A 100,535-nucleotide genomic window follows, 5' to 3' on the forward strand; every position below is an offset into this window, starting at 1 on the left:
TTTTATTTTTTTGATCCAAACGAAAAAATTATCAATTACTAGAAATTAAGAAAACCACCAGATAGATAAAATCTGGTGGTTTGTAATCAACCTCAGGTACACAATGTGTACCTAGTCTTTCGCCAAAATAACCAAAAGATTTCCACTCCTTAAACGAATACACCCTTGCTGCTCCTTCAGCTGATTGCTAATCCCTAGTGAAGAGCCCATTTTAAGGGTAGCATTGTTCAAAGGATATTCGAATCCCGATAGGGTTATTCCCTCAACAGTTGCGCTCAATGGTATCAAGGAGACGAATCTTCCAGGTTCTCCTTCCACCAGAGCAGAATCATTTATTACAAATATCTCATTATGTTCATCTACTATTCTTGCCTGGATTCCTTGTTCAAGCAAGGGCAACAACATGGTAATATTCGCCAGCGTATGATCCATTCTACTCCCTATACAGCCTAACATAAGAATTTCTGTGCATCCCTTTTCCAGGGCATATTGAATTGCCAAATCGGAATCTGTATAATCCTTACGAGCAGGAAACTTATAGAATTCAATATCTCTTTCACGGAAGTACACCATCTCATCATCGCCCATGGAATCTAAATCTCCAACGATCGCATTCGGATATATTCCCATAGCCCGTAAATGTCGTGCGCCTCCATCGGCGCAAACTACATAATCGCAGTCATCAATGATTTTCCTATGAATGGCGTAATTGGTAATGTCCCCATTCGAAACTATTGCACACCTCATATTCTGCCTCCGCTAAAAGCTATCTAATCTATTTCTAAACAGCTTTACCGTATCTTCGATAGATTCAGTATTAAAAATTGCTGAACCAGCAACCAGTATGTTAGCACCAGCCCCTGCTACCTCGGCAGCATTCTCTAATTTGATACCCCCATCCACTTGGATATCCATCACTAGATTTCGATCCACTAACATTTTCTTCAAAGATCGTATTTTATCTAATGCGGAGGGTATAAAGTGTTGGCCACCAAAACCTGGATTCACTGACATGATTAATACCATATCCAGTTCTTCAAGTATATACTCTATTGAAGTCAAAGATGTCCCAGGATTTAGCGCTACAGCTGCCTTCACCCCATGGGATTTTATGTTTTGAATTGTTCTATGTATATGGTGACATGCTTCTGCATGTACCGTAATAATATCGGCCCCAGCCTTTACAAAGTTAGGGATATAGCGATCAGGATTTTCGATCATAAGATGTACATCAAAGGGTAAAGTTGTTCTTCCTTTTATACTTTCCAACACCAATGGGCCAATAGTAATATTGGGAACAAAATGCCCATCCATCACATCGATATGTAATAAATCTACACCCGCTTCTTCCACTTTTTTAATATCCTCCAACAACCCCGCAAAATTTGCTGATAATATTGAAGGTGCCAGTTTAATCATATCTAATACCTCCTTGTCTGTAGAATCTCTTCTAACAACTGCATATAGCTTTCATATCTAGACTGACAAATTTGGTTTTCTTCTACAGCTTTTTTGATGGCACAGTCAGGCTCGCTTAAGTGTCTGCAAGCATTAAATTTACACATACCAACAAATTCATTGAATTCCTTAAAAAAATACTGCAATTCATCCTCACCTATAAAATCAAGACTCAGAGAGCTAAAACCTGGAGTATCTAACACCCAGCCTCCAAAATCCAATTGTAATAACTCGACATGCCTTGTTGTATGCTTGCCTCTCTCAATTTTAGAACTCACTTCACCTGTTTGGAGCCTTAAGTTAGGTTGAATCGCATTCAATAGTGAAGATTTTCCAACACCAGAAGGTCCTGCGAAAACCGTAATTTTGTCCATTAACTTTTGTGATAAGTCTTTTAAGCCAATGCCTTGCTTCGTACTTGTTCCTATAACGCTATAACCAATCTTTTCATAAATACCCATTAAATCTGATAATTCTTGGTCTTGTAACAAATCAATCTTATTGAAACAGATGGTTATATCTATTTCCTGAGTTTCTGCAAGAATTAAGAATCTATTCAACAGTGAAATGCTTGGTTCTGGCTTCTGAATCGCAAAAACAATCACAGCATTGTTTATATTGGCAACAGGAGGACGAATTAATTCCGTCTCCCGTTGTTCAATTTCTTCAATAACACCTTGTCCTGAGGATTCTTGAATGGTAATCTTTACGCGATCTCCTACGAGAGGTATAACCTTTTCTTTACGAAATTTTCCTCTCGCCCTACATTCAAAAATCCGATCACCTGTATCTACATAATAAAAGCCACCAATACCTTTCACGATGATTCCATTATTCATACAAAGACCCCGTTTCAAAATCTATGTTCCTTTCAGCAACCTTTTCATCATCAAAATATACATCAATCGTAGCTTTTCCTCTACCTTCAATAATAATTTTTTCGCTCTCTTTTGATTTGTAATGGGTTGCTTTATAGATCTCTGTAGAAATGCCATTCTGCCTTTTTACAATTCTAAGTGTGAATTGCTCTTGTTTTGCTCGATTATAATTAATCCCCAGAGAAACTGTTTTCATTTGAAGTTCATTTTCTTCTGGTGGTTGAGTCATTCCTTCAGTACCTTTACTCACAACAAGATCGATTACTTTGTTCTCATCCGTCTCCGTTCCCGCTAATATGCTTTGTTGTATTACAACATCCTTCTCAATCTTTTCATCAAATTTATACTCAATCTTACCAACGATCAGATTTGAGGTCTCGATAATCCTTCTCGCATTATCGATCTTCTCTCCAACCAAGTTCGGCATTAAAACAAGCTTTGTTTCGGGACCTTGGCTCACCAATACATTTACAGCTGAACCTTCTGGTGCGTTCTTGCCGGCTTCAGGACTTTGGCTAATGATAATTCCGATTGGCAAGGTATTATACTCATATTTCACTGTCCCCTCTTTAAGTTTTGCATTTTCTAAAATAAAACCGATTTCTTCTATATTTTTATTTAAAAGATTCGGCACTTCTGTTAATTTTGCGCCTTTGCTGACAATAAGCCGAATAGGATAACCTGTCTTTACACTCTCGCCCGCCTTAGGATCTTGAAACATAACTTGCCCTTCATCATATTCAGAACTGTACTGTTCCTGCTCTTGTTCAACCTTCAAACCTAGATTTTCAAGATTTTGTTTCGCTTCTTCATAGGATTTTCCAATCACATTGGGAACTTCTTTTTCTTGGGATACGAATATATCCTTGAAATAGAAAATACTTCCAATGAATATCAATGCCAATACAAAAGCAGTAGCTACTGCTCCCCATACAATAAGTCTGTTGTTACTCTTTTTCTCAGACTTTGGACTGAAATGAATAGGCTTGCTCTTTGGTACATCGTTATCCTTGATAACTGGTATCACCTGGGTGGGACTGTCATCATCATCATCGAATTTAACAAAATCGCCCATAGGTTGCTTTAAAGCTTGATTTAGATCCTCCAGAATTTCTTTTGTACTGCCATAACGTTTTGCTTGATCCTTTTGTATAGATTTCATAATAATATCCTCTAGGGCTTTAGGGATATTTTCATTAATCATAGTAGGTGGCATTACGTCCTCATGAATATGCTTTAGGGCTATGGATATTGGACTTTCCCCGTCGAATGGGAGTCGCCCTGTGGCCATTTCATACATCACAATACCTAAAGAATAAATATCAGATTTTTCATCTGTATAGCCACCGCGAGCTTGCTCAGGAGAAAAATAATGTACAGATCCAATCACATTGCCTGTATTTGTTACCGTTGCGGAAGTAACAGCCCTAGCAATGCCAAAATCCGTAACCTTCACCCGTCCATCATCAGTCATCAATATATTATGGGGTTTTATATCTCTATGAACAATATGATTGCTATGGGCGTGATGCAACGCCAGAGAAATTTGTTTTCCAATGTTGATCGTTTCCTCCGGATTTAAAGGCCCATGTTCTTTAATAATTTGCTTTAACGTCTTTCCTTTCACATACTCCATCACAATGTAATAAATGTCGTGATCGTCCACCCCTACATCGTAAATATTGACTATGTTAGGGTGTGATAAGCTTGCAGCTGCCTGAGATTCTCGCTTAAACTTGGTGATAAATTCTTCATCACTAGTAAACTCTGGTCGAAGAATTTTTACTGCTACATATCTATTTAATAGCTGGCATTTAGCTTTATAAACCAATGCCATGCCCCCTCCACCAATCTTTTCAATAATTTCGTATCGATTACCCAATATTCTACCTATCATTCTCTCACCTCGATTCCTGCTTATTTATTATTTTTGATTCCAATTATAGTTATATTATCATATCCGCCTCTTTCATTGGCCAAAGCCACCAGATGCTCACAACCTGCCTGCATACTTTCGCTATTTATAAGGCATTCCTTAATCTCTAGTTGGTCTACTAAGTTTGATAGCCCATCAGAACATAGCACGATAACATCATCTAACAATAAATCAATGGTATATAAATCGATTAAAATAGTTTCTTCTGTGCCAAGAGCTCGAGTAATGATATTCCGTTGTGGGTGTACTTTTGCTTCTTTTTCAGTTATGGTTCCATTCCTTAGCAATTCTGCCACCAAAGAGTGATCCTGTGTTATTTGTGTAATTTCATGATTCCTTATGAGATAGGCCCGACTATCACCTATGTGACCAATAAACAGCTTTGACTGAATAAACGCCATAGTGAGGGTAGTTCCCATCCCTTGATATTTTTCTTCTTGCATCGATTTTTCAAATATCTTTTTATTTGCATCCATTATTGCTTCTTCAATGATTTTACAAATGGCTTCATCACGATTCCCTATGGTTTGGGGAATATGATCCTGCATAAAGCTTTTAACTGAATCAATTGCAATATCGCTAGCAACTTCTCCTGCTTTATGACCACCCATTCCATCAGCGACAATAAATAAGTTCATCGTATCTTCTGATACGAAGTATGAATCTTGATTAATATCTCGAATCAATCCTGTATGTGAAATCGCCCCAATATCCATTCAAACACCTCACAAGTTTACATGCATAGTAATATTATTTTTATATCCAAACCATATTATACCATAGTTCCGACCTAGGGAATAGTCATGGTCTTGTTCGTTTTTGCAATCTGCAAATAAAAAAACCGTCCATATCGTCAATATGGGGATACAATTGCAGATATTTCTCTTGTCCCCTTAATGATTCGGGAAGCAAAGGGTTCACATCCACCATAACAAAGCTTTGATTTCTAGAAAGAAACCTCTCAATTACTCCAATATTTTCCTCATTCGTAATTGTACATGTACTATAAACTAAATATCCATTTTCTATGACATATTTACTTGCATTTTCTAAAATTTCTAATTGCAAGTCCGTAATTTTCTTCAAGTCATCAGGCTTTTTGTTATATTTTATTTCGGGTTTTCTCCTGATAATTCCTAGCCCAGAGCAGGGAGCATCTACCAAAACTCTGTGGGCTTTATCGATCATCGTTTCATCTATCTCTTTGGCATTATAGCATTGTGTCTTAATAATTGTAATTCCTAGACGCTTTGCCGTATTGTCAATAAGCTTCAACTTATGTTCGTGAATGTCCCTAGCAATAATCGTCCCCCTATTTTCCATGAGTTGAGCTATATGAGTTGTTTTGCCTCCAGGAGCAGCACAAACATCCATGACAACCTCTTGAGGTTTAGGATCCAACACATGGGCCACTAGCATAGAACTCTCGTCTTGTATTTGAAAGTATCCTTTTTGAAATGCTTCTAGTTCTTCCAGACCATACATATTTTCAAACTTGATCGCTTCCTCCACATATTTGCCCTCAGTTACCTCGATATGATTCGTTCTTAAGTAATCCATCAATCTTTCTTTCTCGATTTTTAAAGTATTTACACGGGCTGTCAATGTAGGCTTTGCATTATTTCCCTGTAGAAGTTTTTCTGTAAACTCTGCTCCAAATTCTTTCATCCATTTTTCAACCAACCACTCTGGATGAGAATATGTAACAGACAGGAATGCAACTGGATTCTCATTGTAATTTGGAATTCTGATATTCTCTCTATTCCTTAAATAGTTTCTTAATAACCCGTTCACAAACCCAGAAGCTTTCATCTGCACTTTTTTTGTAAGTTTTACACTTTCATCGACTGCAGCTGAAGGTGGTATTTTATCTAGATAAATGATCTGATAAAGTCCTAATCGAAGAATGCTCATCACGGATGGATGAATTTTGTCAATTTTGGTTTTTGAAAGCTGCCCAATAATATAATCTAAATAAATTTTATTCTCAACAGTCCCATAAACCAGCTCTGTTATAAATCTTTGGTCACGACCATCTAATGCCTTACCTCTAAGATGCTTATTAAGTGCGATATTGGAATAGGCGTTGTTCCTATCAATATCCGTTAAAATATCTAAAGCAATTTTCCTAGCATTCATTCTTTCATAATCTCCCTTCCTTACATATAACGAATGCACCCAACAGGGTGCATTCCTAATCTCTTCTGTCTCTCAAAGGAACAAGTCTAATCAATGGGCACAGATACCACTATAGCAGTCACATAGGTTAATGCAGCAGCATTTTGAACCTTTCTTGCAGGAGTAATGTTCTTGGTAGTTATGAGCCAATGCAAGAATTACTAGTGAATATCCCATAGGACATATTTTTCAATTTCCCTCGCCAATAAAATATCTTATCATTTCTTCAGCTTTATCAATCTTGACTCTGGTATTAATACATGGTCCTTCTGGTCTATCATTCAATAACCCTATGACAGGAATCCCTTTTACATCTAAAATGCCGCTGCTTAAATCCCGCTCGCAGGCCACGGCAATAATAGCTTTCGGTTTCTGTTCCTTAATAATTTTTCTTGCAATGGTACCTCCTGTAGCTACAAAAATATTGACACCGTACTTTTCCTTAAGTGCAATTAAAGAATCTATATCACAGGCCCCACATCTCTTACAATTAGAAATCTCATTGGTGATTTTATGCTTGCAATCGGATTTCTGAAGACAGTGAGGCAATAGTATTAGAATCTCTTCAGACTTCACCTGAATTCTTTGGGATAAAATTAAGCGGTTATTTATTTCCGAAAAGATTTTCTGAATATTATCTTTATCCAATCCAAATAATTGGGTAATATACATCATTCTAGGGTACATAGCTCCCATCGAATACTGAACCAGTTTTCGACCAAATGAGTTCAATGGATGATCATTTAACAGCATTAAAACACATATCCCATTCATAAGAACAAAAAAACTGGCAAATGAGGCAGCTATCAGTATTATATTCAATACCAGTTTATATAATACTAAACTGCTGGTATGAGCCAAATAGAATGATAATATGGCAATACCTAAAAACAGTACATTTAATATGAACATAATCATTATAAATGATATGTTTTTCTGTTTGTAGTAATTCGTTAGCATTTTATTCACCTAATATTCTATTTTCATGAATCATATGTCCTCTGAGATATTCGTCTACGCCCATACGTTTGTTGTTTGGAAACTGGATCTCCTCAATACTTAGAAGGTGTTGTCCAGTGCATACAAGAATTCCTGATCCATCAACCTTTACAATTTTACCTGGTTGATCTTTACAGTCCTTTTCCACTATTTTTGCTTTCCATATCTTAAAAACTTCACCATCATAGGTAGTATAGGCCGTTGGCCATGGGTTCACACCTCGAATTAAGTTATAGATATCTTTTGCAGATTTTGACCAATTAATTCTACCTAATGCTTTGTCCATTAAAGGGGCATAGGAACTTTTTTCATTACACTGTTTCTCTCTAGGTGCTCTACCTATAGCAACAAGTTCCAAAGTCTCCCCTAAAAGGATGGCACCCTCCCGGGCCATTTCATCATGAAGCTCTCCTGCATTCTTATTATAGATGCAAATTTCTTTTTTTATAATCATATCTCCTGTATCTAATCCCTCATCCATATACATGGTAGTTACACCTGTCATGGATTCACCATTGATGATAGCCCAATTGATGGGAGCGGCCCCTCTATATTGAGGAAGCAGTGAGGCATGTACATTGATACAGCCATAAACTGGAATATCTAAAATCGCTTTGGGCAATATTTGTCCAAAGGCTACAACTACAATACAGTCAGGAGAAAGATCCTTTATAACCTCAATAAAATTAGGATCTTTTACCTTTTCAGGTTGATAAACTGGAAGATTGTATTGAAGTGCTTTTTCTTTCACCGGCGGTGGTGCCAGTTTTTTCCCTCTTCCCTTTGGACGATCAGGCTGGGTTATTACAGCCTGTACCAAGTGTTGACGACGTACAATTTCATCAAGGCAGGGAACAGCAAAATCTGGAGTCCCCATAAAAACAATTTTCATATAAACCTCCTATTTGATCACTTTATCCGTGAAAAGTATTCCGTCCAGGTGATCAATTTCATGACATAGTGCTCTTGCTAACAATTCTTCACCAATGATTTCTATAGTCTTTCCGTTGCGATCTAATCCTCTAACGATCACTCGCTTAGGTCTTTTCACTTCTCCTGTGACACCAGGAATACTTAAACAGCCTTCTACATCAACCTGCTCACCAGTTGTTTCAATAATCACTGGATTGATCAACTCGATGATACCATCTCCTACATCAATTACAATAATTCGCTTTAATACACCTACCTGTGGTGCTGCAAGACCAACACCGTCGGCTTCATACATCGTATCAATCATGTCATCTAACAACATAACAATTCTATGATCTATTTTCTCCACTTCTCTTGACTTTTTCCTTAAAGTTGGATCCTCATCTTTTAAAATATTTCTAATGGCCATTTTTTTCCTCCTTGTTAAAGCATATTAAACGGATTAATATCTATACTTATATTGACATTATTTACATTATTTTTTTTCAATATATCACTTCTTATAGTATTTATTATACCCCTTATAACCTTTTGGTCAATCGCTTTACTTTTAATAATTATCTGCCATCTATATTTTTGATTTATCCGTGCCAATGCTGCTGGACCAGGCCCAAAGATCACATCTTGCACTGATAAATCAATACCCTTCAATTCATATTTCAATTCCGTTGCATATTCATTTGCAATTTTTATGACATCTGCCTCTTCTTCTCCTGTTATCATAATATTCACCAATCTTGAAAATGGTGGATAGCTGAAAGATTCTCGCATAGCCATTTCTTGATGATAAAATGAAACAAAATCATGATTTTGTGAAGCTTGTATTGCGAAATGTTCCGGCTCATAGGTTTGTACGATAACTCTGCCTAATCGCTGGCCTCTGCCTGCCCTTCCTGCGACCTGGGTAATCAATTGAAATGTTCTTTCAGCAGCTCTGAACTCAGGTAAGTTTAAATTCATATCTGCAGCAATTACACCTACTAGGGTCACATTGGGAAAATCTAATCCCTTGGCAATCATTTGGGTACCAATAAGGATATCCACCTTGCCTTGTTTTATTTCCCGAATAATCTTTTCCATTGAACCCTTCCGGGACGTGGTATCCAAATCCAGTCTTGCAATTCTAGCATTAGGAAATAATTCCACCGTCATTTTCTCAATTTTTTCTGTTCCTGTTCCAAAATACTTTATATACTTACTGCCACATTTCGGACATGTTTCAGGCGGGTTTTGCTTGTAGCCGCAGTAATGACAGGATAAAAAGTGATTGTTTTTGTGATATGTTAAAGATATCTCACAGTGGGGACACTTGGCAACATAGCCACAGCTTCTACACGAAATAAAGGTGGAATATCCTCTCCTGTTTAAGAACAAAATTGTTTGCTCTCCCATCTCCAAATTTTTAAGAATCTCCCTATGTAAACTCTCACTGAATACACTTTTGTTTCCATTCAGTAGTTCTGCTCTCATGTCAATGATATGGATATCCGGCAGTTTATTTTGATTATATCTAGTTTCCATGACCAACCTTTTATACAATCCCTTTTCTGTCTTGTAATAGCTTTCAAGAGAAGGGGTAGCAGATCCTAGGATCAATACGGCATTATGCTGCTTACATCGAAATTCTGCCACTTCCACAGCATGGTACTTTGGGTTCTGTTCCGATTTATAGGTATGTTCATGTTCTTCATCCACAATGATGATCCCTAGATTATCAAAAGGGGCAAATACTGCTGATCTAGCACCAATAGCAATCTTCACTTCTCCCCTTTTGATTCTGTTCCATTCATCGTATCTTTCACCTAAAGAAAGCTTGCTATGCAACACAGCAATTTGGTTACCAAATCGACTTCTGAACCGTTCGATCATCTGAGGCGTCAGCGCAATTTCCGGAACAAGGACAATTGCCTCTTTCGATTGTTCGACAACCTTCCCAATAAGCTGCATATAAACTTCTGTTTTTCCACTGCCTGTAACACCATGAATTAAGAAAGGCTGATATTGAAGATTAATCATGAAAGGTATTACTTCTTGAATTATTTGATTCTGTTCATCGGTTAACTCAAAAATCTTATCCTTCAATATCTCTTCTTTTCCAAAGATATCTCTCTTCTTTTCGATAATCTCAATATCTATGAATCCTTTTTCCCTCAAAGAATCTATCAAGTTGGCGCTTACGCCCAAATTCTTTCTTAACTCTGACCACTGGGTAGCTCCGTTTTCCTGAAGATAATTTAATATTTGTCTCTGTTTTACCGCATTTTTCTTAAGCTTTCCCATTACTTCGAAAGTATTCAGGTTCTCTGAAATTCGAATGATCTTCTCTGTAAGCCCATTCACTTCCTTTTTAAAGTGATCTTCTAAAATGACCATATTCTTATTTTCTAGGCTTCTAATTGTGCTAGAAGGATCAAAGGAAAGCATCTGCTTTAGAGATGATTCAGTAATATGCTTGTAAGATCTCAGTACTTCTACCACTGCATTCTGTTTGTCAGAAAGTTTTGTATTCATCTGTTGCATACTATCATAATCATCGCGCAACCGTATTTTTCTATCTGATTTATAAGAAATACCTGTAGGTATCACACATTGCACCGCATCAATATAGGTACATAAATATTCCTCTCGCATCCATTTACATAATTCAATGAGCTTCTTAGAAATTAGATTTTCCTCATCTAATATTTTCTGGATGTATTTAATCTTAAAGGTGGGTGCAGCTAGATCTATATTGTCATCTACTACATATCCCTCAATAAGTCTGTTTCCTTTACCAAAAGGAACCATCACCCTTGTGCCAATAGATATTTGATCCGCCAAGCCATCCGGTACGCCATAGGTATAGGTTGTATTTGTGTGACTGCTCTTATTATTGATTACAATTTCTACATAGCTTGTCCGCTTCATGGATCATCTCCCCTAACTGCCAATTGCTTAATGTTATTATAGCAGAAATATGTTTTCATTACACCAAGAACAAAGTTGCCTATCGGCAATTTGTTTTCGCTAGGAAACCCTAGGTTTCCTTCGACGCCTGCAATGCAGACTGAGCACCTTCCTGAATACGGCAAAGGGGAATCCCCTCTGCACACCCCATATCTAGGAAATTGAAAAGCATAATTTCCTAGATATTGAAAAAGGAGTAGAACATCCTACTCCTTACTCCTTAATTTTTTAACTTTGCTAAGAATTGTATCTGCCAAGTCTGTTTTAGACATTAGGTCATAATGCTCCTGATTGCCTTCGCGATCAATGATGGTAACTATGTTGGTATCCGACTTAAAGCCAGCGCCCTCTTTCGTTAGATCATTGGCTACAATGAAATCTAAATTTTTCGTCTCAACTTTGCTTTTTGCATTGGTAATTAGGTCTTGTGTTTCAGCGGCAAAGCCTACTAGAATTTGTCCATCTTGTTTTCTTTGACCTAACTCCTTCAAGATATCTGGATTTCTTGTAAGCTCTATGACCCAATCACCATCACCCTTCTTGATCTTGTTCTCAGCGACAGCCTTGGGTCTGTAATCTGCCACTGCAGCAGATTTAATAAACACATCAGCCCATTTCAATTGATTCATTACAGCATCGTACATCTCATGAGTAGTGTTGATATCTATACGCTTTACGCCAGCAGGCGTTGAAAGATTTGTGGGGCCAGATATAAGAACTACTTCCGCCCCTCTATGAGCAGCCCTCTCCGCAATGGCATATCCCATTTTCCCAGAAGAATGGTTGGTGATATAGCGAACAGGATCTATTGATTCCCTCGTTGGTCCAGCGGTTATTACAAAATGCATCCCTTTCAAATCTTGAGGCATATCAAGGGTTTTTAGCACTTCCTCTACAATTCGTTCAGGATCAGCCAGTTTTCCCTGTCCATAATCTCCACAAGCCAATCGCCCTGAAGCTGGCTCAATAAAACGATATCCCCGCGCTTCTAATTTTCGGATATTATCCTGTACAATAGGATTCTCATACATATTAGTATTCATTGCAGGTGCGATGAGCACAGGTGCTTTTGTAGCCATGATTGTTGTTGTGAGCATGTCATCGGCGATACCATTGGCAATTTTACCTATCACATTTGCAGTTGCCGGTGCGATTAAAAATGCATCAGCCTTCTGCGCAAGAGAAATATGCTCTACGTCCCAGGTCTTTGGTTCATCGAACATATCTGTCACCACATAGTTCTGAGACAGAGATTGGAAGGTCATTGGCTGAACAAACTCCTGAGCTGATTTCGTCATAATAACATTTACATTGATACAAAGCTTCCGTAATCGGCTAACAATATCAGCTGCCTTGTATACAGCAATGCCACCTGTTACCCCTAGCACAACATTTTTATTCCTAAACATTTGACACCTCTTTATTTTTCTGATTCAAGTCTTTTGTACTGAATCTTATCATCAGCGATTTCATGAGTTGCAACAGTAACTGGCTTTGTAGACTGCACCTTTGTCAGTTTTTCACTACCGTCAATGATTTCCCTAGCTCTTTTCGCGGCTGCCACAACTAGTGTATACCGACTATCTACCTTTTCTAATAAATGATTGATTGATGGATGTAGCATTATATCTCCTCCTTAAATCTTGATATGATGGAATCAATATCTTCCGTTATTTTACATTGTTCTGCCTTGATAATGGCTTTCACCTTATCAACAGCCGTATCTACATCATCATTGATGACGCAATAATCATATTTTCTCACATAATTTATTTCTTCGAATGCACACTTAAATCGTTGCTCAATGGCAGCTTCAGTTTCTGTTCCCCTAGTAATAATTCTATGCCTAAGTTCTTTCATAGAAGGTGGTAAAATAAATATAAACACCCCCTGAGGATACTTTTCCTTAATTTGAAGAGCCCCTTGAATATCAATTTCTAACAAAACATTTTTTCCCTGCAAAGTTTTTTCTTGCACATATTTTTTAGGTGTCCCATAGTAATTTCCATAGACATTAGCATACTCTAAAAACTCATCCTTCGCAATAAGCGCTTCAAACTCATCCTTACTAAGGAAATAATAGTTTGCTCCTTCAACCTCGCCTACTCTAGGTCCTCTAGTGGTTGCAGACACTGAAAGCATCACATCGGGTTCTACCTTCAATAACTGTTTGCATATGGTGCCCTTTCCTGCCCCAGATGGCCCTGAAACAACAATCAGCAATCCTTTGTTCATCATAAGCTCTCCTTCTTGCTACTCATTCTTTAAACAGGTTTCTGAAGTTTCCTTCCCGGCCTCATCCTTTGCTGTCAATCGATGGGCAACGGTTTCTGGTTGCACAGCGGATAAAATAATATGATCACTATCGGTAATAATCACTGCACGGGTTCTTCTTCCATAGGTTGCATCAATTAACATGCCACGATCCCTTGCTTCTTGTATAATTCTCTTTATCGGTGCTGATTCAGGACTGACGATTGCCACCAAACGATTGGCAGACACTATATTTCCAAACCCTATGTTAATTAATTTAATGCTCATTTTCTACCTCCTATTCGATATTTTGAACCTGTTCTCTAATCTTTTCAAGCTCACTCTTTACCTCAACTACATAATTAACAATCTCCAGATCACTTGATTTTGAGCCGATTGTATTAATTTCCCTATTCATCTCTTGGATTAGAAAATCCAGCTTTCGCCCTATAGGTTGCTGTTCTTTGAGTGATTTTTTCAACTGTCCAATATGGCTATAGAGTCGAACAATTTCTTCTGCAATACTGCTTTTATCTGCGAATATAGCGACCTCTATACTCAAACGACTCTCATCGATTTGTATAGCATCCTCTAACATCTCATTAATTCGATCCCTTAGCTTATTTTTATATTCTTGAACGACCTCAGGATTCTTCTTTTCAATCGTTTTCATAATATTTCCTATATAATCACATCTGCCTACAATGTCCTCAGCCAATTTCTCACCCTCGGCAAGCCGCATCTTCATCAGCATCTCTACTGCTTTTAAAACTGCACTTTTTAGGCACTGCCAGATCTCATCCTCATCCTCTTCCTTTGACTCAATGATGAACACATCTGGAAATTTAGACAATACAGAAACGGATATATCATCTTTCACATCAAAGCCCTCTTTGATTTCTTGTAGACACTGATAGTATTGATTGACCAATGAACGATTTAAAGAAATCTTTGTATCTCCCTCACCCAGATTTTCTAAGGATATGTAGACCTCTACTCTCCCTCTTTTCACTTCATTTTTGATTAGATCCTTTATTTTCTCTTCCAAATAAGTTAGTCGCTTAGGCATTCGTACAACAATATCATTATATCGATGATTTACGGATTTGATCTCCACAGTGAATTGCCTTTCTGCATCCTGTGCTTCACCTCTTCCAAATCCGGTCATGCTCTTAATCATTTTGATTCATCCTTCCATTATATATTTAAATCAAGTGCCCTTTTCATTCATTTTGAAATCTTTTCCTAAAAATAGTATATCATAGCTTATAATTATATCATTTTTATTAACAAAAAATAAGATATATAAACTATTTTTGCAATTAATATTTTTATCAATACATTTCCTTATAACTTTACATTGAATTTATCGGATACTTTTAATTATTCACAAATAGTGTTATACTCTACAAATGAAAGTACAATAGTTTGGAGGAATTTTTATGCCACTAGATGGATTGGTCGTTTCAGCAATCGTTGATGAACTAAATAATAAAGTATGCCATGGCAAAATCGAGAAAGTATATCAACCTGAGGATGACGAGATAAATCTGCTTATTCGTTGTATGGGAAAAAATTACCGATTGGTTGCATCAGCAAGTAGCCACAATCCAAGGGTTCATATTACCACAATCAATAAACAAAACCCTTCTTCTCCCCCTATGTTCTGCATGCTTATGCGAAAGCATTTGCAAGGAGGTAAAATTACTGCCATTGAACAGAAAGATTTTGAAAGAATCATTACGATTGATATAGAAAACTATGATGAATTAGGTTCTTTGACGACGAAGCAATTAATTATAGAGATCATGGGAAAACATAGCAATATCATCTTGATTGACAAAGCTCAGAATAAAATTCTAGATAGCATTAAACGTATATCGGGAGATCTCAATCGCTATAGGGAGATTCTTCCAGGAAAAACATATATTCATCCTCCCGATCAAGGAAAAGCAAATCCTCTACAATTGAATAAGGAAGACTTTATTGGCTTATTTCAGCATCTTACCCAGGGCAGTATCCTATACAAAGCGCTGTATACGTCATTTCAGGGTATAAGTCCCATCACGGCTATGGAAATCTGTAAGAGGGCTGAAGTTGATGAAGATACCGCTTTGGTCAATATTTCATCGAATACCTATGAAGCCCTTTGGCATGCATTTGATCATATTATGCAAAGCATGAAGCATAAAAACTACGTCCCAAATCTGATTCGGGACAAAGCTGAGCATCATGTGGTAGATTTTTCTTCAATTTTATTAAAACACTATGAATATCTATATAATACGATAACTTTTGACTCTATCAGTCGTGTTCTGGAAGATTATTATTTTCATAGAGACTTACAGGAACGACTAAAGCAGAAATCTGTAGATTTACGGAAATTTATACAGCACTCCCTAGAGAAGCTATACAAGAAGCTTCAAAAATTAAGTGAAGATTTGAGGGATGCTGAGAGGTCAGAAGATTATCGGATTTATGGTGAACTTTTGACTGCAAATCTTCACTTAATCAGAAAAGGTGCCACAGAAGTAGAGGTAGTCAACTATTATGATGAAGAAGGGAATACGGTTCTCATCCCTTTGGATGTCCATCTTTCTCCATCTCAAAATGCTCAGCGCTATTTTAAACGATATGGAAAGTCTAAAACTGCTATAAAGGAAATTCATCGTCAAGTGAAAGAGGCTCAAAATGAAATAAAATATTTCGAAAACATTTTGGTATTTATAGAAAATGCTACAGAAATTCAAGATCTAGATGATGTGAGAAGTGAACTTATTGATGAAGGCTATTTAAAAAAACGCAAAGAAAAAACAGAGAAAAATAAAGGGCGTACCAAACCTTTATCCTTTACTTCTTCTGATGGCTTTGAAATCCTTGTAGGCAAAAACAACAAACAGAATGACGAGTTGACATTGAAGATGGCTTCTAAGAAAGATCTATGGCTTCATACCAAAGACATACCAGGCTCCCATGTGATTGTAATAAGTAAAAATCTTGACGTTCCTGATAAAACAATTCTTGAGGCAGCTACGCTAGCAGCGTTTCACAGCAAGGGCAAGCTTTCTGAAAACGTGCCTGTCGACTATACGGAGGTTAGAAATGTTAGAAAACCTAATGGCGCTAAGCCTGGAATGGTTATCTATGAAAGTCATCGAACGATCTATGTAACACCTACAAATGATAAAATTGATCAAATAATAAATAATAAGACCGAGTCCAACTAGACTCGGTCTTGTTTCTTTATTTTCAATAAATATGGCTTTGATCAGCAGATACAATAAGTAGATTTTTACTTTTGGGCTGGCAATAATTTATTGGATACAATACCAACGATGGCTGCCAGGCTGAGACCTGTTAATTTAATGTTTTCAGTGATGGTAATTCCTACAGGAACATCTGTAACTACTGACGTTCCGATACCCAGTACCAATATCAATGATGCTATAATCAGGTTTCGATTATCTGTGAAGTCAATCTTTCCTTCCGACACTGTTCTCATCCCAATACTTGCAATCATACCGAATAGGACTAAACTGATTCCACCCATTACTGAGGTAGGTATCGTTTGAATCATCGCCCCAAACTTTCCTATAAAACTCAATCCAATGGCTATGCAAGCTGCAATTCTCAATATGGATGGATCATATACTTTTGTTACTGCCAGCACGCCTGTATTCTCGCCATAGGTCGTGTTTGCAGGTCCACCTATCATTCCGGCTAACAACGTAGCAAGACCATCTCCCAGTAATGTTCTGTGTAAGCCTGGATCCTTGAAAAAGTCTTTTTCAACAACAGCACCGTTCGTAGTAATATCCCCAACATGCTCCATAAACACTACCGCTACAATTGGCGCGATGACTGCAATTGCTCCTAGGCTAAACTTCGGCAGCGTAATTTGTGGCATTTGAATAAGTGATGCTTGTTGTATAGCACTCATATCTACCAATCCTAAAAAGCTTGCTACGACATACCCTACAACCACACCAGAGAGTATTGGAAGTAACTTGAAGAATCCTTTAGCAAAGATGGAAACGGCCATTACTGTCAATACTACGATTACTGCCACTCCCCAATGGCTTGCCGCCATTCGGATAGCTACTGGACTTAAGTTTAAACCGATTACGATAATCATAGGTCCTGTCACCACTGGAGGCAAAAAGCTCTTAATCTTTTCAGCACCAAATATTTTTACGATAGCTGAGAGTAAAACATACAACAAACCTGCAACGACGATGCCGCCCTGGGCATATTCGAGGCCCCCATAGGCCTTATCTACTAGTTGAATAACAGGAATAAATGCAAAACTTGAGCCTAAGAATACTGGCACTTTCCCTTTTGTTACAAAGTGGAAAATTAGAGTGCCACAGCCTGCTGCTAGAAGTGCTACAGCTGGATTTAAACCAGTCAAAAGTGGAACCAGTACTGTAGCGCCAAACATGGCCAGTACATGTTGAATACCTAAAATCAATTTCTTTTCAAGACGTACACCTTCAAATTCATTGCTCTTTGAGTTAATCTTTACTGCTGTTTCTGCCATAAAAATACCTCCTTGAATTTAGATTTAAGGAGGGAGATATACTTCCATTATCTCCCTTATCAGCCTCGCAGGACCGATTTAAAAGGTTAAAGGGTTTGAAGATTCACTTTTTACCTTTCATTTATGGTAACATCATTGATGTTATCAATCTCTTCAAAATGTACACAAACTACTTCTTCCTTTGATGTAGGTACATTCTTCCCTACAAAATCAGCTCGAATCGGCAGTTCTCTGTGTCCCCTATCGATCAGTACTGCCAACTGTATGGATCTAGGTCTTCCAATGTCCATGATTGCATCCATAGCAGCCCGTACCGTACGCCCAGTAAATAGCACATCGTCTACGAGAACAACTACCTTATTATTTATATTTACCTGAATATCCGTACTATTGATTACAGGGTTTTCATCTATTTTACTTAAATCGTCTCTGTATAGCGTTATATCTACTATACCCGTATCTACCTTCGCTTTTTCAATTGCTTCGATCTTATCGCTTAATCTCTTGGCGAAAGGAACACCTCTCGTTTTGATTCCTACCAGAACAACATCTTCAATTCCTTTATTTTTTTCGATAATTTCATGGGCAATTCGTGTTGACGCCCTTTGTATTGCCTGCTCATCCATAATTTGAGCTTTAAATTTCATATAACCACCTCTGCGCATGAATTTCTAAACATAAAAAAACTTCTTACCTAAAGGCAAGAAGTTATCTACATGAACAAAATGCATGCTTACAATTTCATTGTAGAGTCCTTATTGCCTCACAGGGCAAATTTAAAGGTGTTTATTTCTATACTAGATTAGCATAGTTTTTCACCTTTGTCTACATAGATTTTCAATTATTTTAATAATTTTTCTAAAACGCTCTGGAATTTCAGCATGAAACTCCATGTATTCACCCTTCACCGGATGAATGAATCCTATGGTTTGGGCATGTAACGCCTGCCCCTCCGTGTGAAACTTTTCCTTCTTTTGGCTATAGATAGGATCTCCCACGAGAGGGTGATGTATATATGCCATATGTACACGAATTTGATGGGTTCTACCTGTTTCTAGCTTCGCTTCTATTAAAGAATATTCCCCATATCTCTCTAAAACACGAAAGTGGGTAACAGCATTTTTTCCATTTCTATCTACCACAGCCATTTTCATTCGATCTACAGGATGTCTCCCAATAGGTGCATTAATCGTTCCACGCTCTTCTTTAATATTACCATGTACTAAAGCAACGTATACCCTATTGATGGAGTGCTCCTTTAACTGTTCAGCTAGACTTCGATGGGCCCTATCATTCTTAGCTACCATAAGGAGGCCGCTGGTATCCTTATCAATTCGATGAACGATGCCAGGTCGGATTACACCATTGATAGATGATAGATTCTTGCATTGGTAAAGCAATGCATTTACTAATGTTCCATGGTAATTCCCTGGCGCTGGATGCACAACCATACCCTGAGGTTTGTTTACGATGACTACATCCTCATCTTCATAGACGATATCAATAGGGATATCTTCTGGTTCAACCTTAAGCAACTCGGGCTCAGGAATTTCTACTTCTATTTCATCATTTTCTAGAACCTTATATTTCTTAACGGTTTCTTTACTGCCATTAATCTGAATATTGCCTTGCTCTATAAGTTTTTGAATAAAACTTCGAGACAGATGCTCTAGTTGATTGGCAATGTATACATCCAGACGTTGTCCCTCGTCTATATCATCAACAATAAATTTTTGTATTTCCAAAAGTTCTCTTCCTTTCTAGCTCTTTTGGGGCCTATCAATAATCAACAGATAATAGCTTAATAGGATGGCACCGCAAACGATAGCCATATCTGCTATATTAAATACAGGCCAGATTCTAAAATCAAAAAAATCTCTTACATATCCAACTTGGATTCTATCCATTAGATTACCCACTGCCCCAGCAATAATCAGCATTAGACTATATTTCATGGTAGCGTGTACTTTTGACTGTGTCTTTAAGAAAAGAAAAATCCCTATAACAACTGCCGTCGTAATCACTATGAAGAAAATCTTGTGATTCCTTAAAATTCCAAAAGCTGCCCCGTAATTATGTACATAGGTAATATGAAAAATATTTTGAATAACAGGAATGGATTCATTCTCCAACAAATTCGCTTGAACATAATATTTTGAAACTTGATCTAGTGCAATAATAAGAACAATTAGTATATAACTCATTCTATACCCCCTTTAATTAATCTATTAGATTATACCATAATTTACGAGGGATGATAATAAATATCCTTTAAAAGTAAATGCAGTAAAAAGTGAAGCAATGCTCCACTTTTTACACTTCTCCATCATTTTCTTGAATAATTCTTTTACACCGCTCCTCATCTCCATCTTCTACAGTAGTGGAAACAAGAATATTTGCATCTGCAACCTCGCTAAAGCCACCCATCCCACTTACATTAGGATCAGCCGCATATAATGATCTTAGCTCCATGGATATTTCTCCTTCTCCAGGCTTTAGAATTAAACTGGATAAGCTTCCTTCCCTGCTGCCAATCACATTGTCTATACGCTTATCCGCATTTTTGGGAAATCGATCAATGATATCCATTCTTGCATTCTTAAATCCCTGTTTTTTTAAATCATTGTAAGCCTTTTGCGCCCCATAGATAGATTTAAAATAACCTGTTATTGTAATCATGCCATCACCCTATTTCTTTCTTCTTTGTTTATATGGAATATCTTTTCTTTCTTCGTTCTCAAGCTGACCTACGTAATAATCCTCAGAAATTTGCTCTACTTCCTCTACAATACCTGGTTCCTCCTCTATAAATCCAGGCTCGTCGTCATCGAAGTACCCCTGCTGATCTCCTCCATTAAAAGAAGGATCTTGTCGTATCTCATTATATCGTTCTACCGCTTGCCATGCATCTTCTCCATCAAATCCATTATAGCTATCATCATAATCTTTGAAACTCCTTCCAAAAGGAGGGTACAATACCTCTTCTTCTACAGGCCGTGTATCTACTTCAGTATGGATAGATAATCCGTCTTTTTCACAGTCCATACATTGTACAGCTGTAGGTAAAATTTCAAGCCTTTCCTCAGCTATGTCTTTACCGCATGTAATACAACTCCCATAGGAACCATCTTCAATTTTATGCAATGCATTATCAATCTCTTGCAAGTGTAGTTCTTCATTATTTTTTAGATTAAAGTTCATTTCCACTTGAAACAACTCAGTGCCAATATCTGCTGGGTGATTATCATATACTGATAATTCATCAAAATAGTCTTTAAAATTATCATTGGGCTCATTCTCATTCATACGCTCAAGTGTAATTTGTGCAACTTCCCTTTCTTGCAGCAATAAATCTTTAAAGTATTCCATCCTTTGCTTATTCAAATTCAAACCTCCTTATCTATAGTTTTCAATAATATCAAGTAAATCCGCAATATATTGACCAATCAATGGAAGATTTACAGTCTGCTTTAATATGTAAAACAAAATCGCAGCCAATACAGTTAATCCGATGGCCGTTCCGAGTCCTCTGGCCAAACCGCTGATAAAGTTAGTATATAATAATTTCTTAGGATTATTCATGATCTCCACATATTCAGCTAATTTCACTTTTTCCAAGTCAAGAGCAATTTTTTCAAGCCGTTCTTCTATCTTTGCCATCTTTTTCTCATCCATGATTGCACCCCCATTGCACTTTTTAAAAACTAGGTTATAGGGTTTGATACCCTAAAATAACCATATTCATAGTCTTTTCCAATTATAATGTTTATATAAATATATCCTGCAAGGATTTAAATAAGCACGAAGTTTATAATCAAGGACAAAAACAAAAAACAGAGCTACGGATGGTAGCTCTAGTTCAAAGAAGTTTAAATTTATAATAAATCCAAGCAGTTACGAATTGTAAAAAGGTCCTTGCTTAAGCTCTGGAATTTTTCAAAGTCTAAGGATTGCACCCCGTCCGATAAAGCATCGCACGGACAAGGATGTACCTCGATCATAAGTCCATGGGCACCAATAGCTACGGCTGCCCTTGATGCAGATGCAACCAATTCTTCTCTACCTGTCCCATGACTAGGATCAACAATGATAGGGAAATGACTCAGCTGCTTGATAATAGGTACCGCCATAAGATCGAGGGTATTTCTTGTATAATTTTCAAAGGTTCTAATCCCTCTTTCACATAAAATAACATCCCTGTTCCCTTCCAAAACGATATATTCCGCAGCAGATAACCATTCTTCGATGCTGGCGGACATACCGCGCTTCAACATTACAGGCTTGCGCCCTTTTCCCACTTCCCGTAGCAAGCTATAGTTTTGCATATTTCTAGATCCTATTTGAAAAATATCCACATACTTATCAAGCATATCAATATCCCGTGGATCCATTACCTCAGATATAACAGGCATATTGTTCTCCTGTCCAGCATGATGAAGATATTTCAGTCCCTCTTCGCCCAAGCCTTGAAAAGAATAGGGCGATGTTCTAGGTTTAAATGCCCCACCACGCAGTATTTGAGCCCCAGCCTTTTTTACTGCCATTGCTGTTTCAATCAGTTGCTTCTCACTTTCAATGGCACAAGGACCTGCGATGATGACGAGCTCATCTCCTCCAATTTCAACATTTCCTACTTTGACAATGGTTTTTTCTTTACATTCTCTCCCTGCCAATTTCAGTTTCATAGCCACCATTCCTTAAATTATAAAAGTTTTAACATCCCTGCCACAATATCACTGGAGTTTTTGGCGGCTTCATGAACAAATTCATTGAAATTATGATGGGCTGTCCCGTCAGCTTTGTCAGACATTGCCCTTATAATTACAAAAGGAATCTTATTCAAATAGCAAGCATGTCCGATGGCCGCACCTTCCATCTCCGTACAATATCCTTGGAACTCATTTAGTAATAATTCCTTTCTCTCAGGACATGCGACAAACACATCTCCTGAGAGAATCCGACCTGTTAAAATTTTGTGAGACTTTTCTTCATTTTCGCTAACCTTCTTTGCTACTTCTATTAGTTTAGAATCAGATTTAAAAATATATTCGTCCATTCTTGGAATTTGTCCTAGTTTATATCCAAATCCGGTTACATCAAAATCATGCTCTAATACATCTGTGGAAATAACCAGATCTCCAACTTCCAGCTCATCCTTTAAAGCACCTGCTACCCCTGTATTGATAATTTCAGATACTTGATAGGTACTAATCAGTACCTGAGCACAAATCGCTGCATTTACTTTACCAATGCCACATCTTACGATGACAACATCTCTATCTTCTAACCTGCCACAATAAAAAGTCATTCCTGCTATATCCTCAGACTTTTCAAGTACCATTTTTTCCTTTAACAAATGTACTTCCTCATCCATTGCACCAATAATACCTATTCTATTCATATAACTATGCCTCCTAACCTATTTCTTAATTCATTATACCTTTATCCCAAATTGTGTCAAGGGAATTGTTACATTGCTAAAATATAAATTTTAAAATCCCCATCCTTGAATAGGACGAGGATTTTAATTCAGTATATATTCTATGTAAATCAGGATCTTCTATATCCGCTATTCCTCTACATCTTCAATGATTTCTTTACTACTTGTATTTACAGCCTCTAATTGAGATTCAAGCAAGGTTTTAAATCTCGTTTTGAATATATGCATCTGCTTCTTCACTTCTTCATACTCTCTTTTAATCTTAACTACATCCTTGTTGGCTTCCTCAATAATAGCCATCCCTTTATTCTCTGCTTCTCGGATGATTAGTTCGGCCTTTTTATGGGCGTTGGATGAAACTTCTTCAGCTGTAGTTTGAGCCACAATCAGCGTATTATTCAAGGTTTTTTCCAGATTGGCATACTTATCGATTTGCTCTTGTAGGAGTGTGATCTTGTCCTTCAACTCAATATTATCCTTATACAACTTTTCATAGTCAATCATTATTTTGTCTAAGAATTCATCTACTTCACTTTCCTTATAGCCCCTCATCACCTTTTTAAATTCTTTATTTTGAATTTCCAATGGTGTAATCATCTGATTCCCTCCCTTAGATCATCCGTTTTATAGTCACCTTATATCGATCTTTCTTGGTCTTATTCCCTACTTCTAACAATAGGATTCTGCCTTTACCCTTAAAGGAGATTACATCGCCTTCATGAACTGGATGAGCAGGATTATTAATAGGCTTCCAGTTTACTTTAACTCTATCATTCCCTATCATTTTTGATAAGGAACTCCTAGATTCTCCAAAACCTACACCTACCAAGGCATCTAGCCTTAAAGAGGGAACTGTCGTCTCTATCAACTTATAATTCTCCTCTTGAATTTTGATATTCTCCAAGTCTACCAGATTTGTTTCGATGCTATAACGGGATATTTTTGCTAGATTTCCATTCATAAAATCGCAGATTTCTTTAAACGACACAATATATGCGCAGTTGGCAGAAACGATAATATCACCAATCTTTTCTCTTTTTATACCTAGCCCTAAAATTGCCCCTAAGATATCCCTATGGGACAAATTATTATTCTCAAAATCACCATCAATTTGAAGAACGCTTAAAGGACTTTCAATTTCTTCTGGTTCCATATAATCTGGAAACATCACAATGATTTGTCTTTCAGACTGTGCAACTCCTCCCGCAATAAAATACTTAAGCTCATCGAGTTTGTTAAGGATCGGCCTGCACAAGGATATTTGGTATGGATCAAAAAAATCAGTATTGCGTGGAATATAATTCTTTAGCACAGCCTCTGCCCTATCCAACATCCTAGAAATAATAATTTTATCTTCAGCGCTTCGAATATGTCGCGTTAGTCCTTCTCTATCTATCAAGTGCTCACCTTTTCTAAATAAAACTTAATATCAGTATCTTAATAAACATGAGTCCCCATATGGCAACAAGGGGAGAAAAATCAATGTGTCTTCCACCAAGGCCTATTCTTGTTAACAGACTTCTGAAAGGTGCAATGATTGGTTCCGTTATTTGATACAATAGCTTCGAAATATTGTTGTAAGGATTTGTGAAAATCCAAGTTGATATTGCTCTAGCTACAATTAAGTAGGTTAGAATATTAAAAAAATAGTCAATTGAAGCTCTTATTGTCCACATTGTTCCACCATCCAAAATTTATTTTTGCCAGGGAAAAATACCTTTGTTTTTTAATTCCTCTCTGATGTTTCCAGCAATATCTACATTATTAGGTGCAAGGATAAATATTCCTTTCGATACCTTTTGTATGTTGCCATCTAATGCATAGACAGCCCCATTCAAAAAATCAAATATTTTCTTCGCAATATCTTGATCTAAATTCTCTAAGTTTATTACCACAGGCTTTCTATTCTTTAAATTATCAATAATACCTGGCGCTTCTTCAAACTCTGTGGGCTCGCAGATTACCACCTTCATCTGAGTTGTGGTATGGATGTTTACTACCCTATTTTTCTTGCTTGTAATAGGAATTACATCCTCATCTTCGTGGATTTGGCTTTCATCATTCTCTTCCATATCTTCCTCATAGTCATCCAAGCCCATAAAATACTTTACTTTATCGATAAACTTTGCTGACATCCTATGTCCCCCTTACCTTATTATTCTGTATAGTTTCGTTTTCCAAAAATACCTGTTCCAATACGAACCATATTGGAACCTTCTTCAATGGCTATCTTGAAATCATTGGTCATACCCATGGACAAGTAGCGCATCTCTATTCCTTTTATGTTTTTATCATGAATCTCATCAAAAAGCTGTTTCATCCTTTTAAAATGAATTCTCACCTCTTCAGGATTCTCCTCAAAAGGCGCTATCGTCATCAATCCTTTCACGCGAATATGCGGTAGCAATGCTAATTGATCTATAAAATCATAAATATCCTTTTCATCAATGCCAAATTTTGTTTCCTCTTTTGCAATATTTACTTGAATCAAAATATCTATACATCTATTTATTTGCTTTGCTTTTTTATTAATTTCTTCTGCTAGATGAATACGGTCAACCGAATGAATCATCTGTACTTTATCTATGATGTATTTTACCTTATTGGTTTGCAAATGCCCTATCATATGCCAATTTATATCGTTAACCTGTTCGAATTTATTCAAGATTTCTTGAACTTTATTCTCACCGATATTGACGATGCCCTCGGCGATGGCTTCATTGATTCTACTTGCATCTATAGTTTTTGTAACAGCAATTAGGTGAATCTCCTGTGGATCTTTTCCAATATCCCGGCACAATGCCTGGATTTCTTTTTGTATATGTACGATATTCTCTTTAATATGGGACATCTTTTACCTCCTTAAAACTCTATAAATCATTCATACACAAGCTGACCTTCTTTAATTTTAGCACCGTTTCTAACAATTTCGTCATACAACTTTATTGTTTCTATTGTTTTTACATCCTCACCTTCTTTTTCATAGAAAACATTACTTTGCACAATAGCATATTCTTCCTCTTGTTCAATAATCTTTATTGGTTTAAAGCGGGCAAATCTGCTGACATCAAGTACGTATACTCCCTTTTTGCCGTCCTTCTCAACAATACAATCATTATGAATCTTCAAACCTTCTTTGTTTATAGCAGTTACTTCAATATCTATATTTCGAATTTTATGGAAGTCTTCAATATATTCGTCCATTTTGAAAATAACCATTCCATTTTTATCATTTTCAATTACTTTATATATTTGACCACCTATGGTTCCTTGAGGAAACTTAAGGCTTACATTCTTTCCAGCTTTAAAATTACTTAAATGATCCTTGTCGATCCAAGTTATTAAATACCATATGCTATTGTCAACAATTTTAAAAGCAGGTTGACCTAGGATCGTTTTTTCTGTTCTCAAATCAGTAATTTGTGCTTTCTGCTTTTTTAATTCTTCATACTGAATCGCACCCATGTTTACGGGGTTTAGAATTGTTTCATATCCATCGACAAAATAACTTATCACACCTGTTTCTGGACTAATCATCGCCGTAACGGCACTGCTAATCTTCGTTTCCAACAGTTGCTGTTCTTGCTTCAAGGCTTCAAGGTTTTTTCCTGCAAAACTCTTATCTCCATAGATAATTCTTTTTTTCTCTAGCTTAGCAGTCAATTCTTTCTTTAAATCATCGAACTTCAGTAATTCACCTTTTTCTCTATATTCTTTCATTTCTTCAATAATTGTATGAATCTCTTGATCAAGTTTATTTACATCCCAATCAAATAGGTTTTCTTTATTTTCATTCAAGCTCTCTATCCTCTGGTTAATCACTTCCAGTTTTTTTCTTGTAGCAGAATCAATGGTATCTCTAAAAATTTCTGCAACTTTGTAACCTTTTTCAACTTTCTCACCATCTTGAACAAAATATTTGATACTTCCTTCACTATTTGACTTGATAAGTCTCTCATTTCTTACTAAATATCCGTTGATAGGATAATTCACCTCAATACTTCCAAACTTAGCAATTTCCGTTTCGATTGTCGTAGACAAAGCGATTGGCGCAAGTTTTACTAGAAAATATAAAATAACGACTCCGAAGAAAAAATAATATAACTTATTGTGTCTTCTGCGTTTTTTTGTTTGCTTCTTTTTCAATTTATTTCACCTACTAGGTTATTTTAATCATACTTTACCCTATTAATAATTCTTCATGGGTACTATATTTCCTTCCATGAAATTGTATTAATTTTATTTAGTGAGAAAGTCCTATCGCTTTTCTTTCGGCATAAGGTATAAGTACTTAATAGGATTACTGTAGCACAAATCAAAAAAGACTACCGAAGTAGCCCTAAAACCAGTTAAACAGTTTGCCATATTTATTGATAACTTTAAAGGACCTGATGTTTTTTAGTTCTACCAATTCCACAGTATCGTTTTCAGTAATAATCATCAAACTATTTTCACGGATTTTGGCGCCTAAAATAATTCCCCTAAGCTTGCTTTTGTTATTGAAATAAATTTTAACCTCATCCCCTGCCATGATTTCGATTTTGCCAACCCTAAAGTAGTTAGTATCTATTTCATTTATATGCTCCTCTGTAATTCCTTTACCATCTAATACAATTCTATTATTTTTTAAATAATACTTTTCCTTCAAAACACAGAGGAGGTATCCTAGCATAGAAACGCCAAACAGCATCATCAAAACATTTAGCAAATATTTTGTATACATCATGTTTCACTCCTTTTCCCATAAAAACACACCCACAAACCCTATAATCATTAAAAACATTAAAGCTATGATTAATCATAGCTTTAATGTTTTTAAAACTGGTCTGAGTGGAGAGACTTGAACTCTCGGCCTCTAGAACCCCATTCTAGCGCGCTACCAAACTGCGCCACACCCAGATGATGAAATGAAATGTCTTGACTATTTTCTTATATCTAGAGAATTATTCTTCAGATACATTGTATTATAAATGAATCGAAATAGATTTTCAAGTAGTTTCCTCAAATTTAAATACAAATTTAAATTCATCCATTATTTCCTTATTCTTCCTTCACTATCATATGTAGAATTTCTTACAATTATTCAAATATCTTAAATATAATGATGTCTTTTATTCCATTTTCATCACTTCTAGTAATAAAAGTAGCATGGATCCCATAGGGATCCATGCTACTTTTATAGAATGATACAGATTAGCCCGCCACTGCCTTCATTGACAATCTTTTGTAATGTTCTCTGCATTTTACTTCTTGCATCCTCTGGCATCATAAATAATTTGTTTTGTAACTGTTCTTTTACGAGATCATGCAGAGACTTACCAAACATATTTGTCTGCCAAATTTTTGTTGGATCTGACTCAAATTCATCTAATAGATATTTTAGTAATTCTTCACTTTGCTTTTCAGTTCCAACCAATGGTGATACCTCTGTTGCTATGTCTGCACGAATCAAATGCAAAGATGGGGCATTTGCTCTTAGTTTAACACCAAATCGATTCCCATGTTTAAATATCTCGGGTTCCTCTAACTCCAGCTCTTGTAAGCTAGGTGGCACAAGACCATATCCAGTTTCTTTCACATCAATAAGTGCTTTTTCTACCTTATCAAATTCTCGTTTTGCCCTGGAGAATTCTTTAATCAGCCCTAGCAATTGATGATCTCCCTCGATTCGGTAACCAGTTACCTCTTCCAATATATTATAGAATAATCCTTCCTTTGTCTTCATCTTAATATGGGCAACACCTTCACCAAGCTCGATATCGCCTAACAACGCTTCAGAGATGACTTCTTCATCGGCAAACAGGTTCACAGCATCGCGTACATCATTTATTTTTTTTACGTCCTTAGACCATTGTTTTACAGAACTTAATATTTTATTTTTGAGCCAGTGATTGCCTTCTAGTCCATCGACCCAGCCAGGCAATGTAATATTGATCTCTTTTATTGGGAATTCAAAAAGGACATTCTCAAGAATCTCATTTACGTTTTCCATACTCATCCTAGCGCAGTCTGCAGCCACTACTGGTACTGCATACTTTTCTTCTAATTGCCCTCTTAGCTTTAACGCCTCTTCAGAAGAAGGATTCGTAGAGTTCAAGATCATTACAAATGGCTTATTCAATTCCCTTAATTCCCTTACCACTCTTTCCTCTGCTTCTTGATAATCTTCCCTTTCAATTTCTGTAATACTTCCATCCGTTGTTACCACGAGACCAATCGTTGAATGATCTGTTATCACTTTCCTTGTTCCGACCTCAGCAGCCTCTTCGAAAGGAATTTCCTTCTCAAACCATGGTGTAGTAACCATTCTTGCTTTGCCACCCTCTTGATGTCCAAGGGCTCCTTTTACAAGATAGCCTACACAATCAACCAGACGCACTTTAAACTTCGCATTATCCTTTAGCATTAATTCAACGGCTTCGTTAGGAATAAATTTTGGCTCTGTTGTCATGATTGTTTTGCCTGCTCCACTTTGTGGCAATTCATCCTTTGCTCTTTCTTTTCTATATGAGTTCTCCATGTTCGGCAATACCAATAAATCCATAAATCTTTTGATAAATGTTGATTTTCCTGTTCTTACCGGCCCAACGACCCCTATGTAAATATCTCCCTGGGTTCGATCTGCAATATCCCTATATATATCAAATCGCTCCACTTTTTTTCCCCTCCTTTAATAATGAAATTATATATTTATTAATAAATTTAACGCTCAGAGTACTGTCCATCCCTCCTACAATGATCTGTCCAACGACATAGGACTATATTAACAATATATATATATGACTAGCTAAATCATAATATGACTTCCTAGATAAAGAAGGAATGTATTTTATACTTCAAAACTTAAAGAAAATACTACAAAATTATCTTCTATTTAAATTTTGAAAAAAACAAAAGAGATATCCGCTAAGATATCTCTTCATTCTATGTACAGTTTCTACATAAAAATCTACCATTGAATTTGCTGATTTGCTACAACCTCTTCCATTTCATGGGTACGGCTTCTAAGCATTAAATTTACAACTGCCTCCTTCACATCCTTCTCCTTGTAAAGAATATTATAGATTTCAGATGTAATAGGCATCTCAACATCATATTTCTTCGATAGTTCATAGGCTACCTTCGTTGTGACAACGCCTTCCACAACCATACCAATTGAAGCAGTCGCTTCACTCAGTTTTTTCCCTTGTCCGATTAAGATACCACACCTTCTATTTCTACTATGCATACTGGTACAAGTAACGATTAGATCTCCTATCCCTGACAATCCAGCGAAAGTCCCAAGATCAGCGCCCATGATTTGCCCAAGACGGGCAATTTCCCTAATTCCTCTAGTCATAAGGGCCGCCTTTGCATTATCACCAAATCCCAAACCGTCAGAAATTCCCGCCCCAAGAGCGATAACATTCTTTAGTGCTCCACCTAATTCTACTCCTGTTACATCTGGGTTTGTATAGATTCTCAACTTAGGAGAAATGAATATATCTTGGACATATTCTGCGATACTTTTCTTATTTGCTGCTACCACAAGGGTTGTGGGCATATCTCTGCATACTTCCTCCGCATGGGATGGCCCAGACAGGACAGCGAAAGGATTATTAGGCAACTCTTGGGCAATCACTTCAGATATGGAAAGCAATGAAGAACCTTCAAGACCCTTGGCTGCATTCACAATTACCTGTTGATCACATACCGATGATTTAAAACTGCTTACAGTTTCTCTTACAGCTTGGGAAGCGACAGTTAGTAGGATCAGCTCTGTATCTTTAACAGCTGCATGAATATCATGATAAAGTGTAATATTGTTAGGCAATAACACACCAGGAAGATATTTAATGTTTTCCTTTGCTTGATTCATTTTCTTTAGCTGTTCTTCGTTTCTCATCCACAAATTCACATCGTGGCCCTTTTTGGCTAAAGAGATTGCGAGGGCCGTTCCCCAACTTCCTGCTCCAATAACACAAATGCTCGACATCAAAACGCCCCCCTAGATTACTTAATTCTGGATTTCTGTCCCAATTTAGATTCAGTTCCCTTTAAAAGTCTACTTATATTCTCTTTATGTCTATAAATTGCCATCAACGCTAAAGCCAATCCGAATAAAAAGAATTTAAATCCTACGAATAACAGAAGGATTGGCAGTAAACAAATAGCTACGACTGAGCCCAAAGATACATATTTCGTCTTTGCAATAATCAGAATCCCTACAATAATACAAATGATTGCAATTATTGGATTGACAGACAGACCCACACCTATAGATGAAGCAATTCCCTTTCCTCCCTTAAATCCCAGGAATGCAGGCCAATTATGTCCAATAACCACGGCGATTCCGCAAATTAAAGCTGTACCTTCCCCACCAAGGCGTCTTCCGATCCAAACAGCTAGAATAGCCTTTAGCGCATCCCCAATAAATGTAACAAGACCCGCTTTCATCCCTAGAGTTCTTAGTACATTGGTTGCACCAGCATTGCCACTCCCATATTTTCTGATATCAATACCTGCCCAGAGTTTGGAAACGATAATGGAAGTAGAAAAGTTTCCGATCACGTAGCTTAATAATACTGCCAATACCTTTAAAAGCATTATTCATCCCCACCCTTTTCTCTATACTGAATCCAAATTGGCGTACCCTCAAAACCAAAAGCTTCTCGAATTTTGTTTTCAAGATATCTCGTATACGAAAAGTGCGTCAACTCTCGATCGTTGATAAATATAATAAATGTAGGCGGCCTTACAGATACCTGCGTTGCATAATAGATTTTTAACCGCTTACCCTTATCAGAAGGTGGCTGATTCAGCAAAGTAGCCTCTCCAATAATATCGTTTAACATCCCTGTTTGCACCCTCATAGCATGTTGATTGGATACAAATTTAATGGTTTCAAGAATTTGATACATTCTTTGCTTTGTTTTAGCAGAAACAAATAGAATCGGCGCATAAAGCATAAAAGAAAGCTTATCCTTAATATCTTTAATGTATTGGTTCATGGTATGGGTATCTTTTTCCACAACGTCCCATTTGTTTACGACAATAATTGTAGATTTTCCCTGCTCATGGGCATAACCTGCAATTTTAGTATCTTGCTCTGTAACCCCTTCACTGGCATCAATAACCAATAAACAAACGTCCGCACGATCAACAGCTGTAAAAGATCTTATAACACTATATTTCTCGATATTTTCATGTATCCTACTTTTTCTTCGGATCCCAGCCGTATCAATAAAAACATACTTGTCTTCTTCATGGGTAAATGGTGTATCAATGGCATCTCTAGTTGTGCCAGCGATATCGCTCACAATAACCCGTTCTTCTCCTAAAATTGTATTTATAATTGATGATTTTCCTACATTTGGCTTCCCAATAACAGCGACTTTTATCGTATCATCCTCATAGATTTCGTCTCTATCTTCTGGAAACTTAGCGATAATCTCGTCTAACAGGTCTCCTAATCCTAAGCTGTTTACCGAGGAAATCGGAATGGGTTCACCAAGGCCTAGCTGATAAAAATCATAAAATGAACTTGGCAGATCCTTCGTATCGATCTTATTCACAACCAATAATACAGGCTTCTTTGTTCTTCTCAGCATGTTTGCCACATCTTCATCAGATGCCGTTAGTCCTTCTCGTCCATCTACCATGAATACGATTACATCTGCAGTTTCAATGGCAATCTCCGCCTGCCTTCTCATTTGTGATAATATAATGTCTTGAGTATCTGGCTCTATCCCGCCAGTATCAATCATTGTAAAAGTGTTATTCAGCCATTCTGCTTCTGTATATATCCTATCTCTGGTTACACCAGGCTTATCTTCTACAATTGAAATCCTTTTCCCTGCTATACGATTAAAAAAAGTAGATTTCCCCACATTGGGCCTACCTACAATCGCCACAATCGGCTTTGCCATGACAATCCCTCCAGTATTACGATCATTCTAATATTTTGTTTATAAATTCCCTACCGTTTACCGCAGATACGACAACCTCTGCGTCTAGCTTTTCTTGCAACTCTCCTACCGTTACATTGTCGAGAAAAATTTCTTCTCCAGCTTTAAGCATAGACTCCGGGATTATTATGCGTTCTCCTAAATCTTTGCTCTTTAACTGATTTAAAATATCTTGACCGGTAATCAAACCCGCAACCGTAATTGTTCTACCAAAAAATTCGTTTTCTATGGCATAGACCTTTAATTCAAGCCCTTCAAATCTCTGTTCTATTTTTCTACTTAGCCCCGCAAGGAATGCCTTCGCGGATATTCCTGTAATAATACTGATTTTTTTATGCTTTATTTTTCTTGCTTGAAGCTTAAAAAGCTCATCCATTAATTCATGTTCAAACATGGCCATAAGCCCTACGCCATTCTCAATCTGTGGAAAGCTTTCATACTCCTCGTAAGAAGGAATAGATCGATCAGCAAGAACATAAAATTCATCAGATAAAAATGCAAACCTTGTGTGAATTTGCTTATAAAGCTTCTTCTGCCATTTATCAATCTGTTCAATAACCTCATTGGCACTATCCTTATGATAAGTGTCCAATGGGAATAGCTTTTCTCTAAAATTAGTGACTCCTACAGGTACTATGGCAACACTCTCTAATGCAGGATATAGTTGTGCCAAATCTACTATAGTTTTATCTAATCTTTCTCCATCATTTATTCCAGGGCAAAGCACAATCTGACCATTGATCCTTATGCCTACATCTGTAAGCCTTTTTAATCTTTCATAGATATTACCTGCAGTCTTATTGTTTAGCATCTTTATTCTTAGCGCTGGATCTGTGGTATGTATAGATACGTTGATAGGACTAATCCGATATCGAATGATTTTATCAATATCTTCATCAGACATGTTGGTTAAGGTAACAAAGTTGCCTTGTAAAAATGACAATCTTGAATCATCATCTTTAAAATACAAAGTTTCTCTCATATGAGAGGGCAATTGGTCAATGAAGCAAAAGATACATTTATTTCTACAACTTTTTGCTTGATCAATAATAGGATTCTCAAATACGATACCTAAATCTTCATCATAGTCTTTTCTTATATGATAATTTCTAACTTCACCATTTTCTTTTCTAATGGATACATCTAGCCGTTCATCAGAAATAAAAAACATGTACTCTATAATATCTTCTATCTTCTGTCCGTTGATTGAAAGAAGAATATCTCCACTTTCAATGCCTATTCTCTCCCCAATGCTTCCAGGGACAACTTCAGAAATAACATTCTCGCTTGATTTTTCCAGCATGGACACACCTACTTAAAATCTAGTTTTAGTACCTGCTACTAATAATATTATAGCATAAAAACTTACATTATGTACTACGTTTAGTAATATTATCATGTAATTTCATTTTAAGTCAAGGAGTATATTTCTCCTTAATGTCGCACGACAACATATGAACCATTTTCTAAATCATGTACCATTCCCATTGTAACTTTAGCAATTAGAAGAGCCAATCGCTCCTTATGTTCTTCAGAGCTTGCGTAAAAGACAGGAATCGTATTCGAAGACACAACGCTTTTGTCAATCGTTATGATGGCAACGATACTATCCTTAATTCCAAAATCCATATTCCCTCTCCTCTCATCTAACTTTTAAAATTAGCTGCACCATTTGCTTTGAATGGCTTTCTCTTTGCAGTCTCTAACACAGGAGTTCCTTTTACAGCAGCAATTAATAATTCACTATTCGACTCAGCAGGCACCATTACCATGACTAGATTTCCATTTTGGGGATTTCTTCTCGCTATGGGGGTAAATTCAGGCTCATCCACATCCTTTTGTATACCAAGATGAACTGCCGCATTATGTTGAATCGCTTGTCGTTGTCCTGTATTGGCCAAGGTTGCATTGGCATCCACATCCTTGGGTATAATCTCTACCGCAACTCCTTTTTCTTCATAAATTTTTCTTGTGCTTTTTAAACCAATATTCATAATGACAATGCCATTTACCATTAGCAAAGGCCCCTCAAAATAAATTTTTCCTATTCTCACATCTGCAATTTCTGCAATGCTTTGCCTTTTTAGCATTCCCTTTAAAAGGATCATAATGAGCAAGCCTGTTAATATGCCTACCACTACTTGGACCATTCTTGGCTGTTTGATCCAATGGGTAAAATAAATGGCAATACTGGTCATCAGAGCCGTTATAATTACCATATAATTTCGAGCTTCAAAGGCCTTCGCAATATCCTCTATGTAAGCTGTGCCCCTTGGAACCAGCTCTGTCGGTTCAATATTATCTAAGCTTTGCCTTTCCATGCTTCTCACATCTCTAAATTGCTGGGCAGCAAGAGCTAAAAATGTAACTGCACTGTATTCTTTATTCAACAAAGCTGGCAGCGCTACAGCTCCTAAGCCAGCTGCGATAACTCCTAGTGTCAAATGGGATAACAAGCCTTGCGGATAACTTGGATATTGCCTATGATCAATTCGTATCATATATAATCTAGCAAGCAACCCCATTACCAAAGATGGTAGAATCACCACACTGTAGTTTTCCATAATTCCCCTCCTATTTTTGAAACCATACAATTTTCCTTTCTTTATTATGTGTGATAAAAAAGAATTTATAGGCTGAGTATCTATAAAAGTAAGTTTTTCTCTCACTCGCTTTTTTATTCCTTCTACAGCAATCATATATTTGTAATTGTTGCCTACAAAAAAGAAAAGCAACCTCTCATTACAAAGGTTGCTTTTATATAAATTGAAATATTAAGCCATCCAATAATCTCCAGTTTGAATATATACCACCTTTTCACAAACATTTTTGGCATAGTCAGCAATTCTTTCAATATGCTTACATATGAAAAGAAAATATGTGGATTGAGGAATTGTATCTTGATCCTCTATCATAATTAGAATCAACTCGTTGTACACATCCTTATAGAGAGCGTCAATCTCTTCATCCAAAGTCCATGTTTTTTTTGCCAATTCCACATCTTTTTTTACAAAAGCATCTAAGGAATGCTTTACCATTTCTGCAGCTAGGTCAGCCATTCTAGGAATACGAACAAGGGGCTTTACATACTTCTCATTTGCTAGTCGAATCGTCGTCTTGGCAATATCAGCTGAGTGATCTGCCATTCTTTCTAAGTCAACAATTAATCTCAAAATGGAGCATATTTCTCTTAGATCAATGGCCATAGGTTGTTGTGTCGCAATGAGCTTTATACACTTGTCTTCAATATCTTCCTCTAGGGTATTGATAACTTTATCGCCATCTATCACCTTCTGAGCCAATATAACATCTTGGTTTTTTAATGATTTTATTGCATCTAAAATGGCTTCCTCTACCATGCTTCCCATTTTCAATAAATCGTTATGCAATTTCTCCAATTCACTTGTTAGATGTACTCTCGGCATGCTTTTTCTCCCTCCAAAATTGTTTTTAACCAAATCTTCCCGTAATATAGTCTTCTGTTCTCTTATCCCTTGGTTTAGAAAAAATGTTATCTGTTAAATCTGTTTCTATAATTTCACCATTTAAGAAAAAGGAGGTGAAATCAGAAACTCTTCCTGCCTGCTGCATATTATGGGTAACAATAACAATGGTATATTGCTTTTTCAGATCCTCGAGCAAATCTTCTATTTTCAAAGTGGAAATTGGATCTAATGCTGAGGTTGGTTCATCCATCAACAATACATCTGGCTCAACTGCTAAGCATCTTGCTATACATAGTCTTTGCTGCTGACCACCTGAGAGTCCAAGGGCGGGTTTATCCAATCGCCCCTTCACCTCATCCCATAGTGCAGCTCCTCTAAGACTTTTCTCTACAATCTCATCAAGCGTTGATTTATTCTTCACCCCATGGATTTTCGGCCCATATGCAACATTCTCATATACTGTCTTTGGAAAAGGATTCGGTTTCTGAAAAACCATTCCAACACTCTTTCTAAGCTGTATTAAGTCACATCTATCATCATAGATATCTGCGCCATCCAAAAGAATTTCGCCTTTGATCTTCACATTATCTATCAAATCATTCATTCGATTCAAAGTTCTAATGAAGGTGGATTTACCGCAGCCTGAAGGTCCTATCAAAGCCGTCACTTTGTTTGCCATAATATCCAAATTAATATCTATTAAGGCTTGAAAATCACCATAAAAAAGATTCAAATTGTTTACCTTAATTTTCGTCCTACTCGTCATCTTTCTTTCCCCCTTCTAAGCTTCAATCTTTGTTCTTTTCATATACTTATTGGCTAAAATATTAGCACTCAAGTTTATAAGTACTACAAATATGATTAAGACCGTAGCCGTTGCAAATGTCTTTTCTTTTGATAATCCTTCAGAAGCTAACAAATATAAATGTACAGACATCGTTCTCGTAGGATCCATAATAGACATCGGTACCCCTAAAGAGCTTCCTGCCGTCAACATAACCGCTGCGGTTTCTCCAACGGCTCGACCAATTCCTAGAATTAATCCTGTCAATATCCCAGATATACTACTTGGTAAAACTACCTTTATAATGGTCTGCCATTTTGTGGCTCCAAGGGCCAGGCTACCTTCTCTAAAGGATTGAGGTACAGTCTTTAATGATTCCTCTGTCGTACGTATTAATGTTGGTAGGATCATGATCGCTAGGGTTAATCCACCTGATAGAATAGACCATCGGAATCCCAGCAATATTACGAAGAATACAAAACCAAACAGACCAAATATAATGGATGGAATGCCCGCCAAGGTCTCAGTACCAAAGCGGATTATTTTTACCAGCTTCGTTTCTTTGGCATACTCTGTAAGATAAATTGCAGCCGCCACTCCAATGGGCGTTGCAATCGCAATAGACACTATTGTTAAATAAAATGTTCCTACGATGATTGAGAAAATACCTCCTTCTCTACCCATGCTGCTAGGTTCCTTTATAAAAAAATCAAAATCAAGATACTTCAAACCGTTCATTAAGACATAGCCTATAATCGATACCAAAGCCACAAGTGTCAACAGAGCAGCGAGGTATATAGCAATGTAAGATATTTTTTCCTTTATGTTAATCTTTACTCTTTTGTTAGATACCATTATTTTACTAGCTTGCATCTCCATCATTTTATTCCCTCCCTAACTTTCTTGTTGTAAAGGTAGCTGTTACATTTAACAGCATGATAAATATGAATAGTATAATTCCAGTAGCAAAAAGGGCCTTTTGATGCACTGGTGTTGCATAACCCATCTCCATAGCAATTGTTCCCGTCATGGTAGCAACTGAGTCCAACGGACTTCCTGGTATCTTTGGCATGTTCCCTGTAATTAGAATTACTGCCATAGTTTCTCCCACCGCTCTGCCCATGCCAAGAACAACGGAAGCAATAATGCCAGATTTTGCTGCAGGTACGATGACTCTTGAAATGGTTTCGAACTGAGAAGCACCTAATGCTAGAGAGCCTTGTTTATATTCAGTCGGCACTGCCCGAATTGAGTTTTCAGAGATATTAATAATTGTAGGTAAAATCATCACAGCAAGGATCAAGGCCCCACCCAATATACTATATCCTGATGTAAATGCATCTGGATTAAATTTCTGAACAATTGGCAAGACATACGTTCGGATCATTGGCACCAATACAGATAATCCAAAGAATCCATAAACAACGGATGGTATCCCAGCTAGCAATTCTATAGCAGGCTTAAATACTTTTACCAAGGGCTTCGGAGCAATTTCAGCTAGAAAGATGGCACATGCAATACCCATTGGCACTCCTATGATAAGCGCACCCACTGTCACAGATACTGAACCGATGATCATCGGTAAGGCTCCATAATTACCATTGGTCGGAGCCCAATTCGATCCAAATACAAAGTTCAGAATACCATAATCAAGTAGTAATGGTAATCCTTCCCTAAAGATGAAGAATGTAATTAGAAAAACGGATAATGTTGCTGCTGTGGCACTAATAAAAAGTATCATTTCTATTGCTTTTTCATACTTCTTCATGGTACGTCTCCCTCCAGATATCTTTCATTCCCAGTTATCATTTTATTGGCAATTCGTTAGTGAAAGATTAAGCTGAAGTTAAATCTATGTTAAATGTTTTAAGCGTGCTATTTTTGAAAAAAGCTAAAAAAATAAAGACGGCTTAACCGTCTTTATTTTCTATGAGAAAATGGGAGGATTATCTCAATTTCTGAATGAATCAGATTTATTTAACTGAAATGAATTCTTGCCCAACAATCTCCTGACCTTCTGCGCTCATGATGAATTCAATAAATGCTTTTACTACATCACTTTCTTCGCCATTTGTTAGGTATAAGAAAGGTCTTGAGATTTTGAATGTGCCATTTTTTGCATTTTCTTCTGTAGCTTCAACACCTTCAACTTTAACAGTCTTCACAGTATCGTCCAACGCTCCCATTGAAACATATCCAATGGAATCTGGTGTGTTCGCTACGGTTTGCTTAACAGCTCCTGTTGATGGCTGTACTAAAGCATTTTTTGTTGTTAAATCCGCTTTGTTTCCAGATGCATCTTTACCCTCTACACCTGTAATTTCAATAAATGCACCTCTTGTACCAGAACCTTCCTCTCTTGATACAACTGTAATTGGTTTGTCTTCTCCACCAAGTTCTTTCCAGTTCGTAATTTCACCAGTAAATATTTTCTTAATTTGCTCAATTGTCAAATCTTCAACCTTACTTGTTGGGTTAACAACTACAGCAATACCATCTTTTGCTATTACATATTCTTTCAGTCCTGCAGCTTTTTCTTCTTCTTTTAGTTCTCTTGAAGACATACCAATGTCAACAATTTTATCGATGGCTGATTTAACACCTACGCTAGAACCGCCACCTTGCACTTCTATTTGAACATCTGGATTCTTTTCTTTAAAAACTGCTGCCAATTCATCTGACAATGGTTGTACTGACGTAGAACCAGCAATAACAACCTTACCCGTTAGTGTTGCTTCCCCTTGCTCTGCTTCTTGTTGTGGCTGTTCAGGTGCTTTTTGACCGCATCCAGCTAACAACCCTACTGCTAACATAAGTACAAGTGCCAATGATAAAATCTTTTTCATTTTTAATTTCCCCCATTCATTTTGCTATTTCAAAATCTAAAGTTTCTTTCCTCCCTGTATTTGTGAACCTTTTTTATTCCTGCTCACAAATAATAGTATAGTAGGGGTATGTTAAGACAACATAAAAGAAATGTTAAATCCCCGTAAATTCATCTACAAAATCGCATGTTGCTATCGCAACTGCTTATGACGCCGACAGTATATGAATTTCTCCCAAAATAAAAAAGCTAGAAAACTAGCTTTTTTGCTCAATAATAGGAATGCGGACAGTAAATTCTGTTCCCTTGTCGATTTCACTCTGCACTCTTATGTCCCCATTAAACGACATCACAATGTGTTTTACGATAGCCAAGCCTAAACCTGTTCCTCCTACCTTTCTTGATCTCGCCTTATCTACCCTATAAAATCGCTCAAATAATCGCGGTATATCCTGTTTGGGAATACCAATCCCAGTGTCCTTTACCACTAAAAAAATATTATCATACTTTTTGTAAACCAAGACCTTCACAACACCATGATCTGGCGTATATTTCATGGCATTCTCAATGAGATTTAGCATCATTTGCTTAAACCGATCCCGGTTTCCGATGATCGTTGGCAAGCTTGATTCAATCTCCGTGACATAGTGAATATGCTTTTGAAGAACGAGTCCTTCGACCATATTATTAATTTCCATAATTACCTCATTCACACTGATCTCCTCACGGGTAAGGGGAAATTTATTGTTCTCTATGGCCGATAAGCTAAGCAAATCATCTATCAATCTTCGCAATCTTTCCGTCTCTATTTCAATAATATCTAGAAATCTATTTCTAACCTTCTCATTTTCTATGGCTCCGCCTTTTAATGTCTCAATAAATCCAGTAATTGAGGTCAGCGGTGTCTTCAATTCATGGGACACATTTGCAACAAATTCAGATCTCATGTTTTCCAACTTTCTCATTTCCGTTACATCTTGAATCAAGGCCATAATGCCAATAATTCGATTTGGATCAACATCCAATCGAATAAAGTTCGTGTAAATTTTTAAGATCTTTGTCTCTGGATAGTCTATAGCAATTTCCTTTTGTCCAATACTCTGGGTATTCAACATATCCTTTAGCACATCATGAAGCTTATTACTTCGAATTACTTCTAGTATATGCTTACCAATCACATCATCCGCGTCAATCTTGAACAAAGATTTGGCTACCGCATTCATAAGAATAATCTTATAACCATTATCCACCGCAAATAGAGCCTCATTCATACTGCTCAAAGTAGACTGTAACTTCGTATTCTTATCCCAAAGTTCTGAGATTGTTTCATTCAGCTTTGCTGCCATAATATTAAATGTATCTGCTAAAATACCAATTTCATCACTACTCTTTACGTACACTCTATTTTTAAAATCTCCATTTGCAATTTTCTGAGCAGTTTGAGTAATCTCTTTAATAGGCTTCGTTACACTATTTACATAACGATATCCTAAAATTGTGGCAACAATGGCACCACAAAATGCTGCAATCAGGGTATTTTGTAGTAGCCTCATATTTAATCTGTCAATCTCTACCAACGGGAATGCCAATCGCGTTACACCATAGATCCGCTCCTCAATAATGATAGGGATTGCCACATATAAATAGTTACTTTCAGTCGTTGTACTGTAGCGGTTGCTTTTGCCAATTTTCCCGTTTAAAGCTTCTTGGACCTCCGGGCGATATAGATGGCTCTCAATATTAGGAAGTTGTTCAGGGCGAATTTCTGAATCTCCAATTACGATACCATTATTATTAATAAACGTTACCCTTGCATTTACTTGTTTTGCATACCTATTGGCTAACTCAGGAAATTCAATCTGATAGAAAGAATCTTCTTTAATTCTATCCTCTACAAACTGATTTACCAAATTACCATTACTCACCAAGGTTCTTTCAATAGTTTCTATATAACTGCCCTTCATAAAGCCTAAGGTAAGAACCCCAGAAATGATAATACCTACCAATAATAGAATTGTATATGTTATAAATATCTTCCGTTGCATCTATTTCACCTGTTTCATTTTATAGCCAATACCTCTTATCGTCTCTATATATACTGGGTGTCGGTCATTATCTTCAATTTTCTTCCGTAGATGCCTTATGTGAACATCCACAGTTCTTGTTTCACCAAAGTAATCGTATCCCCACACTTCATCTAATAGAAGGTTTCTTGATAATACCTTTCCACGGTTTTCTGCAAGGATCTTTAACAACTCAAACTCCTTTAATGTAAGTTCAAGAACTTTCGATCCCTTCATCACTTCATGCTTCTCAGTATCAATAACAATATCATGGACTTTAATAATTTTTCCAACTTCTTTAGGAACTTCCTCGAATCTCCTCAGCACTGCTTTTATTCTCGCCGTCAGTTCCCTTACACTAAAAGGCTTTGTCAAGTAATCATCAGCACCTAGCTCTAGCCCTAGTACTTTATCCGTTTCTTCACTTTTTGCTGTAAGCATAATAATAGGAATCTTACTGGTTTTCTCGTTGTTTCTGATTTTCTTGCATGCCTCGAAACCATCTATTCCTGGTAACATCAAATCCAAGATGATTACGTCGGGAACTTCCTCCACGGCCAACCGAATCGCATCTTCCCCATTATCGCTGGTGGTAACATCGAATCCACTATTTTCTAAATTGAACTGAATCAGTTCCACAATATGCTGTTCATCATCTACTACCAGGACTTTCTTTCTGCTCATAAAATCTCTCCTTTCTGCATCTTCATCTAAGCTGTAAAATTCCTGCCATTCTCCCCGTCTTACCTCTATCAGCACGATGGGAAAACAATATATCATGATTACATTGTGTACATATCTTACCTATTGTTATATTTCTTTCTAAAATACCTATTTCCTCTAGGGCAGATTTATTTGCTTCCCATAAATCCAGCATGTACTTATTATCTCCCTTGGAAATTACAAATTTACTGGGGTTTGTAAAATATTTGTTAAATTGATCAATCACAACCTGATCCACTTCATAGCAGCATTTTCCTATGGAAGGTCCTATAGCGACAACACAATCCTGTGGATCTGTGGAAAATTTCTCAATCATAGTTTTGATTACTTTTGAACCTATTTTAAGTACTGTTCCTTTCCATCCAGCATGGGCCAAAGCGATAACTTTCTTATTAGGATCTAAAAAAAATATAGGTACACAATCTGCATATAGTGTCACTAAAGCGATATTTCTCTCATTTGTGACGAGGGCATCAATTCCTTGTATATCACTATTTAATAGAATGCCTTTACCTCGATCTTCACTTCTCACAATTCTAATTCGATCACTATGAACTTGATCTGATAATACCAGATTCTCTACTGGAATATTTAAAGCATCACAGACAATTTTATAGTTTTCACGAACGTTTTCCACCGTATCGCCTGTTTTAAAGCTAAGGTTGAGGGAGGTATTATCCCCATCACTCACACCTCCTATTCTACTGGTAAAGCAATGGGTTACCAGACCAGACGCTTCGAAAGACGGTATTGTAAAATAAGATAAATTGTTATAATGGTTTATTTTGAGGCTATTAAACATCTTATCCTCTCCTCGATATAATATTTTTGTATTACTCTGGAATAAAGAATAGCAAGTTGTATCACAACTTGCCCCCTCTTTATCGAATATTCTACTTTTCATTCAATAGCTTTTTTAGTTCTTCCATAAATGTATTGATATCCTTAAACTGTCTATAAACAGAGGCAAATCGTACATAGGCTACTTCGTCTAAATCCTTTAAGCAGTTCATCACCAGTTCACCAATGTAGGTACTGGTAATTTCCTTTTCCATGGTGTTATGCATATCTCTTTCAACATCATCAATGATCGCTTCAATATGCTTCATGGATACAGGTCGCTTTTCACAGGCTCTAATGATGCCATTTAGAACTTTATTTCTATTATATGCCTCTCTGGTGCCGTCCTTCTTCACAACCATCAACGGTATTTCTTCTACCTTTTCATAAGTCGTAAACCTTTTTCTACATTTCCCGCATTCTCTTCTACGTCGAATTGCCTGTCCTTCTTCTGTAGGTCTTGAATCTACAACTTTCGTTTCGAAATATTCACAAAATGGACAATTCATCACCTAATCCTCCTGCAGCTTGATGTATTGGTCAAACCCACCAACACCTGGTGCTAATTAGATTATATTATACGAAATATGGTATGTCCACTTGCATTTTGAAAATCTTCTCATCCTTGTTAAAGTTCATCATGAAAAGCATCCTGTTCTTCTTTTGTTACAATTACATCATTGATCTCAACCAAAATAACATCCATACCTATTTTACGAATCTCATTCCAAGTAATATAGTAATCATGATCTTTTCCAAAGAAACCAAGGAACTTACCAGGTCCAGGAACAACCAGTGCATCTATACGTCCTTTTTCTAAATTGACTTCAATATCTGATATAAACCCCAATCTTCGCCCATCGACCATATTGATGATTTCTTTTTGGCGCAAATCAGTTGTACTAATCATAATTTCACCTACTTTCGTTTATTCATATACTTTTATATAAATATATATATAGGCTTGACTCATGTTATATGAATAAATCTGAATAAAAAAACAAAAGCAATATACTGCTTTTGTTTTATATGTACTTTCTCATATGTTTTAACGCTGTTTTTTCTAGTCTTGATACTTGAGCCTGAGATATTCCGATTTCATCAGCTACCTCCATTTGTGTACGTCCCTCAAAAAACCGCAATGTTAATATCAACTTTTCACGATCACTCAACTTTCTCAGCGCTTCTCTCAGCGCAATTCCTTCTAGCCAAACCTCATCTTCACTTTTTTCATCACTTACTTGATCCATCACAAAAATGGCATCACCACTATCATGATAGATAGGTTCAAACAGCGATATGGGATCTTGAATAGCATCTAAAGCAAATACAACTTCTTCCCGAGGAATATTTAACTCTTTTGCAATTTCAGACACGGTAGGTTCTTTAGAATTCTTATTGATTAACTGATCCCTTATTTGAAGTGCTTTGTAGGCTGTATCCCGTAAGGACCTGCTTACACGAATGGCATTGTTATCCCTTAGGTATCTTCTAATTTCGCCAATAATCATCGGTACTGCATAGGTTGAAAATTTAACATTTTGCGTTAAATCAAAATTATCTATTGCCTTTATTAATCCAATACATCCCACTTGAAATAAATCATCAACATGTTCACCACGATTGTTAAATCTTTGGATAACGCTCAGAACTAATCTTAAGTTGCCCTGAATGAATTTTTCTCTAGCTGACATATCGCCTTCGTGGATTTTTTTAAACAGCTGTCGCATTTCTGCATTGGTTAGTACAGGGAGTTTTGACGTATTCACACCACAAATTTCTACTTTGTTTATATGCATGACAATTCCTCCAGCTCTATGGATTATTGCCCCCCTACATTTTAAAATTATTGCCGTCAACCTTTTTGTTTATACCTGTTTTTTCATCCAAAAACTTTAAAAGCAGCCCTTAAGCTGCTATGTCATTCGATTGATTTCTTTTTTTAGCCTATATATGATTCTTTTCTCCAGTCTTGAAATATAGGATTGAGATATACCCAGCATATCCGCTACTTCCTTCTGCGTTTTTTCTTCACCATTATTTAATCCGAACCGTAGTTCCATAATTTTCTTTTCTCTTTTCGATAGCTTTTTCAAGGCAATTTCCAACAATTCTTTATCCACTTCTTCCTCTAGAAATTTATAGATCAGGTCATTATCCGTTCCTAATATGTCGGATAATAGCAACTCATTTCCATCCCAATCAATGTTCAAAGGTTCATCAAAAGAAATTTCAGCCTTTGCTTTACTGTTTCTTCTCAGGTACATAAGAATTTCATTTTCAATACATCTTGAGGCATATGTCGCTAATTTGATTTTTTTATCTGGATCAAAGGTATTTACTGCCTTTATAAGTCCAATAGTTCCAATAGATATTAAATCTTCAACACCTACGCCTGTATTCTCAAACTTCCTTGCTATATAAACAACCAACCTCAAATTTCTTTCAATAAGTATCGTTCTTACAGCACCATCATCTTGACTCAACCGGTCCACCAAAAACAATTCTTCATCTGGACTTAGGGGTGGTGGCAGTGCTTCGCTTCCACCTATGTAGAAAATTGTTTCTGGCTCTGAGAAACCTATGGCTTTAAGGATTTTTACCAGATATATTCTAAAGGATATTTTTAATCGTTTTAGCATGCTCATTATGATAACGCCTCCATTCGAGAAATGTTTTATGCTAATAAATCAGGATGTAATAGTGCATGATAATCTCCATCTGTAGATAGCTTTCTTGTATAAATCCCAATAATAATTTCCTTAATGCATTTTGAATGGTTGTTATCCTGCAGTTCAACGCAATCCGGTTTAAATCCAATTAGCATGCCATTGTCTTTGCCTAAGGATTTAAATGGGATCATCCTGAATCTGTTCATCCATTGTGAGGACTGAATGATTCCTGTAATTAAATCTAAATTAATATCTTTTGAGGAATTGTTAAACATCCCCTGAATATCTAAGGGTAGTAGGTCTTTAATCGCCTCATATTCCACAATTATTACCGGATACTTTGACAAAGGATCATGAAGAGAATTACCAGTATCGATCAATGCTTTGACTTGGCTTTTCTGATTTTCTATCTCAATACAAATGGGAACATATATCTTCTCTCTAGAAATTTTCACCTGTATATAATCCCAGCAATATTTGATTAGAATATAAGCGATGATCCCTGCATAGATAAGGAGTTTTGGGCTGAATGTATCAAAAACATTTCCTATATAAAAGACCCCATTGCTTAATAATCCCTGGAAAACTGTAAAATAAAACAAAGCAAAAGCCGCCCCACCAAACATGAATGATATAAGATAAAAGATACCTAATAATTTAAAAAAGTGTTTGAAGTGATAAGGCATAAACGTAACGACAATAATCAGCATGGAAACCACAACCTTCATGATCATGGAATACAAAAAAGTAAGAGATGGGAAAAAAACGACAAAGGCATAAATAGCACCTAGAGTCGCTCCGACCCATACTTTATGTTTAGGTACTTTCGTCTTGCTAAAATACGCTGTCAGATGTAGTATCAGCCAATTCATCAAAAGATTTTCAATAAAAAGATACTCTCCATAAACCTCTATCATATCCATTCCCCCGATAATGGAGATTCTTCTACTTGCTATACTTCTATTCAATTGTCCTATGCTTTATGTCTATTATATAAGAAGGTTATTTATTTTTTTGTCATTGTTTGAAGTCGAATGTATAAAAATCATTTCTATAAATTATCATAATACGACAAAAGTCCGTTTAGCTAGCTAAACGGACTTTGAGTTGCTCTATCCTATCTTTTTTTTCTTAAAAATGTTGGGATATCGAGGTCATCATTTTGTTGGATGATCTCTTCTTCTTTTATGTGTCCTTGACGGATTTCTTTCGCCGTCATAATATTCTTCGAAGCAGGTGCTTTGTGTTCGAATCCAGTGGCAATCACAGTGATTCTTATTTCATCCTTTAAATCTTCATCGATCACTGCACCAAAAATAATATTAGCATCAGGGTCTGCCGCTTGAGCAACCAATTCAGCTGCTTCGTTTACCTCAAACAGACCTAAGTTTGAACCACCTGTAATATTTAATAGAACACCTTTTGCACCTTCAATAGAAGTTTCTAGTAAAGGGCTATGTATTGCTTGTTTTGCTGCTTCGGTTGCTCTGTTTTCTCCACTCGCTCTACCAATACCCATGTGGGCTAATCCTTGTTCGAACATGATAGTTTTAACATCAGCAAAGTCGAGGTTTACTAGGCCTGGTACAGCAATCAAGTCTGATATGCCTTGGACACCCTGCCTTAAGACATCATCGGCCATTCTAAATGCATCCACAATAGATGTCTTCTTTTCAACCACTTGAAGCAGCCTATCATTTGGAATTGTAACCAGTGTATCAACTCTAGCCTTAAGCTCCTCAATGCCTTGCTCTGCATGCTGCATTCTTCTTTTTCCTTCAAATGTAAAGGGTTTTGTTACAACACCTACAGTCAGAATACCCATCTCTTTAGCTATCTCCGCCACGATAGGAGCAGCACCTGTTCCTGTGCCCCCGCCCATACCGGCAGTAACAAATACCATGTCAGCACCCTGCAAAGCTTGGTAGATATCATCTCTACTTTCTTCTGCTGCTTTTTTTCCAATCTCAGGGTTGGCTCCAGCACCTAATCCTTTAGACAATTTCTCACCAATTTGAATTCTATATTCTGCTTTTGAAGTAAAAAGCGCCTGTTTGTCCGTATTCACCGCGACAAACTGAACACCTTTCAATTGTGATTCAATCATTCTATTGACAGCGTTATTTCCACCGCCACCTACTCCTATAACTTTAATCTGGGCGAATTGCTCCATATCAACATCAAATTCTAACACAAAATTACCCCCTTCATACGGCTATGAAAATATTTAATAATTTAGATTTAGTCATTATAGCTATATCATTTTCATTTAACAAAATCCTTATGGTCTTACTGCATACAGCTATGAATTCATACATAAATGGTTTATTTATGTTAAATTTATACAAAATATACACTAGTTATTTAACACTATTACTAATTTCAACATACTTAGCAAATATCCTTTTTTCAGAAGAAAAAAAATTATTTTTTGCCGATTCTCTCAATTAAGTATCTCCTTATGATTGCAAAGTTTTGGAACAATCTTCCTCCAAATGCAAATATTGCAGCATAATACAACGGAACTCCTAATCGATCGCCTATATAGGCTAAAATACCTGCCAAGATGGCATTCCCAAAGAAGCCTGTGACAAAAATAGTTGAATTAAATCTATTTTCCATATGGGATCGAATCGCTCCAAATACAGAATCTAGAGCAGCCAATATCGCCACAGACATATAGAGGGAATATGAGGTTGGATAAGTGATTGGTAGATACAGGCCTAGAACAACACCAATAATTAGGCCGATAATTGCAATGATCAATCTTTTCACCTTCTTCTACGTAAATAAATATTGTTATAATATATTACAATAGATTTTATCTCATTATTGCTGATTCAAATCTTCAAGGGTTTTAGCATATATAAACTTTGTTATCTTATCATAACGAGGAATCATGACTTCCTCTCCCTTCTTAATAGAAACTTGAAGATTATAGGTATCTTTCATCTGCCATATAATACCAAAACGAATATTCAATGCTGCTTCGAGGGTATCTGGGTTTCCAATGGCCTTGATGATGAAGGGTGGAGAAGTAGGAACAGAATTTATGTTGACATTGTTACCTGCCAAATGAATTTCTGTATTCGATACGATCCTCTGGTCATTAATCGAAATAGCTTCAGCACCAGCATCATTTAACTTATTCATTAGGCTTAATAGCAAATCATAATTAATCATAATAACACTTAAATCTGAGGGATGATCAGGTCCTATAGGCGGATCATCCACAACAACCACCACGCCTTTTCCTTTTACTGCCCTCACTCCCGAAATCATTTTATATTTTTCTAGCTCAGCGCTTAAATTCTTCAACTGCCCATCTTCTTGCGATTCCTTATCCTCAATCTCCTTCATTCTTCTTTGAAGTAAATCCACCTGACCTAATAACTGCTGTTTATCTTCCTTCTCTTTCTTTAGATCCCTGGATATCTGCTGAAACTGCTGCGTAGACCCTCCCCAATCCAAATCACTTCCTTGCACATTTTTAAACTGTATAGACAATACCAGTCCAAGTATCAAACAGACAATTCCCACAGCCAGCTGCCCTTTCATTCTTTTCACACGATTTCCTCCTATTCTACAGGACTATAGCTAGGATTCCCCTCATGACTAATATCAATCACGCCCCTCGTAATCCCTTTTGAATCCAAATCCGCTAATATACCTTTCAACAGCTGCAGCTTATAGTCTAAATTCTCTCCTTCACCTATTTTACATGACAGGCCTTTTGAGAATCGTATCACCATATTCTTTTTATTCGTAACATTAATCTCTTTAATATCCTCATCTATATACTTCATGGCTTTTGCAAGAGAAAGTGCTTTTTCCAATTGCTCTTGATCAGAAACATGAAGTACTGACCCCTCCATAAAATTACTAAATTCTAGTCCATTTATGCTTTTTAATCCCGGTGTTTGAAGAGCAGATTTTAAAACTACACCCTCCTCGTCAATAATCAAGAAAGTTCCCATAAAGGGGACGACCGCTGCTTCCTTTCTTTCGCTGATCCGAACAATCAGCTTATTCGGTAGCTTTCTTTTTACCGATACTGTCTTAATATATGGGTTTGCTAGTACACTCGATGCTATGCTATCCAATTTTACTTTAAATATATTAAATCCCATTGTACTTTCAACGCTGGGCATGATTTCCTCTTTCGTAAGATTTTCATTACCATAAATCTCAATTCCTTGAACACTCAACAAGTCTGTTTTAAAGATAATAATAAATGTAACCGCGCATAGCAGCACCATAATCAATAAAATGATTCTTAATTTATTTTTTTTGGCACGACTATCTATTTTTGATCTATCGATATACATATATACCACCCTAATAGTTTGTCCAATCATGTTGTTAAAGTAAGAGCAGCTTATGCTGCATCTTATTTTATCTTATATATATTTGCTCCAAGCTGCTCCAACATCTTGTCAAATTGTTCATATCCTCTTTCGATATGCACAATATCTTCCACAGTGGTTATACCTTCAGCTATAAGTCCTGCAATCACTAATGCGGCACCACCCCTTAAATCTTTAGCAAAAACCCTGGCACCGGTTAACTTTTTTACCCCTTTAATCACAGCCACTCTGCCATCGATCTTTATTTTTGCTCCCATCCTTGTCAATTCATCTACATGTTTGTAACGATTTTCGAATATAGTTTCTGTAAAAAAGCTCGTTCCTCTTGCAACCGTCATCAGTGCCATGAATTGCGCCTGCATATCTGTTGGAAAACCAGGATAAGGAAGGGTTTTTACCGTATCCACCGCTCTTATTCTTTCAGGTGCCTTTAATTTCAACGTATCCCCTTTTTCCAGAATAAGACATCCGCACTCTTTTAGTTTAGAAATTATTGGATGAACATGACTGGCAATGGCATTTGTAACAAGAATATCTCCACCTGTAGCTGCACCAGCTGCTAAAATTGTACCTGTTACAATGCGATCAGGCATAATTCTATGCTCTGCCTCGCGCAATTCTTTTACACCTTCGATTATGATTTCACTGGTTCCAGCCCCATGAATTTTGGCTCCCATTTTTTGTAGAAAATCTTGTAAATCTACAATCTCCGGTTCTTTTGCCGCATTAATAATTCGCGTGGTTCCCTCAGCAAGAATAGCAGCAAGGATTGCATTTTCCGTGGCGCCGACACTCGGATAGTCTAAATGAATTTCACAGCCTTTTAAGCCGAGAACCTCACATTCTAAAAAACCATGGGCTTCTGTAATCTTGACACCTAAGGCTTCTAAGGCTTTGATATGAAGATCGATAGGTCTTGGGCCAATTTCACATCCGCCTGGATAACTTATCTTAATTTTACCACATCTCCCCAGTATCGGTCCCATTAAAAATATGGAAGATCTCATTTCTCGAACCAAACCTTCAGGTACCTCATAGGATGATAATGTACTTGTGTCAATCGTTATCACTGCATCTTCAAAACTAATTCTACACCCAATAGACCTTAGGATCTCAATCATTGTATGAACATCTTTTAGGTTAGGGCAGTCTGTCAGTATACTTACTTTTCCGCTCAGTACTGTAGCTGCAAGAATAGGCAACACTGCGTTTTTTGCACCACCAACCCGTATTTCGCCCTGTAATCTATTGCCACCGTGTATTACAAATTTGCTCACATATTCCACCTCCGAGAAGTCCTTAACATTTATGCAAATTATTTTATTGTAGCTTCTATCTCACTAAAAAACAAAACACAATATATTACTCATAATATGCATAATTTAAGGAGGTGTTACATGAGCTTGTTTTTCCAGCCTTATATCAGCATTCTATATAGATTATTCATTAATAAGCTTAAGAATGCTTGCATAAATTAACTCTGTAGCATTTTCCTTTGCTAGGGCTTTGCTCCTTACGGACATTTCCACTAGCCTTTGACGATCTCTTATAAATAGGTGTAATAGATCCACTATATTCTTATCATTTAAATCTTTTTCAAGCAATAATACTGCAGCCCCATTTTTCTCCAGCACCCGCCCATTATGTTCTTGATGATTGTTCGTTACATGAGGTGAAGGTATCAAAATAGAGGGTAAGCCCATAGCAGTAATCTCCGCTAAAGTGATTGCACCCGAACGGCTTATGATTAGATCTGAAGCGCCCATCAATTTGGGCATATCATGTACATAAGGCAGTATATTTAGATTTGCGCTATGGGATAAAGCCATATTTTTAAACTTTTCCATCATTTGATCATAATGCTTTTCACCAGTAATATGATAAAAGATTATTTCTTTTCGATCATTAAATCGCTTCATCACATCCAGCATTACTTCATTGATTTTTTCTGCACCTCTGCTCCCACCAAAGGATGTGACAACAATTTTATCCTCGGCAATTCCTAATTCATTTCGGAATACTTCTCGATCAAAATCAATGAATTCTTTACGGACTGGATTTCCAGTAGTAACAAGCTTGCTGCTATTTGAAAAATATCGACTGGATTCTTCGAAGCTGATCAGTATCTTATTTACAAACTTGCTGAGTATTTTATTGGTCACCCCAGGAATTACGTTTTGTTCATGGATCATAGTTTTAATATTCATTAAAGATGCGACAAAAACCACAGGACCACATACATAACCACCTGTTCCGATCACAATATCAGGCTTGAAGCTCTTAATAATGGATGCCGCTTCTTGAAGTCCCTTGAAAAGTTCTCCTACAGACTTGACTGTATCTAAAGAAATCTTTCTTCTAAACCCACTAACAGTGATAGTTTTTAATTGATACCCAGCCTTCGGAACCAAATCGCTTTCTAAACCCCGTTTTGTTCCAACAAATAGTATTTGGCTGTCCTTCATACCGCTTTGAATCTTATTCGCTATTGCAATTGCAGGATAGATGTGCCCACCTGTTCCTCCACCTGTAATGAGTACCTTCATTTTTTCAGCTCCTATCTAAATTCGCATACCTTGAGATATTTAACATTACCCCTATGGCTGTCATGAAAATCGCCAATGAAGTTCCACCCCAACTGATAAATGGAAGAGGTATCCCTGTAACAGGCATGGAGGACGTTGCGACAGCGATATTGATAATCACCTGTACAGCAACCATGGCTGTAATACCAGTTGCAATAAGACAACTGAAAAGATCAGGTGCATTAATGGCAATTCGAACACCCCTCCAAATAAGCAGTAAATAAAGGATAATTACTGCCACACAGCCAATAAATCCTAGTTCTTCCCCGATGATAGCAAAAATAAAATCATTCTGTGGTTCAGGAATATAAAGATATTTCTGAATGCTTTTTCCAAGCCCTACGCCAAATAATCCCCCTGAGCCTAAGGCAAGAAGGGACTGTATTACTTGGTACCCTGTATCCCGGGCATCTGCAAAGGGATCAAGGAAACCTGTTAATCTTCGCATCCTGTAAGGCTCAGCTAAAATCATTACCACAAGCAGCCCTACTCCGCCTCCACCCATAAACGCTAAATGCCCCCATCTCATGCCTGTCACAAACATCATGGAAACGATAATTGCAGAAATCGTAACTGCTGTACTTAGGTTGGGTTGGAGGATAATTAATCCAAAGTAAAGACCGATAATTCCCAAATAAGGAACTACACCCTTTAAAAAATTTTTAATTTTCTCAGGCCTATTGGATAAAGATGCCGCAACAAAGAAAATTGAACATATTTTTGCAATTTCAGAAGGCATTACTGTAAACCCCCCGACACCTAACCATCGTTTTGCACCATTATACTCAATTCCAAGGGGGGTTAAGACCAAAATCAATAATACAAGACTCAGAATAAATCCCAACGGCGCAATCTTCTTATATCGCCAATAATCGAAATTCATTGTTGCCAGCATACCACAAAGACCTACCACTGCCCAAAGCAAATCTCTTTTGAGAAAGTGATATCCATCTCCTAATCTGAAGTAAGCATAGGCATAGCTTGCACTGAATACCATGATTATCCCTATTACAACAAGTATGAGTACTGTGATCATTAGGGTAAAATCACTGGGTTTCCGTTTGGTCATTATAGCGACCTCCTCAAACTTTCTACACAATCTTTAAAATGTTCTCCCCGATGTTCATAGCTCTTATACATATCCCAGCTTGCACAGGCTGGAGACAAAAGTACTGTATCTCCGTTGACTGCCAGTTTGTATGCCTGTTCAACCGCTTCTTCCATATTTTTTACCATGATACTATTATTAAAGCTGAGCTTTTCTCCTGTCATTCGTATTTTGCTTGCCGTCTCACCTAGTAAAATCATATATTTTACCTTGCCTTCAAAGGCCTGGATCAATTCTTCAAACTCACTACCCTTATCCATTCCTCCCGCAATCAAAATAATAGGCGTTTCCATTCCTTTTATTGCTGCGATAGAGGCATCTGGATTTGTACCTTTTGAATCGTTGATAAATCGAATTCCCTGAATCTCAGCAATAATTTCCGTTCGATGCTCAACACCTTTGAACTCCTTAAGCGTTCTGGCAATGATTTGAATATCAATACCACCCCAGTATGCAATGGCAGTAGCAGCTAGGGCATTTTCCAGATTATGGTTTCCTGGAATATTCAATTCCTTCGCACTACATACAACGGCATAGTTTTTTCCTTCTTCTTTCACAACAATATTACCATTTACCAAAAATGCACCTTCATCAAGATCATGCTTGCGGCTGAAGAAAATCACCTGTGACTTTGTCCGACCAGCCAAAGCGCATGTTTCTTCATTATCTGCATTTAACACAACGAAATCGGTTGTCTCCTGATTTTTAAAGATATTTGCCTTAGCTGCAATATAATTCTCCATTGTCTTATGTCTATTTAAATGATCAGGAGTGATGTTCAGTATTGCTGCGATATGGGGCTTAAAGTCTATGATGCTTTCCAACTGAAAACTGCTCACTTCTGTCACCATTACTGCTTCTTTAGTTGCTTCTAGAGACTTTGATATAGCTGCAACCCCAATGTTGCCAACTACATAGGTTTCTTTTTGTGCATTTTTGAATATCTCGCCAGTTAATGCCGTCGTTGTGGTTTTTCCGTTCGTACCTGTAATGGCAATGAATTTTCCTATACATAGTCGATAGGCCAGTTCTAACTCACCAATTACAAGAATGCCATTCTCCCTTGCTTTGCTGATGAATGGCAAATCTGTTGGCACACCAGGACTTAGCACAAGAATATCAAACTGGCTTACATCTTCTGGATGCCCTCCGAGAATATAACTTACGTCGTTTCCACTTAAAGCATTTATGATTTCATGCAACTGTTCTTCATTTTTAACATCATTTACAGTAACCTTTGCACCCTGTTGAATGAGTGTGTTTACCGTTGGTATTCCTGAAGTAGCCAATCCTACAACTAGAACGCTTTTTCCTCTTATTATCATCAGATGCACCTGCTTTCATCTATATAATGTTTTTCCTAATTTAATCCAAAAAGTCCTACAATGCATAGTAAAAGTGTAACAGACCAAAAAACAACAACTACCTTCGTTTCCTTCCAACCAGATAACTCAAAGTGATGATGTAATGGACTCATCTTAAAAATCCGCTTTCCAGTTAATTTAAATGAAGCTACCTGCATCATTACGGAAAGCGCTTCAGCAAAATAAATGCCTCCGACAATTGGAATAAATAAAGTCAGATTCATCAAAATCGCTATGGTTGCAATCGCGCCTCCCAACGCCATTGATCCTGTATCTCCCATAAAAACCTTGGCTGGATGAGCATTAAACCTGAGAAAACCTAGGCAAGCACCTGTCAACGCACCACAAAATACAGCTATGCTTGGATATCCCCAGTTCATGGCAACAAGGCTAAAAAAAGAAGAAATAATGAGGGTAACACCTGCCGCCAGGCCATCTAATCCATCGGTTAGATTCACACCATTTGCTGTAGCTACTACAACAAATGCAATAAAAGGAACATAGAGCAGCCCTAAATCCAAATATTTTCCCGCTCCCTCCACAAAAGGTATTAAAATCTTTGTACCCGAAATGGATGCGTTGGCTTGGTATAATGCGATGAGCACTGCCACCACAATTTGCCCCAATAATTTTTGATACGCTCTCAAACCTAAATTTCGCTTTAATACAACTTTAATAAAATCATCGACAAATCCTATAAGTCCAAAACCAATTGTTGCAAATAAAATCATATATAAGTCTTTGTTTAACATTCCTGAAGTCAGGGCTGTGATCGAAATCGCTGCAATCATGATCAGGCCACCCATAGTCGGCGTTCCAGATTTGGACATATGAGATTTTGGCCCCTCGTCTCGTATGCTTTGCCCAACCTTTAATCTATGTAACAATGGAATTGCGATTGGTCCTAGAATCAATGTTATAAAAAATGCAATAACGATTGTTACCACAAGCTGTGAATACTGTATCATTTACTTAACTCCTCTCTTGTATATACTCAACGATCTCTTCCATTTTCATTCCGCGAGATCCTTTGATAAGGACAGCATCTCCATGCTTTAATATCCCTTTTAGTATTTCTATGGCTTCATGATTATCTTGACATAGGAAAATCTGTTCCTCATTGAATCCATGTTCTTTTGCACCCTTGGCAATATGCTGTGCACTACTTCCTACAGTCACTAGCATATCGATCTTTTGTCTATTCATGATTTCAGCACCCACTTGATAATGCCCTCTTTCAGTATATTCACCCATTTCCAGCATATCGCCCAGGCAGGCAATTTTTCTATTGGCAATCATTTTATCTAATACTGAGATGGCAGATACCATAGAATCAGGGCTTGCGTTGTAAGCATCATTGATTATCTTAATACCTTCTTTTGTCATCATGATGTTCAAACGCATCTTGCTTCCGCCAAATTCCTCCAGGGCCTCTTGTATGAAGCTCATCTCCACATCCATTTCAACACCAATAGCAATTGCCATCAAAGCATTATAGATATTGTGTTTCCCAGGCACCTTGAGCTTAAAAGAGTAATTCCGGGATCCAATCCATAGATCAAACTGACTTCCATATTCGCCTAGATCTTGAATATTTTCAGCAATATAATTATACCTTCCATACACTCCAATGTAAATTATATTAAACTCAAATTCTTTTTGCTGTAGCTTAGCCAAATATGCATCATCACCATTGACAATCAATCGGCTACCTTTCTGAAAATAGTTGGTAATCTCCATTTTTGCCTTCATAATATTTTCTTGAGACCCTAAGTGCTCAATATGAGATAAACCAATATTACTAATTACAGCAATCTTAGGGCGTACTAGTTCTGCTAGTAAATCAATTTCACCAAAACCACTCATCCCCATTTCAAAAACAGCAACCTCATGGTCTTTCTCCATCTGAAACATTGTCAATGGAAGACCAATGTGGTTATTAAAATTCCCTTGATTTCTTAGCACATTATACTTTTTTGATAATACAGCATAAATCATATCCTTGGTTGAAGTCTTTCCAGTACTACCCGTTACCCCAATAACAGGAATATCAAATTTACTCATATAGTATTTTGCTAAGATATGCATTGCCTTCAGTGTATCATCTACGAGAATAACACATTGTTCTTCATCTATAGTCTCAGCTTCATATTTTGATCTATCGCATAGAATACCCCCAGCACCATGCAGAAGCACCTCACCTATGAAGCTATGTCCATCAAAACGCTCGCCCACCAATGGAATAAATAATTCTCCGCTTTTTACTTTCCTTGAATCTATTGTGACACCATGAATCAACGCTTCTTGATCACCTTTTATTAACTCACCCTTTGTTGCTTGAACAATTTCTTTCACTGTTAGAGCGGCCATTATACTTCCTCCCTCAGTATCTCCTGCGCTATTTTTTTATCATCAAAGTCAATTACTGTATTTCCTAAAATCTGATATGTCTCATGTCCTTTTCCTGCGATAAGAACAATATCATTCTCCTTACTTATACGAACTGCTTCTCTTATGGCTTCTTTTCTATCTAGTATCATTTTATATTTACATTGTGTTCTTTTTATTCCTATTTCTATATCATTTAAAATGGATTGCGGTTCCTCTGTTCTTGGATTGTCGCTAGTAATTACACAGTAATCTGAAAGGTTTCCAGCAATTTCACCCATCATAGGTCTCTTCGTCTTATCCCGATCTCCACCGCATCCAAATACAGTGATAATCTTACCTGCAGCAAACCCCTGTATTGTTTTTAAAACATTTTCAAGTGCATCTGGCGTGTGGGCGTAGTCAACGACAATAGTATGATCGCCTGTGTTAGGGACTAATTCAAATCTTCCAGAAACACCATGAAAAGATTCTATTCCCTCTTTTATCTGATCAAAGCTAAAGTCTAACGCATAACATACGCCAATAGCAGCTAAAGCATTATATACCGAAAACATCCCCGGTGTCTTTATTTTAACTTCTCCACTAAATTTCGGTGTAACCAATGTAAATATAGTTCCCTTAGATGATGTTTGTATATTTTCAGCATAAATATCCGCTTGCTTATTCACACCATATCGAATCAGATTCGTACTTAATCTTTTAATCTCCTCTGCTATTTCATTTCCATAAGGATCATCAATATTAATAATGTTCGCTACGGTGGTTTGATAAAACAGCATTGTTTTCGCTCTTTTATAATTTTCAGTGCTTCCATGGAAATCCATATGATCAGGTGTCAAGTTTGTAAACACTCCGATTTGAAAGCCTACATCGGCTACACGACCAAGTTCTAAGGAATGGGATGATACCTCCATTGTGCAAGTATTCACCTCATTTATAAGCATTTCATGAAAAAGTCTATGTAACTCTAAAGATTCAGGTGTAGTGTTGCTGGCTTTATACTCCTTATCTAGAATTTTATACGAAAGAGTACCGATCAATCCACTATTCACACGATTTGTTTCTAATATTTGCTTGATTAAATGAGTCGTTGTGGTTTTCCCATTGGTTCCCGTAACGCCAATGATACGCATATGATCAGATGGATTTCCATAAAAGTTTGCTCCCATTCTTGACAGGGCTTTTCTTCCATTTTTCACTTTTATAACGGCGATATTAGGAGCTACTTCCACATCTTTCTCAACCACGAGAACCTTTGCCCCCTTTTCTATTGCCTGGGGAATATACTGATGTCCGTCGGTTTTCAAACCCTCTATACATACAAAAGCATAGCCTTGATCGGCCTTTCTTGAATCATAGGCAATTCCATTAATCTCTATTGTCTTTTCTCCGACGAAATCGATGATATCCAGATTCTTCATAACATCTATTAGTTTCATGCGCTCTCTCCTTACTTATTTTTCTTTATTACGTATTATAGACTATCCGGTAAAATCGTAAACAAACCCATTAAAAGGCAACTTAAAACAAAGTGATATTACTCTGTTCAAGTTGCCCTTATCATGCTTTTGTTTCATTATAGCATATTTTCTAGATAAATTATCTTATAGACATTTTTTCTCATATCACATATTCCCACTATTGATTTATTCACCATCATTTTTTAGATATAAAATTATAATGGATTTTTCAGGTACCTTAGCCCCTGGTTTTGGAAACTGATCTACTACTAGAACTTTAGGATCTTCAACAGTAGCTGGTTCTGTATCCAATTGAAGACCTTGATTTATCAGCACTTTTGATGCATCCTGCAGTGATAGGTTTCTTACTTCAGGCACCACGATCTCTTGCTTTGCATAGGTTTCGGCTTCCTTTTCATTGTATTTCGGCTCCACATCTAAGTAACGTAGACTGTCTTGTAAAATATCATGAACTGCTGGTGCAGCAGTTAAGCTCCCAAAATGAACACCTTGAGGCTCATCAACAACGACAAGCACTGCAAGCTTCGGGTCATCTATGGGCGCTAATGCCACAAAGGATGAATACACCTTTCCTTTGGCATATCTACCATTTTCAATTTTATCCGCAGTACCCGTTTTCCCACCAATTCGATAACCTGGGATATAAGCGCTCTTTCCTGAGCCTTCTGTTACAACAGTTTCCATGATAAGTCTTAATTCGTTGGCAGTTTTTTCTGATAGTACCTGACGTATCATTTTCGGCTCGAATCGATGAATCACATTACCTGTATTATCCACCAATTCTTTTACGATTCTAGGTTTCATTAGTTTTCCATCATTTCCAATGGCCGATATAGCATTGATTAGCTGCATAGGAGTCACAGAGATACCATGACCGAAAGAGATTGTGGCTAATTCAACGGGTCCGACATTTCCTTGATTTTGAACAATAGAACCACCTTCTCCAGGCAAATCAATACCTGTCAATTTTGTAAATCCAAATGCTTCTATGTATTTATAGTATTTTTCAACACCTAATCGCTGACCTACTTCAATAAATACAGGGTTGCATGAATTCTGTACCCCCTGCGTAAAGGTTTGAGCTCCATGGGGATTATAATAACGCCAACACCTTATTTTTTGCCCTGCCACAGTAATAGATCCAGAACAGTAAAAGGGTGAGTTTGGTTCTATCACGCCTTCTTCTAAACCGGCCGCTGATGTAATTAACTTGAACGTCGATCCTGGCTCATAAGTATCACTAATGATAGGATTCCTCCACATTTCATTCCAAAGCTTTTGTTTGCCTTTTGTATCTAAGACTTCGTACTCTCTTTTTGCACCTTCAGCAATTGGAGTACGAGGATCATTGGGATCAAAGTCAGGTTTACTAGCCATTGCCAAAATGTCGCCTGTTTTGGGATCCATGACAATAGCCATGACCTTTTTGGCCTGTGTTTGGGCAACAGTAGCGTCTACAGCTTTTTCAACAAAGTGTTGTATTGTCTCATCCATGGTTAAAACAACATTCAAGCCATCTTCAGGCTCATAATACTTTTCTGTACCATAGGGCAATTGCCTTCCTACCGCATCCGTGTTTTTAATCCATCTGCCAGGAAGCCCACTAAGGTATTTGTCGTATTCCAGTTCAATCCCTACAAGCCCTCTGTTGTCATCAGTGGTATGCCCAAGAATATGTGCTGCAAAATTTCCAAAAGGATAATACCGCCGATTGTCTTCAGCGACCCAAATTCCCGCAAGTTTTGCTTTTCTTATGGCATCGGCCTTCTCTTTGTCAATCCATTTTTCAACCTTGATCAAACCAACATTTTTTTTCAAAACTTTATCCTTTATTTCATTTTCATCCTTCTCTAGAATGCTGGCCAATTCTTTTGTAATCTCTTCGCCTTTTTCAGAAGCGAGAATTTCGGCAGGTCTAGCCCAGACAGTGTTTGTGCTGGCACTAATTGCTAGTTCCTTCCCATTGCGATCATATATGATTCCTCTCTTGGCTGGAATAGGTATATCCCTTGTCTGCTGTACATGCGCCAATCGACGATAGTTTTCTCCTTTAACTATTTGTATCCATCCGATTCTGAAAATTAACAGAAACAATACGATACTTGTTGTAAATAAAAGTACAATTAATCTTTTCTTATGAACGATATTGGGTGACGACAATTTTGTTGCCTCCTCTACGTTTGAATCTAGACATCAATCCAATAGGGAGTAAATCTTATGGAAAGTATCTTTTACTCCTGATATTATGCTATAATCTCTCTCATCTGCATTTTTTCCCATTTCTTCCTTCGTTTCTTGTGCACCTGTATCGGTGGAATTATCTATGTTTAGAAATACCATTTGATTTTTTGTAGGATACTGCATTCCCAGTTCCGCGATTGCTCTTTCCTCAACGATCGTACTCTTTTTAAAAGTCTCTGCCTGTACTCTATAATTCTCAATCTGACCTTCCAACTGCTTAATCTCTGTTTCTAAAGCGTGTACTCTATATTTTGTCTCTGTAAGTGATACATAACCTAAGAGGATAGCTACACAAAGACTAGCCACCATAACAACGCTGAAGATAATTTGAAGTTTATGGGCGGCCCTCATTGCCTGGCGTTTTTGCGATGCTGAGGGTTGTTTCTTTATCTGTTCTTTTTGAGCATCTTCCAATGCGTAGTACTCGTGTTTTCTTTGTGCTACTACCAAATTTATTCACTCCTTTTTTTATTTAGAACCCTAAACTTTCTCGGCTATCCTTAGCTTCGCACTTCGGGATCTAGGATTGATTTCCAGTTCATTTTCAGACGGTAAAATAGGCTTTCGTGTAATTACTTTTAAAGATGCATGCCCATTACATTTACATATTGGATATTCAGGTGGACATTTGCATGCTGTGCTTAAATCTCTAAATGTATTCTTCACAATTCTATCCTCTAATGAATGGAAGGTAATGATGCATATTCTACCTCCCACGTTTAGACGTTCTGTGATGTCATGAATGGTTTGCTGTAAAATCCCTAACTCATTATTTACCTCAATCCGAATGGCTTGGAAGGTTCGCTTAGCTGGATGAGGTCCTTCTCGCCTCGCCGCAGCAGGTATGGCTTTCTTAATCACTTCTACCAATTCTCCAGTGGTTTCAATGGGTTTACTACTTCGTTCCTTTATAATAAAGCCAGCAATTCTCTTCGCCCACTTTTCTTCGCCATATTCATAGATAATACGCGTAAGTTCTTCTTCATCATATTCATTGACGATATTTCTTGCACTAAAATTTTGAGAAATATCCATCCTCATATCTAAAGGTGCATCCTGCATATAAGAAAAACCTCTGCTGCTTTCGTCTAACTGATAGGAGGATACCCCTATATCTAATATAATGCCATCAATCTTAGGAATCTCTAATTTATCTAGTACTTCTTTTATTTTTGAAAAATTGCTATGGATCAAATACTTTTTATTCTTATACTTTTGGAGCCTCTCCGAAGAAACATTCAATGCTTCCTGATCTTGGTCAATACCAATAAACGTACCGCTGACATCCAGTTGTTCACAAATTTCCGATGCATGTCCGGCGCCTCCTAGGGTTCCATCCACATATACACCATTTTGCTTTATGTTTAATCCTTCTACTGTTTCATGAAGTAAAACAGAAACATGTTCAAAGCTCACAAAACCACCTACTTTCGCATCATTATTGCTAGTCTTTCCAGTAGTGAGATCAATTATTTAGATTCCTAATTGCGCCATCTTTTCCGCAATGTCATCATAGCTAAGGTCAGCTGCTTCATTATAGCGATCCCATTCTTCCCTACTCCAAATTTCTACCCTGGTCGAAACTCCGATTAGTATTGTATCTTTATCTAGTTTTGCATGTTCTCTAAGATTCGGTGGTATTGTAATCCTACCTTGCTTGTCCAATTCACATTCGGTTGCTCCAGATAAAAACAATCTTACAAATGCCCTTGCATCCCTGCTGGTAAGAGGCAGTTGTTTTAGTTTGTTGTCAAAGTTCTTCCACTCGTTTTCAGGGTACACAAACAAACAGTTGTCCAGTCCCTTCGTCACAATAAACTTTTCACCAAGCTCATCGCGAAATTTTGAAGGAATAATGACCCTGCCCTTTACATCAATGGTATGAAGATATTCACCTATAAACATATCATCCTCACCCCATCTTAGGGATTATCCACCACTTCCCACCACTTTCTCCCACTTTTAATTAATTTCTGCAACGTTTTTGAAATTCCTTCTTTTGAAACGCACTTTTTCATCTTTTTTTCTAGGCCTTTGGTACCAAAAAAGGACGCAAAAAAACCTTTAGGTCTATAGACCTAAAGGTTTTTAATAAAAGTTCCTAATAATTCTCTTTATAAAACGCCGCAATCAATTCATCTAATTCAACACTTATGCTATAAATAACATCATAATTATCCCCATTAGCAATAACTGTATTGAGTTTTTGTCTCAATTCCTCGATATTATATTTTAACATATCCACACCCCATTACATAATAAAGGTTTGTGGTAGATAGTGGTGGTATTAATATAATAATATAATTGGATAAACTTGTCAATGACGTTAATTGACATTTTTATTACAATTATATTACATTAATACATTTTTTCTATCTCTTTCGAAGAAATTCTTGATAATTTTTAGAAAATTTCGACTACATTTCGTGCTTGTCTAGCTATTATTCGACATGTTTCCGTTTTCTCTTCATAAACAAAATATAACCAAATACGACAATTGTAGTTAAACTGACCAGCTGGGCAGTTCTAAAGGGTCCAATCATTAAGCTATCTGTCCGTAATCCCTCGATAAAAAATCTTGCAACAGAATAAAGGATCCCATATAACAACAATAACTCTCCTTGAAACTTTTTCCTTCGATCATACCACAATAAAAAGACACATACCATAAAGTTCCACAAGGACTCATATAAGAATGTAGGGTGTACTTTCGTACCATCTACCACAATTCCCCAAGGAAGATCCGTTGGTCCACCATATGCCTCTTGATTCACATAGTTTCCCCATCGACCAATGGCCTGACCTAGAATAATGCTGGGTGCAACAATATCCGCTATTTTCCAGAATTCAAGCTTGTGATATTTACAAAAGAAATATCCTACGATTATCCCGGCAATCACACCACCGTGAATGGCCAGGCCACCTTCTCGTATGTTTATCATTCTAAAAAAATCGCCTTGATAATAGCTCCAATTGAAAATTACATAGTACAAACGGGCACCGATGATGGCACTTGGCACGGTGATCAGTACCAAATCAAGAATCCTTTCTTCATTTATATTTTCCTTTTTAGCCCTGTGTATAGCTAAAAGGGTAGCCAGTACGATGCCAAGGGAAATTAATATACCATACCATCGTATGGATAAACCGAATAATTCAAATGCCACAGGATCCATATTGCGCACCTCCATAAAATGATTAGGTTGTCAGCAACGCTGACAACCCTCTAAATTCATTATAGTGAATTTTCACTTCAAAATCAATTATTTTGGACGAATCACTGATATTACACATTTTTCTGGATCCAAATGCTTTCTAAAACGTTCACTAACCGTTTCAAAGCTGATTTCTTTTAGCACTTCGATATAGTCTAAAAGACTGATTCCTTTAAAATAATAGGGTACAAAAGTATTCGCAACAAATTCTACAGAGTTGTAATAGCCTAAATGTTGTCCAATTTGCTTTTTACGTATGCGATCAAAGTCATCATGGCACAGACCTTTTTCTTTCACCTCAGCAATATGTTCCAATATCTTATTCAATACCTCGTGGGGATTTTTTGATTCTCCACCCAACATCGAATGTCCATAATCAATTTCGCCAGTATACTCATGCTCAAAAGAATCGTTAATAAGCCCTTCTTCATAAAGCTGATTAAATAATTTGGAGCTCCTGCCAAATAACATCTCTAATACTATTCTTGTAGAAATATCCTTAACAAGTAGTTCTCTGCCGCGTAACCCATTGTCAATATCTTTAAACGCAATATTAAAAAGTGGAATCGATACTGCTAGTTTTTCTTCAACCTCTTTTTGCACGATGGTATCTGGCTCTTTAGGATACATTCTTTGAATACATTCGCCTTCCTTTACCTGCCCCTCTCCCAGAGTCTTGGCCACGAAATCAAATACTTCTTTTTTATCCAAAGCACCCACAATAAATAAAATCATATTTTGAGGTGTATAAAATGTATTGTAGCATGTATATAAGTCATCCTTGCTTATCCTATAAATACTCTCCACAGTCCCTGCAATATCGATTTTTACTGGGTGTTTATGGTACATAGCCTTCAAAGCATTAAAAAACACTTTCCAATTTGGATCATCCTCATACATTCTGATTTCCTGTGCGATGATTCCTTTCTCCTTCTCTACAGTCTCCTCTGTAAAATAGGGTGTCCTAACGAAATCAAGAAGAAGCTTCAAGTTTTCATAAAATCTATCAGTGGAGGAAAATAAATAACATGTTGATGTAAAATTAGTATAAGCATTCACATTGGAACCCAGTTCTGAAAACTTATCAAAAACGCTTCCCTCAGGCTCCTCAAAAAGCTTATGTTCCAGAAAGTGAGCAATGCCATCTGGCACAGTAATTACTTCTCCCTCTGAAGAAATCTTAAACTGGCTATCATTAGAGCCATAGTTTGTAGCAAAAACTGCATATTGTTTTGTATAGCCTTCTTTGGGCATAAAAAATACCTTTAATCCATCGGATAGCTCTGTAGAATATATAGTTTCTTGGAGTAAATCACTACCCATTACATCTATACGCATCTTATCTTCCCCCCTTCTTATCTCGGAGAAAGTAAATTGTATCCAATTCAATATGTTTGCTTGAAGTAATGATCGCTTCCTTCGTTACACTTCTTACTTTATTGATTATCTCATCAAGACTATCAGGATTATTACTAATCACTTGCGTATAATAAAAGTCTGCAAGCATTCCAGGCGAATCTGTCATCGCTTGCATAGAAGTTATGATTGAATTTTTAGCACTTTCAATGTCCTCAGAGGTAAAATTACCATTTTTCATCTCTTCAAGCTCTTTTCCGACCAATTCCACGGCCTTATCGTAGTTATCGAATTCAATCCCTGAACTAATCATCATCAAGGATTTGAATTTTTCAATTCTTGAGAATATGTAGTAGCATAAGCTCTCTTTCTCTCTGATATTTCTAAACAACTTCGAATTAGGTCCTCCACCTAAAATATTCGAAAACACCACCAAAGGGTGATAAAGCTCACTTTCAAAAGGCAGATTTGTTCTATATCCCAAGGTTAACTTCCCCTGAGAAACATCCATTTGATCTTCCACCTTCTTTACAGTTGCAGGTTTAAATTTAATTTCTTCTCGTTCGACAGATAGCTTATTCCCAGGTACGAAGGTTAGATGCTTCAAAATTAGATGCTCAACCACCGTTTCATCCATATCACCTACAACAAAAATATCTACTTTCGAATTGCCAATAACCTGTTGATAATGTTCATATAGAGACTGAGGAGAAATCTTCTCTAAATCTTCAACACTTCCATATTCATATAAAGAGAATTTCTCATCAGAACACATCTCCTCAATACAACGTTCAAGAGCATAGCTCATTTTATCATTGATTCTGCCCTCAATTCTCTCTTTCAAATTGTCTTTTTCTTGTTCAACATATTGAACATAGAATTGATCCTCTTGCAAATAAGGCTTATGAATGATTTCATTTAAGACAGACAGTCCTTTTTCAAAGACGTCCTTCTCTTCTAGATATTTATCACTAGCAAGTTGAAGGGCAAACTGAATAATATTTCTTTCGCCCTTTTTTGAAACGTCGCTACTAAGGGCTGCCCCATACAAGCCCTCCAATTCTTTTGAAATAGCCATTGAAGTGGCAAATCGCTCGGTTCCTCGAGGCAGAATCATAGAAAGCAAAGCATTTTTTGTAACCTCTTTCTTTTCTAAGGGCCTTTGTAGATACACACGAACCAAATTTGTTTTGAATTTATCTGTTTTTATAATATGTAGATGAATCCCCTGCCCTAGCTCTACTGGTGCCAATCGTTTCAGCAATTCCATCCCTCCACTACTTTCTTTATCGTTCTAGTTATTTAATCCATAGCTATTATTTATTATGGATATAATTTACCATAATATTCATTTCATATTCAACTAAATCCTTTCTATTCCTGCACATTTAATAACCTTATTCTATTCTCAAGTTCTTCAATCACTAAATCTTCAGTACCCCAGCCATCAATATATTCCATATTGAGATCTTGCTGCTCTTCTAACTTTTCCATAAACTTGTAAATATAACTTTGATTTTCAATTTTATCCAAGAAATCATGGATAGATATCAGATATATTTTTCCCACTCCATACAATCTCAACTGTTGGACAGCCTTCTCTAAGCCTTCTTTATCATTGACCATATCGAGTGCAATAATTTTCCTGCTTTCTATCCCCTGTTGCGTGAAGTAAGTCTTTACTCTTTCCATAAATAGCATCTCTCGTCTCATGTTAATTGTTCCTATCTTTGTATTAATTTTTTGGATATTACTACCAGCCATTAAAATAATACCGATATCACCCTCAGCCTTTTCTGGATTATTCCCTAGAGCTCTTTTTACTACTGCTTTTGCTATCTTCTCGCTGTTCCATAGTGATTCCCCATGTCGTACCATCGTTTTGCTGCGAATTAAATAAGGCATAATTCTATTATTTCCTTCAGCAATTGCTTCTAGTGATTCACCAATACTAATTGGCTGAACAATCACTTTATCATAGTTTTCTTTTAAAATGATCTGATCCATTACTTCATAGTAGTATGGATTGGCCTCAGCATAGGATATATATACATCGTAATGAGGTGATAAAAGCCCTCCTAGCTTTTCTTGAATCGAAATCGCTTTTTCTTGATATCGGCTTATCCGAAGGTGCTCATAAGCTTTTTTATACTGATATAGTTTCAAAGGAATTGTTATTTCTCTGAGTCCCTTTATTTCTTTTCTGTAATTGCGCAGGGCTAGGGATACATCATAGGTCGTAGATTCGCCATCAAAAACCAGTAGTACAGCTACGTTTTCTTTATTTCTCAAGCCCTTTAATTGTTCATCTAGTTTCTCTTCCATGGACATAAAGTCAATAATAGAATAAGCCAGAAACATACCTAAAAGTATGACTACTAGCATTCTTCGATAATAGCGCCAATCTATTTTGTTTTGTTGTACAACAAATCTATAGGTTAACACACTTATAAAAGCTATTGCTATTTTCTCATACGCTCCTGGAAAAACTAAATACGCTTGTATAGAAATACCAAAAACCAATGACAATAGTGCTTGTTTTAGGACTGTTAATTTCTTCATCACAGATCCCTCCTGCTTTATTCTATTGTCAGATTCTTGTAAATATGAAGAAAAGAATGGAGCCATAATATAACCCCATTCTTTTCTTACATAGATTCTTTCATGTCATTTAGCAAATCTTGTATCTCATCAGCCATTCCCGTCAAAGAATATCCCTTTGATATGTTTTGAGAGACACGACGAATTCGCTCAACCAATCCAGCATCGGCTGTAACATATACCCTATCAATCTGATTGTCTGTACTTTGTATTTTTCTTTCAATATCTTCTCTTAAGCCTCTACTAACAGTTCTTTTATTTTTCTCATTCGTCGTTACGCCAACCAAGGCTGTTCCATCCGTCACAACCACATAAGATTTATTTATTTCTGAAAACTTATCAATTTCACTCGTAATACGTTCTGCTCTGATGTTTAAATCATTTACATCTACTCTTCTTCGTGCCATACCTTCCTCATTGGTATATGGTACAGGCCTTCGAGCAGGCTGACATCCCATCACAAGCACTCCTATCATAAGCAGTGCTAACATCAATGCAATTGTTTTTTTCAAGTCCGCCACCTCCTAATTGTTATCAGTGAACTGCATTAAATATTGCTTGAATTTCTTCTTGTTTTGCATTGGGCAATTTTATTTTTAATTCTCTAATCATTTCATCATTAATGGTGGGTCTTTCTGTTTCTCCTAAAATTCTTGCACACACATTTCTGCTTAAATGAGAATCTCTATGATTATCTACATAATATAAGATTTCTTTAATTTGCTCTTTTCTATCCAAATTTATCACCTGTCCTTTATCCATTTATAAATAGTATAAGTAGATACAGTTTTAGATATTCTAAATGTAAACAAAGATAATTTGTTAATTTGTTGAACTAAATCCTTATATCAGTTATAATTTTTCTGTATGTATTTTGACCAAAGAAAGCTTTGAAAGGAAGATTATTTAATGAAATTAGGTATTGTAGGTTTACCAAACGTTGGTAAAAGTACTCTTTTTAACGCAATCACCAAAGCAGGGGCAGAATCGGCTAACTATCCATTCTGTACAATTGAACCCAATGTAGGTGTTGTATCAGTTCCAGATAAACGGTTGGATGTACTTCAACAAATGTATGATTCAAAAAAGCTTGTTCCTACTGCTATAGAATTTTATGACATCGCAGGATTGGTTAAGGGTGCCAGTAAAGGAGAAGGTTTAGGTAATAAATTTTTATCCCACATTCGTGAAGTAGCGGCCATTGTTCATGTAGTCAGATGCTTTGAAGATCAAAACATCGTTCATGTGGAAGGTACTGTCGGCCCACTTAGAGATATCGAAACGATCAATCTCGAATTAATATTTTCGGATTTAGAAGTGATTGAGCGTAGAATCCAGAAAACACAAAAGATGGTCAAATCTGATAAATCTGCTCAAGCAGAATTAGATTTACTCAATTTAATCAAGGACACTCTTGAAGGTGGAAAATCCGTAAGAGCGCTAGATCTTTCCACAGAGGAGCAAGAATTCGTAAAGAGCTTTGGCTTACTCTCTTACAAGCCTATTATTTACGTTGCCAATGTCTCTGAAGAAGATTTACTTGAAAACAACGGAGACAACAGCTTAGTGCAGCAGGTAAGAGAACACGCAAAATGTGAGAATGCTGAAGTCGTAGTGGTATGTGCAAAGATTGAATCTGAAATTTCCGAACTAGATGATTCAGAAAAACTTGAATTTTTACAGGAAATCGGTTTAGAAGAGTCAGGTCTTGATCGGCTCATCAAGGCAGGATATAAGCTACTAGGCCTCATCAGCTTTTTAACAGCTGGTCCCCAGGAAGTAAGGGCATGGACCATTCGAAAGGGTACAAAAGCACCTCAGGCAGCAGGAAAAATCCACTCTGATATTGAGAGAGGCTTTATCCGAGCAGAGGTAATCGCTTATGACGAACTGGTTGCTGCTGGCAGTATCAATGCTGCTAAAGATAAAGGTCTTCTACGCCTAGAAGGCAAGGAGTATGAAGTAAAAGATGGAGATGTAATTCTCTTTAGATTTAATGTGTAAAATCATCTATTTGTATTGTAGATTCATATGAAGCATCATAAAAGAAAGCAATGATTTTGGAAAAATCATTGCTTTCTTTTATGATGCTATAAAATATGAAGAGCCATTCACAACCATCATTTAATATTTTATGTGAAACGCTATTCCTTGAATCTCCTATTAAATAAAGTGAAATCTCTTATGATTATTTTCTAACAATATAATCAATAAATCCCTGTCTTATAAGTTCACCTTCATAGACTCTCTCTAAAATACGTACTTCTTTATATAAAATTTTCATATCTTCAAAATACCTGTCAGCTTCCGAATGAGTAAAATAAGAGTGTATCACTGGAACATCATCCATTTGTTCATACTCATTATCTCCAACACAAGGGCCTTCTCCACATCTGAAATCATCTGTAGATAAGAAATTTACAAACATTAATCCATTGGACTTTAAGACTCGTTTCATTTCTAGTATAGACTTCTCAATATCTACTTTTTTCATATGGAATATAGAGTTATACGAATATACATTTCCGAAGTGTTCATCAGGAAAAGGCAATGTTCTCATGTCCCCTAATTGTATCCCCAGACATTGACCATGTGAATCTCCAAATTTTTGAGCTCGTTTAAGCTGTTCTTCATCAAACTCTATTCCAGTTGTTTGATAACCATATTTTGAAAATAAACTGAGTGGTGGACAATCTCCCCCAGCACCACAATCCAATATGCGCTTATCACTATTCTCTTCATTACAAACCATTAGAAATCGATATAAAGGAATCTGTCTGAAAATCTTCTCCATGTTGGAACCCCCTAAATTCTTTATTTCCCGTAACGCTTCTCGATAGATCTATATCTTCTTTATGCTGTCTTTAATATATTCTACATTTTTCCAGCTGCTCCTGCCATCATGAATTATCATTTCAAATATTAAACAATAAGTGCTCTCCTAATGGAAAATAGAGATTAAAAAACCAGAAGTGTCCTTCTGGTTTTTACTCTCTATTTTCGTTTACCGATAAACATTTGTGTATATATATATCCATATTTTTCACTTGGTCGTACACCGATTCCAATATGAGTAAAATCGGGACTAAGAATATTCTGTCTATGTCCGCTAGAATTCATCAAAGCTTCATGGGCTTTCTCCACAGAAGAATTACCTGCCAAGTTTTCTCCGGCTGTTAGATATTCTATGCCAAAATTTTTCATCATATCAAAAGGGCTGCCATAGGTTGGAGAATAATGACTGAAATAGTCTTTATCTACCATATCCTGGGCTTTAATTCCTGCTACTCGAGCAACCTCTGAATCCACAGTTAAAGCAGATAATCCATTTTTCGTTCTTTCACGGTTCACCAAGTCTACCATCTGCTGCTCTTGAGAACCAAGTTTAGCTGTGGTAGCATTGGGTGTTGCTTGTACATTATTTTGTGTTCGTTGATTCTGTTGCGGCTGCTGTGCAGCTTGTTTGGGTAATTGATTCGTCTGATTCTGTTTTATTGTTTGAGGTTGTTGAGCCTTTGGCAGCTCCTTATTTTCTCCCTCTTTTACTATAGGGGTAGCATTGGTACCTTCTATAGCACCTACTTGATTGTTATCCAATTGGATAACATACCAACTACCGACCTGATCTAGTACCTTTACTACATCGTCTCTGTTTAGTGTTGCTACTGTGTTGAAGTTATTACCTGCACCTGCTTTAACAGGTGCTGATTCTGTAGTAATCCTACAGTTTCTAACTTCTCCGACTTCAAAAATTGAAGATTCCTGAGTTTCGCGATCCTGATCTTGAACTTTTTTGTTTTGCTGTTGTTTCGTCGCACCTTGCTGTGGCGTAGTTGGCTTTTGCTGTGGTTCTACAGTCGGAGAGCAAGCAGAAAATATCATACCAATTGCTAAAATTAAAATATATATTTTTTTCATTTTTATCACCTCAGTACTATTATTTCCCGTACAATAAGTTTGATAGATTTTAATATAGTCTAAAATCGTAGTAAATAATAGTATAGGTGTAATTATTATCCAGAAAGTTCACGTCATAGTATCATCTATTCGAATTTATTATAATCATAATATTTAGTATAATATAGAATATATGCTATCTTCTAATCATCTATATATCGAAAGCCCCACTTAAAAAGCTTACTCATCAAATGAAGCGGTTTATAAATAAATATTGATCTTAGTATATTCTTCTTTTCTCTTTGAATCATTATAGCTTCTTGTCCATAATCAAAGGTTAACAATTCATTTTCTTTCATCAGTGTAGCCATATTAGCACCTTCATCATAATAAAAATCATATCCCAAAAATGATGAAAGCTTTTCAAGCTTTTCAGCTCGTCTATCTTTCAAAACCGATTTATTCTCACCACTATCTACCAGAGGTACATCCTCAGATAAATTGGAAATCTTCCTCTTTGCATATTCAATATTCCCTACAATATCTCCATTCTTTAGAATCCGAGTGTCCCACTGCTGAGAAATCGCATTTAGTATCCCAATGACCTCCTCACCCTCTTTTCCTTCAACAGGTGTAGGCTGACAATGGTTTATTTTTACAGGTATAACATAGGAATTTAGGATCCCTTCTGGTCCAATCTCGAGATTAAAAATCATGGAAGTTCTACTCAATTGACTTGTTGAACTAAAAACAAAATTGCCTAAACTGTAAACGATAGGTTTATTTTTATAAAATTCAATTCCTTGTAACACATGGGGATGGTGTCCCATAATTACATCGGCTCCACTATCGATCATCATCCTTCCAAGTTTTATTTCATTCTGTTCTGGGTATTGAGCCAATTCCTTTCCCCAATGAACAGAAACGATCAAAAAATCCACCTGTTCTCTTGCCTTTCTGATTGTTTCAGATACTTGTTTTGTGTAATGATCATAAGCGCTTAAAATCCCAGGTCTTTTTTCCGTTGCATACCAGCTTACATCATAGATTACCCTTGAAAATGCCAAAAACCCTATTTTCATCCCTTTCATTTCCCATACAACTGGTTTCAAAGCTACTTCTATGTTTTTACCACCACCAGCATATTTAATCCCATATGCATCTAAATAGTTCAGCGTTTGTACAAATCCTTCTTGTCCGTAGTCTAAAATGTGATTATTGGCAATGGCTACACCATGCACCCCAGCATTGACCATCCCTTTCAAAGTCTCAGGCTTTGACTGGAATGTATATTGCTTATTTATATCAATTTGCCCCCCAATGCCCACAGAGGTTTCCAGATTTCCCAATACCAAATCACTGGCTCCAAAAATTGAGGTTGCTTTCTCCCATGGATAATCTACATCATTATTCTCTATATATTGAGCTACTGCACGATCTAGCAAGATATCTCCCACTAAAGATATTCGCAGCGTATCCTGAGGTTTTTCTTGTCCATAAGCGACTTGACTGAAGCATAATATAAAAATTAAAATAATTGCTACCGTCTTTTTAGGCATAGCTACATCACTCCCATATCATCACGGTTTAACGATGTTTTATGTAACTTGTCTATTTTCTATACATCCTGCAGAATCATCAAAATTTTTATTAACTAATCATCTATTCTCAGTATAAATTAAGGACGCTGCTTTGAGAACAAAAAAGAAAAAAAAGAATGGTTTTCACCATTCTTTAATAACCGCTATTTCCTGTATCCATACCATTTACTACTGCTACAGAAGCACTAACCCCTAGACGACTGGCGCCTGCTTCAATCATCGCTATTGCCGTTTCATAATTACGAATACCTCCAGAAGCTTTTACACCCAGGCGATCGCCCACAACACGTCTCATAAGCTTCACATCTTCTATGGTCGCTCCACCAGTTGAAAAGCCAGTTGAAGTTTTTACGAAGTGAGCGCCTGCTTCCATAGACAACTCGCAAGCTTTAATCTTTTCTTCCTCAGTTAGCAAAGAAGTCTCAATGATCACCTTCAAAAGAATATCTTTTTGTAGAGCATCAACCACACGCATGATATCTTCTCTGACATAATCATATTCCTTATCCTTAAGTGCACCAATGTTGATTACCATATCTATTTCATTTGCACCGTTTTCAATTGCTATTTCAGTTTCATAAGCCTTGGCCTTCATGTCCATAGCACCTAGAGGAAATCCTACCACAGCCGTTATCTTTACATCGCTACCCTGTAATTGTTCCTTTACCAGAGGCACATAGGATGAATTAACACAAACCGAGTAAAATCCATATTCCTTTGCTTCGTCACAAATACGAACCACATCTTTTTTTTGTGTCTCAGGCTTTAAGATGGTATGATCAATGTACTTGGCAATATTCATAGAAATAACCTCCAGTTTTATTATAAAATCTCAGCAATATCTCCATTCTTTAATCCTGCAGCATTTCCTTCATCAATATCCACGTGCATTTCAAGGGCATATGTTTCATGAACTCTGACAAGCACATTGTCAAAAATCAATCCTCTTTTGCCATCAACTCTCACACAGACAACTTGCTTATCTACCAATCCCATTCTAGCAGCGTCAGAAGTATGCATATGGATATGTCTAGCTGCAGCAATAATTCCTTTATCTATTGTAACTTCACCCTTTGGTCCTCTAATCACTGCACCTGGACTACCTTCAAGATTACCAGAGTCCCTTACAGGCGGTGTAACGCCTAATACAAAGCCATCTGTCAGAGATATTTCGATTTGTGTTTCACCTCTAGCTGGTCCTAAAACCCTTACACCTGCCAGTGTACCCTTCGGGCCAACAATATCAACTTTTTCATTGGCAGCATATTGTCCTGGTTGAGATAAATCCTTCATCTTGGTCAATTCATAACCTTCACCAAAAAGAATATCGATATGTGTCTTGCTCAGATGAAGATGCCTGTTGGATAATCCTACAGGTACTTGCATGTTGTTCATGAAAATCCCTCCTACATTTATATCATTTAAATTGAACATAATGTATACATAATACGCATATATTATATCTCTATCACTCTAAAAAATCAAATGCATAAACAGCAATACTAACAAAATTCCTTAATTTAATTTTGCCCAAATAAACAGTAAAAACTTTCTCTCTTGCTATTTTATCAATTTTTCCTGTACTGCATTCACTTTACCTTCCATTGATGCTGCCTTATCTCTGCGATCATCGATTTTTATTGTAGTCGATACTCTTAATGCACCTTCCTGAAAAGGCACCTCATGCATCTTCCTTATCGCTTGTAGTATCAAATCTAAATCACCTTCAATAATCGTACCCATAGGTGTCAGTTGATACTGAATCCCCTTCTGTTCTTGGAGTACTTTATGACAAGCAGCCACATAATGGCTAATGCTTGTTGTAGCCGTTCCTAAAGGTACAATTGTAGTTTCAACAATTGCCATTCTTTTCACCTCCTATAATTTTACCAATTCTTTGCCAATATCATATGCTCTATCAAGGATATCCTTTCGTTCTCCTGTAAAGAACTCGTCGGTATTATCTACAAGCAAATTATGAGTATATTCTGTATTGATGGCTTTGAAAAACAGATCCATCACAACCGTAGCGCCTATAAACCCATCCTCAGATTGTTTTGCGCCTCCTGTACAGACAAAGACACCCTTGCGCGCTCTATTTTTATCAATTGAAGGCTGATTGAATACATATTTGCTTGACCAAAATGCTTGACAACGATCGATCATCATTTTTGTAATTCCAGTAACAGAATTAAAATAGAGAGGTGATCCTATCACGATGATATCAGACTGATTAAATTTTTCGTAAATTTCTGTCATGTCATCCTTTATGAAGCATAATCCTGTTTTACCACATGCATTACATGAAATACATGGACTTATCGTTAATTTGCCAAGCTGTATTTTTTCAATTTCAATCACTTCAGTAGATAATCCCCTTATAATTTGCTCAAGAAGGATATCTGTATTCATTTTACTTCTAGGACTCCCTAGTACAACCAATGCTTTCATCCAATCAGCCTCCCTAACCTAACTAAATAATCTACCCTTTTATCTTACTATAAAGCGATCTCAATTCCAAGGTCGTGCTTCCTTACTTTACCAAAAGAAAAAAGAGCACCAAGTGCTCTTATTCTGCTCCCCATTTTCCTTTTTTCATATGGATTTCCAGCTCAGCAACAATCATTTTTCTTAAGAAAATAGCTTGTTCCTTTGCCTTATTAAATATTGCCACACATCCTGGATCTAAATCATCTTCAATGCCTGCATCTGCAATATCTTCAACCTCTTGAAGCACATTATAAAGCTCCATATGTAATCCATTGCTAAATTCTGAGCGCACAACTTTCGTTGTATCTTCTTCTTTTAACTCAATAAACTTCTCTTTTGGTGCCCCACACTTTGGGCACTTTTCAGGTGCCGCATCTCCTGTGTGGATATAATTACAGACTTCACACTTAAACAATTTCATTTCTATCATCCTCTCCTAACAATTTCATCATTACAAATATATACTTATCCATTTCCTTTATGCCTCAAACATTTTTAACAAAAAAATTTCGAGTTTTCCAAATAACTATCGAATGGCATCAATTCTATTTACAATTTCGTCCTCGCTTAGTTCATCGGCATTTAGCATAATCACAAACTGATTGTTGGAAGGCATTCTTTCACTTGTCATGGTGGGAGGTTGTGCATACCCTACATTCTCTGAATACACAAGGGCATCAATAGGTTCATCTGAACTATTATAATCCGTTACATAATAGCCCTTATTCCTTAGTCGATTTGCAATACCATCCAGTCCACCTTGAACAGCTACAACTTTACTATGCATCCTATAACCTCCTGAATTTCTCATTTTTTTATAGTTTTCTCATTTTTTCTATAAATATTCAGAAAGTATATCATCGTTTTTTTCCATGTAAAAAGAATCTCCTTTTAAATATCCAGTTGGTATTAGGAGATTCTTTTATTTCGTTGTCTCAAATCCATATGTAGCTTGATTAACCCATTGCCCGTTCCAGCTTATCGAGATGCTGCAAAGGAAACATTCTTAACAACTCTTTGAATTGTTCCACCGTAAGACCTTGTGTAGTTGTATAAATTTCTATTTTTTCATCCACACTGGCATTCCTAAATTTTTCCTTGATCTGCTCAAAATTTACAGCGGCTTCCATCATATCCCTCCTTTGTTTAACTAGCTACTAGACAATATTAGTATAGGAGTTCTAATGACTTTTTATTCCCGCTTATCTATTTTCATTGAAAATCATACCAATTATACGCTTTATTTCTCGTATACCTCTCTTTTTAAGATTGCCACATAGGGTAAGTTTCTGTATTGTTCCGCATAATCAATTCCATAACCAACAATAAACTCATCAGGAATATCAAATCCTTTATAATCTACAGGGATGTCCACCCTGCGCCTTTCAGGCTTATCCAGCAAAGTACATATTTTTAGGCTACTTGGTTTTCTCGATAATAAATTATCATATAAATAATGTAACGTTAGTCCAGTATCAATGATGTCCTCAACGACTAAGACATCTTTTCCTTCGATACTGTAATCTAAATCCTTTATGATTCTTACAACACCTGAACTCTGCGTAGACAATCCATAGCTAGATACTGCCATAAAATCTATCTTGACTGAGGTTTCAATCTTGCGCATTAAATCGCTCATAAATACATTGGCACCTTTTAAAACGCCAATCATCAATAAATCTTTTCCTTGGTAATCCTTTGTAATCTGATGTCCAAGTTCAGTTATTTTCTCATCTAATTGGGCTGGAGTAAATAAAACTTCCTCAATATCTTTTTCCATAGGCTTCACCTCACTAATATTACTATGGTCATTATAGCATATTTTTATAATAAATGTACATTTTTATGTTTTTTAAATTTATTGTTCGTGTTTCTAACTAAAACAAAAACCACCTATTGAGATGGTTTTTGAAATTCTACATATTTTAATTCAGACTCTAGATATCTTGCCAAAGCATATATTACATCGGATAATCGATTTACATATTTGATTAAAACATCACTTACCTCTTCATGTCTACTCAATGTTAAAATCCTTCTCTCTGCTCTCCTACATACAGTTCGAGCTACATGTAAAGCTGCACTGGCTTTGTTGCTACCGGGTATAATGAACTTATCTATTTTATCTATTTTCTCGAGATACGTGTCAATGATTCTCTCTAAACTTTGAACATGCCCCTCATGGATCTTCTCTGGAAATTTCTCGCGATCTCTGGTAGCTAATTCTCCAGCCACATCGAAAAGCTCTCTCTGTATGTTATACAGTATCTCAACAACATCCTTATCCTCAACAAAATTCCTTGCAAACCCTAGATTAGAATTCAATTCATCTATGGTACCATAGCTCTCCACTCTAAGGCTGTCCTTATCTATCCTTGTACTATCATATAAGCTGGTTTGGCCTTTATCTCCTGTTTTAGTATATATTTTCATGAAAGTATTACCTCCTTTGACTTCTTTCATAAATATAATACCCAAATCTCCTTGAGTTACACACCATTATCTACATAAAAAGAACAACATCCCCTGAGGGATGTGCTATTCATCATCAATTCTATAATCCACATCATCAATAATCTTCCCTTTATCAAATTCCTTGGAGATTTCTGAAGGAAGATATTTTTCTAATTCATCAGAAATACGAGATATAATATATGTGATCAGTACAGCATCATCAACAAACCCTAGGCCTAACACTGGATCTGGGAGAATATCAAAGGGACTTACAACATAAACAATACCCAAAACAACCATAGCCTTTTTCCAGAGTAGTGTTTGAGGATCCTTGAGATACTTAGGTAAAAGACCAATTTTTCTTATTAACGTCCATAATGCCCTCATCCAAGTCTGCTTATTGCTACGACTTCTGCTCATTTGTTTGCCTCCCCTCTAACACTATTTTAACTTAGGATATGTTGGTTTTCAATGAATTATTTAGGATAGTCGAGTACGCTAACTCTTTCTTAAAAATATTACTCACTCTCACCGAGCTAAGAATTGGATTCACTATATTTTTGGTTTTTTCCAAGATACGCCTCTCGTATAGAAGGGTCTTTAATTAATTCATTTCCTGTGCCAGCTTTTACAATTCTCCCCTGCTCTAGCACATAAGCCTTATCAGCGATAGAAAGTGCTTTGTATGCGTTTTGCTCAACCAATAGTATTGTCTTGTTCATATTCTTAATATCCTTAATAATTTCAAATATCGTCTTTACCAATAAAGGTGCAAGTCCTAGAGAAGGTTCATCTAGCAGTATTAACTCTGGACTACTCATCAATCCCCTTCCTATTGCCAGCATCTGCTGTTCACCACCACTAAGAGTTCCTGCAATTTGGTCTATTCGTTCTGCCATTCTAGGAAAGAGTTCATATACTTTTTTCAAATCTTTTTGCACCCCGCTTTTATCTTTTCTTAGATAGGCGCCCATCATCAAATTATCTTTCACTGTTAGATTTGCAAAAATAAGTCTCCCCTCTGGTACTTGGGATATTCCTGCGGCCACAATTTTATGAGGTATCTGGGATAAGCTCTGCCCTTTAAATAATATTTGTCCTTCTTTAAACTGAATCATCCCAGTGATGGCATTTAGTAAGGTCGATTTGCCTGCACCATTGGCTCCGATGATAGATACGATTTGTCCTTGCTCTATATCAACATCTACACCTCTTAAAGCATGAATTCCTCCATAATATACATGTAAGTTTTCTACTTTTAGCAATGCTCTTCCTCCTCTCCTAGATATGCTTCTCTAACCTTCGGATTTTCTTGAATTTCTTGAGCAATGCCATCTGCTAATTTGCGACCAAAATTTAGAACCATGATTCTATCACAAATTCCCATAATGAGATCCATATGATGCTCAATAACAACAATTGATAAGCCAAATCGAGTTCTGATTTCTTTAATCAATTCCATAAGTTTTATTGTTTCATCTGGATTCATTCCAGCAGCAGGCTCATCCAAAAGGAGTAGACTAGGATTCAGAGCAAGAGCCCGCGCAATCTCAAGTCTGCGCTGCATACCATAGGGTAGGTTTGATGCTATGATATCTTTTTGACTGCTTAGCCCTAAAATTTCCATCAGTTCCTGTGCCTTTATATGGAGTTTTGCCTCTTGCTCCTTATATTTAGCATTCCTTAACATAGTGTCCAAAATGCCATAGTTGGCATTGTCATGGCATGCTGTCAAAATATTTTCGTAGGTGGTTAGCTTCTTAAAGAGTCTGATATTCTGAAAGGTTCTTGTAATCCCACCTTGTGCAATTTTATAGGGCTGAAGGCCATGAATGGAATGATTCTGAAAATAAATTTCACCTTGAGATATTTTATAAATTCCTGTGATAAGATTGAAAATAGTAGTTTTCCCAGCTCCATTGGGACCTATAAGACCAAAGATGCTATCCTTTTCCACTTCGAAGCTTACATTGCCTACAGCTGTCAGTCCCCCAAAGTTTTTCGTCACATTTTTAAATTCTAGTATATTCATTTTCTATCTCCCTCCCATATCTTGATGGATTTTACTTTTTTTCACGAATCGGAAGAGAAGGTGTTTTATATTGGAAGGTGTGAGTTCATATCCCCCCATAAGTCCTTGCGGTCTAGATATCATGATAAAAATCACAGCAGCACCATAGACTACTAGCCTCCATTTATCAAAGCTTCTCAAAGCTTCTGGCAAAGCGGTTAGTATGATTGCGCCTAAAGCACTTCCTGAAATACTTCCCAGCCCTCCAAAGATAACAATGATTGTCAATTCCGTTGACTTAACAATTTGAAACATCTTTGGCTGTAAAAAACCTAAATAATGTCCGTATAGGCCCCCAGCTACGCCCGCATAGAGAGCACTGATCATCAATGACTTCATTTTATATCGAAAAACATCAATTCCAATAATTTGGGAAGCTAATTCCTCTTCCCGAATGGCAATCATATTTCTTCCATGCCGTGAGCGGATAAGAAATACTAAAAAGATAATACCTAGCATGTCAATGATCAGCACATTCAGTAAGTTTGTATGTAAAGGAATACCAGGCCACCCTCTGGCACCTCCAAAATATTGTACATTGTCAAGAATTAATCGAATGGCTTCCCCTAATCCCAGCGTAGCAATACAGAAGTAATCTCCTTTAAGATTTAATGTCAATTTCCCTATGAAGAAGCTAGCAAGAGCTGCAGCTATTCCCCCAATCCCGAGGGCCATCAAGAATGGCATATGAAAGTGAATTGTCATGACTGCAGTTATATAGGCACCTATAGCCATGAAACCAGCATGACCGAAGGAAAATAGCCCTGTAAATCCTGTTAATAGTGAAAGGCCTAACACAGCCAGAAGATTTATACCTGATAGAATCAAAATTCCCTTAATATAAAACCAATTCATTATGCTCCCCCCTTATGCCTTATCCTCTGTAGTTTTTCCCATTAAACCTATCGGACGAACAACCAAAATGAATATTAATAATGCAAAGGCAATCAAGTCTCTATACTGTGATGAGATATAGCCTGATGTAAGCGTTTCTATAATTCCTAATAAAATAGATCCTATTACTGCTCCTGGCAAGCTTCCCAAGCCTCCAAACACTGCAGCAATGAATGACTTCATTGTGATAAATCCTATTTGGGGATATACTGTATATTTCATGCCAAACAACACCCCTGCAATTCCTCCTAGAAGGCCACCGAGACCAAATACGATCATAATGATTTGATCCGTATTAACACCCATAAGGGCACTTGCCCTCACGCTATAAGCCGTTGCTCGAATAGCCGTGCCCACCTTTGTTCTCTCAATAATATATATAAGGGCTGCTAAGCTGATCGTCGAAATAATACACATGATTAAATCCAATCTACCTAAGGATAGATTTCCCAAAGTGATTGGCTGAGGCGAAAAGATTTTTGGATATGTCTTAAACGTAGGTCCAATTGTTGCAATCACAATATTTTCAAGAAAAATCGATGCCCCCATGGCTGAAATAATGAAATATAGAAATGGAGCATTTCTTTTTCTCAATGGACTGTATGCCACCCTCTCAATTATCAGCGCCAATACACCTGTGCCTAAGCCGGCAAATCCAAAGGCTATCAGGAATGGTAGTTTAAATGCTGTAATTAGAAAAAAACCCATATAAGCTCCCATCATGATGACGCCCCCATGGGCAAAGTTACTAAAATTCATAATGCTATACACTAGGGAATACCCAACAGCCATCAAAGCGTAGACGCTGCCAATAGATAAGCCGTTAATAATTTGCTGCATAAAAGCAGACATTGACCTCACCCCTTATTCCATGGTTATAATAAGACCTTCGTTTCCTAGATATCAAGAGAGAGGGGTTAAACCCTCCCTCTTACTTTGCCGAAAATTTTTGTTGGAATACATATTCTCCGTTTACCATTTTAATAATGGCCGCGTCCTTACCTTCAGGATTGTGAGTATCCTTGCTGATGCTGATTTGCCCAGTAATTCCTTTTACACTTGTGGTTTCCAAGGCATCCTTAATCGCTATAGAATCAACGCTATTTGCCTCATTCACTGCCGCTTCTAATAATTTAACAGCATCATAAGCCATATAACCATTTAATTCCACTGCAATATTGTATTTAGCTCTATATGCGTCTTTGAAATCCTGTACTTCTGGGTCATTAAAATCTAGATGGTTGACAATATAGCTGCCTTCAATGGCGTCCTTTGCCATTTCAACTAGGACATCAGAAGGCCATCCATCTCCGCCCATAAGAACTGCATTCATTCCTAATTCTCTAGCTTGATTTGCACTGAGAGCTACTTCTTTAAAGAAGTATGGCATGAATATAATTTCTGGATTTACCTCCTTGATCTTGCTTAATTGAGGTCTAAAATCTACATCTCCAGATTTAAACGCCTCTTTGGCAACGATTTCCCCGCCCTTCTCAACAAAGGTCTTTTCGAAAAATTCTGTTAAACCTTGAGAATAGTCATCGGCTACATCATATAAAATCGCAGCCTTCTTCAGGTTAAGAACATCCACCGCATAACCTGCAGCTACAGCTCCTTGATATGGATCTATAAAACATACCCTAAAGTTAAAGGGCTTCACTTTGCCGTCCACTACAGTGACCTTTGGATTGGTTGCAACTGTAGCAATATCTGGCACCTTCATTTCCTCCAATACTGAAGAAATGGCTATGGCCTGGCCACTGGCATTTGGTCCTATGATGGCAATAACTTTATCCTGGGAGGTCAGTCTCTTCACAGCATTTACAGCTTCTGCTGCATCTCCACGGGTGTCATATCCAATGACTTCCACTTGTTTGCCTAGCAGACCACCTTTGGCATTGATTTCTTCAAACATCATCTTCACAGTATTCAATTCACATTGCCCCCATACGGCTTGATCTCCTGTCAATGAGCCGATCCAGCCTACCTTTACAACTTCGGGGGCAGAAGGTTCACTGGTATTTTCTTGTGCAGGTTTAGGTGTACAGCCAGCCATGCCCAAGGACAATATCAATAGTAGAACTAGCATCATAGAACAAATTCTTTTTTTCATCATATCCCCTCCCCATTATAATGAAACTTTTTGCCAAATTACATGATCATCTTTAAAACCCTTTGATGGTTTCATTTTCATTTTGACGAAAGTTTCAATTTGTAAATTAATATTATAGAAGGTGGACAAATATGAAGGAATAATTTTTTTATATGGGAATTTTATTTATTACCATAACTCTAGCCTAATATATGCTGTAGAAAATGAAAAAAGATAGGGTAATTCACCCTATCTATCTACCGTTAGCCGGCTCTGCATTTATTTTTTTTCCTCGAATGCGCATTTTATTCATACGCTTAATAACTCTCTCTGCTTCTTCCACAGGTACTTCTACAAAAGTATACTTATCAAATATATCAATCGTACCTACACGATTTCCTGGTAAACCAGCTTCATTGGCAATAGCTCCCAAAATATCTCCAGCCCTTACACGATCTCTCTTACCCACATTCATAAACAATCTAGCCATTCCAGCCTCAGAAGCACCAGTATCCTCTAGTGGATCTTCATTATTCCCTGTAAGACTGATTTTATCCCTTTCCATCAATAGCTTCGCCAATGCTGCTGCTACATCAATGGAGCTATATTCTTCTGTCAACTTCTCCACCATACCAGTGTATGCAGTTAGATGGCCCTCTTGTATGGTTTTGATAATTCTGTTAGAGAAAGTCTCTCGTTGTCTTTCCGCAATATCATTGAGGGAAGGAATTGGCTTTCTTCTTATTTTGGTCTTCGTAAATCTCTCAATAGTCTTTAATAGACTAATTTGTCTTCCAGTTACGAAGGTATAGGATACGCCTGTTTTTCCAGCACGACCCGTTCTTCCGATCCTGTGAACATAATATTCGATATCTTCTGGAATATCATAATTGATTACCAAATTTACATTGTCCACATCTATTCCTCTTGCTGCAACATCCGTTGCAATCAAGACTTCAATGGTTCCTTCCCTAAACTTTTTCATCACCCGATCTCTTTGGCTCTGTTTCAAGTCTCCATGGATTCCTTCTACAAAATATCCTCTACTCTGTAGGCTTTCAACCAATTCATCTACACCTTTTTTCGTTCTACAGAAAATCACGGACAAACCTGACTTTTCCATATCCAAAATTCGGGATAAAACCTCAAGCTTATCCTTTTCTTTTACTTCAAAATAATACTGTTCAATCAGAGGAACTGTAAGTTCCTGATGAACAACCTTAATTTTTTTAGGCTTTTTTTGATAATTTTTTGCTAAATCCTCAATTTCTCTTGGCATTGTGGCCGAAAACAGCACTGTTTGTCTGCCCTCAGGCGTCTCATTCAAGATACTTTCAATATCTTCTAAAAAGCCCATATCCAGCATTTGATCGGCTTCATCTAATACAACAATTTGAATATCCTGAAGCTTGATTGTTTTTCTACGTATATGATCCAAAAGTCTGCCAGGTGTTCCTACCACAATTTGAACACCTGACTTTAGCGCCTTTATTTGCCGTTCGATGGGTTGTCCACCATATATGGCTAGGGTTTTTACACCATGCATATGTTTTGCAAACTTACGGATTTCATCTGCCACCTGCATGGCAAGCTCCCTCGTCGGTGTCATGATCAGGGCTTGAGGATTTCTCGTGTTAAGATCCAACGCTTGCAGTATAGGCATACCAAAAGCAGCTGTTTTACCAGTTCCGGTCTGGGCTTGGCCAACAATATCTCTACCTTCTAGCATATCCGGTATTGCGGCTTTTTGGATCGGTGTAGGCTCTTCAAATCCTAAATCATCTATAGCCCTAAGTATTTCATTTCTTAAACCTAATTCGTTAAATGTTATCATTTCCATCTTTTCTCATCTCTCCTAATTTCTATATCTGTTATTTATGAATGACCCATTATTTCGCATGTATTAATATTAGCATTCTCCTCATAGCAATTTTTTATCCGATTTTGTACAAGCAGTTATATTATATGATGATTGTTCATATACTGAAATACAAAGATTGGGGGGCAATTTATGCATTTAAAACCACCGGACAAAAAAACACGCAAAACAATTCCCGTTCATCAAAAAATGAATGCTTTTAAAATCATGTCTTTATCAAAGCAGCTTGAAAGAATAGTTAAAACAACCTTCTCATGCAGGATATTTACGGATCCTCAAGAGAACACATGGACTTTTACATATCACTCCCAAATGGATATCACTATTACCTTGAGTTTTCACGATCATTATACGAAGCATTATTCCCATATTACCATAAAGGAATTCAATATACCACACATTTTTCGTGAAAAAAACATCGATAAGGAATTGCTGCATGTTATTCTTAGATTCGTAGAAAATCTAGATTTTGATGTTCTTATCTTTTATATAGATTCAATGGCTAATGCAAAGCTATGTAAAAGTTTCAATTTTAAGGAGCTTAGCTATCATGAATTGTTTTTAACGCTTAAACCAAAATTCATCATAAGGTCTAATGCTTCCGACGTCTAAATCACCAAGACAAAGCCTCGAGCATAATGTTCGAGGCTTTATACTAATTAGATGATTTTGTTGCTCCAGTTTTCTACATTCCAAACGTCAGTAATCCAATCTTGATAGAATTCTGGTTCATGGCATACAAATAGAACTGTTCCCTTAAAATCCTTTAAAGCCTTCTTCAATTCTTCTTTTGCCTCTACATCCAGATGGTTTGTTGGCTCATCCAAAATCAAGACATTACATTCTCTTTGCATCAGCTTGCTCAATCTTACCTTCGCCTGCTCTCCACCGCTTAAAACCTTCATTTTGCTCGTTATACGATCATTCCCCAGGCCAGCCAAAGCAAGGGCTTGTCTTACCTCAAACTGAGTAAAGGTAGGAAATTCGCTCCACAGTTCTTCCAGCGCCGAACGGTCATTATCATAATTTGATTCCTGCTCAAAATAACCTGGAATCACGTAATCCCCATGTTCAACCTTACCATCATAGGATGGGATGAATCCCAGCAGCGTTTTTAAAAGGGTGGATTTTCCTAAACCATTGCATCCCACGATGGCGATCTTCTGTCCACGCTCTAAGCTAATATTTAGGGGCTTTGTCAACGGACCATCATAGCCAATCACCAAATCTTTGGTAGTAAAAATGAATCTTCCAGGAGTTCTGGCCTCTTTAAAGAAGAAGGTCGGCTTTGCCTTTTCCCTGGGTTTTTCAATCAGTTCAATTTTATCCAGTCTCTTCTGACGGCTGTTTGCCATTCCCCGCGTAGCAACTCTCGCCTTATTTCGCGCAATAAAATCTTCTAGCTTTGCAATTTCTTGTTGCTGTCGGTTAAAGGCATTGATTTGTTGCTCTTTTTTAATTTCATATAATCTCATAAAGTCATTGTAATTTCCTACATATCTCGTAAGCTCTTTATTCTCTACATGATAAATAATATTTACAACTTTATTTAGGAATTCAATGTCATGGGATATAAGGACAAAACTATTTTCATAATCCTGTAAAAATCTTGTCAACCAATCGATATGCTCTACATCCAGATAGTTCGTCGGCTCGTCCAGAAGCAAGATCGTAGGCTTTTCAAGCAGCAGCTTTGCAAGAAGTACTTTAGTACGCTGTCCACCACTAAGATCCTGCACCTCTCTGTCAAAGCCAATGGCACCAAGTCCTAGTCCATTTCCGACCTCTTCTACCTTGGCGTCGATCATATAAAATCCACTGGATTCCAATGTATTTTGGATATCTCCCATATCTTCCAGAAGCTTTTCCAGTTCCGCTTCATCCGCTTCTGCCATTCGATCTCCAATCTGGAGCATTTCTTCCTCTAGTTCAAACAAATACTTAAAAGCATCCCTTAAAACTTCTCGTATTGTCTTTCCTGGTGTCAAAATGGTATGTTGATCTAAATAGCCTACCTTCACACGATTTGACCAGATGACTTTTCCCTCATCAGGGGTTAACTTACCAGTAACAATATTTAAGAATGTTGATTTACCTTCTCCATTTGCACCTATCAATCCTACGTGTTCGCCCTTTAAGAGCCGGAAGGATACATCTTGGAATATGGCACGATCACCAAAACCATGGCTTATATTTTGAACTGTCAAAACACTCATCGTTTTTTCTCCTTTGCTCTTCAATATACATACCTTTCTATTTTATAACAAAATCGTGTAAAGTTCAAAATAAATAGATGAAAATTTTCTTCTATTTATATAGAAAAAATTTGCAGCAGGATGTCCGGCTGCAAATTTCTTTACTTTCTTGGAGCAAATAGTAATCCCCTTCGTTTTCTATTTAAGTATTCTTCAATACTCTCAATTCTTTCTTCTACCTCTTTCATTCGAGCCTTAAGCTGATCTATTTCAGTGTTCTGGACAGCATGGCTTCCTGCTTCTTGCCTTCCAATTTCCTTTACCTCTCTACTTTCTCTCACTTCTTTTTTCTCTATAGAATCCAATATATCCTTCAACCCCCTTAAGTTTTCACTCATTATACTGGATGGGCTCCCATCCTTTTCTTTTTTTTTTGATTTCAGTGGGATCTCCGTCGCTTGATCTAAAGATCCAAATCCAATAAAAGAAAATGCAGGAAATTCTCTACCAAAGGAATAGTTCAATAAATAATTTCTCTTCAAATTTTCGTCATTGCTCAAAAATTTGTAACGCACAAAAGGCTGTTCCTTTGATGCTTTCCATAAATAGGGCACACTCCAGGTATTGCCCATATCCATTGTAAAGCTGCTGACAACTTGATCATATTCTGTCCATACGACCCAAAGCTTTTTATCATTATATACAAAGGTCGGATAGGAGCAATTTGCAGGATTTGAAACATATTCCTCGGTCATTTTTGTTACTTGGCTACCTTTAATTTTATATCCTTCATATCTAACAACAAGATTTCCCTCTACATATTCACTATAGGTCAAATGAAAATTCTCTTTGCTCGTCATAAGTGTATCTAGATACATCTTATAGTTCGATCCAAAGGTTAATTGAACGCCAGTACCCCACTTTTTATTGAACGTATCAAAGGTCTTTAGAAAGATTTGTTCTTCTTTTTTTATCTGATTATAATAGCATAATATTAAGCGATCCTTCTCAGTATAAATTTGAAAGGGATTTAGTACCTCTTTTCTTCCTATATCCTCCACCTCATAGGTACTCCATGACTGTTTTTCATATAGATGGTGATAGATTCTATATCGCCTATCACTTTCTGCACTGGAAACGCAATACAAAATATGAACAGCCTTTTCATAAGCTGCAATGCTTAAATTATATATTTTAGTAGAATTTGCCTCAACCAATGTACTCGTATGCCAGGTGCTATTCATATAATCAAGCAATACAATACTTCCATCATTTTTCTGACAAGCTACATAGAGAGTATCATCTTTATCAATCACCGCATCAAATTCTAAAGAACAATTCTCGATCAGCACAGTTTTTTCTGTGCTCCCTAGAATCTTGTCAAAGTATACCAACACAATTTTCTCTTCGCTCCATAGGAAACTGTATATATTCCCAAAGCTGTCACTTGCTAAAACACTGGACTGATTTACAAAACCCATAACCTCACCACCCCATAAAATAATATATTCCTTAGCAGCCTTCATGAACCATCATTAATGAAAATGAATAGGATATAGCATACATTTCTAGAGCAAACCCCTTCATATCACCATATTCAGGATTCATATAAAATATGACAAATTCCATAACATGAGTAACATAAAACTACCTGTAGAATATACTGGCATTAGAAATAAATATTTCTAAATATTTTTGATGATAAGGAGGTAAGCTTATGGCAGGCAACCATAACAATGATGTATTAGGTCTTTCTATTACCGATAGATGCTGTAAGGGTAATACAGGTTGTGATTGGGACGGCACGCTTCGAAGAGTCGTCAATGAACCAATATATGTTCAAAAAGTGTATGATGCAGCCCTATTTAATCTTCAAGGTTTAAGAACTGCAGCGAATCAAGTATTCTCTCCATCACTAGGAGCAGGTGCTCGAATCATCAGAATACTAGACATACGTTGTAGAAAATTCTTTAACCCTGCAAATATTAATGATGCAAGAAATTTAAGAGCAATCCCTACAACAACCATTTCTGGTGGAGACATTGTAGAAGATGGCTGTGGAAATCCTGTACGTGTCATCGGTCCTGATGGTACTGCTTCTGAAACAATCGTCTTTGTAAATACAGAAGATTGTGACGAAGAAGGGAAAGGCACTCCTATTTTTGGTACACAGAATATCGAAATCGTTGGAAGTGTTGTAGTAGAAATCGATGTCATATTCACAGATGATTGTGATAAGGAATGCGAAGTAACTTTAAGCGCAACCATTCCAATTGGCTCTGAACAACATCCACTATTGCTCACTAACTTCTTTGAATTGTGTATTCCATCTGTATTTGACACAGCATTCTTACCAAGATTCACTGAGTTCTGCAACATTAGCTGTGAAACAAGATTAGCAACAAATAGTATTTCAAGGGATATCATGATTGACCCCAGAACTGGAACAGTCAGAGCAAACCTATTGATCGCTTTGTGCGTAACTTGCGAGAAGAAGATCATCGTTCCTGTACAGTTATGCGTATTGTCTACCGGTTTCCCAGTACTCTCAGCTGAAGTTGCACCTATTTGCTCCAGCTTCCCACAGTTATTCCCAGATCAAATTGATAGGCGTCGCCCCTGTGCACAAGAGGCTGAAGTTGAAGTTGAAACAGAATAAAGCAATAACTAAAAAACACTCGGAAGAGTGTTTTTTAGTTATTGCTTTATTGCCTTTTGTTCTGCAAACCATGGTGATATATCATCTTTTGTTCTAGACAGCTCCTCACCTGCTGATGACAACCCAACGATCTCAAATTCAGAACCCTCAAACTCATTCATATATAACAACCATATTCTTGTGTCATTATTCCCATGGATAATCTTGGCTTCCTTTTCAACGCCTCTTTTCTTTTCAATAACCATTACTCGTGCGATATCCGAGTTGCCGATGATCCCGAAATATATTGGGAATGGGGTACCTTCTATATTGGGGGAATAATCATATGTTAATCCAAATTTATCGGCAAAGAACTTTGCGTCTCCCCGTACACCTCCATAGATATATTTCCATCCTTTAATGCCCTTTCTAAAAAAGTCGGTATACAGGCTATCCTCTCCTTGTCGCGTATAAAATGCAATGCTTCCAGTAGCCGTTTTTTCTTCATGAATCATGATGATGGGATTCGATGTCAATCCATTGATTACTTCTTCTATAGTTTTTGGGCTGCTGCCCCCTTTGAAAGCAGTGAAAGACACAACAACGAGTATTATCAAAATAACACTCTTCCATTTTTTGTTCATAAATCTCTCCTTTTTTTAAAGTCCATTACTTTTTCTTTTCTACCAATTCTTTGATATATAGAGGTTGAAATTCCCTTGTCAAAACATCCATATAGATTTCATCATATTTCTCTCCTGCGATTTCCTTTGATTCTCTTATTCTGCCAGCTTCTTTAAAACCTGCTTTTTTATAGCAGCTTATTGCAGGCTGATTATAAGAAAATACTCTCAAATAAATATTATGGAGATTCAATATGTTAAACCCAAAATCAAGCAATAGATGTATTGCTTCTGTACCATATCCCTTTCCCCAATAGTCCTTATTGCCAATAAAAATACCTAATTCAGCCACCCTGTTCATATAATCTAATTTTGGAAATCCAATATTTCCAATCAGCTCATCTTTTTCTATATCCACAATAGCAAAATTGAATTCAGTTTCCGACAGTCTCTCCAATGTTCGTTTTTCTTTTGCTGGTGTAATCAAGCTGGCTGAAAAGATCATACCCACAGCCACTTCCATATCATTTACCCACAATGTATACTTCTCATAATCATCCACATTGATCGGTGATAAATAACATTTCCTGCCCACCATTTTTTTATAGTACATGCATATCTCCTCCTATCTCCCACTCTTAATAATAAACTATCTATTCAAACACTATTAAACATTATAAAACCACGACACATCAATCACCTCTACTATAATGTTATTCTATACTTTCTTCTTAGTTCTCAATGACTAGCCTATGTTCATCACAGGTGTTATTCTCCCCAATACATAACCCCTTGCCGAACAGCCATTTTTTCTTTATAATACATCTTCTACATTTACCATTAATTTCCTCCAAGCAAAATTGGCATTTTCTTACTGTACGCTTTAATAGGTACAATTCCGCATAATGACTTATTCAATTTAAAAAAGTAGGATATTCTCCTACTTCAAAAAATCATATATCTCATTATTTAATTATAATCACTACAACGCATAGATTTATTATCATTTGTTAGATTTTTACTCTATCCCATTTGCCATTTTGCAGGACCATAACTTCGCTATATCCAACTTCCTTCAAATAGGAAAAAGCCAAATCAAAATATCCATCAATAAACTCTACCGAATGGGCATCTGAATTAACCATAACATCTATGCCCTTCTTCTTACATTCTTTCAGTATCCATTTGCTTGGATAGGGCTCCTTTATATAGCCTCTGGTAATCCCACCAGTATTCACTTCAACAATGGTTCCATGTTGCTTTATCACATCTAAAAGCTTGTGAACTTGAGTGATATACCATTCCTCTTGTTCAGAAAAATACCTTTCGTCCCCATTATTTTTCTTCACAACATCCAGATGTCCAAGTATATCAGGTTGATGTTGCTCAATCATTTTTATAAGCTGCTCATAATAGGAGCATACCAAATCCTCTATATTTCCATCAAAATATTCGTTGAGTGTTCGTTTGAAATCTTCATCGTTGCCATCCACGCTGTAATAAGTATTATTTATATGATCACTAAAAAAATGAACCGAGCCAATCTGATAATCCACATCATATTTGTTGAATATATCTCTGCTATCTCCACCAAAATAATCTATCTCGAAACCAGTATATATCTCAATCCTATCTTTATATTCTATCTTTAGCTTGCCAATCGCATCTAGATAATGGATCACGTTCTCTTCTTTCATCGTCCATGTACTATCAAAGGGAATGGGTGCATGACTTGAAAATCCAATTATCTTAAACCCTTTTCTTATCGCTTCTTCAACATATGTCCTTGGCTCACCGATGCCATCGCAGTAATCGCAATGCATATGATAATTTGATATTTTCAATTTCAATCCTCCTCAATCTACATAATCCTTCTTATTGCTAAATACAAGCAATACGAAATTACTTCATAAAAGCTCCTCAATCATTAAAAACTATTATACCATTAATAAAGCTATTACTTCTACTTCAAAATCACCCATTTTACTTCCATTACTTGTACAGATCACATTGGATCACTAGAATAAACTATTCCCAAATTATTAGTAACTTCTATTACAATTTGTATGTTATTATCTTCTTTATTTGCTTACACAGTTTCTTCCTTTCTTTTTGGCTCGATACAATGCCTTATCTGCAGCTTTCATGACATCTTCTGCTGTTCGATAATTCTCATTACGTTCTGCTACGCCAATGCTAATGGTAACATTAAGCTGTTTACCTGTCGTTTTCTTATTACTCTTTTTTGTACTTTTCTTTCCTGTATATGTATAGTTTGTCTTCGAAACTAACTCCCTCAACTCTTCCAAATGACCTGTAATCTCTTTCATATCATTGTGTGGAAAAACGATTGTAAATTCTTCACCTCCATAGCGAAAGGGCTTACCACCCCCATTTACATGGGTTAAGCAGTTCGCTACGAGTTTGAGCACATCGTCCCCAATATCATGTCCATACGTATCATTGAACTTTTTAAAAAAGTCGATATCTAACATAGCAATAACATAATGCCTACTCAGCTTAGACAGTTGTTCTTTTAAGGCTCTTCTTCCCGGCAAACCAGTTAATTCATCAATATAGGCCATTGAATAAGAAGACTGAATCACTGACATAATTAGCAGTAGTAATGCTCCAGAAAAAAATATGGATAGGGCAAATTGTTTTGATCTAAGAACAAAAGCCATAAATATTTCAATCATAACAGCAATATAGAATATATCTATAATTAATTTTTTATAGATATATCTGCCAACAAAGATAATGATAGCTGCTGTTATTAAAAGCATGGCCAGCTGTGGCAAACTCCAATGGTTGAAGACATTCTCTCCTATTAAATTCATATCAAAAATCTTAATAGCATCATAATTTTTTAGTGCGGCTGTATGAAAAACATATATAACTTCCATAAAGATAAATGCCATTCTCAATTTGCCATAAAACGATAAAATGCCTCTTTCTTTCAACAATGAGAATAATAGTATGTTTAGGGGAACTAAAGAAAGAAGCATATTTTGAATTGCTTTCGCCTCAACATCTGTAGCAAAATTCATTTCATAGGAAGGATCAAGAATGAATTGGCTCATTATGATAACAACTGATATGAAGAAAATCTGACTCCTATTAAAGTAATAACTGATTATTATTGTTACTATAAAAAGTATCAACGATATATACTTTAATATGGATAGGATTCCAGGACTAAATTCACTAATTCTATTAAAAAGGAAAGTAGTCATAACAAGTACGAAAATAATTGGTATAACTGATAAAAATTGTTTAGTAGAACTTTTCAAGTAACTTTACCCTCTCTTTCTTTATGAATAGGATTAGTAAGGATTTTTGCACTTAAGATATTCGACATTTTACCACAAATTCCTACCAAAATTTCTGATTTGGGTAGTTAAACCTACTTCTTTTGTTACAAGGCAAGTAAGCGCTTGATTGAAGTCAATCCGCCATGGATATTCTATAGCAACAATAGGTGGGCAACTTGTTTCAAATCCTCTTCTTCAATCTTCTAAATAAGCATCGTTGTTATCTCTTCTGAACATAAGTTGATTTTTCTTTTTACCTATTATATCATAGGAATTAGAAAATTCTTACAATTATTAGGATAGTGATATTCTATAAGGTGGATTGATATTATGAAAAATTACTTAGATTTTCAAATAACTATGAACTTGCAAAAGGATGTAGAAGGCTACTTTTTGCTCCATGGCAGGCAAGATACATATGAGCATACACTAGACGTCGTCGAAACACTCTATAATATAGAACAGCAATTTGGATCTATAGAGCCTGGAAGTAAAATTGCCTGTTATTGCCACGACTTGGGACGAGTAGTTAAGAATGATGAAATGATTCGTTTTTGTATACAACATGACATTGATATTAGTGATGAGGAAAAGCTATTGCCCTCAATTCTGCATCAAAAAATATCATGCTACTTGGCAGAAAAAGTGTTTGGGATAAAAGATATATTAATATTGAATGCTATTAAATACCACACAACCTCAAGAAAAAGTCCCAGTGTGATAGAAATGGAAGTGTTTCTAGCTGATAAGATGAGCTGGAAAGAGAATGAATATAAAGAATTGGTCAGTGATCTTAAAGAAGCGCTGACGCATTCAAAAGAAAATGCAATGTTATATTATTTATCTACCCTAGAGAATAACAAAGAAAAGATGAGGTTATATCATTCGGATTCAAGAGAAGCTTTTCTATATTTTTATCAAAACACATCAACTCGTAATGTTTAAATCATTTCTCCAATATATTTATGAAGCTATCTATGGACGACATTGTTTTGCCCGCAGAAAGAAACCATGAATAAAGAATTACGATATTTTTAAAGTGGGGGTACAATTGTGTTAGATTTCAATGAACTTAAAGATATACCCGGCTATGATGCTTGGCAATGCATTAAACAGATAAATCAAGGATTTTCAAGTGACAAAAAATTTTTCATCAAGGATGCCAATGGCAGAAAGTTCTTTTTAAGACTATCGGATGTTTCTTTGTATAATAGAAAAAAGCAAGAACATGAAATAATTTGCTCTATGTCGCAGCTTGGAATACCAACAGTACAAGAAGTAGATTTGGGCTTGTGCAATTACGGAAAAAATGTGTATATGCTCCAAACATGGATAGATGGACACCTACTTGAAACTGTACTCCCAACATTAACTGAAACCAGACAATATGAGCTTGGCTTAGAAGCTGGTAGGATTTTAAAAAAAATACATTCCATACAATCAGCAACTACTTGCGATTGGTATTCAACACGACTTAAGCAATATCTATCAAGCTATGAAGAATATAAAAAACATCATATAAGCTATGAACATGAGCAACAGATTGATAAATTTATAAATGAAAACATCGATTTACTTAAAGGCAAGCGAGTATCCCTAGTGCATGGTGATTATCATGTAGGAAATATGATTTTACCTCCAACAGAAGCTATCTATATTATTGATTTTGATCGTTTTGATTGGAAAAATCCTATTGAAGATTTTTATAAACTGGCAGTTTTTAGCCGTTACATCAGCACTTCATTTTGTATCGGACAAGTAGATGGCTATACAGATTTCAGTCCATCCAGAGAATTTTGGAAAATGTATGCCTTAAGCGTAGCCATGACTTCTTTTTTATCGTTATTATGGGGAAAACGGATATCTGAAGATATGTACAGACATAGAAAAAGACTTTGTGACATCTTGGTTCAAGACCATGATTACTTTAAAAGCAATATTCCTAAGTGGTATAGAAAATAGCTATTGGTGAATAATGTATGAAATCCCCTTTAAATGCGCTGCATAGGCTCTTGTATGCCCATCAGTGAAAATATTTAGTTGCTTAACAGGTATTCCTTCGACAGCAGACCAATCAGATGGATTAAACCATTCTAAAATATTGTGTAACTTATCAGAATTGATAAATAGCTGACTCGGCTGAATTTTCTTTAAATCAATAAAGAAACAATCTGACACTACATTTCTCTCCTTACGAAATAATCTTTCTATGAACTTCTTCTCAATATTAAATTTGATTTATTCGATGTATGACATCTTTATTATCCAATATCTCTGCTATATAACCACTTAAATACCTTAAAGAATCCTTATGAAAATTTTCGTCATAGGAGTTAATACAATCAACCGCTAAAATAATTTCCATATCCCTTTGATAAGCGTCAATTGTTGTCATTCTAACACACGCATGGGTGTTTATCCCAGCTATAATAATTTTGTTGATATTCATGTTATCTAAAATTTCGTCCAGTTCTGTTCTAAAAAATGCACTATATCGCTTCTTTAAAACTTCAATGTCTTCTGGTTCTTTTTTAAGTCCTTCAAGAATCTGACATCCAATCGTTCCTTTAATAGTTTTCTGTATCCTTCTTTTTCTCATAATTAGAAAAGCATCATGTAAATCCTCATGAAACTCTTGTCTGACCCATATGACAGGAATATCCTTCCCTCTACAAAAACTAGACAAGTCATTGATATTTTTAGTGAGGATATTCCTCTTTTGGCTCAGAACTCCACCTTCTTCGAAAAAATCTTCCTGCATATCAATGATAATTAATGCCCAACCCATGTGTTCCCTCCTCTTTCATCCTTAACCCCTTATTCTTGCTGCTACAGCCTATCGTACCAATAAACTATGCTATCATCATCAAGTGCCTTGCCACCTGTTGATTCATATAAATGAACTGCTCTTGTATTCGATTTGTTTGTAATTACAAAAACCTTAGACATGTTCTTGCTTTGACAGATATCAATGAGCTTATTCATTATTTTCTTTCCAATCCCTTTTCCTCGATACTCATCTAAAATCTCTACTTCATGAATATACATCATGTTATTTTTCCCATCATACCTTTGGAGTTCATATCCGAGAACAAACCCAATTATCTTTTCGTTATCTATACATGCAATCATATAGTTCATGCCCTTTTCAAGCATTTGTCTGACAGAATCGAGTTTCGATGAGTAGGAACGAAATTCTTCTACCATCGTAAGAATTTTTTTATCATCCTCTAAAGTTAATCTTCTTATTTCCACTTAGTTCCCCCCTCGCCTTTGTAAATTCATCTAAATATTCATTTTATTTTAGATAATCATTTTGCAAATAGTTCTAATGTATGCTCAATCAAATTTATATCTCCCCACTTACCATGACCTGGTATAACAACTTCTATACTCGGATACTTTTCTGATACCTTTTTAACTGATGATGGCCATTGATTTATATTAGCATCAGTGATACTTCCTAAATCCTTAGATTCTAATGACTTTATTAAACAACCTCCAAACAGTACCTTATGCTCTGGAAGTCATACCGTGATATTATCTACAGAATGTCCCTCCCCTGGATAAAAAATTTCAAAGTTCTCATTCCCTATTGTGATGGTATGATTTGAATCCAGTTTTGGCTCTGGCGTCGCAAATCCATTTTTTTCAGCTTCCTTAGCAGTTTGACTTGTACTCAGAACATCGATTTCGTTATCTATTAAGGTATCAATCCCACCGATTCTATCAGCATGAGCGTGAGTTATAATGGCGGTAGTAATCTCTTTATTAAACACTTCTTGGGTTAGTTTCAATAGTTCTTTCATCTGCCCATTATTCCAAGGTGTATCAATTAAAACTATACCCTCAGAAGTAAGAACCAACATGCCATTTGACGGTGTTCTAATGCCATTATAATTTTCGTAACTGGTATGTATCCATATATTGTCCTTTATCTTTGATAATTCAACATAGTTTTTATCATACGAGCCACTCTCGTAACTACTCTTCTCAACTTTAGAACTACTATTCACATCGACATTGCTTTGACAAGCAATTAAGCCAAAAGTGATTAGCATAATAAGTAATAATAGATAAACGTTCTTCATAATAAGCCTCCCAAAATGCATATATTTAAAGTTGATATAACCCGATTAGGTATGAAGGATGTTCTTTGAATTTCCTCTTGCCATGACATATTTTTTCAAGTCTAAAATCGATAATTATTGCATGAATCCAAAAAACTCAACTGCTACAATCAAAATTATCGCTATAGTTACAAAGCTTGTAATTGCCCAAATAAATGAATATAACATCTGTTGTTTTACTGTATAGGCTTTTGATTGTAATACAAATCCATACATCATCACTAAAGTTCCACCGATAATAACATAAACGGGAATTTGAAAAATTAATCCCATTACTACCATAAAACTAAATAACACAATAAATTGAATGATTAGATTCTCTTTTTTCCTAAAATATTTGGAATACTCATAGTAATCAATCTCTCCCGAGTAAAAAGCAATTTGCATATACATGAATTCTTTTAATTTTTCTATCAAACCCATTCCCCCTTGTAATTTGCCCCTTTAAGCTTATATCCTTCTCCCTATAACATGATATAACTATGTACTTGCATTAATATTTCTGCTAAGCCCGTATTTTGTAGTATGTATATTATTTATTTCTCCATTTACCATTAATTTCCTTTAAAATGAGAAAAAAGTAGGTTCTTACTTTCTAATGTTGCATCAAAGAAATAATTACAGATTGACAATGGAAAAATTTTAATAATGAAAAAAAGAACCTCTTTTGCTTTAATGGAAGTACGCC

At 36.6% G+C, this 100,535-nt stretch carries 108 protein-coding genes, 1 tRNA gene and 1 pseudogene; 6 read left to right on the forward strand and 104 right to left on the reverse strand.

Annotated elements, in window-relative coordinates; translation table 11 throughout:
- Positions 1-111 precede the first annotated feature (111 nt).
- The 15 genes from HNQ80_RS14880 to HNQ80_RS14950 form a co-directional block, all read right to left on the reverse strand.
- Positions 112-747 (reverse strand): thiamine diphosphokinase, encoded by a 636-nt coding sequence (locus tag HNQ80_RS14880; RefSeq protein WP_184311468.1) that lies wholly within the window; start codon positions 745-747, stop codon positions 112-114.
- Between the two features lie 12 nt (positions 748-759).
- On the reverse strand, positions 760-1,419 hold the full coding sequence (gene rpe, locus HNQ80_RS14885; RefSeq protein WP_184311469.1) for a ribulose-phosphate 3-epimerase: 660 nt from the start codon (positions 1,417-1,419) through the stop codon (positions 760-762).
- Between the two features lie 2 nt (positions 1,420-1,421).
- Entirely contained in the window at positions 1,422-2,297 is an 876-nt protein-coding gene (rsgA, locus tag HNQ80_RS14890) for a ribosome small subunit-dependent GTPase A (RefSeq protein ID WP_184311470.1), read from the reverse strand.
- Positions 2,290-4,233 carry a Stk1 family PASTA domain-containing Ser/Thr kinase gene (gene pknB / locus HNQ80_RS14895; RefSeq protein WP_184311471.1) on the reverse strand — a complete coding sequence of 648 codons (1,944 nt, stop codon included), beginning with the start codon at positions 4,231-4,233 and terminating at the stop codon, positions 2,290-2,292. Before pknB ends, rsgA begins: the two co-directional genes overlap by 8 nt.
- A 20-nt stretch (positions 4,234-4,253) precedes the next feature.
- A complete protein-coding gene (locus HNQ80_RS14900; RefSeq protein WP_184311472.1) occupies positions 4,254-4,988 on the reverse strand; it encodes a Stp1/IreP family PP2C-type Ser/Thr phosphatase in 735 nt (244 codons plus the stop codon).
- A gap of 85 nt (positions 4,989-5,073) precedes the next feature.
- Entirely contained in the window at positions 5,074-6,411 is a 1,338-nt protein-coding gene (gene rsmB / locus HNQ80_RS14905; protein WP_184311473.1) for a 16S rRNA (cytosine(967)-C(5))-methyltransferase RsmB, read from the reverse strand.
- A 228-nt stretch (positions 6,412-6,639) separates the two neighbouring features.
- Positions 6,640-7,362, reverse strand: a complete 723-nt coding sequence (locus HNQ80_RS14910; RefSeq protein WP_207727031.1) for a DUF116 domain-containing protein — start codon at positions 7,360-7,362, stop codon at positions 6,640-6,642.
- Between the two features lie 49 nt (positions 7,363-7,411).
- Complete coding sequence (gene fmt, locus HNQ80_RS14915) at positions 7,412-8,341, reverse strand: methionyl-tRNA formyltransferase (RefSeq protein WP_184311475.1); 930 nt, start codon at positions 8,339-8,341, stop codon at positions 7,412-7,414.
- Positions 8,342-8,350: 9 nt separating this feature from the next.
- The gene (def, locus tag HNQ80_RS14920) at positions 8,351-8,791 is read right to left on the reverse strand and encodes a peptide deformylase (protein ID WP_184311476.1); all 441 of its coding nucleotides are present in this window, start codon (positions 8,789-8,791) and stop codon (positions 8,351-8,353) included.
- A gap of 14 nt (positions 8,792-8,805) precedes the next feature.
- Complete coding sequence (gene priA / locus HNQ80_RS14925; RefSeq protein WP_184311477.1) at positions 8,806-11,289, reverse strand: primosomal protein N'; 2,484 nt, start codon at positions 11,287-11,289, stop codon at positions 8,806-8,808.
- 245 nt (positions 11,290-11,534) lie between these two features.
- The gene (coaBC, locus tag HNQ80_RS14930) at positions 11,535-12,737 is read right to left on the reverse strand and encodes a bifunctional phosphopantothenoylcysteine decarboxylase/phosphopantothenate--cysteine ligase CoaBC (RefSeq protein ID WP_184311478.1); all 1,203 of its coding nucleotides are present in this window, start codon (positions 12,735-12,737) and stop codon (positions 11,535-11,537) included.
- 11 nt (positions 12,738-12,748) lie between these two features.
- Positions 12,749-12,952, reverse strand: coding sequence for a DNA-directed RNA polymerase subunit omega (rpoZ, locus tag HNQ80_RS14935; protein WP_184311479.1), 204 nt, complete (start codon positions 12,950-12,952; stop codon positions 12,749-12,751).
- Positions 12,952-13,566, reverse strand: coding sequence for a guanylate kinase (gmk, locus tag HNQ80_RS14940; RefSeq protein WP_184311480.1), 615 nt, complete (start codon positions 13,564-13,566; stop codon positions 12,952-12,954). The genes rpoZ and gmk overlap by 1 nt, the downstream gene beginning before the upstream one ends.
- Positions 13,567-13,581: 15 nt before the next feature.
- A complete protein-coding gene (gene remA / locus HNQ80_RS14945; protein ID WP_184311481.1) occupies positions 13,582-13,869 on the reverse strand; it encodes an extracellular matrix/biofilm regulator RemA in 288 nt (95 codons plus the stop codon).
- Positions 13,870-13,879: 10 nt separating this feature from the next.
- Positions 13,880-14,761 (reverse strand): YicC/YloC family endoribonuclease, encoded by an 882-nt coding sequence (locus HNQ80_RS14950; RefSeq protein ID WP_184311482.1) that lies wholly within the window; start codon positions 14,759-14,761, stop codon positions 13,880-13,882.
- Positions 14,762-15,023: 262 nt separating this feature from the next.
- Between HNQ80_RS14950 and HNQ80_RS14955 the strand changes: the two genes are divergently transcribed.
- Positions 15,024-16,808 (forward strand): Rqc2 family fibronectin-binding protein, encoded by a 1,785-nt coding sequence (locus HNQ80_RS14955; protein ID WP_184311483.1) that lies wholly within the window; start codon positions 15,024-15,026, stop codon positions 16,806-16,808.
- A gap of 65 nt (positions 16,809-16,873) precedes the next feature.
- Here HNQ80_RS14955 and HNQ80_RS14960 read toward each other — a convergent pair whose 3' ends face one another.
- The 59 genes from HNQ80_RS14960 to HNQ80_RS15250 form a co-directional block, all read right to left on the reverse strand.
- Positions 16,874-18,121 carry a uracil-xanthine permease family protein gene (locus HNQ80_RS14960; RefSeq protein WP_184311484.1) on the reverse strand — a complete coding sequence of 416 codons (1,248 nt, stop codon included), beginning with the start codon at positions 18,119-18,121 and terminating at the stop codon, positions 16,874-16,876.
- 110 nt (positions 18,122-18,231) lie between these two features.
- Positions 18,232-18,768, reverse strand: coding sequence for a bifunctional pyr operon transcriptional regulator/uracil phosphoribosyltransferase PyrR (gene pyrR, locus HNQ80_RS14965; protein ID WP_184311485.1), 537 nt, complete (start codon positions 18,766-18,768; stop codon positions 18,232-18,234).
- 168 nt (positions 18,769-18,936) lie between these two features.
- Entirely contained in the window at positions 18,937-19,866 is a 930-nt protein-coding gene (locus HNQ80_RS14970; protein WP_184311486.1) for an RluA family pseudouridine synthase, read from the reverse strand.
- A gap of 15 nt (positions 19,867-19,881) precedes the next feature.
- Positions 19,882-20,325 (reverse strand): signal peptidase II, encoded by a 444-nt coding sequence (lspA, locus tag HNQ80_RS14975; RefSeq protein WP_184311487.1) that lies wholly within the window; start codon positions 20,323-20,325, stop codon positions 19,882-19,884.
- A gap of 109 nt (positions 20,326-20,434) precedes the next feature.
- Positions 20,435-20,800 (reverse strand): hypothetical protein, encoded by a 366-nt coding sequence (locus HNQ80_RS14980; protein ID WP_184311488.1) that lies wholly within the window; start codon positions 20,798-20,800, stop codon positions 20,435-20,437.
- Between the two features lie 9 nt (positions 20,801-20,809).
- Entirely contained in the window at positions 20,810-21,505 is a 696-nt protein-coding gene (locus tag HNQ80_RS14985) for a TraR/DksA C4-type zinc finger protein (protein WP_184311489.1), read from the reverse strand.
- 12 nt (positions 21,506-21,517) lie between these two features.
- A complete protein-coding gene (locus tag HNQ80_RS14990) occupies positions 21,518-21,796 on the reverse strand; it encodes a DUF5665 domain-containing protein (protein WP_184311490.1) in 279 nt (92 codons plus the stop codon).
- A 200-nt stretch (positions 21,797-21,996) separates the two neighbouring features.
- Complete coding sequence (aroF, locus tag HNQ80_RS14995) at positions 21,997-22,806, reverse strand: 3-deoxy-7-phosphoheptulonate synthase (RefSeq protein ID WP_184311491.1); 810 nt, start codon at positions 22,804-22,806, stop codon at positions 21,997-21,999.
- A 17-nt stretch (positions 22,807-22,823) separates the two neighbouring features.
- Positions 22,824-23,522 carry a 5'-methylthioadenosine/adenosylhomocysteine nucleosidase gene (locus HNQ80_RS15000; protein WP_184311492.1) on the reverse strand — a complete coding sequence of 233 codons (699 nt, stop codon included), beginning with the start codon at positions 23,520-23,522 and terminating at the stop codon, positions 22,824-22,826.
- A gap of 168 nt (positions 23,523-23,690) precedes the next feature.
- Positions 23,691-24,158: a DivIVA domain-containing protein gene (locus tag HNQ80_RS15005; RefSeq protein ID WP_184311493.1), complete on the reverse strand. Its 468-nt coding sequence runs from the start codon at positions 24,156-24,158 to the stop codon at positions 23,691-23,693.
- 13 nt (positions 24,159-24,171) lie between these two features.
- The gene (locus tag HNQ80_RS15010; RefSeq protein ID WP_184311494.1) at positions 24,172-24,960 is read right to left on the reverse strand and encodes a YlmH family RNA-binding protein; all 789 of its coding nucleotides are present in this window, start codon (positions 24,958-24,960) and stop codon (positions 24,172-24,174) included.
- 13 nt (positions 24,961-24,973) lie between these two features.
- Complete coding sequence (locus tag HNQ80_RS15015) at positions 24,974-25,237, reverse strand: YggT family protein (RefSeq protein WP_184311495.1); 264 nt, start codon at positions 25,235-25,237, stop codon at positions 24,974-24,976.
- 18 nt (positions 25,238-25,255) lie between these two features.
- Entirely contained in the window at positions 25,256-25,696 is a 441-nt protein-coding gene (locus HNQ80_RS15020) for a cell division protein SepF (protein WP_184311496.1), read from the reverse strand.
- 20 nt (positions 25,697-25,716) lie between these two features.
- Positions 25,717-26,412 carry a YggS family pyridoxal phosphate-dependent enzyme gene (locus tag HNQ80_RS15025; RefSeq protein ID WP_184311497.1) on the reverse strand — a complete coding sequence of 232 codons (696 nt, stop codon included), beginning with the start codon at positions 26,410-26,412 and terminating at the stop codon, positions 25,717-25,719.
- 26 nt (positions 26,413-26,438) lie between these two features.
- On the reverse strand, positions 26,439-27,707 hold the full coding sequence (locus HNQ80_RS15030; RefSeq protein ID WP_184311498.1) for an HlyD family efflux transporter periplasmic adaptor subunit: 1,269 nt from the start codon (positions 27,705-27,707) through the stop codon (positions 26,439-26,441).
- A 193-nt stretch (positions 27,708-27,900) separates the two neighbouring features.
- Positions 27,901-28,284 carry a hypothetical protein gene (locus HNQ80_RS15035; RefSeq protein ID WP_184311499.1) on the reverse strand — a complete coding sequence of 128 codons (384 nt, stop codon included), beginning with the start codon at positions 28,282-28,284 and terminating at the stop codon, positions 27,901-27,903.
- Positions 28,285-28,383: 99 nt separating this feature from the next.
- A tRNA-Pro gene (locus HNQ80_RS15040) sits at positions 28,384-28,460 on the reverse strand.
- A gap of 277 nt (positions 28,461-28,737) precedes the next feature.
- Entirely contained in the window at positions 28,738-30,216 is a 1,479-nt protein-coding gene (gene spoIVA / locus HNQ80_RS15045; protein WP_184311500.1) for a stage IV sporulation protein A, read from the reverse strand.
- A gap of 294 nt (positions 30,217-30,510) precedes the next feature.
- A complete protein-coding gene (locus HNQ80_RS15050; protein ID WP_184311501.1) occupies positions 30,511-31,536 on the reverse strand; it encodes an NAD(P)H-dependent glycerol-3-phosphate dehydrogenase in 1,026 nt (341 codons plus the stop codon).
- Positions 31,537-31,553: 17 nt separating this feature from the next.
- The gene (plsY, locus tag HNQ80_RS15055; protein ID WP_184311502.1) at positions 31,554-32,147 is read right to left on the reverse strand and encodes a glycerol-3-phosphate 1-O-acyltransferase PlsY; all 594 of its coding nucleotides are present in this window, start codon (positions 32,145-32,147) and stop codon (positions 31,554-31,556) included.
- On the reverse strand, positions 32,147-33,469 hold the full coding sequence (gene der, locus HNQ80_RS15060) for a ribosome biogenesis GTPase Der (protein WP_184311503.1): 1,323 nt from the start codon (positions 33,467-33,469) through the stop codon (positions 32,147-32,149). The genes plsY and der overlap by 1 nt, the downstream gene beginning before the upstream one ends.
- 22 nt (positions 33,470-33,491) lie before the next feature.
- Positions 33,492-34,811, reverse strand: coding sequence for a DUF512 domain-containing protein (locus HNQ80_RS15065; RefSeq protein ID WP_184311504.1), 1,320 nt, complete (start codon positions 34,809-34,811; stop codon positions 33,492-33,494).
- A gap of 131 nt (positions 34,812-34,942) precedes the next feature.
- Positions 34,943-35,137 carry a capping complex subunit for YIEGIA gene (locus HNQ80_RS15070; protein WP_184311505.1) on the reverse strand — a complete coding sequence of 65 codons (195 nt, stop codon included), beginning with the start codon at positions 35,135-35,137 and terminating at the stop codon, positions 34,943-34,945.
- A 17-nt stretch (positions 35,138-35,154) separates the two neighbouring features.
- Positions 35,155-36,072: a YIEGIA family protein gene (locus HNQ80_RS15075; RefSeq protein ID WP_184311506.1), complete on the reverse strand. Its 918-nt coding sequence runs from the start codon at positions 36,070-36,072 to the stop codon at positions 35,155-35,157.
- Between the two features lie 210 nt (positions 36,073-36,282).
- A complete protein-coding gene (phoU, locus tag HNQ80_RS15080; RefSeq protein WP_184311507.1) occupies positions 36,283-36,933 on the reverse strand; it encodes a phosphate signaling complex protein PhoU in 651 nt (216 codons plus the stop codon).
- A 25-nt stretch (positions 36,934-36,958) separates the two neighbouring features.
- Positions 36,959-37,720 carry a phosphate ABC transporter ATP-binding protein PstB gene (gene pstB, locus HNQ80_RS15085; RefSeq protein WP_184311508.1) on the reverse strand — a complete coding sequence of 254 codons (762 nt, stop codon included), beginning with the start codon at positions 37,718-37,720 and terminating at the stop codon, positions 36,959-36,961.
- 15 nt (positions 37,721-37,735) lie between these two features.
- Positions 37,736-38,620, reverse strand: coding sequence for a phosphate ABC transporter permease PstA (gene pstA, locus HNQ80_RS15090; RefSeq protein ID WP_184311509.1), 885 nt, complete (start codon positions 38,618-38,620; stop codon positions 37,736-37,738).
- Position 38,621: 1 nt separating this feature from the next.
- On the reverse strand, positions 38,622-39,506 hold the full coding sequence (gene pstC, locus HNQ80_RS15095) for a phosphate ABC transporter permease subunit PstC (RefSeq protein WP_184311510.1): 885 nt from the start codon (positions 39,504-39,506) through the stop codon (positions 38,622-38,624).
- Between the two features lie 205 nt (positions 39,507-39,711).
- Positions 39,712-40,584, reverse strand: coding sequence for a phosphate ABC transporter substrate-binding protein (locus HNQ80_RS15100; protein ID WP_184311511.1), 873 nt, complete (start codon positions 40,582-40,584; stop codon positions 39,712-39,714).
- A 235-nt stretch (positions 40,585-40,819) separates the two neighbouring features.
- On the reverse strand, positions 40,820-42,607 hold the full coding sequence (gene pnpS / locus HNQ80_RS15105; protein ID WP_184311512.1) for a two-component system histidine kinase PnpS: 1,788 nt from the start codon (positions 42,605-42,607) through the stop codon (positions 40,820-40,822).
- Positions 42,608-43,309, reverse strand: a complete 702-nt coding sequence (locus HNQ80_RS15110) for a response regulator (RefSeq protein WP_184311513.1) — start codon at positions 43,307-43,309, stop codon at positions 42,608-42,610.
- 22 nt (positions 43,310-43,331) lie between these two features.
- Entirely contained in the window at positions 43,332-44,150 is an 819-nt protein-coding gene (pgeF, locus tag HNQ80_RS15115) for a peptidoglycan editing factor PgeF (RefSeq protein WP_184311514.1), read from the reverse strand.
- A gap of 91 nt (positions 44,151-44,241) precedes the next feature.
- Positions 44,242-44,697, reverse strand: coding sequence for a transcriptional regulator NrdR (gene nrdR, locus HNQ80_RS15120; RefSeq protein ID WP_184311515.1), 456 nt, complete (start codon positions 44,695-44,697; stop codon positions 44,242-44,244).
- Between the two features lie 119 nt (positions 44,698-44,816).
- On the reverse strand, positions 44,817-45,098 hold the full coding sequence (locus HNQ80_RS15125; RefSeq protein WP_184311516.1) for a YlmC/YmxH family sporulation protein: 282 nt from the start codon (positions 45,096-45,098) through the stop codon (positions 44,817-44,819).
- A gap of 115 nt (positions 45,099-45,213) precedes the next feature.
- Entirely contained in the window at positions 45,214-45,987 is a 774-nt protein-coding gene (sigG, locus tag HNQ80_RS15130; RefSeq protein WP_184311517.1) for an RNA polymerase sporulation sigma factor SigG, read from the reverse strand.
- 117 nt (positions 45,988-46,104) lie between these two features.
- Positions 46,105-46,836, reverse strand: coding sequence for an RNA polymerase sporulation sigma factor SigE (gene sigE / locus HNQ80_RS15135; RefSeq protein WP_184311518.1), 732 nt, complete (start codon positions 46,834-46,836; stop codon positions 46,105-46,107).
- A 29-nt stretch (positions 46,837-46,865) separates the two neighbouring features.
- The gene (gene spoIIGA / locus HNQ80_RS15140; RefSeq protein WP_243183302.1) at positions 46,866-47,783 is read right to left on the reverse strand and encodes a sigma-E processing peptidase SpoIIGA; all 918 of its coding nucleotides are present in this window, start codon (positions 47,781-47,783) and stop codon (positions 46,866-46,868) included.
- Positions 47,784-47,977: 194 nt separating this feature from the next.
- Entirely contained in the window at positions 47,978-49,054 is a 1,077-nt protein-coding gene (gene ftsZ / locus HNQ80_RS15145; protein ID WP_184311519.1) for a cell division protein FtsZ, read from the reverse strand.
- 230 nt (positions 49,055-49,284) lie between these two features.
- A complete protein-coding gene (locus HNQ80_RS15150) occupies positions 49,285-49,635 on the reverse strand; it encodes a small basic family protein (RefSeq protein ID WP_456298213.1) in 351 nt (116 codons plus the stop codon).
- 54 nt (positions 49,636-49,689) lie between these two features.
- Complete coding sequence (locus HNQ80_RS15155) at positions 49,690-50,418, reverse strand: DUF881 domain-containing protein (RefSeq protein WP_207727037.1); 729 nt, start codon at positions 50,416-50,418, stop codon at positions 49,690-49,692.
- 20 nt (positions 50,419-50,438) lie between these two features.
- Entirely contained in the window at positions 50,439-51,188 is a 750-nt protein-coding gene (locus tag HNQ80_RS15160) for a cell division protein FtsQ/DivIB (protein WP_184311522.1), read from the reverse strand.
- A 62-nt stretch (positions 51,189-51,250) separates the two neighbouring features.
- A complete protein-coding gene (murA, locus tag HNQ80_RS15165) occupies positions 51,251-52,504 on the reverse strand; it encodes a UDP-N-acetylglucosamine 1-carboxyvinyltransferase (RefSeq protein WP_184311523.1) in 1,254 nt (417 codons plus the stop codon).
- A gap of 162 nt (positions 52,505-52,666) precedes the next feature.
- A complete protein-coding gene (gene murG / locus HNQ80_RS15170) occupies positions 52,667-53,773 on the reverse strand; it encodes an undecaprenyldiphospho-muramoylpentapeptide beta-N-acetylglucosaminyltransferase (protein WP_184311524.1) in 1,107 nt (368 codons plus the stop codon).
- Between the two features lie 4 nt (positions 53,774-53,777).
- Positions 53,778-54,881, reverse strand: coding sequence for a stage V sporulation protein E (gene spoVE, locus HNQ80_RS15175; protein WP_184311525.1), 1,104 nt, complete (start codon positions 54,879-54,881; stop codon positions 53,778-53,780).
- Complete coding sequence (gene murD, locus HNQ80_RS15180) at positions 54,881-56,245, reverse strand: UDP-N-acetylmuramoyl-L-alanine--D-glutamate ligase (protein WP_184311526.1); 1,365 nt, start codon at positions 56,243-56,245, stop codon at positions 54,881-54,883. The genes spoVE and murD overlap by 1 nt, the downstream gene beginning before the upstream one ends.
- Positions 56,246-56,280: 35 nt before the next feature.
- Positions 56,281-57,252 carry a phospho-N-acetylmuramoyl-pentapeptide-transferase gene (mraY, locus tag HNQ80_RS15185; RefSeq protein WP_184311527.1) on the reverse strand — a complete coding sequence of 324 codons (972 nt, stop codon included), beginning with the start codon at positions 57,250-57,252 and terminating at the stop codon, positions 56,281-56,283.
- 4 nt (positions 57,253-57,256) lie between these two features.
- The gene (locus HNQ80_RS15190; protein ID WP_184311528.1) at positions 57,257-58,654 is read right to left on the reverse strand and encodes a UDP-N-acetylmuramoyl-tripeptide--D-alanyl-D-alanine ligase; all 1,398 of its coding nucleotides are present in this window, start codon (positions 58,652-58,654) and stop codon (positions 57,257-57,259) included.
- Entirely contained in the window at positions 58,654-60,114 is a 1,461-nt protein-coding gene (locus tag HNQ80_RS15195; RefSeq protein WP_184311529.1) for a UDP-N-acetylmuramoyl-L-alanyl-D-glutamate--2,6-diaminopimelate ligase, read from the reverse strand. Before HNQ80_RS15195 ends, HNQ80_RS15190 begins: the two co-directional genes overlap by 1 nt.
- Positions 60,115-60,321: 207 nt before the next feature.
- Positions 60,322-62,316: a stage V sporulation protein D gene (locus HNQ80_RS15200; protein WP_184311530.1), complete on the reverse strand. Its 1,995-nt coding sequence runs from the start codon at positions 62,314-62,316 to the stop codon at positions 60,322-60,324.
- A 33-nt stretch (positions 62,317-62,349) separates the two neighbouring features.
- Positions 62,350-62,847, reverse strand: coding sequence for a cell division protein FtsL (locus HNQ80_RS15205; RefSeq protein ID WP_184311531.1), 498 nt, complete (start codon positions 62,845-62,847; stop codon positions 62,350-62,352).
- A 30-nt stretch (positions 62,848-62,877) separates the two neighbouring features.
- Positions 62,878-63,813 (reverse strand): 16S rRNA (cytosine(1402)-N(4))-methyltransferase RsmH, encoded by a 936-nt coding sequence (gene rsmH / locus HNQ80_RS15210; protein ID WP_184311532.1) that lies wholly within the window; start codon positions 63,811-63,813, stop codon positions 62,878-62,880.
- A gap of 57 nt (positions 63,814-63,870) precedes the next feature.
- Positions 63,871-64,302, reverse strand: coding sequence for a division/cell wall cluster transcriptional repressor MraZ (mraZ, locus tag HNQ80_RS15215; protein ID WP_184311533.1), 432 nt, complete (start codon positions 64,300-64,302; stop codon positions 63,871-63,873).
- 196 nt (positions 64,303-64,498) lie between these two features.
- A complete protein-coding gene (locus tag HNQ80_RS15220; RefSeq protein ID WP_184311534.1) occupies positions 64,499-64,636 on the reverse strand; it encodes an aspartyl-phosphate phosphatase Spo0E family protein in 138 nt (45 codons plus the stop codon).
- A 202-nt stretch (positions 64,637-64,838) separates the two neighbouring features.
- Positions 64,839-65,588 carry a prolipoprotein diacylglyceryl transferase gene (gene lgt / locus HNQ80_RS15225; protein ID WP_279289001.1) on the reverse strand — a complete coding sequence of 250 codons (750 nt, stop codon included), beginning with the start codon at positions 65,586-65,588 and terminating at the stop codon, positions 64,839-64,841.
- A gap of 72 nt (positions 65,589-65,660) precedes the next feature.
- Positions 65,661-66,950 carry an EF-P 5-aminopentanol modification-associated protein YfmH gene (yfmH, locus tag HNQ80_RS15230; protein WP_184311536.1) on the reverse strand — a complete coding sequence of 430 codons (1,290 nt, stop codon included), beginning with the start codon at positions 66,948-66,950 and terminating at the stop codon, positions 65,661-65,663.
- 1 nt (position 66,951) lies between these two features.
- Complete coding sequence (gene yfmF, locus HNQ80_RS15235; protein WP_184311537.1) at positions 66,952-68,232, reverse strand: EF-P 5-aminopentanol modification-associated protein YfmF; 1,281 nt, start codon at positions 68,230-68,232, stop codon at positions 66,952-66,954.
- Between the two features lie 110 nt (positions 68,233-68,342).
- On the reverse strand, positions 68,343-69,530 hold the full coding sequence (locus tag HNQ80_RS15240; protein ID WP_184311538.1) for a hypothetical protein: 1,188 nt from the start codon (positions 69,528-69,530) through the stop codon (positions 68,343-68,345).
- A gap of 86 nt (positions 69,531-69,616) precedes the next feature.
- Positions 69,617-70,081: a YhcN/YlaJ family sporulation lipoprotein gene (locus tag HNQ80_RS15245; protein ID WP_184311539.1), complete on the reverse strand. Its 465-nt coding sequence runs from the start codon at positions 70,079-70,081 to the stop codon at positions 69,617-69,619.
- A gap of 22 nt (positions 70,082-70,103) precedes the next feature.
- Positions 70,104-70,331: a hypothetical protein gene (locus HNQ80_RS15250; protein WP_207727032.1), complete on the reverse strand. Its 228-nt coding sequence runs from the start codon at positions 70,329-70,331 to the stop codon at positions 70,104-70,106.
- Positions 70,332-70,478: 147 nt separating this feature from the next.
- On the opposite strand from HNQ80_RS15250, the gene ychF reads away from it, so the two are divergent.
- Entirely contained in the window at positions 70,479-71,573 is a 1,095-nt protein-coding gene (gene ychF, locus HNQ80_RS15255; protein WP_184311541.1) for a redox-regulated ATPase YchF, read from the forward strand.
- Between the two features lie 184 nt (positions 71,574-71,757).
- On the opposite strand, the gene HNQ80_RS15260 is transcribed toward ychF, so the two are convergent.
- From HNQ80_RS15260 to HNQ80_RS15350, 19 genes and pseudogenes are all read right to left on the reverse strand, one after another.
- A complete protein-coding gene (locus HNQ80_RS15260; protein WP_184311542.1) occupies positions 71,758-72,363 on the reverse strand; it encodes a class I SAM-dependent methyltransferase in 606 nt (201 codons plus the stop codon).
- A gap of 200 nt (positions 72,364-72,563) precedes the next feature.
- The gene (locus tag HNQ80_RS15265; protein WP_184311543.1) at positions 72,564-73,487 is read right to left on the reverse strand and encodes a CAP domain-containing protein; all 924 of its coding nucleotides are present in this window, start codon (positions 73,485-73,487) and stop codon (positions 72,564-72,566) included.
- Positions 73,488-73,669: 182 nt separating this feature from the next.
- Positions 73,670-75,025 carry a CapA family protein gene (locus HNQ80_RS15270; RefSeq protein ID WP_184311544.1) on the reverse strand — a complete coding sequence of 452 codons (1,356 nt, stop codon included), beginning with the start codon at positions 75,023-75,025 and terminating at the stop codon, positions 73,670-73,672.
- 175 nt (positions 75,026-75,200) lie between these two features.
- Positions 75,201-75,869: a deoxyribose-phosphate aldolase gene (gene deoC / locus HNQ80_RS15275; RefSeq protein WP_184311545.1), complete on the reverse strand. Its 669-nt coding sequence runs from the start codon at positions 75,867-75,869 to the stop codon at positions 75,201-75,203.
- A 20-nt stretch (positions 75,870-75,889) separates the two neighbouring features.
- A complete protein-coding gene (gene pduL / locus HNQ80_RS15280; protein WP_184311575.1) occupies positions 75,890-76,453 on the reverse strand; it encodes a phosphate propanoyltransferase in 564 nt (187 codons plus the stop codon).
- Positions 76,454-76,627: 174 nt separating this feature from the next.
- The gene (locus HNQ80_RS15285; RefSeq protein WP_184311546.1) at positions 76,628-76,933 is read right to left on the reverse strand and encodes an MTH1187 family thiamine-binding protein; all 306 of its coding nucleotides are present in this window, start codon (positions 76,931-76,933) and stop codon (positions 76,628-76,630) included.
- A gap of 12 nt (positions 76,934-76,945) precedes the next feature.
- Positions 76,946-77,518, reverse strand: coding sequence for a flavodoxin family protein (locus HNQ80_RS15290; protein ID WP_184311547.1), 573 nt, complete (start codon positions 77,516-77,518; stop codon positions 76,946-76,948).
- Positions 77,519-77,636: 118 nt separating this feature from the next.
- Positions 77,637-77,978: a rubredoxin-like domain-containing protein gene (locus tag HNQ80_RS26295; RefSeq protein WP_184311548.1), complete on the reverse strand. Its 342-nt coding sequence runs from the start codon at positions 77,976-77,978 to the stop codon at positions 77,637-77,639.
- A gap of 105 nt (positions 77,979-78,083) precedes the next feature.
- The gene (locus HNQ80_RS15300; RefSeq protein ID WP_184311549.1) at positions 78,084-78,344 is read right to left on the reverse strand and encodes a YkuS family protein; all 261 of its coding nucleotides are present in this window, start codon (positions 78,342-78,344) and stop codon (positions 78,084-78,086) included.
- 169 nt (positions 78,345-78,513) lie between these two features.
- A complete protein-coding gene (locus HNQ80_RS15305; protein ID WP_184311550.1) occupies positions 78,514-78,687 on the reverse strand; it encodes a hypothetical protein in 174 nt (57 codons plus the stop codon).
- A 110-nt stretch (positions 78,688-78,797) separates the two neighbouring features.
- The gene (gene hpt / locus HNQ80_RS15310; RefSeq protein ID WP_207727033.1) at positions 78,798-79,337 is read right to left on the reverse strand and encodes a hypoxanthine phosphoribosyltransferase; all 540 of its coding nucleotides are present in this window, start codon (positions 79,335-79,337) and stop codon (positions 78,798-78,800) included.
- A gap of 113 nt (positions 79,338-79,450) precedes the next feature.
- Positions 79,451-79,990, reverse strand: a complete 540-nt coding sequence (locus HNQ80_RS15315; protein WP_184311552.1) for a cob(I)yrinic acid a,c-diamide adenosyltransferase — start codon at positions 79,988-79,990, stop codon at positions 79,451-79,453.
- A 105-nt stretch (positions 79,991-80,095) separates the two neighbouring features.
- On the reverse strand, positions 80,096-80,431 hold the full coding sequence (locus HNQ80_RS15320; RefSeq protein ID WP_184311553.1) for a YkvA family protein: 336 nt from the start codon (positions 80,429-80,431) through the stop codon (positions 80,096-80,098).
- 362 nt (positions 80,432-80,793) lie between these two features.
- Positions 80,794-81,276 (reverse strand): annotated as a pseudogene (locus tag HNQ80_RS15325) (ABC transporter ATP-binding protein); the annotation flags it as partial.
- Positions 81,270-82,043: an ABC transporter ATP-binding protein gene (locus tag HNQ80_RS15330; RefSeq protein WP_184311555.1), complete on the reverse strand. Its 774-nt coding sequence runs from the start codon at positions 82,041-82,043 to the stop codon at positions 81,270-81,272. The gene HNQ80_RS15330 and the pseudogene HNQ80_RS15325, both read right to left, overlap by 7 nt.
- A 3-nt stretch (positions 82,044-82,046) precedes the next feature.
- The gene (locus tag HNQ80_RS15335; protein WP_184311556.1) at positions 82,047-82,937 is read right to left on the reverse strand and encodes a branched-chain amino acid ABC transporter permease; all 891 of its coding nucleotides are present in this window, start codon (positions 82,935-82,937) and stop codon (positions 82,047-82,049) included.
- A gap of 12 nt (positions 82,938-82,949) precedes the next feature.
- The gene (locus tag HNQ80_RS15340; protein ID WP_184311557.1) at positions 82,950-83,828 is read right to left on the reverse strand and encodes a branched-chain amino acid ABC transporter permease; all 879 of its coding nucleotides are present in this window, start codon (positions 83,826-83,828) and stop codon (positions 82,950-82,952) included.
- Positions 83,829-83,907: 79 nt separating this feature from the next.
- Positions 83,908-85,089 (reverse strand): ABC transporter substrate-binding protein, encoded by a 1,182-nt coding sequence (locus tag HNQ80_RS15345; protein ID WP_184311558.1) that lies wholly within the window; start codon positions 85,087-85,089, stop codon positions 83,908-83,910.
- A gap of 232 nt (positions 85,090-85,321) precedes the next feature.
- A complete protein-coding gene (locus HNQ80_RS15350) occupies positions 85,322-86,908 on the reverse strand; it encodes a DEAD/DEAH box helicase (RefSeq protein ID WP_184311559.1) in 1,587 nt (528 codons plus the stop codon).
- Positions 86,909-87,079: 171 nt separating this feature from the next.
- Here HNQ80_RS15350 and HNQ80_RS15355 point away from each other — a divergent pair, with 171 nt between their 5' ends.
- Positions 87,080-87,559 (forward strand): hypothetical protein, encoded by a 480-nt coding sequence (locus HNQ80_RS15355; protein WP_184311560.1) that lies wholly within the window; start codon positions 87,080-87,082, stop codon positions 87,557-87,559.
- Positions 87,560-87,606: 47 nt separating this feature from the next.
- Here HNQ80_RS15355 and HNQ80_RS15360 read toward each other — a convergent pair whose 3' ends face one another.
- The gene (locus HNQ80_RS15360) at positions 87,607-89,163 is read right to left on the reverse strand and encodes an ABC-F family ATP-binding cassette domain-containing protein (RefSeq protein WP_184311561.1); all 1,557 of its coding nucleotides are present in this window, start codon (positions 89,161-89,163) and stop codon (positions 87,607-87,609) included.
- Between the two features lie 140 nt (positions 89,164-89,303).
- Positions 89,304-90,623: a hypothetical protein gene (locus HNQ80_RS15365; protein ID WP_184311562.1), complete on the reverse strand. Its 1,320-nt coding sequence runs from the start codon at positions 90,621-90,623 to the stop codon at positions 89,304-89,306.
- Between the two features lie 236 nt (positions 90,624-90,859).
- Here HNQ80_RS15365 and HNQ80_RS15370 point away from each other — a divergent pair, with 236 nt between their 5' ends.
- Complete coding sequence (locus HNQ80_RS15370) at positions 90,860-91,801, forward strand: hypothetical protein (protein ID WP_184311563.1); 942 nt, start codon at positions 90,860-90,862, stop codon at positions 91,799-91,801.
- Between the two features lie 38 nt (positions 91,802-91,839).
- Here HNQ80_RS15370 and HNQ80_RS15375 read toward each other — a convergent pair whose 3' ends face one another.
- From HNQ80_RS15375 to HNQ80_RS15390, 4 genes are all read right to left on the reverse strand, one after another.
- Positions 91,840-92,424, reverse strand: coding sequence for a hypothetical protein (locus HNQ80_RS15375; protein ID WP_184311564.1), 585 nt, complete (start codon positions 92,422-92,424; stop codon positions 91,840-91,842).
- 25 nt (positions 92,425-92,449) lie between these two features.
- Entirely contained in the window at positions 92,450-93,016 is a 567-nt protein-coding gene (locus tag HNQ80_RS15380; RefSeq protein ID WP_184311565.1) for a GNAT family N-acetyltransferase, read from the reverse strand.
- A gap of 397 nt (positions 93,017-93,413) precedes the next feature.
- Positions 93,414-94,247, reverse strand: coding sequence for a histidinol-phosphatase HisJ (gene hisJ, locus HNQ80_RS15385; RefSeq protein WP_184311566.1), 834 nt, complete (start codon positions 94,245-94,247; stop codon positions 93,414-93,416).
- Positions 94,248-94,484: 237 nt separating this feature from the next.
- The gene (locus tag HNQ80_RS15390) at positions 94,485-95,486 is read right to left on the reverse strand and encodes a GGDEF domain-containing protein (protein WP_184311567.1); all 1,002 of its coding nucleotides are present in this window, start codon (positions 95,484-95,486) and stop codon (positions 94,485-94,487) included.
- A 561-nt stretch (positions 95,487-96,047) separates the two neighbouring features.
- On the opposite strand from HNQ80_RS15390, the gene HNQ80_RS15395 reads away from it, so the two are divergent.
- The gene (locus tag HNQ80_RS15395) at positions 96,048-96,662 is read left to right on the forward strand and encodes an HD domain-containing protein (protein WP_184311568.1); all 615 of its coding nucleotides are present in this window, start codon (positions 96,048-96,050) and stop codon (positions 96,660-96,662) included.
- A 108-nt stretch (positions 96,663-96,770) separates the two neighbouring features.
- A complete protein-coding gene (locus HNQ80_RS15400; protein ID WP_184311569.1) occupies positions 96,771-97,679 on the forward strand; it encodes an aminoglycoside phosphotransferase family protein in 909 nt (302 codons plus the stop codon).
- Here HNQ80_RS15400 and HNQ80_RS15405 read toward each other — a convergent pair whose 3' ends face one another.
- From HNQ80_RS15405 to HNQ80_RS15425, 5 genes are all read right to left on the reverse strand, one after another.
- Entirely contained in the window at positions 97,680-97,895 is a 216-nt protein-coding gene (locus HNQ80_RS15405) for a hypothetical protein (RefSeq protein WP_184311570.1), read from the reverse strand. It abuts the gene before it with no gap.
- Between the two features lie 49 nt (positions 97,896-97,944).
- Positions 97,945-98,505, reverse strand: a complete 561-nt coding sequence (locus tag HNQ80_RS15410; protein WP_184311571.1) for a cysteine hydrolase family protein — start codon at positions 98,503-98,505, stop codon at positions 97,945-97,947.
- Positions 98,506-98,546: 41 nt separating this feature from the next.
- On the reverse strand, positions 98,547-98,972 hold the full coding sequence (locus tag HNQ80_RS15415) for a GNAT family N-acetyltransferase (RefSeq protein WP_184311572.1): 426 nt from the start codon (positions 98,970-98,972) through the stop codon (positions 98,547-98,549).
- A 272-nt stretch (positions 98,973-99,244) separates the two neighbouring features.
- A complete protein-coding gene (gene bla / locus HNQ80_RS15420; RefSeq protein ID WP_243183304.1) occupies positions 99,245-99,808 on the reverse strand; it encodes a metallo-beta-lactamase in 564 nt (187 codons plus the stop codon).
- Between the two features lie 114 nt (positions 99,809-99,922).
- Positions 99,923-100,264: a hypothetical protein gene (locus tag HNQ80_RS15425; protein ID WP_184311573.1), complete on the reverse strand. Its 342-nt coding sequence runs from the start codon at positions 100,262-100,264 to the stop codon at positions 99,923-99,925.
- Between the last annotated feature and the right edge of the window lie 271 nt (positions 100,265-100,535).

It is taken from the genome of Anaerosolibacter carboniphilus, assembly GCF_014205875.1.
Lineage (GTDB): Bacteria > Bacillota > Clostridia > Peptostreptococcales > Thermotaleaceae > Anaerosolibacter > Anaerosolibacter carboniphilus.

What these genes read in the sequence shown, in the direction of transcription:
- HNQ80_RS14880 (WP_184311468.1), bottom strand. Translation starts at nt 747, where the DNA reads ATGAGGTGTGCAATAGTTTCGAATGGGGACATTACCAATTACGCCATT.
- rpe (WP_184311469.1), bottom strand. Translation starts at nt 1,419, where the DNA reads ATGATTAAACTGGCACCTTCAATATTATCAGCAAATTTTGCGGGGTTG.
- rsgA (WP_184311470.1), bottom strand. Translation starts at nt 2,297, where the DNA reads ATGAATAATGGAATCATCGTGAAAGGTATTGGTGGCTTTTATTATGTA.
- pknB (WP_184311471.1), bottom strand. Translation starts at nt 4,233, where the DNA reads ATGATAGGTAGAATATTGGGTAATCGATACGAAATTATTGAAAAGATT.
- HNQ80_RS14900 (WP_184311472.1), bottom strand. Translation starts at nt 4,988, where the DNA reads ATGGATATTGGGGCGATTTCACATACAGGATTGATTCGAGATATTAAT.
- rsmB (WP_184311473.1), bottom strand. Translation starts at nt 6,411, where the DNA reads ATGAATGCTAGGAAAATTGCTTTAGATATTTTAACGGATATTGATAGG.
- HNQ80_RS14910 (WP_207727031.1), bottom strand. Translation starts at nt 7,362, where the DNA reads ATGTTCATATTAAATGTACTGTTTTTAGGTATTGCCATATTATCATTC.
- fmt (WP_184311475.1), bottom strand. Translation starts at nt 8,341, where the DNA reads ATGAAAATTGTTTTTATGGGGACTCCAGATTTTGCTGTTCCCTGCCTT.
- def (WP_184311476.1), bottom strand. Translation starts at nt 8,791, where the DNA reads ATGGCCATTAGAAATATTTTAAAAGATGAGGATCCAACTTTAAGGAAA.
- priA (WP_184311477.1), bottom strand. Translation starts at nt 11,289, where the DNA reads ATGAAGCGGACAAGCTATGTAGAAATTGTAATCAATAATAAGAGCAGT.
- coaBC (WP_184311478.1), bottom strand. Translation starts at nt 12,737, where the DNA reads ATGTTTAGGAATAAAAATGTTGTGCTAGGGGTAACAGGTGGCATTGCT.
- rpoZ (WP_184311479.1), bottom strand. Translation starts at nt 12,952, where the DNA reads ATGCTACATCCATCAATCAATCATTTATTAGAAAAGGTAGATAGTCGG.
- gmk (WP_184311480.1), bottom strand. Translation starts at nt 13,566, where the DNA reads ATGATGAACAAAGGATTGCTGATTGTTGTTTCAGGGCCATCTGGGGCA.
- remA (WP_184311481.1), bottom strand. Translation starts at nt 13,869, where the DNA reads ATGAGCATTAAATTAATTAACATAGGGTTTGGAAATATAGTGTCTGCC.
- HNQ80_RS14950 (WP_184311482.1), bottom strand. Translation starts at nt 14,761, where the DNA reads ATGATTAAGAGCATGACCGGATTTGGAAGAGGTGAAGCACAGGATGCA.
- HNQ80_RS14955 (WP_184311483.1), top strand. Translation starts at nt 15,024, where the DNA reads ATGCCACTAGATGGATTGGTCGTTTCAGCAATCGTTGATGAACTAAAT.
- HNQ80_RS14960 (WP_184311484.1), bottom strand. Translation starts at nt 18,121, where the DNA reads ATGGCAGAAACAGCAGTAAAGATTAACTCAAAGAGCAATGAATTTGAA.
- pyrR (WP_184311485.1), bottom strand. Translation starts at nt 18,768, where the DNA reads ATGAAATTTAAAGCTCAAATTATGGATGAGCAGGCAATACAAAGGGCG.
- lspA (WP_184311487.1), bottom strand. Translation starts at nt 20,325, where the DNA reads ATGAGTTATATACTAATTGTTCTTATTATTGCACTAGATCAAGTTTCA.
- HNQ80_RS14980 (WP_184311488.1), bottom strand. Translation starts at nt 20,800, where the DNA reads ATGATTACAATAACAGGTTATTTTAAATCTATCTATGGGGCGCAAAAG.
- HNQ80_RS14990 (WP_184311490.1), bottom strand. Translation starts at nt 21,796, where the DNA reads ATGGATGAGAAAAAGATGGCAAAGATAGAAGAACGGCTTGAAAAAATT.
- aroF (WP_184311491.1), bottom strand. Translation starts at nt 22,806, where the DNA reads ATGAAACTGAAATTGGCAGGGAGAGAATGTAAAGAAAAAACCATTGTC.
- HNQ80_RS15000 (WP_184311492.1), bottom strand. Translation starts at nt 23,522, where the DNA reads ATGAATAGAATAGGTATTATTGGTGCAATGGATGAGGAAGTACATTTG.
- HNQ80_RS15005 (WP_184311493.1), bottom strand. Translation starts at nt 24,158, where the DNA reads ATGATTACACCATTGGAAATTCAAAATAAAGAATTTAAAAAGGTGATG.
- HNQ80_RS15015 (WP_184311495.1), bottom strand. Translation starts at nt 25,237, where the DNA reads ATGTGGACAATAAGAGCTTCAATTGACTATTTTTTTAATATTCTAACC.
- HNQ80_RS15020 (WP_184311496.1), bottom strand. Translation starts at nt 25,696, where the DNA reads ATGTCAGCAAAGTTTATCGATAAAGTAAAGTATTTTATGGGCTTGGAT.
- HNQ80_RS15025 (WP_184311497.1), bottom strand. Translation starts at nt 26,412, where the DNA reads ATGTCCCATATTAAAGAGAATATCGTACATATACAAAAAGAAATCCAG.
- HNQ80_RS15035 (WP_184311499.1), bottom strand. Translation starts at nt 28,284, where the DNA reads ATGTATACAAAATATTTGCTAAATGTTTTGATGATGCTGTTTGGCGTT.
- HNQ80_RS15050 (WP_184311501.1), bottom strand. Translation starts at nt 31,536, where the DNA reads ATGTCGAGCATTTGTGTTATTGGAGCAGGAAGTTGGGGAACGGCCCTC.
- plsY (WP_184311502.1), bottom strand. Translation starts at nt 32,147, where the DNA reads ATGCTTTTAAAGGTATTGGCAGTATTATTAAGCTACGTGATCGGAAAC.
- der (WP_184311503.1), bottom strand. Translation starts at nt 33,469, where the DNA reads ATGGCAAAGCCGATTGTGGCGATTGTAGGTAGGCCCAATGTGGGGAAA.
- HNQ80_RS15065 (WP_184311504.1), bottom strand. Translation starts at nt 34,811, where the DNA reads ATGCTGGAAAAATCAAGCGAGAATGTTATTTCTGAAGTTGTCCCTGGA.
- HNQ80_RS15070 (WP_184311505.1), bottom strand. Translation starts at nt 35,137, where the DNA reads ATGGATTTTGGAATTAAGGATAGTATCGTTGCCATCATAACGATTGAC.
- HNQ80_RS15075 (WP_184311506.1), bottom strand. Translation starts at nt 36,072, where the DNA reads ATGGAAAACTACAGTGTGGTGATTCTACCATCTTTGGTAATGGGGTTG.
- phoU (WP_184311507.1), bottom strand. Translation starts at nt 36,933, where the DNA reads ATGCCGAGAGTACATCTAACAAGTGAATTGGAGAAATTGCATAACGAT.
- pstB (WP_184311508.1), bottom strand. Translation starts at nt 37,720, where the DNA reads ATGACGAGTAGGACGAAAATTAAGGTAAACAATTTGAATCTTTTTTAT.
- pstA (WP_184311509.1), bottom strand. Translation starts at nt 38,620, where the DNA reads ATGATGGAGATGCAAGCTAGTAAAATAATGGTATCTAACAAAAGAGTA.
- pstC (WP_184311510.1), bottom strand. Translation starts at nt 39,506, where the DNA reads ATGAAGAAGTATGAAAAAGCAATAGAAATGATACTTTTTATTAGTGCC.
- HNQ80_RS15100 (WP_184311511.1), bottom strand. Translation starts at nt 40,584, where the DNA reads ATGAAAAAGATTTTATCATTGGCACTTGTACTTATGTTAGCAGTAGGG.
- pnpS (WP_184311512.1), bottom strand. Translation starts at nt 42,607, where the DNA reads ATGCAACGGAAGATATTTATAACATATACAATTCTATTATTGGTAGGT.
- HNQ80_RS15110 (WP_184311513.1), bottom strand. Translation starts at nt 43,309, where the DNA reads ATGAGCAGAAAGAAAGTCCTGGTAGTAGATGATGAACAGCATATTGTG.
- pgeF (WP_184311514.1), bottom strand. Translation starts at nt 44,150, where the DNA reads ATGTTTAATAGCCTCAAAATAAACCATTATAACAATTTATCTTATTTT.
- nrdR (WP_184311515.1), bottom strand. Translation starts at nt 44,697, where the DNA reads ATGAATTGTCCATTTTGTGAATATTTCGAAACGAAAGTTGTAGATTCA.
- HNQ80_RS15125 (WP_184311516.1), bottom strand. Translation starts at nt 45,098, where the DNA reads ATGATTAGTACAACTGATTTGCGCCAAAAAGAAATCATCAATATGGTC.
- sigG (WP_184311517.1), bottom strand. Translation starts at nt 45,987, where the DNA reads ATGCATATAAACAAAGTAGAAATTTGTGGTGTGAATACGTCAAAACTC.
- sigE (WP_184311518.1), bottom strand. Translation starts at nt 46,836, where the DNA reads ATGAGCATGCTAAAACGATTAAAAATATCCTTTAGAATATATCTGGTA.
- spoIIGA (WP_243183302.1), bottom strand. Translation starts at nt 47,783, where the DNA reads ATGGATATGATAGAGGTTTATGGAGAGTATCTTTTTATTGAAAATCTT.
- HNQ80_RS15155 (WP_207727037.1), bottom strand. Translation starts at nt 50,418, where the DNA reads ATGAAAGGGCAGCTGGCTGTGGGAATTGTCTGTTTGATACTTGGACTG.
- HNQ80_RS15160 (WP_184311522.1), bottom strand. Translation starts at nt 51,188, where the DNA reads ATGTATATCGATAGATCAAAAATAGATAGTCGTGCCAAAAAAAATAAA.
- murG (WP_184311524.1), bottom strand. Translation starts at nt 53,773, where the DNA reads ATGAAGGTACTCATTACAGGTGGAGGAACAGGTGGGCACATCTATCCT.
- spoVE (WP_184311525.1), bottom strand. Translation starts at nt 54,881, where the DNA reads ATGACCAAACGGAAACCCAGTGATTTTACCCTAATGATCACAGTACTC.
- murD (WP_184311526.1), bottom strand. Translation starts at nt 56,245, where the DNA reads ATGATAATAAGAGGAAAAAGCGTTCTAGTTGTAGGATTGGCTACTTCA.
- mraY (WP_184311527.1), bottom strand. Translation starts at nt 57,252, where the DNA reads ATGATACAGTATTCACAGCTTGTGGTAACAATCGTTATTGCATTTTTT.
- HNQ80_RS15190 (WP_184311528.1), bottom strand. Translation starts at nt 58,654, where the DNA reads ATGGCCGCTCTAACAGTGAAAGAAATTGTTCAAGCAACAAAGGGTGAG.
- HNQ80_RS15195 (WP_184311529.1), bottom strand. Translation starts at nt 60,114, where the DNA reads ATGAAACTAATAGATGTTATGAAGAATCTGGATATCATCGATTTCGTC.
- mraZ (WP_184311533.1), bottom strand. Translation starts at nt 64,302, where the DNA reads ATGTTTATAGGTGAATATCTTCATACCATTGATGTAAAGGGCAGGGTC.
- HNQ80_RS15220 (WP_184311534.1), bottom strand. Translation starts at nt 64,636, where the DNA reads ATGTTAAAATATAATATCGAGGAATTGAGACAAAAACTCAATACAGTT.
- lgt (WP_279289001.1), bottom strand. Translation starts at nt 65,588, where the DNA reads ATGGAGGTGCGCAATATGGATCCTGTGGCATTTGAATTATTCGGTTTA.
- yfmH (WP_184311536.1), bottom strand. Translation starts at nt 66,950, where the DNA reads ATGCGTATAGATGTAATGGGTAGTGATTTACTCCAAGAAACTATATAT.
- HNQ80_RS15240 (WP_184311538.1), bottom strand. Translation starts at nt 69,530, where the DNA reads ATGAAGAAATTAACAGTCCTAAAACAAGCACTATTGTCATTGGTTTTT.
- HNQ80_RS15250 (WP_207727032.1), bottom strand. Translation starts at nt 70,331, where the DNA reads ATGGATAAAGGACAGGTGATAAATTTGGATAGAAAAGAGCAAATTAAA.
- ychF (WP_184311541.1), top strand. Translation starts at nt 70,479, where the DNA reads ATGAAATTAGGTATTGTAGGTTTACCAAACGTTGGTAAAAGTACTCTT.
- HNQ80_RS15260 (WP_184311542.1), bottom strand. Translation starts at nt 72,363, where the DNA reads ATGGAGAAGATTTTCAGACAGATTCCTTTATATCGATTTCTAATGGTT.
- HNQ80_RS15265 (WP_184311543.1), bottom strand. Translation starts at nt 73,487, where the DNA reads ATGAAAAAAATATATATTTTAATTTTAGCAATTGGTATGATATTTTCT.
- HNQ80_RS15270 (WP_184311544.1), bottom strand. Translation starts at nt 75,025, where the DNA reads ATGCCTAAAAAGACGGTAGCAATTATTTTAATTTTTATATTATGCTTC.
- deoC (WP_184311545.1), bottom strand. Translation starts at nt 75,869, where the DNA reads ATGAATATTGCCAAGTACATTGATCATACCATCTTAAAGCCTGAGACA.
- pduL (WP_184311575.1), bottom strand. Translation starts at nt 76,453, where the DNA reads ATGCAAGTACCTGTAGGATTATCCAACAGGCATCTTCATCTGAGCAAG.
- HNQ80_RS15285 (WP_184311546.1), bottom strand. Translation starts at nt 76,933, where the DNA reads ATGGCAATTGTTGAAACTACAATTGTACCTTTAGGAACGGCTACAACA.
- HNQ80_RS15290 (WP_184311547.1), bottom strand. Translation starts at nt 77,518, where the DNA reads ATGAAAGCATTGGTTGTACTAGGGAGTCCTAGAAGTAAAATGAATACA.
- HNQ80_RS26295 (WP_184311548.1), bottom strand. Translation starts at nt 77,978, where the DNA reads ATGAAATTGTTTAAGTGTGAAGTCTGTAATTATATCCACACAGGAGAT.
- HNQ80_RS15300 (WP_184311549.1), bottom strand. Translation starts at nt 78,344, where the DNA reads ATGCATAGTAAAGTTGTAGCTGTTCAAGGTGGACTGGATGGTATTGCA.
- HNQ80_RS15305 (WP_184311550.1), bottom strand. Translation starts at nt 78,687, where the DNA reads ATGGAAGCCGCTGTAAATTTTGAGCAGATCAAGGAAAAATTTAGGAAT.
- hpt (WP_207727033.1), bottom strand. Translation starts at nt 79,337, where the DNA reads ATGGAAAAAGATATTGAGGAAGTTTTATTTACTCCAGCCCAATTAGAT.
- HNQ80_RS15315 (WP_184311552.1), bottom strand. Translation starts at nt 79,990, where the DNA reads ATGAAAATATATACTAAAACAGGAGATAAAGGCCAAACCAGCTTATAT.
- HNQ80_RS15320 (WP_184311553.1), bottom strand. Translation starts at nt 80,431, where the DNA reads ATGAGCAGAAGTCGTAGCAATAAGCAGACTTGGATGAGGGCATTATGG.
- HNQ80_RS15330 (WP_184311555.1), bottom strand. Translation starts at nt 82,043, where the DNA reads ATGAATATACTAGAATTTAAAAATGTGACGAAAAACTTTGGGGGACTG.
- HNQ80_RS15335 (WP_184311556.1), bottom strand. Translation starts at nt 82,937, where the DNA reads ATGAATTGGTTTTATATTAAGGGAATTTTGATTCTATCAGGTATAAAT.
- HNQ80_RS15340 (WP_184311557.1), bottom strand. Translation starts at nt 83,828, where the DNA reads ATGTCTGCTTTTATGCAGCAAATTATTAACGGCTTATCTATTGGCAGC.
- HNQ80_RS15345 (WP_184311558.1), bottom strand. Translation starts at nt 85,089, where the DNA reads ATGAAAAAAAGAATTTGTTCTATGATGCTAGTTCTACTATTGATATTG.
- HNQ80_RS15350 (WP_184311559.1), bottom strand. Translation starts at nt 86,908, where the DNA reads ATGGAAATGATAACATTTAACGAATTAGGTTTAAGAAATGAAATACTT.
- HNQ80_RS15355 (WP_184311560.1), top strand. Translation starts at nt 87,080, where the DNA reads ATGCATTTAAAACCACCGGACAAAAAAACACGCAAAACAATTCCCGTT.
- HNQ80_RS15360 (WP_184311561.1), bottom strand. Translation starts at nt 89,163, where the DNA reads ATGAGTGTTTTGACAGTTCAAAATATAAGCCATGGTTTTGGTGATCGT.
- HNQ80_RS15365 (WP_184311562.1), bottom strand. Translation starts at nt 90,623, where the DNA reads ATGGGTTTTGTAAATCAGTCCAGTGTTTTAGCAAGTGACAGCTTTGGG.
- HNQ80_RS15370 (WP_184311563.1), top strand. Translation starts at nt 90,860, where the DNA reads ATGGCAGGCAACCATAACAATGATGTATTAGGTCTTTCTATTACCGAT.
- HNQ80_RS15375 (WP_184311564.1), bottom strand. Translation starts at nt 92,424, where the DNA reads ATGAACAAAAAATGGAAGAGTGTTATTTTGATAATACTCGTTGTTGTG.
- HNQ80_RS15380 (WP_184311565.1), bottom strand. Translation starts at nt 93,016, where the DNA reads ATGTACTATAAAAAAATGGTGGGCAGGAAATGTTATTTATCACCGATC.
- HNQ80_RS15390 (WP_184311567.1), bottom strand. Translation starts at nt 95,486, where the DNA reads ATGAGCCAATTCATTCTTGATCCTTCCTATGAAATGAATTTTGCTACA.
- HNQ80_RS15395 (WP_184311568.1), top strand. Translation starts at nt 96,048, where the DNA reads ATGAAAAATTACTTAGATTTTCAAATAACTATGAACTTGCAAAAGGAT.
- HNQ80_RS15410 (WP_184311571.1), bottom strand. Translation starts at nt 98,505, where the DNA reads ATGGGTTGGGCATTAATTATCATTGATATGCAGGAAGATTTTTTCGAA.
- bla (WP_243183304.1), bottom strand. Translation starts at nt 99,808, where the DNA reads ATGAAGAACGTTTATCTATTATTACTTATTATGCTAATCACTTTTGGC.